Annotated in this window: 108 protein-coding genes and 4 pseudogenes (2 of these 112 cut by a window edge); 52 read left to right on the forward strand and 60 right to left on the reverse strand. The window is 63.0% G+C overall.

Annotated elements, in window-relative coordinates:
* Positions 1–315, forward strand: the 3' portion of a protein-coding gene (locus F2982_RS05030) for an HAD family hydrolase (protein ID WP_112712813.1). It extends 375 nt beyond the left edge of the window; only the last 315 of its 690 coding nucleotides appear in the window; its start codon lies off the left edge, out of view; it ends in the stop codon at positions 313–315.
* On the opposite strand, the gene F2982_RS05035 is transcribed toward F2982_RS05030, so the two are convergent.
* Positions 316–1233 (reverse strand): diacylglycerol kinase family protein, encoded by a 918-nt coding sequence (locus F2982_RS05035; RefSeq protein ID WP_130278895.1) that lies wholly within the window; start codon positions 1231–1233, stop codon positions 316–318. It lies immediately after the preceding gene.
* A 58-nt stretch (positions 1234–1291) separates the two neighbouring features.
* Entirely contained in the window at positions 1292–1990 is a 699-nt protein-coding gene (locus F2982_RS05040; protein ID WP_199626802.1) for a hypothetical protein, read from the reverse strand.
* Positions 1991–2188: 198 nt separating this feature from the next.
* Between F2982_RS05040 and thrC the strand changes: the two genes are divergently transcribed.
* The 5 genes from thrC to F2982_RS05065 all read left to right on the forward strand — a co-directional run bounded on the left by thrC (position 2189) and on the right by F2982_RS05065 (position 9842).
* Positions 2189–3589: a threonine synthase gene (gene thrC / locus F2982_RS05045; RefSeq protein ID WP_203429446.1), complete on the forward strand. Its 1401-nt coding sequence runs from the start codon at positions 2189–2191 to the stop codon at positions 3587–3589.
* A gap of 25 nt (positions 3590–3614) precedes the next feature.
* Positions 3615–4913 carry a pitrilysin family protein gene (locus tag F2982_RS05050; RefSeq protein ID WP_112712821.1) on the forward strand — a complete coding sequence of 433 codons (1299 nt, stop codon included), beginning with the start codon at positions 3615–3617 and terminating at the stop codon, positions 4911–4913.
* Between the two features lie 28 nt (positions 4914–4941).
* Positions 4942–5556: a GNAT family protein gene (locus F2982_RS05055; protein ID WP_203429447.1), complete on the forward strand. Its 615-nt coding sequence runs from the start codon at positions 4942–4944 to the stop codon at positions 5554–5556.
* Positions 5553–8465, forward strand: a complete 2913-nt coding sequence (locus F2982_RS05060) for a sensor domain-containing phosphodiesterase (RefSeq protein WP_203429448.1) — start codon at positions 5553–5555, stop codon at positions 8463–8465. Before F2982_RS05055 ends, F2982_RS05060 begins: the two co-directional genes overlap by 4 nt.
* Positions 8466–8741: 276 nt before the next feature.
* The gene (locus tag F2982_RS05065; RefSeq protein WP_203429449.1) at positions 8742–9842 is read left to right on the forward strand and encodes a porin; all 1101 of its coding nucleotides are present in this window, start codon (positions 8742–8744) and stop codon (positions 9840–9842) included.
* A gap of 63 nt (positions 9843–9905) precedes the next feature.
* On the opposite strand, the gene F2982_RS05070 is transcribed toward F2982_RS05065, so the two are convergent.
* Positions 9906–10301 (reverse strand): RidA family protein, encoded by a 396-nt coding sequence (locus tag F2982_RS05070; RefSeq protein ID WP_203429450.1) that lies wholly within the window; start codon positions 10299–10301, stop codon positions 9906–9908.
* Between the two features lie 193 nt (positions 10302–10494).
* On the opposite strand from F2982_RS05070, the gene F2982_RS05075 reads away from it, so the two are divergent.
* On the forward strand, positions 10495–11091 hold the full coding sequence (locus F2982_RS05075; protein ID WP_246777511.1) for a TetR/AcrR family transcriptional regulator: 597 nt from the start codon (positions 10495–10497) through the stop codon (positions 11089–11091).
* Here F2982_RS05075 and F2982_RS05080 read toward each other — a convergent pair whose 3' ends face one another.
* From F2982_RS05080 to F2982_RS05090, 3 genes are all read right to left on the reverse strand, one after another.
* Positions 11092–12177 carry a putative zinc-binding metallopeptidase gene (locus tag F2982_RS05080; RefSeq protein ID WP_203429451.1) on the reverse strand — a complete coding sequence of 362 codons (1086 nt, stop codon included), beginning with the start codon at positions 12175–12177 and terminating at the stop codon, positions 11092–11094.
* 82 nt (positions 12178–12259) lie between these two features.
* The gene (locus tag F2982_RS05085; protein ID WP_112712835.1) at positions 12260–12451 is read right to left on the reverse strand and encodes a CsbD family protein; all 192 of its coding nucleotides are present in this window, start codon (positions 12449–12451) and stop codon (positions 12260–12262) included.
* An 87-nt stretch (positions 12452–12538) separates the two neighbouring features.
* Positions 12539–13144 (reverse strand): YqgE/AlgH family protein, encoded by a 606-nt coding sequence (locus F2982_RS05090; RefSeq protein ID WP_112712837.1) that lies wholly within the window; start codon positions 13142–13144, stop codon positions 12539–12541.
* 143 nt (positions 13145–13287) lie between these two features.
* Between F2982_RS05090 and F2982_RS05095 the strand changes: the two genes are divergently transcribed.
* Both F2982_RS05095 and F2982_RS05100 read left to right on the forward strand, forming a co-directional pair.
* Positions 13288–14130, forward strand: a complete 843-nt coding sequence (locus F2982_RS05095) for a protein-disulfide reductase DsbD domain-containing protein (RefSeq protein WP_203429452.1) — start codon at positions 13288–13290, stop codon at positions 14128–14130.
* A 67-nt stretch (positions 14131–14197) separates the two neighbouring features.
* Positions 14198–14683 carry a peroxiredoxin gene (locus F2982_RS05100; protein ID WP_112712841.1) on the forward strand — a complete coding sequence of 162 codons (486 nt, stop codon included), beginning with the start codon at positions 14198–14200 and terminating at the stop codon, positions 14681–14683.
* 374 nt (positions 14684–15057) lie between these two features.
* Here F2982_RS05100 and F2982_RS05105 read toward each other — a convergent pair whose 3' ends face one another.
* Positions 15058–15300, reverse strand: coding sequence for a type II toxin-antitoxin system ParD family antitoxin (locus F2982_RS05105; protein WP_203429453.1), 243 nt, complete (start codon positions 15298–15300; stop codon positions 15058–15060).
* A 243-nt stretch (positions 15301–15543) separates the two neighbouring features.
* Between F2982_RS05105 and F2982_RS05110 the strand changes: the two genes are divergently transcribed.
* From F2982_RS05110 to F2982_RS05120, 3 genes are read left to right on the forward strand one after another with little or no spacing between them, the layout of a single operon-like run.
* Positions 15544–16284 (forward strand): ABC transporter ATP-binding protein, encoded by a 741-nt coding sequence (locus F2982_RS05110; RefSeq protein ID WP_203429454.1) that lies wholly within the window; start codon positions 15544–15546, stop codon positions 16282–16284.
* Positions 16281–17153, forward strand: a complete 873-nt coding sequence (locus F2982_RS05115; RefSeq protein WP_203429455.1) for a metal ABC transporter permease — start codon at positions 16281–16283, stop codon at positions 17151–17153. Before F2982_RS05110 ends, F2982_RS05115 begins: the two co-directional genes overlap by 4 nt.
* A 17-nt stretch (positions 17154–17170) precedes the next feature.
* Complete coding sequence (locus F2982_RS05120) at positions 17171–18070, forward strand: zinc ABC transporter substrate-binding protein (protein ID WP_203429456.1); 900 nt, start codon at positions 17171–17173, stop codon at positions 18068–18070.
* Positions 18071–18106: 36 nt separating this feature from the next.
* Here F2982_RS05120 and F2982_RS05125 read toward each other — a convergent pair whose 3' ends face one another.
* Positions 18107–18415, reverse strand: coding sequence for a Dabb family protein (locus F2982_RS05125; RefSeq protein ID WP_203429457.1), 309 nt, complete (start codon positions 18413–18415; stop codon positions 18107–18109).
* Between the two features lie 219 nt (positions 18416–18634).
* On the opposite strand from F2982_RS05125, the gene F2982_RS05130 reads away from it, so the two are divergent.
* Positions 18635–20077 carry an FAD-binding oxidoreductase gene (locus F2982_RS05130; protein ID WP_203429458.1) on the forward strand — a complete coding sequence of 481 codons (1443 nt, stop codon included), beginning with the start codon at positions 18635–18637 and terminating at the stop codon, positions 20075–20077.
* A gap of 60 nt (positions 20078–20137) precedes the next feature.
* On the opposite strand, the gene F2982_RS05135 is transcribed toward F2982_RS05130, so the two are convergent.
* Positions 20138–20509: a hypothetical protein gene (locus F2982_RS05135; protein ID WP_348652514.1), complete on the reverse strand. Its 372-nt coding sequence runs from the start codon at positions 20507–20509 to the stop codon at positions 20138–20140.
* 260 nt (positions 20510–20769) lie between these two features.
* Between F2982_RS05135 and F2982_RS05140 the strand changes: the two genes are divergently transcribed.
* A complete protein-coding gene (locus tag F2982_RS05140; RefSeq protein WP_203429459.1) occupies positions 20770–22665 on the forward strand; it encodes a diguanylate cyclase in 1896 nt (631 codons plus the stop codon).
* Here the strand turns inward: F2982_RS05140 and F2982_RS05145 are convergent.
* The 6 genes and pseudogenes from F2982_RS05145 to F2982_RS05170 form a co-directional block, all read right to left on the reverse strand.
* Positions 22662–23464 (reverse strand): annotated as a pseudogene (locus tag F2982_RS05145) (endonuclease/exonuclease/phosphatase family protein). The gene F2982_RS05140 and the pseudogene F2982_RS05145 sit on opposite strands and share 4 nt — an antisense overlap.
* 24 nt (positions 23465–23488) lie before the next feature.
* Positions 23489–23929, reverse strand: a complete 441-nt coding sequence (rnhA, locus tag F2982_RS05150) for a ribonuclease HI (RefSeq protein ID WP_112712859.1) — start codon at positions 23927–23929, stop codon at positions 23489–23491.
* Complete coding sequence (locus F2982_RS05155; protein ID WP_130278909.1) at positions 23926–24891, reverse strand: homoserine kinase; 966 nt, start codon at positions 24889–24891, stop codon at positions 23926–23928. The genes rnhA and F2982_RS05155 overlap by 4 nt, the downstream gene beginning before the upstream one ends.
* Before the next feature lie 177 nt (positions 24892–25068).
* Positions 25069–26070 (reverse strand): 4-hydroxy-3-methylbut-2-enyl diphosphate reductase, encoded by a 1002-nt coding sequence (gene ispH, locus F2982_RS05160; RefSeq protein ID WP_199626332.1) that lies wholly within the window; start codon positions 26068–26070, stop codon positions 25069–25071.
* A 63-nt stretch (positions 26071–26133) separates the two neighbouring features.
* Positions 26134–26889 (reverse strand): SURF1 family protein, encoded by a 756-nt coding sequence (locus tag F2982_RS05165; RefSeq protein WP_203429460.1) that lies wholly within the window; start codon positions 26887–26889, stop codon positions 26134–26136.
* The gene (locus tag F2982_RS05170) at positions 26882–27262 is read right to left on the reverse strand and encodes a DUF983 domain-containing protein (RefSeq protein ID WP_203429461.1); all 381 of its coding nucleotides are present in this window, start codon (positions 27260–27262) and stop codon (positions 26882–26884) included. The genes F2982_RS05165 and F2982_RS05170 overlap by 8 nt, the downstream gene beginning before the upstream one ends.
* Before the next feature lie 120 nt (positions 27263–27382).
* Here F2982_RS05170 and F2982_RS05175 point away from each other — a divergent pair, with 120 nt between their 5' ends.
* Positions 27383–28024 (forward strand): chloramphenicol phosphotransferase, encoded by a 642-nt coding sequence (locus F2982_RS05175; RefSeq protein WP_112712871.1) that lies wholly within the window; start codon positions 27383–27385, stop codon positions 28022–28024.
* Between the two features lie 59 nt (positions 28025–28083).
* Here F2982_RS05175 and F2982_RS05180 read toward each other — a convergent pair whose 3' ends face one another.
* From F2982_RS05180 to coxB, 6 genes are all read right to left on the reverse strand, one after another.
* Positions 28084–28962 (reverse strand): cytochrome c oxidase subunit 3, encoded by an 879-nt coding sequence (locus F2982_RS05180; RefSeq protein WP_112712873.1) that lies wholly within the window; start codon positions 28960–28962, stop codon positions 28084–28086.
* Between the two features lie 58 nt (positions 28963–29020).
* Positions 29021–29629 carry a cytochrome c oxidase assembly protein gene (locus F2982_RS05185; RefSeq protein ID WP_112714332.1) on the reverse strand — a complete coding sequence of 203 codons (609 nt, stop codon included), beginning with the start codon at positions 29627–29629 and terminating at the stop codon, positions 29021–29023.
* Between the two features lie 4 nt (positions 29630–29633).
* The gene (locus tag F2982_RS05190; RefSeq protein ID WP_165402624.1) at positions 29634–29771 is read right to left on the reverse strand and encodes a hypothetical protein; all 138 of its coding nucleotides are present in this window, start codon (positions 29769–29771) and stop codon (positions 29634–29636) included.
* Positions 29771–30727: a heme o synthase gene (locus F2982_RS05195; RefSeq protein ID WP_112712875.1), complete on the reverse strand. Its 957-nt coding sequence runs from the start codon at positions 30725–30727 to the stop codon at positions 29771–29773. The genes F2982_RS05190 and F2982_RS05195 overlap by 1 nt, the downstream gene beginning before the upstream one ends.
* Positions 30728–30874: 147 nt before the next feature.
* A complete protein-coding gene (gene ctaD / locus F2982_RS05200; RefSeq protein ID WP_112712877.1) occupies positions 30875–32572 on the reverse strand; it encodes a cytochrome c oxidase subunit I in 1698 nt (565 codons plus the stop codon).
* Between the two features lie 20 nt (positions 32573–32592).
* A complete protein-coding gene (gene coxB, locus F2982_RS05205) occupies positions 32593–33483 on the reverse strand; it encodes a cytochrome c oxidase subunit II (protein WP_112712879.1) in 891 nt (296 codons plus the stop codon).
* A 340-nt stretch (positions 33484–33823) separates the two neighbouring features.
* Between coxB and F2982_RS05210 the strand changes: the two genes are divergently transcribed.
* From F2982_RS05210 to F2982_RS05230, 5 genes are all read left to right on the forward strand, one after another.
* Complete coding sequence (locus F2982_RS05210) at positions 33824–34423, forward strand: invasion associated locus B family protein (protein ID WP_112712881.1); 600 nt, start codon at positions 33824–33826, stop codon at positions 34421–34423.
* 87 nt (positions 34424–34510) lie between these two features.
* Positions 34511–35926 (forward strand): metalloprotease TldD, encoded by a 1416-nt coding sequence (tldD, locus tag F2982_RS05215; protein WP_203429462.1) that lies wholly within the window; start codon positions 34511–34513, stop codon positions 35924–35926.
* A 17-nt stretch (positions 35927–35943) separates the two neighbouring features.
* Positions 35944–36444, forward strand: a complete 501-nt coding sequence (locus F2982_RS05220; protein WP_203429463.1) for a GNAT family N-acetyltransferase — start codon at positions 35944–35946, stop codon at positions 36442–36444.
* Between the two features lie 30 nt (positions 36445–36474).
* Positions 36475–36714: a DUF4160 domain-containing protein gene (locus F2982_RS05225; RefSeq protein WP_203429464.1), complete on the forward strand. Its 240-nt coding sequence runs from the start codon at positions 36475–36477 to the stop codon at positions 36712–36714.
* Entirely contained in the window at positions 36707–37114 is a 408-nt protein-coding gene (locus tag F2982_RS05230) for a DUF2442 domain-containing protein (RefSeq protein WP_203429465.1), read from the forward strand. The genes F2982_RS05225 and F2982_RS05230 overlap by 8 nt, the downstream gene beginning before the upstream one ends.
* 1 nt (position 37115) lies before the next feature.
* On the opposite strand, the gene F2982_RS05235 is transcribed toward F2982_RS05230, so the two are convergent.
* Together F2982_RS05235 and F2982_RS05240 are read right to left on the reverse strand one after the other, a co-directional pair.
* Positions 37116–37415, reverse strand: coding sequence for a pyrophosphatase (locus F2982_RS05235; RefSeq protein ID WP_203429466.1), 300 nt, complete (start codon positions 37413–37415; stop codon positions 37116–37118).
* A 103-nt stretch (positions 37416–37518) separates the two neighbouring features.
* On the reverse strand, positions 37519–38550 hold the full coding sequence (locus tag F2982_RS05240; protein ID WP_203429467.1) for an aldehyde reductase: 1032 nt from the start codon (positions 38548–38550) through the stop codon (positions 37519–37521).
* Positions 38551–38676: 126 nt separating this feature from the next.
* On the opposite strand from F2982_RS05240, the gene F2982_RS05245 reads away from it, so the two are divergent.
* Complete coding sequence (locus F2982_RS05245; protein WP_203429468.1) at positions 38677–39657, forward strand: AraC family transcriptional regulator; 981 nt, start codon at positions 38677–38679, stop codon at positions 39655–39657.
* A gap of 23 nt (positions 39658–39680) precedes the next feature.
* On the opposite strand, the gene F2982_RS05250 is transcribed toward F2982_RS05245, so the two are convergent.
* Complete coding sequence (locus F2982_RS05250; RefSeq protein ID WP_203429469.1) at positions 39681–40964, reverse strand: D-alanyl-D-alanine carboxypeptidase family protein; 1284 nt, start codon at positions 40962–40964, stop codon at positions 39681–39683.
* Positions 40965–41184: 220 nt separating this feature from the next.
* Here F2982_RS05250 and F2982_RS05255 point away from each other — a divergent pair, with 220 nt between their 5' ends.
* Positions 41185–42231: a polysaccharide deacetylase family protein gene (locus F2982_RS05255; RefSeq protein ID WP_112712925.1), complete on the forward strand. Its 1047-nt coding sequence runs from the start codon at positions 41185–41187 to the stop codon at positions 42229–42231.
* Positions 42232–42235: 4 nt separating this feature from the next.
* On the opposite strand, the gene pdxH is transcribed toward F2982_RS05255, so the two are convergent.
* Positions 42236–42856: a pyridoxamine 5'-phosphate oxidase gene (pdxH, locus tag F2982_RS05260; RefSeq protein WP_203429470.1), complete on the reverse strand. Its 621-nt coding sequence runs from the start codon at positions 42854–42856 to the stop codon at positions 42236–42238.
* Positions 42857–42922: 66 nt separating this feature from the next.
* Here pdxH and F2982_RS05265 point away from each other — a divergent pair, with 66 nt between their 5' ends.
* From F2982_RS05265 to F2982_RS05280, 4 genes and pseudogenes are all read left to right on the forward strand, one after another.
* Entirely contained in the window at positions 42923–43381 is a 459-nt protein-coding gene (locus F2982_RS05265; RefSeq protein WP_130278922.1) for an RT0821/Lpp0805 family surface protein, read from the forward strand.
* A gap of 241 nt (positions 43382–43622) precedes the next feature.
* Positions 43623–44825: a DnaJ C-terminal domain-containing protein gene (locus tag F2982_RS05270; RefSeq protein WP_203429471.1), complete on the forward strand. Its 1203-nt coding sequence runs from the start codon at positions 43623–43625 to the stop codon at positions 44823–44825.
* A gap of 122 nt (positions 44826–44947) precedes the next feature.
* The gene (fabI, locus tag F2982_RS05275; RefSeq protein ID WP_130278924.1) at positions 44948–45766 is read left to right on the forward strand and encodes an enoyl-ACP reductase FabI; all 819 of its coding nucleotides are present in this window, start codon (positions 44948–44950) and stop codon (positions 45764–45766) included.
* Between the two features lie 26 nt (positions 45767–45792).
* Positions 45793–46382, forward strand: a pseudogene (locus F2982_RS05280) (histidine phosphatase family protein).
* A 6-nt stretch (positions 46383–46388) separates the two neighbouring features.
* Here the strand turns inward: F2982_RS05280 and F2982_RS05285 are convergent.
* Positions 46389–46649, reverse strand: coding sequence for a DUF1344 domain-containing protein (locus F2982_RS05285; protein WP_112386465.1), 261 nt, complete (start codon positions 46647–46649; stop codon positions 46389–46391).
* A gap of 336 nt (positions 46650–46985) precedes the next feature.
* Here F2982_RS05285 and F2982_RS05290 point away from each other — a divergent pair, with 336 nt between their 5' ends.
* From F2982_RS05290 to ribB, 3 genes are all read left to right on the forward strand, one after another.
* The gene (locus tag F2982_RS05290) at positions 46986–50072 is read left to right on the forward strand and encodes an EAL domain-containing protein (protein WP_203430015.1); all 3087 of its coding nucleotides are present in this window, start codon (positions 46986–46988) and stop codon (positions 50070–50072) included.
* A 162-nt stretch (positions 50073–50234) separates the two neighbouring features.
* Positions 50235–51332 carry a chorismate synthase gene (gene aroC, locus F2982_RS05295; protein ID WP_203429472.1) on the forward strand — a complete coding sequence of 366 codons (1098 nt, stop codon included), beginning with the start codon at positions 50235–50237 and terminating at the stop codon, positions 51330–51332.
* Between the two features lie 11 nt (positions 51333–51343).
* Positions 51344–52447: a 3,4-dihydroxy-2-butanone-4-phosphate synthase gene (ribB, locus tag F2982_RS05300; RefSeq protein ID WP_112712939.1), complete on the forward strand. Its 1104-nt coding sequence runs from the start codon at positions 51344–51346 to the stop codon at positions 52445–52447.
* A gap of 29 nt (positions 52448–52476) precedes the next feature.
* Here the strand turns inward: ribB and F2982_RS05305 are convergent, their stop codons facing one another.
* Together F2982_RS05305 and F2982_RS05310 are read right to left on the reverse strand one after the other, a co-directional pair.
* On the reverse strand, positions 52477–52686 hold the full coding sequence (locus F2982_RS05305) for a KTSC domain-containing protein (RefSeq protein WP_199626294.1): 210 nt from the start codon (positions 52684–52686) through the stop codon (positions 52477–52479).
* 259 nt (positions 52687–52945) lie between these two features.
* Entirely contained in the window at positions 52946–54136 is a 1191-nt protein-coding gene (locus tag F2982_RS05310) for a winged helix-turn-helix domain-containing protein (protein ID WP_203429473.1), read from the reverse strand.
* A gap of 98 nt (positions 54137–54234) precedes the next feature.
* Between F2982_RS05310 and F2982_RS05315 the strand changes: the two genes are divergently transcribed.
* The 3 genes from F2982_RS05315 to F2982_RS05325 are packed head-to-tail and all read left to right on the forward strand — an operon-like array spanning position 54235 to position 56105.
* The gene (locus tag F2982_RS05315; protein WP_203429474.1) at positions 54235–54909 is read left to right on the forward strand and encodes an ABC transporter ATP-binding protein; all 675 of its coding nucleotides are present in this window, start codon (positions 54235–54237) and stop codon (positions 54907–54909) included.
* Positions 54909–55517, forward strand: a complete 609-nt coding sequence (locus F2982_RS05320) for an energy-coupling factor transporter transmembrane protein EcfT (RefSeq protein ID WP_203429475.1) — start codon at positions 54909–54911, stop codon at positions 55515–55517. The genes F2982_RS05315 and F2982_RS05320 overlap by 1 nt, the downstream gene beginning before the upstream one ends.
* A gap of 24 nt (positions 55518–55541) precedes the next feature.
* A complete protein-coding gene (locus tag F2982_RS05325) occupies positions 55542–56105 on the forward strand; it encodes a biotin transporter BioY (RefSeq protein ID WP_112712947.1) in 564 nt (187 codons plus the stop codon).
* Here F2982_RS05325 and F2982_RS05330 read toward each other — a convergent pair.
* Entirely contained in the window at positions 56102–56503 is a 402-nt protein-coding gene (locus F2982_RS05330) for an acyl-CoA thioesterase (RefSeq protein WP_203429476.1), read from the reverse strand. The genes F2982_RS05325 and F2982_RS05330 overlap by 4 nt on opposite strands.
* 163 nt (positions 56504–56666) lie before the next feature.
* Between F2982_RS05330 and F2982_RS05335 the strand changes: the two genes are divergently transcribed.
* Positions 56667–57602: a histone deacetylase family protein gene (locus F2982_RS05335; RefSeq protein ID WP_203429477.1), complete on the forward strand. Its 936-nt coding sequence runs from the start codon at positions 56667–56669 to the stop codon at positions 57600–57602.
* A 2-nt stretch (positions 57603–57604) separates the two neighbouring features.
* On the forward strand, positions 57605–57856 hold the full coding sequence (locus tag F2982_RS05340) for an exodeoxyribonuclease VII small subunit (RefSeq protein ID WP_025582353.1): 252 nt from the start codon (positions 57605–57607) through the stop codon (positions 57854–57856).
* A gap of 5 nt (positions 57857–57861) precedes the next feature.
* On the opposite strand, the gene F2982_RS05345 is transcribed toward F2982_RS05340, so the two are convergent.
* The gene (locus F2982_RS05345; protein WP_203429478.1) at positions 57862–58212 is read right to left on the reverse strand and encodes a hypothetical protein; all 351 of its coding nucleotides are present in this window, start codon (positions 58210–58212) and stop codon (positions 57862–57864) included.
* Positions 58209–58499: a DUF6516 family protein gene (locus F2982_RS05350; protein WP_203429479.1), complete on the reverse strand. Its 291-nt coding sequence runs from the start codon at positions 58497–58499 to the stop codon at positions 58209–58211. Before F2982_RS05350 ends, F2982_RS05345 begins: the two co-directional genes overlap by 4 nt.
* A 112-nt stretch (positions 58500–58611) precedes the next feature.
* On the opposite strand from F2982_RS05350, the gene F2982_RS05355 reads away from it, so the two are divergent.
* Entirely contained in the window at positions 58612–59535 is a 924-nt protein-coding gene (locus F2982_RS05355) for a pirin family protein (RefSeq protein ID WP_203429480.1), read from the forward strand.
* Between the two features lie 103 nt (positions 59536–59638).
* Positions 59639–61554 (forward strand): annotated as a pseudogene (gene dxs, locus F2982_RS05360) (1-deoxy-D-xylulose-5-phosphate synthase).
* 164 nt (positions 61555–61718) lie between these two features.
* Here the strand turns inward: dxs and F2982_RS05365 are convergent.
* Both F2982_RS05365 and F2982_RS05370 read right to left on the reverse strand, forming a co-directional pair.
* Positions 61719–62048 carry an Atu4866 domain-containing protein gene (locus F2982_RS05365; RefSeq protein ID WP_203429481.1) on the reverse strand — a complete coding sequence of 110 codons (330 nt, stop codon included), beginning with the start codon at positions 62046–62048 and terminating at the stop codon, positions 61719–61721.
* Positions 62049–62050: 2 nt separating this feature from the next.
* Positions 62051–62788, reverse strand: a complete 738-nt coding sequence (locus F2982_RS05370; RefSeq protein ID WP_203429482.1) for an SDR family oxidoreductase — start codon at positions 62786–62788, stop codon at positions 62051–62053.
* A 168-nt stretch (positions 62789–62956) separates the two neighbouring features.
* On the opposite strand from F2982_RS05370, the gene F2982_RS05375 reads away from it, so the two are divergent.
* Entirely contained in the window at positions 62957–63823 is an 867-nt protein-coding gene (locus F2982_RS05375; protein ID WP_203429483.1) for an AraC family transcriptional regulator, read from the forward strand.
* 196 nt (positions 63824–64019) lie between these two features.
* On the opposite strand, the gene F2982_RS05380 is transcribed toward F2982_RS05375, so the two are convergent.
* Together F2982_RS05380 and F2982_RS05385 are read right to left on the reverse strand one after the other, a co-directional pair.
* The gene (locus tag F2982_RS05380) at positions 64020–65963 is read right to left on the reverse strand and encodes a methyl-accepting chemotaxis protein (protein ID WP_246777513.1); all 1944 of its coding nucleotides are present in this window, start codon (positions 65961–65963) and stop codon (positions 64020–64022) included.
* Positions 65964–66178: 215 nt separating this feature from the next.
* Positions 66179–67186 carry a DUF4424 domain-containing protein gene (locus F2982_RS05385; RefSeq protein ID WP_203429485.1) on the reverse strand — a complete coding sequence of 336 codons (1008 nt, stop codon included), beginning with the start codon at positions 67184–67186 and terminating at the stop codon, positions 66179–66181.
* A 122-nt stretch (positions 67187–67308) separates the two neighbouring features.
* On the opposite strand from F2982_RS05385, the gene F2982_RS05390 reads away from it, so the two are divergent.
* Both F2982_RS05390 and F2982_RS05395 read left to right on the forward strand, forming a co-directional pair.
* Entirely contained in the window at positions 67309–68055 is a 747-nt protein-coding gene (locus F2982_RS05390) for a TlyA family RNA methyltransferase (protein WP_203429486.1), read from the forward strand.
* Positions 68052–69302 carry a class I SAM-dependent RNA methyltransferase gene (locus F2982_RS05395; RefSeq protein ID WP_203429487.1) on the forward strand — a complete coding sequence of 417 codons (1251 nt, stop codon included), beginning with the start codon at positions 68052–68054 and terminating at the stop codon, positions 69300–69302. Before F2982_RS05390 ends, F2982_RS05395 begins: the two co-directional genes overlap by 4 nt.
* A 332-nt stretch (positions 69303–69634) precedes the next feature.
* Here the strand turns inward: F2982_RS05395 and F2982_RS05400 are convergent, their stop codons facing one another.
* The 5 genes from F2982_RS05400 to F2982_RS05420 all read right to left on the reverse strand — a co-directional run bounded on the left by F2982_RS05400 (position 69635) and on the right by F2982_RS05420 (position 75388).
* Entirely contained in the window at positions 69635–70093 is a 459-nt protein-coding gene (locus F2982_RS05400; RefSeq protein ID WP_203429488.1) for an SRPBCC family protein, read from the reverse strand.
* 4 nt (positions 70094–70097) lie between these two features.
* The gene (locus tag F2982_RS05405; RefSeq protein ID WP_246777514.1) at positions 70098–70415 is read right to left on the reverse strand and encodes a metalloregulator ArsR/SmtB family transcription factor; all 318 of its coding nucleotides are present in this window, start codon (positions 70413–70415) and stop codon (positions 70098–70100) included.
* Between the two features lie 150 nt (positions 70416–70565).
* A complete protein-coding gene (locus F2982_RS05410) occupies positions 70566–72635 on the reverse strand; it encodes a methyl-accepting chemotaxis protein (RefSeq protein ID WP_203429490.1) in 2070 nt (689 codons plus the stop codon).
* 214 nt (positions 72636–72849) lie between these two features.
* The gene (locus F2982_RS05415) at positions 72850–73602 is read right to left on the reverse strand and encodes a crotonase/enoyl-CoA hydratase family protein (RefSeq protein WP_203429491.1); all 753 of its coding nucleotides are present in this window, start codon (positions 73600–73602) and stop codon (positions 72850–72852) included.
* 7 nt (positions 73603–73609) lie between these two features.
* Complete coding sequence (locus tag F2982_RS05420; RefSeq protein ID WP_203429492.1) at positions 73610–75388, reverse strand: acyl-CoA dehydrogenase; 1779 nt, start codon at positions 75386–75388, stop codon at positions 73610–73612.
* Positions 75389–75604: 216 nt separating this feature from the next.
* On the opposite strand from F2982_RS05420, the gene F2982_RS05425 reads away from it, so the two are divergent.
* Positions 75605–76600, forward strand: coding sequence for a transporter (locus tag F2982_RS05425; RefSeq protein WP_130278947.1), 996 nt, complete (start codon positions 75605–75607; stop codon positions 76598–76600).
* Between the two features lie 53 nt (positions 76601–76653).
* On the opposite strand, the gene F2982_RS05430 is transcribed toward F2982_RS05425, so the two are convergent.
* Positions 76654–77103: a BA14K family protein gene (locus F2982_RS05430; RefSeq protein ID WP_112712983.1), complete on the reverse strand. Its 450-nt coding sequence runs from the start codon at positions 77101–77103 to the stop codon at positions 76654–76656.
* A gap of 161 nt (positions 77104–77264) precedes the next feature.
* Entirely contained in the window at positions 77265–78509 is a 1245-nt protein-coding gene (locus F2982_RS05435; RefSeq protein WP_203429493.1) for an aromatic ring-hydroxylating dioxygenase subunit alpha, read from the reverse strand.
* 401 nt (positions 78510–78910) lie between these two features.
* On the opposite strand from F2982_RS05435, the gene F2982_RS05440 reads away from it, so the two are divergent.
* From F2982_RS05440 to F2982_RS05450, 3 genes are all read left to right on the forward strand, one after another.
* Positions 78911–79516 (forward strand): DUF6656 family protein, encoded by a 606-nt coding sequence (locus F2982_RS05440; protein ID WP_112712987.1) that lies wholly within the window; start codon positions 78911–78913, stop codon positions 79514–79516.
* A gap of 77 nt (positions 79517–79593) precedes the next feature.
* Positions 79594–80568, forward strand: coding sequence for an L-threonylcarbamoyladenylate synthase (locus F2982_RS05445; protein WP_203429494.1), 975 nt, complete (start codon positions 79594–79596; stop codon positions 80566–80568).
* Positions 80569–80587: 19 nt separating this feature from the next.
* The gene (locus tag F2982_RS05450; RefSeq protein WP_203429495.1) at positions 80588–82018 is read left to right on the forward strand and encodes an FAD-binding oxidoreductase; all 1431 of its coding nucleotides are present in this window, start codon (positions 80588–80590) and stop codon (positions 82016–82018) included.
* On the opposite strand, the gene F2982_RS05455 is transcribed toward F2982_RS05450, so the two are convergent.
* Positions 82015–84846, reverse strand: a complete 2832-nt coding sequence (locus F2982_RS05455; RefSeq protein WP_203429496.1) for a DUF1217 domain-containing protein — start codon at positions 84844–84846, stop codon at positions 82015–82017. The genes F2982_RS05450 and F2982_RS05455 overlap by 4 nt on opposite strands.
* 312 nt (positions 84847–85158) lie before the next feature.
* Between F2982_RS05455 and F2982_RS05460 the strand changes: the two genes are divergently transcribed.
* Complete coding sequence (locus F2982_RS05460) at positions 85159–85725, forward strand: DUF6101 family protein (RefSeq protein WP_112714342.1); 567 nt, start codon at positions 85159–85161, stop codon at positions 85723–85725.
* A 71-nt stretch (positions 85726–85796) separates the two neighbouring features.
* On the opposite strand, the gene ubiA is transcribed toward F2982_RS05460, so the two are convergent.
* The 7 genes from ubiA to F2982_RS05495 form a co-directional block, all read right to left on the reverse strand.
* Positions 85797–86756, reverse strand: coding sequence for a 4-hydroxybenzoate octaprenyltransferase (gene ubiA / locus F2982_RS05465; protein ID WP_203429497.1), 960 nt, complete (start codon positions 86754–86756; stop codon positions 85797–85799).
* A 101-nt stretch (positions 86757–86857) separates the two neighbouring features.
* Positions 86858–87430, reverse strand: a complete 573-nt coding sequence (locus tag F2982_RS05470; protein WP_203429498.1) for a GNAT family protein — start codon at positions 87428–87430, stop codon at positions 86858–86860.
* A gap of 40 nt (positions 87431–87470) precedes the next feature.
* On the reverse strand, positions 87471–88190 hold the full coding sequence (locus tag F2982_RS05475; protein WP_130278954.1) for an HAD family hydrolase: 720 nt from the start codon (positions 88188–88190) through the stop codon (positions 87471–87473).
* A 23-nt stretch (positions 88191–88213) separates the two neighbouring features.
* Complete coding sequence (waaA, locus tag F2982_RS05480; RefSeq protein WP_112712999.1) at positions 88214–89530, reverse strand: lipid IV(A) 3-deoxy-D-manno-octulosonic acid transferase; 1317 nt, start codon at positions 89528–89530, stop codon at positions 88214–88216.
* Positions 89531–89705: 175 nt separating this feature from the next.
* Complete coding sequence (locus tag F2982_RS05485) at positions 89706–89954, reverse strand: DUF4170 domain-containing protein (protein WP_112713001.1); 249 nt, start codon at positions 89952–89954, stop codon at positions 89706–89708.
* 61 nt (positions 89955–90015) lie between these two features.
* Complete coding sequence (locus tag F2982_RS05490; protein ID WP_203429499.1) at positions 90016–90825, reverse strand: 3'(2'),5'-bisphosphate nucleotidase CysQ; 810 nt, start codon at positions 90823–90825, stop codon at positions 90016–90018.
* Between the two features lie 14 nt (positions 90826–90839).
* On the reverse strand, positions 90840–92186 hold the full coding sequence (locus F2982_RS05495; protein WP_203429500.1) for a TldD/PmbA family protein: 1347 nt from the start codon (positions 92184–92186) through the stop codon (positions 90840–90842).
* A gap of 117 nt (positions 92187–92303) precedes the next feature.
* Between F2982_RS05495 and F2982_RS05500 the strand changes: the two genes are divergently transcribed.
* The gene (locus tag F2982_RS05500; RefSeq protein ID WP_203429501.1) at positions 92304–94118 is read left to right on the forward strand and encodes a monovalent cation:proton antiporter-2 (CPA2) family protein; all 1815 of its coding nucleotides are present in this window, start codon (positions 92304–92306) and stop codon (positions 94116–94118) included.
* Here the strand turns inward: F2982_RS05500 and F2982_RS05505 are convergent.
* The 3 genes and pseudogenes from F2982_RS05505 to F2982_RS05515 form a co-directional block, all read right to left on the reverse strand.
* On the reverse strand, positions 94115–95014 hold the full coding sequence (locus tag F2982_RS05505; protein ID WP_203429502.1) for a patatin-like phospholipase family protein: 900 nt from the start codon (positions 95012–95014) through the stop codon (positions 94115–94117). The genes F2982_RS05500 and F2982_RS05505 overlap by 4 nt on opposite strands.
* 26 nt (positions 95015–95040) lie before the next feature.
* Positions 95041–95601, reverse strand: coding sequence for a 16S rRNA (guanine(966)-N(2))-methyltransferase RsmD (rsmD, locus tag F2982_RS05510; protein WP_130278959.1), 561 nt, complete (start codon positions 95599–95601; stop codon positions 95041–95043).
* Positions 95582–97602: pseudogene (locus tag F2982_RS05515) on the reverse strand (pseudouridine synthase). Before F2982_RS05515 ends, rsmD begins: the two are co-directional and overlap by 20 nt.
* Before the next feature lie 91 nt (positions 97603–97693).
* Here F2982_RS05515 and F2982_RS05520 point away from each other — a divergent pair.
* A complete protein-coding gene (locus tag F2982_RS05520) occupies positions 97694–98131 on the forward strand; it encodes a nucleoside deaminase (protein ID WP_112713015.1) in 438 nt (145 codons plus the stop codon).
* Positions 98128–98421, forward strand: a complete 294-nt coding sequence (locus F2982_RS05525) for a hypothetical protein (RefSeq protein ID WP_203429503.1) — start codon at positions 98128–98130, stop codon at positions 98419–98421. The genes F2982_RS05520 and F2982_RS05525 overlap by 4 nt, the downstream gene beginning before the upstream one ends.
* Before the next feature lie 8 nt (positions 98422–98429).
* Here F2982_RS05525 and F2982_RS05530 read toward each other — a convergent pair whose 3' ends face one another.
* A complete protein-coding gene (locus tag F2982_RS05530) occupies positions 98430–99059 on the reverse strand; it encodes a hypothetical protein (protein ID WP_199626260.1) in 630 nt (209 codons plus the stop codon).
* 140 nt (positions 99060–99199) lie between these two features.
* A complete protein-coding gene (gene ileS / locus F2982_RS05535) occupies positions 99200–102100 on the reverse strand; it encodes an isoleucine--tRNA ligase (protein ID WP_203429504.1) in 2901 nt (966 codons plus the stop codon).
* A 308-nt stretch (positions 102101–102408) separates the two neighbouring features.
* On the opposite strand from ileS, the gene F2982_RS05540 reads away from it, so the two are divergent.
* Together F2982_RS05540 and F2982_RS05545 are read left to right on the forward strand one after the other, a co-directional pair.
* The gene (locus F2982_RS05540) at positions 102409–102666 is read left to right on the forward strand and encodes a type II toxin-antitoxin system Phd/YefM family antitoxin (RefSeq protein WP_130278963.1); all 258 of its coding nucleotides are present in this window, start codon (positions 102409–102411) and stop codon (positions 102664–102666) included.
* Complete coding sequence (locus F2982_RS05545) at positions 102663–103121, forward strand: type II toxin-antitoxin system VapC family toxin (protein WP_203429505.1); 459 nt, start codon at positions 102663–102665, stop codon at positions 103119–103121. The genes F2982_RS05540 and F2982_RS05545 overlap by 4 nt, the downstream gene beginning before the upstream one ends.
* Positions 103122–103152: 31 nt before the next feature.
* Here F2982_RS05545 and F2982_RS05550 read toward each other — a convergent pair whose 3' ends face one another.
* Both F2982_RS05550 and F2982_RS05555 read right to left on the reverse strand, forming a co-directional pair.
* Positions 103153–104628, reverse strand: coding sequence for a sodium:solute symporter family protein (locus F2982_RS05550; RefSeq protein WP_203429506.1), 1476 nt, complete (start codon positions 104626–104628; stop codon positions 103153–103155).
* Positions 104618–104815 (reverse strand): DUF3311 domain-containing protein, encoded by a 198-nt coding sequence (locus F2982_RS05555; RefSeq protein WP_203429507.1) that lies wholly within the window; start codon positions 104813–104815, stop codon positions 104618–104620. Before F2982_RS05555 ends, F2982_RS05550 begins: the two co-directional genes overlap by 11 nt.
* A gap of 244 nt (positions 104816–105059) precedes the next feature.
* Between F2982_RS05555 and F2982_RS05560 the strand changes: the two genes are divergently transcribed.
* Positions 105060–106271 (forward strand): MFS transporter, encoded by a 1212-nt coding sequence (locus F2982_RS05560; protein ID WP_203429508.1) that lies wholly within the window; start codon positions 105060–105062, stop codon positions 106269–106271.
* A 153-nt stretch (positions 106272–106424) separates the two neighbouring features.
* On the opposite strand, the gene F2982_RS05565 is transcribed toward F2982_RS05560, so the two are convergent.
* The 3 genes from F2982_RS05565 to chrA all read right to left on the reverse strand — a co-directional run bounded on the left by F2982_RS05565 (position 106425) and on the right by chrA (position 109759).
* Positions 106425–107408 (reverse strand): bifunctional riboflavin kinase/FAD synthetase, encoded by a 984-nt coding sequence (locus tag F2982_RS05565; RefSeq protein ID WP_203429509.1) that lies wholly within the window; start codon positions 107406–107408, stop codon positions 106425–106427.
* A 15-nt stretch (positions 107409–107423) separates the two neighbouring features.
* Positions 107424–108272 (reverse strand): TIGR01459 family HAD-type hydrolase, encoded by an 849-nt coding sequence (locus F2982_RS05570; protein ID WP_112713035.1) that lies wholly within the window; start codon positions 108270–108272, stop codon positions 107424–107426.
* A gap of 101 nt (positions 108273–108373) precedes the next feature.
* Positions 108374–109759 (reverse strand): chromate efflux transporter, encoded by a 1386-nt coding sequence (gene chrA, locus F2982_RS05575; RefSeq protein WP_203430016.1) that lies wholly within the window; start codon positions 109757–109759, stop codon positions 108374–108376.
* Positions 109760–109973: 214 nt separating this feature from the next.
* Here chrA and groES point away from each other — a divergent pair, with 214 nt between their 5' ends.
* A complete protein-coding gene (gene groES, locus F2982_RS05580) occupies positions 109974–110270 on the forward strand; it encodes a co-chaperone GroES (protein WP_004675403.1) in 297 nt (98 codons plus the stop codon).
* A 56-nt stretch (positions 110271–110326) separates the two neighbouring features.
* Positions 110327–111956 carry the 5' portion of a chaperonin GroEL gene (gene groL, locus F2982_RS05585; protein ID WP_025555501.1) on the forward strand. The gene runs 11 nt beyond the window's last position, so only the first 1630 of its 1641 coding nucleotides appear in the window; its start codon is at positions 110327–110329; its stop codon lies beyond the right edge, outside the window.

Genomic DNA, 111956 nt, shown 5'->3' on the forward strand with positions numbered 1-111956 from the left:
CTGTTTGCGCCGCATATCTTCTCGGCCAAGGATCTTGGACCGGATCGCGTCAAGCCGAAGCCGGATATCTTCCTGCATGGCGCGGAGAAGCTCGGCGTTTCGCCGTCGCGCACCGTCGTCGTCGAGGATTCGATCCACGGCGTCCATGCGGCGCGCAGTGCCGGCATGCGGGTCATCGGCTTTACCGGCGCTTCGCACAGCTATCCCTCGCATGCCGACCATCTGACCGATGCCGGCGCCGAAACGGTGATTTCGCGTATGAGCGATCTGCCGGGCGTCGTTGCAGCACTTTCCGAATGGGAAGGCGTGCTCTGATCAGACGAGGAGGTTGACTGCCCCGGGCAGCACCTCGAAACGCGCCGGGATATGGCCCGGCGCCTCGCCATCGCTGTCGATGGATGCGGCCTCACCGGCCGGCCAGACCTCGACGAGCCGGGCCCGGTGGGTGCTGACCAGCGGGCTTTTCACGTGACGGCCGCTATAGATGCTGTTCATCAGCGTCAGCACCTTGAGCCGCGCTGCCCCCTTGATGATCACCACATCGAAGACGCCGTCGGCGACATCAGCCTCCGGCGCCACCTTCATTCCGCCGCCGAACCAGGCGCCGTTGGCGATCGCGACAGCGGTGACCGGACCATCATAGACATCCTCGCCATCGAGGCGCAGGCGGATGCTGAGCGGCTTGTAGCGCAGGATCTCCCGGAGGCTGTGATAGAAGAAAACCATCCGCCCCGGCAGCTTGCGGCCGCGGCGCGCCTCGTTGACGGCGCGCACAATCTCGCCGGAGACGCCGAAGCTCGCGATATTGATGAAGTGCCGGGTGCAGGTCAGGCCATCTTCGGTCTCGCAGGTGAGCAAACCGGCATCGACCGATCGCACCGGCGCGGTGACGAGATGCTCGGCGATCCTGGCGGGTTCACGGGGGATCTTGAAATTGCGGGCGAAATCGCAGCCGGTGCCTGTCGGGATGAAGGAGAAGACGGCGCCCGGGCGATGCGAGCGCAGGATGCCGCCGGCGACCTCGCCGACCGTGCCATCGCCGCCGACAGCGAGCACCAGGTCGCAACCGTCTTCGGCGAGCTCGCGTCCATGCCTTTCGGCATCGCCGAAACCCTTGGTCTCACGCAGGCTGATATCGGCCGAGCGTGCCTCGAGCGCACGCCGCAACGCGGACCAGAACAGCCGCCTGCCCCGCCTTCCGGACGCCGGATTGAGAACGATGCCGATTTTCACGATCTAATCTCTCCCGCCATGACAGAAGCATGACGGGAGGGCTGAAACAAGCGGCGCGTTACGAGCTCTTGGCTTTCTTCTTGGTCTTCGGGGCGTTGCCCTGATCGAAGCCGATATTGACGCGCACCAGCGCGCCCGAGCCGACCGGCAGCTTGAAGCCGTCGTGGCGGAAGAGAACCTGCGTCGAGGTCTGGCCAGGCGGGATCTGCGCGGTGAAGGGCACGGTTTCGCTGTTGATCGCACCCTGGCTATCGACGGCGCTGATGCGGATCGGCAGCGACACAGTGCCGGAACCGCCGGCCGGACCGGCGAGCACGCGAATCTGCGCGACGATGGTCATCGTCAGGTTCTGGTCGTTCAGCGTGCACTGGCGCGTGTAATCGGCGAAGGAGGCCTGATAGACGATCTGGTCGGTCGGCTGCGTATCCTGCTGGCCGGCGGCGCTGTTGACGACAGGCTTCTTGCCGCCCTTGGCATAGGTGCGGAAGATCGCGTCCTGATCGCGCATGTAAATCTGTGGGCAGGCGCCCTGAACGACGCGCTGGACATTGCCGGAAGCGTTGGTGGCGGTGCCGATCGACGGGTCGTTGGAAGACGGATTCTGCGGCGCCATCGGCATGATCTGGGCATTGCCGCTCGGCTGCGCCGGGGTCTCTGCCGGCTTGCTGTCGCCGCCCATTCCAAGGGAATTGCAGCTTGCGAGAAGAGCGGCCAACGATGCGGAAACGATGAGACGCGAGACTTTGCCGAACACGATTATTCCACCCTCTTACAAAGTTTTTTGGCAGGCCCGAAGTCGCGTTTGCAAGGCCTTTCGTCACAGTTTGCGATGGTCTATATCAGCGGCGCAAAGAAAAATCGATTGGGTAAGCACCGTTTTGATGCACATTTCAGCCCGCATCATTCCGGGGGCTTGCTTTCCTTCTCCGGATTTCCTCCGGCCATAACGTCAAGGATGAAGAACGTGGACTATATCTCGACCCGCGGCGAAGCCCCTTCCCTCGGCTTTTGCGATGCGCTTCTGACGGGTCTTGCCCGCGACGGCGGTCTCTATGTTCCGCGTGAATGGCCGCACTTCTCCAAGAAGGACATCCGGGCGCTGCGCGGCAAGAGCTATCAGGAGATCGCGTTCACGATTCTCTCGCCCTTCACCAATGGCGAAATCCCGGCCGATACGTTCCGCGCCATGATCGACGAGGCCTATGGCACCTTCCGCCACCCGGCAATCGCGCCGCTGGTGCAGACCGGCCCGAACAGCTTCGTGATGGAGCTCTTCCACGGCACGACGCTCGCCTTCAAGGACGTGGCGATGCAGCTGCTCGCACGGCTGATGGACTACGCGCTGGAGAAGCGCGGCGAGCGCGCCACCATCGTCGGCGCCACCTCGGGCGATACCGGCGGTGCCGCGATCGACGCCTTTGCCGGGCGCGAGCGCACCGACATCTTCATCCTCTTCCCGCATGGCAAGGTGTCGCCGGTGCAGCAGCGCCAGATGACGACCTCGACCTCGCCGAACGTTCACGCGCTCGCCGTCAACGGCAATTTCGACGACTGCCAGAACCTCGTGAAGGCGATGTTCAACGACGGCGCCTTCCGCGACAAGGTGAAGCTGTCCGGCGTCAACTCGATCAACTGGGCGCGCATCATGGCCCAGATCGTCTATTACTTCACGACCGCGGTTGCGCTCGGCGGTCCGGACCGAAAGATTTCGTTCACCGTACCGACGGGGAATTTCGGGGATATCTTCGCCGGTTACGCCGCCAAGAAGATGGGCCTGCCGATCGGCAAACTGGTCATCGCCACCAACGAGAACGACATCCTGGCTCGGACGATGAAGACCGGCCGCTACGACATGAAGGAGGTCAAGGCGACCACCTCTCCGTCGATGGATATCCAGATCTCGTCGAACTTCGAACGCCTGCTGTTCGAAGCCTATGACCGCGACGCCTCGAAGGTGCGCCATGCGATGGACAGCTTGAAGCAATCGAACGGTTTCGAGATCTCCTCGAAGGCGCTTGCCGCCATCAAGAAGGACTTCCGCGCCGGCCGCGCCAGCGAGAAGCAGGTGGCCCAGACGATCAAGCAGACGCATGCCGAAACCGGCTATCTGCTCGATCCGCATTCGGCGATCGGCGTCTTTGTTGCGGCCAAGCACGAGAAGCCGAACACGCCGATGGTGACGCTGGCGACAGCCCACCCGGCTAAGTTCCCGGCGGCCGTAAAATCCGCCTCCGGTATTGACCCGGCGCTCCCGACGTGGCTTGCTGATCTGATGCTTAAGGAGGAGCGCTTCCAAGTCATCGATCCGGAACTTAAGGCCGTTGAAAGCTTTATCGGCAAGCATGCCCGGACGTAATTCGGCAGGCGCAGAAAGATAGCCAATGACAGTTGAGTGCACCCGGCTCAAATCCGGGCTGACAGTAGTGACCCAGACCATGCCGCACCTTGAAAGTGCCGCGCTCGGGGTCTGGATCAAATCAGGTTCGCGCAACGAGACGGAAGACGAGCATGGCATCGCCCACCTGCTCGAACACATGGCTTTCAAGGGAACCGCGCGCCGCTCGGCGCGCGATATCGCCGAAGAAATCGAGGATGTCGGCGGCGAAGTGAACGCCGCGACATCGACCGAAACCACCTCCTATTACGCCCGTGTCCTCAAGGATCACGTGCCGCTCGCCATCGATATCCTCGCCGACATCCTGACGGAATCGGCTTTCGAGGAAGATGAGCTGGAGCGCGAAAAACAGGTCATCCTGCAGGAAATCAACGCCGCCAACGACACGCCCGACGACGTGGTCTTCGACAAGTTCTCGGAGACCGCCTATCGCGACCAGACGCTCGGCCGGCCGATCCTCGGCACGCCGGAGACCGTCGTCTCCTTCTCACCGCAGCAGATCCGCACCTATCTCAGCCGCAACTACACGACGGACCGCATGTTCGTCGTCGCGGCCGGTGCCGTAAAGCACGACGAGTTCGTGAAGATGGTGGAGCAGCGCTTCGCCAGCCTGCCGACCTCGCCGAGCGCCCCGCCCGTCATGGAGCCCGCCCGCTATATCGGCGGCAACGTGCGCGAGACGCGCGACCTGATGGACGCGCAGATCCTGCTCGGCTTCGAGGGCAAGGCCTATCACGCCCGCGACTTCTACTGTTCGCAGATCCTCGCCAATATCCTCGGCGGGGGCATGTCCTCCCGCCTGTTCCAGGAAGTGCGCGAAATCCGCGGCCTCTGCTACTCGATCTATGCCTTCCACTGGGGCTTTTCCGATACCGGCATCTTCGGCATCCATGCCGCGACCGGCGGCGAGAACCTGCCGGAGCTGGTGCCCGTCATCATCGACGAGCTGCACAAGTCGGCCTCGTCGATCGAGCAGAAGGAAATCGAGCGCGCCCGCGCCCAGATCCGCGCCCAGCTTTTGATGGGCCAGGAAAGCCCGGCCGCCCGCGCCGGTCAGATCGCCCGCCAGATGATGCTTTACGGCCGCCCGATCTCCAACCAGGAGATGATGGAACGCCTTGAAGGCATCACCGTCGAGCGCCTCACCGACCTCGCCGGCCGGCTGTTCTTCGATACCGTTCCGACGCTTTCGGCGATCGGCCCGCTGGAGCAGCTTGCCCCGATGGAAGACATCGCCGCATCGCTTTCCGCCACGGTGCCGCAGTCCAAGCAAGCAAGCCGCTAGACCGCTTTCAGCCCGCCGGGAGTGATCGATGCCCAAATCGGTTTTTCGGTTCCTGTCGCGGCAGCCGGAAGCAGTCGAGCTGGAAAACAGCCGCTATGCGCTGCGGCTGCCCCGCTATCAGGACTTCAACCAGTGGCACAGGCTGCGCTCGGACAGCCGCCGGTTCCTGGAGCCCTGGGAGCCGACCTGGCGGCGTGACGAACTGACGGAAGGCGCCTTCCGCGCCCGCGTCATTCGCGGCAAGCAGGAATATGCTTCCGGACAGGCGATCCCGCTCTTCCTGTTTTCCAAGCCCGAGATGGAACTGCTAGGCGGCATCACCATCGGCTATATCCGCCGAGGGGCGGCGCAGAGCTGCATGATCGGCTACTGGATGGGCGAGAGGCACGCCGGCCAGGGCCATATGTTCGCCGCACTTCAGTTGGTTATACCCTATATCTTCGCAGGGCTTGAGTTGCACCGTATCGAAGCAGCCTGTATTCCAGACAACGCACGGAGCATTCGCCTGCTTGAAAAAGCCGGGTTTCAGCGGGAAGGCTATCTGCGCGGATACTTGAAAATAAACGGTCAGTGGCATGACCATGTGATGTTTTCACTGCTCGCCACCGACGCGGATACAGGCAGGAAAACCGACAGCCGATGACCACGAACCGCATGCTGCACCTATCACCGTCCGGCCGATTGATCGCGGTGATCGCAGCCCTCTTCCTGTCGGTGCTTGCGCTGGCTGCAGGCACCGCGCATGCGGCTGAACCGGTCAAGATTTCGCGTGACGACACGGCGCTCGACCTGACCAAGACTACCGAAATCTATGCCAACCAGGGCGAGGCCTTCCAGGTTTCCACCGCGGCCGGTGCCGACGGTATCCGGCGCCGTATTGAGGTACGTGCCAGCTCGGACAACCACCAGGGCGACTGGGCGGTATTCGCGCTGGCCAACGTTTCGGAAGAGCAGCTGGAGCGCGTCATCGTCGCCCCGCATTTCCGCCTCGTCAATTCCAAGCTTTTCTGGCCGGATCTCGGCTCGCAGCGCATCATGGCAATCACGCCGAGCGAGGGCTTTGCGCTCGACCGGCAGCCGAGCGACGAGGCCGACGTCTTCCGCATCACGCTGAACCCGGGCGCCGTCATCACCTTCGTCGCCGAGCTCACCAGCCCCGATCTGCCGCAAATCTACCTCTGGGAACCCGACGCCTACAAGGACACGATCAACGCCTTCACGCTCTATCGCGGCATCGTGCTCGGCATTGCCGGTCTGCTGGCGGTGTTCCTGACGATCCTGTTCGTCGTCAAGGGAACCTCGATGCTGCCGGCGACGGCCGCACTCGCCTGGGCGGTACTCGGCTATATCTGCGTCGACTTCGGCTTCCTCGGCAAGCTGATCAGCATCGCCTCGGCGGACCAGCGAATATGGCGTGCCTGCGCCGAAGTGGCGCTCGCCTCGAGTTTCGTGATCTTCCTGTTCACCTATCTGAACCTCAACCGCTGGCACACGCATCTCGGCTATGCGACGCTCGCCTGGGTGCTCGGCCTTGCCCTGCTCTTCGGCGTGGCGATCTACGACCCGTCGATCGCCGCCGGTATCGCCCGCCTCTCCTTCGCGCTGACGGCGACGATGGGTCTGGTGCTGATCGTCTATCTCGGCCTCAACCGCTATGACCGCGCCATCCTCTTGGTGCCCGCCTGGGCGCTGATCCTCGTCTGGATCTTCGGGGCGTGGCTGACGATCACCGGACGGCTCGACAACGATATCATCCAGCCGGCGCTCGGCGGCGGCCTCGTCCTCATCGTGCTGCTGATCGGCTTCACCGTCATGCAGCACGCCTTTGCAGGCGGCGCGTTCCAGCAGGGTCTGTTCTCCGATCTGGAGCGGCAGTCTCTCGCACTCACCGGCTCCGGCGACATGGTCTGGGACTGGGACGTGGCGCGCGACCGCGTCGTCACCATCCCCGACGTTTCCGTCAAGCTCGGGCTCTCACCGGGAACCATGCATGGGGCAGCGCGCAACTGGCTGCCTCGCCTGCACCCTGACGACCGCGACCGTTTCCGCGCCACGCTCGACGTTCTGCTCGAACATCGTCGCGGGCGTCTGAACCACGAATTCCGCATCCGCGCCGAGGACGGCCATTTCCATTGGCTGCTGATCCGTGCCCGGCCGGTGCTCGGCTCCAACGGCGAGATCATCCGCTGCGTCGGCACGATCGTCGATGTCACCGAACAGAAGAACTCCGTCGAGCGGCTGCTCCATGACGCGCTGCACGACAACCTGACCGGCCTGCCGAACCGCCAGCTCTTCCTCGACCGCCTGCAATCCGTTCTGGCGCTGGCGCCTTCGGGCGAGACACTGCGGCCGACGGTAATGGTGATCGATATCGACCGCTACAAGCTGGTCAACGACGCGCTCGGCGTTGCTGCCGGCGACAACATCCTGATCGCGCTGACGCGCCGCCTTCGCCGCCTCTTGAAGCAGCAGGATACGCTGGCGCGCCTTGCCGGCGACCAGTTCGGCCTGATCCTGGTCTCCGAACGCGACCCGGCGAAGATCGCCGATTTTGCCGATGCGATCAGCAAGGCGATCATGGTGCCGATCAACTTCTCGAACCGCGAGATCATCCTGACCGCGTCGATCGGCCTCGCCTCCTGGGTGGACCAGCAGGAAAACGCATCGGGCATGCTGAGCGATGCCGAGCTTGCGATGTATCGCGCCAAACGCGCCGGCGGCAATCGCGTCGAGCCGTTCCGCCCCGCCTTCCGCGATTTCGGCGCCGACCGTCTGCAGCTGGAATCCGACCTCCGTCGCGCCATCGAGCGCAAGGAACTGTCGATGGTCTACCAGCCGATCGCCGGGCTGGAGAATGTCGAGATCGCCGGTTTCGAGGCACTGATGCGCTGGGAACATCCGAAGCGCGGCAATATCCCGCCGTCGGAATTCATCCCGATCGCCGAGGCTTCCGACATTATCGGCCCGCTCGGCCTCTTCGCGCTCGAGCAGGCGACCAACGACCTGATGGGCTGGCAGAACCAGACCGGCGAACTGCCGATCTTCGTTTCGATCAATCTATCCAGCGTCCAGCTGCTCAACAACGAACTCTATGACGACGTGCGCTCGGTGCTTGCCAAGACGCATTGCGAACCCTCGCGTCTGAAGCTGGAGCTAACGGAATCGATGGTGATGGAGAACCCGGAACAGGCGCGCCTGGTGCTGCAGAAGCTCAAGGAAGCGGGCCTCGGCCTGGCGCTCGACGATTTCGGCACCGGCTATTCGTCCCTCTCCTACCTCACCCGCTTCCCGTTCGACACGATCAAGCTCGACAAGGCGCTGGTGCGCGACGACAGCGACAAGAAGGCGACCATCCTGCGCTCGGTCATCAACATGGCCCGCGAACTCGACATGAAGGTGGTGGCCGAGGGGATCGAATCCAACGAGGATGCGATCGAGCTGGCGAAGATGGGCTGCAGCTACGGCCAGAGCTACCTCTTCGGCCCGCCGATGCCGTCGGAATCGGTTCTGCGGCTGCTGAAGGAACGCTTTCCGCTGACGAAGCGGGCTTGAGCCGAGAATATCTTTTCGCGGGAATTTTCCCGCGAAACACTTCCTTCTGATTGCAAATTGCGACAGAACGATGTGACAAAGGCGTCACGTTTGAGGCGCTTTGCCACTTTTTTATACATGTGCGTTTAGCATATAATTGACGAAACCGGCTCCCAGCGAGCTTACTGTTTCCGTTGCCAATCGGCGCGTTCCCTCTCCGGCGTCCCCCTCGCGGCACCGCACGCCTCGCGCCACATGCGAGCCAACCGCAAGGTGGGCTCTGAAACGGAGACAAGCATGAACATCAAGAGCCTTCTTCTCGGCTCCGCTGCTGCATTCGCAGCAGTATCCGGCGCCCAGGCTGCCGACGCCATCGTCGCTGCCGAGCCGGAACCCGTGGAATATGTCCGCGTCTGCGACGCGTACGGAACGGGCTACTTCTACATACCGGGCACCGAGACCTGCCTGAAGATCGGCGGCTATCTGCGCTTCGAAGTCGGCTATGGCTTTGGGGACGGCTATGAGAACAACGGGCCGGGTGGCGCCGGCGATCAGGACTGGGAAAGCCATACCCGCGCCCATGTGAGCTTCGACGCCAAGAGCGATACCGAATATGGCCCGCTGACGAGCCGCATCGTGCTCGAATCCAACTATTACGGCGGCGGTGGACCGGCCACGCACACGACCGAGTTTGTCGGCTGGTCGAACGCCGCGGCCTATGGCACCGATAACACGATCATCGACGAAGCCTATATGGAGCTCGCGGGCATCCGCGCCGGCCGCTTCGCCAGCTGGTGGGACAACGACTTTTCCGGTGAATCCGATCTGATGACCGGCAACGACACCAAATGGAATGCGATCCGCTACGAATATGACAGCGACAGCTTCAATGCCGGCCTGTCGCTCGATGAACTGCCTGCAGACTTCGACGGAGCCGAAAGCGGTCTCGGCATCGACGCGATGATCGGCGGCAAGGCAGGCGTCTTTACCTGGCAGGTCTATGGCGGCTACGACGCCGCCATGCAGGACGGTTCCGTGACGGCGCGCATGGGCGCGGAAATCGGCCCCGGCGTCTTCGAACTTGCCGGCATCTATTCGAGCGGACCCAATACTTACTACCAGGCCAGCGAATGGTCGGTGATCGCGCAATATGCGCTGAAGATCAACGACAAGTTCACCATCACGCCGGAAGCGCAATATAGCGGCCGGATCCGCGAAGCCGACGACGAATATCACGGCGGCAGCATGTGGCGCGGCGGCGTGACGCTCGACTACAAGATCGTCGACGACCTCACCCTGCATACGGCGGCAACCTACGTGGCCGAGAACCACGACTTCCCGGGCACCGACGACTCGCATTACGTCGAAGGCTTCGTGCGTCTGGAACGCGACTTCTGAGAGCGCTTGCTTCACAGTGAAAGAAAGACCCGGCGCAAGGCCGGGTCTTTTGCTTTTGTGCATTCAGGCCTGCGGCACCCGCGCGATCACCTTGATCTCGAAATCGAAGCCGGCCAGCCAGTTGACGCCGACGGCGGTCCAGGTGGGATAAGGCGCTTCGCCGAGAAAGGTCTCGCGGATCGCCATGAAGGTCTCGAACTGGTTTTGCGGATCGGTGTGGAAGCTGGTGACGTCGATGACGTCCTCGAACGTCGCGCCGGCAGCTTTCAGCACGGCATTGAGGTTTTCGAAGGCGAGCGTCACCTGCCGCTCATAATCCGGCTCCGGCGAACCGTCGGCGCGGCTGCCGACCTGGCCGGAGACGAACAGCAGGTCACCTGAACGCACCGCCGCGGAATAGCGGTGCGCGGTGTAGAGGGCGTGGCGGTCAGCCGGAAAGATTGCTTCGCGTTTGGTCATGTCTAACTCCTGATGACAAAGCGGACCCCGCGGGCAGACACGCGCCTGCCCGGCCTTGCACCGTGATCTGTGGTGAGGTCCGCACTTAACAAGTGGCAGCGATTTTGATATACGCTCCGTATGCGTATATGTTTGCATACGTCTCGTATGTCAATATGCATACGAGACGTATGTTCGATTTCAGGAGAGTGCCGTGGTTGGAAAACGCCGCGCGGAAATGATGGAAGAGACCCGGGCCAAGCTTATCCAGGCGGGCCGGAAGGCTTTTGCGACAAAGGGTTACGCCGCATCCTCGATGGATGATTTCACCGCCGAGGCCGGACTGACGCGCGGCGCGCTCTATCATAATTTCGGCGACAAAAAGGGTCTGCTGCAGGCGGTGATCGACCAGATCGATGCGGAAATGCTGGTGCGGATGTGCGCTGCGCAGAAACAGGCACCGACGCGCTGGGAGGGCTTTCTGGCCGAGGGGATCGCCTATATCGAGATGGCGCTCGAGCCGGAGATCCAGCGCATCATGCTGCTCGACGGTCCCGCCGTTCTCGGCGATCCCTCGCAATGGCCGAGCCAGAACGCCTGCCTGACGACGACGGCGGCGACGATCCAGGCGCTGATCAATGAAGGCACGGTCAAACCTGTCGATGCGGAAGCTGCCGCCCGCCTCTATAACGGCGCGGCGCTGAATGCGGCGCTGTGGATCGCCGCGGAAAAGGATTCCGCCGAGGTCTTCGCGAAGGCCGTCGAAGCGTTCAAGCAGCTCGCAAGCGGCCTACTGAAGACGCCCGCCTGATCAGGCCGCCGCGCGCTGCCACTCCATGTTGGCGCCCTGGATCAGGGCGTGCACATAGTCGAGCTTGGCGATGACGGGCGGCGAGAGCACGAAAGGATAGGAATCCGGCTGGCCCATGCTGCGCTGGATGGCATTGATGGCGACGCTGAGCGGGATCCAGGCGCTGGCGAGCTGTTCGGCATCCTTGGCCCTGTAAGGCTGAAAATCGACTTCCGCCGCCATCTCCTCGTGACCGCGCGGATCGATGGCGATGCCAAAGGCGCGCGCCGTCTCCAGCGTATCGACGATATGCAGGTAGTGGGCGAAGCACTCGGCGAAATCCTCCCAGGGATGGGAGGCGGCATAGGCGCTGATGAAGCTCTCCTGCCAGCCGAGCGGCGCGCCATTGGCATAGTGGTTCTGAAGGGCGACGCCATAATCCTGGCGCTCGTCGCCGAAGACCGCGCGGAAGGCATCGAAGCCATTGCGGTCACGCACCAACTTGTTCCAGATGAAATGCCCGGTCTCGTGGCGGAAGTGGCCGAGCAGCGTGCGGTAGGGCTCGTCCATGGCGTTGCGCGCCAGCTCGCGCGTCACGTCGTCGGCCTCGGCGGCGCGGATGGCGATCAGCCCCTCCTCGTGGCCGGTCATGGCGGGCACGACATTGCCGTCGTTCTGCACCACGTCCTCCAGGAAGTCGAAGACCAGCCCGCCCTGCGGATCTTCCTCGCGGTCGGGATGCGGCAAGTGCCAGCGCAGCAGCGAATAGAAGAGATGGCGCTGCGCCTGACTGATGCGGCGCCAGCGGTCGATGCCGTCCTGCGTATTTGTGTTGGGCACCAGCCGGTTATGCCGGCAGGCGATGCAGAAAGGATTGGGATCATCGGCCGAGGTCAGCCAGTTGCAGATATCGAGAGCGGCATTGGCGCAGAAGCGCACCGCCCTCTGCGGCCTCGCGACCAGCTGCCAGGCCACGTCATCGCGCGGCTCTAGCGCGTGCATTGCCACATCCTCGGGCAGGAAGCCCAGGCGATGATTGCAGCGCACGCATTGGCGATTGTCGAAATGGACGACCTGATCACAGTTGTCGCAGGCGAAAAGTCTCATGGAAGCACCCCGGCACGAACGGACGAAAAATGCCTGCCGCGCCGCTGCGCAACAGGCATGTGTCATGGAAATGGAAGGATGCTTACATCCGGTCGACGGCGTCCTTCAGCTTGTCCTTGGCCTTGCCTGCCGCGACCTGGGCCTTGCCCTTGCCTTCCTGGACTGCGCCCTTGGCCTGCATGCTGCGGTCGCCGGTCACCTTGCCGGCGGCCTGCTTTGCCTTGCCTGCAATCTCGTTGGTCTTGCCGGAAATCTTGTCGCTGGTGCTACCCATATCAGATGCCTCCTATCGCGCCGGGGCGACCTTGCCCTGGCTTGCGGAAGGACTAACGTCAGCTATCTGAATTCGTTCCGAAGAAAGTCAGGCGTGGCCAGCTTCAGCAGAGAGCATCGCCGCAGTGACGCCCATGCCCGCCAGAGCTCGCTCGTATTTGTCGTCGAGGCTGCGATCGAAGATCAGTGCTTCGTTGGCAGCGCAGGTCAGCCAGCCATTGTTGCCGACTTCGGTTTCCAGCTGGCCGGCACCCCAGGAGGAATAGCCGAGCAGCATGGTGGCGCGCTTGGGACCGCCGCCCTTGGAGATGGCGCGGACGATATCGAGCGTCGCCGTCAGGCAGATATCGTCGCTGACGGGGATGCTGGAATCGCTCAGATAATCATCGGAATGCAGCACGAAGCCGCGGCCGCTCTCGACCGGGCCGCCGGTCTGGATCGGGAAGTCGCGGGCGTGATCGGGAAGAACGATGGAATCGCTGTCCTTGATCATTTCGAGATGCAGCAGGACGTCGGTAAAGGTCAGGCTCTGCGGGCGGTTGATGACGAAGCCCATGGCCCCGGCATCCGAATGCGCGCAGATATAGACCACCGTGCGCGCAAAATTCCTGTCTTCCATGCCGGGCATGGCAATCAGGAACTGCCCGTCGAAAAAGCCGCGTTCCCGTCTGTTCTTCAGCGTCGATAAGGACATAATTCCTCCTGCTGCCAGACCGCGTGAAAAGGCCCCGACACAGGAAACATGGGGCAATGTCACAAATCAATCAACCGAAAATGAAGAATTAGAATCACTCCTCATATGGCAGCCTGTAGCACTTTTCGATAAACCTTTGTTCCATGAAGATTATTTCTTTTACGCGACGGATTATCCGCGGCCTCGGTCTTTCTGCCGCAGCCCTCCTCAGCCTGGCTGCCGCCGCGCAGGCGGAAATGAGCGACTGGGTCGATAACGAGGGCGGCCGGATGCGGCTGATCGCGCTGCCGCCGGAGCGCGACGGAACGATCCATGGCGGGCTGCAGATCGAGCCGAAACCCGGCTGGATCACCTATTGGCGCGAGCCCGGCAGCAGTGGTATTCCGCCGCAGATCACAGTGGCGCCCGAAAGCGGCGTGGCGCTGAAGGATATCCGCTATCCGGTGCCGAAGCATATCAACGACGGCAAGGTCGACGACATCGGCTACGACGCCCCGGTCGTATTGCCGCTGACCTTCAAGGCGGACGGCGACGGGGCGCCCGGCGCGATCAAGGCCACCGCCTTCATCGGCATCTGCAAGGAGCTCTGCGTGCCCTTCCAGGCGGCCTTCGAGTTGCCGCTTTCGAGCGCCCGGCAATCGCGCCCGGAGGAAGAGGCGTTGCTGGAACAGGCGGAGAAAGCCCTTCCCGAAGAGGCCTCGTCCGGCTTCCAGGTGGTGTCGCACAAGATGTCCGCCGACACGAAGGAGCTGTGGCTGGAGATCGCCCTACCCGGCGGCGGCGACACGGCGCCGCAGGTGATTGTCACCGGGCCGAACGGCTATGTCTTCACCAAGCAGCTGATGAGCAAGCGCGACGGCAAGACCTTCTCGACCTCGGTCGCGATCGGCAAATTGCCGCGCAACTATGCGCTCAAGGGCAAGACCTGGCATGCGCTCGTCATCGACGGCGGCCGCGCCATGGAGACACCGCTTGCCTTTGAGTGACCGGCTCCTATAGTCCCCACCGACCCTGCGGCATCTGCCGCTTCATCATCTCAACGAGGAGAGTTTCATGAGCATCGCAATCGGCGACAAGCTTCCGGCCGCCACCTTCAAGGAAAAGACCGCCGACGGCCCGGTCGAGATCTCGACCGAGCAGCTGTTCAAGGGCAAGCGCGTCGTGCTCTTCGCCGTCCCCGGCGCCTTCACGCCCACCTGCACGCTGAACCACCTGCCGGGCTATCTCGAAAACCGCGACACCATTCTCGGCAAGGGCGTCGATGACATCGCCGTCGTCGCCGTCAACGACTGGCACGTGATGAGCGCCTGGGCACAGCAGTCCGGCGGCGCCGGCAAGATCCACTTCCTGGCCGACTGGGACGCCGGCTTCACCAAGGCGCTCGGCCTCGAAGCCGACCTCTCCGCCGGCGGCCTCGGCGTCCGCTCCAAACGCTACTCGATGCTCGTCGAAGACGGCGTCGTGAAGTCGCTCAACGTCGAGGAAAGCCCGGGCCAGGCAACGGTTTCGGGTGCAGCTGCGATGATCGAGCAGCTTTGAGGATTGGGGCGGCGGACTGAGGTTCGCCGCTTTTGTTTTGGGAGGGTGTGTTTCGAAGACTGCGGCCGGGGCGCGCCTGAGCGGCGGGCGAAACCATACACCGCGCCCGGAGCCCCTCACCCTGCCCTCTCCCCGCTGGGGAGAGGGATGTTGGCGCGAGAGGCAGCCGCGGTGCTCCCTTCTCCCCCGCGGGGAGAAGGTGCCCGAAGGGCGGATGAGGGGGCCGCGAGTACAGGTCTTCCCCATCTCTGTGCTCTTCACAGAGCCGGCCCAACTCCTTGCGCCGAAAAGACTTCTCCCGCCGCGCAGACGCGCGGCGACTGAATTCCTGTGACAAGCACAGGAGTGAGGGAGGAGAGGACCGAGTATCCTAGCTAGCGTTGAGTTTTTAGGCCAGCTATCCGCGCTGCCAACGCAGCACCCAGCTCGTCGTCGCTGACGTCGCCACCGGTCGCGATGGAAGCATCAATGATATCGCGCAGCTTTTTCAGCCGCGCCTCCCGCTGCGCGACGAGGCTCAATCCTGTGGTGACGACCTCTTCAGGTGAGCGATAGCGCCCCCGCGCTACCAATTTCTCGACAAAATCCTCCCACTGCTTTTCGATCGAAACCTTCATGGCGACACTCCCTTGCCCACAGGTTACCGGAAAGTCGTAGGCACCGCATCCACCCCGCTTGCACCCGCCCCGCTTTTGCCATAAACGTTACAACATAACAGTAATGTTATTACATTTTAGAAAGCCTGCAATGCCTCGCCCCCTCCCCAATCTGCTCCGGCAATCCGCCTTTGCGCGCGCCGGTTTCGTGTTGTTGCTGATCTCCTCTCTCTGGCTGGCGATCTATTGGGCGGCGGTGTTGCCGTGAGTGTTCCCCTGATCGAGCTTGAGAATGTCACCGTTACCTATGACCGGCATCCGGCGGTGCATCATGTCTCCGGCAGCATCCGCGAGGGTAGCCTGACGGCGATTGCCGGGCCGAATGGGGCGGGGAAGTCGACGCTTTTGAAGGCGCTGGTGGGGGAGCTGAGACCGGCGGCCGGGATGATCCGGCATCGGCTGGCGCGGCTTGATTTCGGCTATCTGCCGCAGGCGGCCGATATAAACCGGCGGTTTCCGATCTCGGTTCTCGATACCGTGATGCTCGGCGCATGGCGGCAGGCGGGTGCGTTCGGGCGCGTTTCGGAGGCCGAACGGCTGAAGGCGCTGGAGGCGCTTTCGGCGGTCGGGCTCGATGGTTTCGACAATCGGCATATCGGCTCGCTGTCGGCCGGGCAGTTTCAGCGCGTGCTGTTCGCGCGGCTGCTGCTGCAGGATGCCCGGGTGATCCTGCTCGACGAGCCATTTACCGCAATCGATGCGCGCACCACGCGCGACCTTCTCGATATCGTCGCCCGCTGGCATGGCGACGGGCGCACGGTGATTGCCGTGCTGCACGATTTCGAACAGGTGCGGGCGCATTTTCCCGAGACGATGCTGATCGCCCGCGAGCTGATCGGCTGGGGGCCGACATCCGAAGTGATGTCGGCGGCGAACCTGATGACGGCGCGGGCGATGGCCGAGCGCTGGGACGAGGAAGCCGCCATCTGCGAGCCTGCCGCATGACCGCCTACGACATCTTTCTCGCACCCTTCGCCGATTATGGCTTCATGCGCCGGGCGCTCGTCGCCTGCCTCTGCCTCGGGCTCGGATCCGGTCCGATCGGCGTCTTCCTGATGCTGCGGCGGATGAGCCTGATGGGCGATGCGATGAGCCATGCGGTGCTGCCGGGGGCGGCGATCGGCTATCTGGTCGCGGGCTCGCTGTCGCTGACGGCGATGGGGATCGGCGGGCTGGTGGCCGGGCTGTCGGTGGCGTTGCTTTCGGGCGTCGTCAGCCGCATGACCGTGCTGCAGGAGGATGCGAGCTTTGCCAGTTTCTACCTTGCATCATTGGCGCTCGGGGTGCTGATCGTCTCGCTGCGGGGCTCGAATATCGATCTGCTGCATGTGCTGTTCGGCACCATCCTGGCGATCGATACGCCGGCGCTCACCCAGATCGGCACGATCGCCTCGATCACGCTGCTGGCGCTGGCGGTGATCTACCGGCCGCTGGTCACCGAATGTTTCGATCCCGGCTATCTGCGCGCCGTCGGCGGCCGTGGACCGCTTTATCACTTCCTGTTCCTGCTGCTCGTCGTGCTCAATCTGGTGGCCAGCTTCCAGGCGCTCGGCACGCTGATGGCCGTCGGCCTGATGATGCTGCCGGCGGCGATTGCCCAGCTCTGGTCGCGCAGCCTGCCGCAGATGATGGTGATCTCCGTCCTCAGCGCCACGGCGTCCGGCTATCTCGGCCTGATCGCCTCCTACCATCTCGAGCTCGCCTCCGGACCGACGATCATCATGACGGCGGCGAGCCTCTACACGCTTTCGATCCTCTTTGCGCCCTCCGGCATTGCCCGGCGCCTTTTCCCCCGCCCCCATCTCAAGGGCTGAACCCAAGGAGACTGACCATGCTTTCCCGCAGATTACTTCTTTCCGCCGCGCTGCCGGCGCTGCTTGCCGCCTCGGCGATGCCGGCTTCGGCCGAAACGCTGAAGGTCGTCGCCTCCTTCACCGTGCTTGCCGATGTCGTCAAGCAGGTCGGCGGCGATCATGTCAGCGTCACCAGCCTCGTCGGCCCGAACGGCGACCCCCATGAATTCGAGCCCTCGCCCGCCGATGCCAAGCACCTGAAGGCAGCCGAGGTCACCTTCGTCAGCGGCGAAGGCCTGGAAGGCTGGATGGACCGGCTGATCACCGCTTCCGGCTACAAGGGCACGCCGGTCACGGCTTCCGAAGGCATCAACACGCGGACGATGGAAGAGGACGGCAAGACCGTGACCGATCCGCATGTCTGGAACAGCCCGGTCAACGTCAAGGTCTGGGTGGTGAATATCGAGAAGGCGCTTTCGGCTGCCGATCCGGCCGATGCCGCCGCCTTCAAGACGAATGCCGACCGCTACACGAAGACGCTCGACGAACTCGATGCCTATGCGCATTCGAAATTTGACAAAGTCGCCGACGATCGCCGCAAGGTGCTGACCAGCCACGACGCCTTCGGCTATTTCGGCCGCGAGTATCAGGTGAGCTTCCTGGCGCCGCTCGGCGTTTCCACCGAGAGCGAAGCCTCGGCTGCCGACGTCGCCAAGCTGATCGAGCAGATCAAGGCCGAGAACGTGAAGACCTACTTCTTCGAAAACTCGAACGACCCGCGCCTCGTCAAGCAGGTGGCGAAGGCAACCGGCGCAAAGCCCGGCGGCGAGCTCTATGTGGAATCGCTCTCGGACGCCAAGGGACCGGCCCCGACCTATGAGAAGATGTTCCGCTACAATGTCGACCAGATCGCCGCGGCGATGGCAAAGTCGAGCTGAGTACGGATGGCCGCGGAGCGATCCGCGGCCTTTTCCTCAGACGTTGAGGTCGAAGACCAGGAGGCCGCCGAGGCCGCCATCGACGGATTCGACGATCTTCTCGCCGACCGCGACATGTTCAGGATGGATGAGATAGGCGTCACGCGCTTCCGGGCTCTCGAAGGTGACCACGAAGCCTTCGACGAAGCCGCCATGCAAGCCTTCCGGCGAGACGTTCGGGCCATGCTTGATGTCGATGATCCCCGGAATGACCTGCTGCAGCGCAACGACCGAGCCGAACAGTGCCTGCTTCTCTTCGCCGGTCATGGCGGCCTTCAGCCGCAGAAATACGCAATGCAGGATCATATGGTTCCTCCCAGTTTCTGCGCGGCAGCATAGTGGGAATGGCACCGAGGGCAAGCCCGCCAGAAATGGCGGGTCCGGTTTAAATCCCGCATCGCGGGCAAGGTGCCGCACGTTTTCCATCCCCGGATACATTTATTAGCAATAGCTTGTGGATGCGTTTGCGCAGGCGCAAAATGCCGCCCCGATGGGACGGGGGCTCCCATCGTAGGGAGGACCATCATGGATGATATGAACCTCACGACCCTGCAGAAGGGCCATAAAGTCATGCGCGCCGATGCGATCGAGGCCCTTGCGGCGGGATTGCGCGGACGGTTGATCACCAAGGCGGATAGCGACTACGACGAAGCCCGGACGATCTGGAATGCGATGATCGACCGCAAGCCGGGGATGATCGTGCGCTGCGCCGGCGCCAGCGACGTCATCAAGGCTGTCCGCTTCGCCCATGACAATCACCTGCTGCTCGCGGTGCGCGGCGGCGGCCATAACATTGCCGGCAATGCCGTCTGCGAGGGCGGCGTGATGATCGATCTCTCGGCGATGCGGTCCGTCTGGGTCGATCCGGCGACGCGGCGCATGCGGGTGGAGCCCGGTGCCACGCTTGCCGATGTCGATGCGGAAACGCAGGCTTTCGGCATGGTTCTGCCGACCGGCATCAACTCGACGACGGGTATTGCCGGCCTGACGCTCGGCGGCGGCTTCGGCTGGACGACGCGCAAATACGGGCTGACGCTCGACAACCTGATCTCGATGGATGTCGTCACCGCTGACGGCAAGCTGAGACGGGTCAGCGAAAAGGAGGATCCCGATCTCTTCTGGGCGCTGCGCGGTGGCGGCGGCAATTTCGGCGTCGTGACCTCCTTCGAATTCCGCCTGCACGATCTGCCCGGCAATGTGCTCGCGGGCCTCGTCGTTCATGCCTTTGCCGATGCCGAGATGGTGCTGAAGCAGTATCGCGCCGCACTCGAGAAGGCGCCGGACGAGCTGACCTGCTGGGCGGTGATGCGCCAGGCGCCGCCCCTGCCCTTCCTGCCCGCCGAATGGCACGGCAAGGAAGTCCTGGTGCTCGCCATGTGCTATTGCGGCGATCTCGCCGCTGGACAGGCAGCAACGGCGGAGCTTCGCGGGATCGGCAAGCCGATCGCCGATGTCGTGGGGCCGGTGCCCTTCGCCGCCTGGCAGCAGGCCTTCGATCCGCTGCTGACGCCTGGCGCCCGAAACTACTGGAAGAGCCAGGATTTCGCGGCGCTCTCCGATCAGGCGATTGCCGTGCTGCTCGATGCGGTGCGCAAGCTGCCGGGGCCGGAATGCGAAATCTTCGTCGGCCATGTCGGCGGTGCCGCCGGCCGGATCGCCGGCGAGGCGACGGCTTTCCCGCAGCGCAGCTCGCATTTCATCATGAACGTCCATGGGCGCTGGCGCGACAAAGCCATGGATCAGAAAGGGATCGCCTGGGCGCGAGGGCTTTTCGAAGCCACCAAGCCGCATGCGATCGGCACGGCCTATATCAACTTCATGCCCGAGGACGAGGCAGACCGGGTGGAGAAGGCCTATGGGAAGAACTACCGGCGGCTGGCCGAGATCAAGCGGCACTACGACCCGGAAAACCTGTTCCGCATGAACCAGAACGTCAAGCCACTGCCGGAGATGCGGGCGGCAAGCTGACGGCGCGCTGGCTCAGGCGGCTTGCCATGAACAGGCCGGCGGATGCGCTCCGCCGGCCGGCTAACGGGCTTGCGGGAACGGCCAGTCGATGATCCCGCCCGCATAGAGCGCCCACCAGACAAAAACCGGTTGAAAGGCCAGCCGCGGCACATGATAGAGCCAGGCATAGGTACTGGCGTCGACCGCCGACAATCCGTCGATCGCATGCTTGATATTGGCGGGATAGACGCAGACCGCATAGGCGGCGAGCCCAATCCCTGCGGCGGCGCGAAAGGGCGACGAAAGCAGCCCGGCCGCGGCCGCCACCTCGCATGCGCCGGTGATGAAGACAACAGCAGCCGGAAACGGCACCAGAGCCGGCATGATCCTGAGAAACGGACCCGGTAGCAGCATGTGAAGGATGCCGACGGTCAGGTAGATCGCCGACAACACAAGCCGCCACCAAAATCTCGATTCCAGGGATGGTTCAAACCACATCCCAATGTGCACGGCCATTCAATCCTCGCATCGCGCTTCACAGACTTTGATACGAAGGTGATCGGTTTGTGGATGTGTCCGATTGGAACGACGCTGGTGCAAACGCTCAAATCCGGCGCAGGATTTTCTTGCGCAATCTCCATTCAATTAAACCCGCTTAAAGGAAAAAGCCTTACAAATGCGGGGATTGGCGCGTCTGGGTTCATTAGTACTGCATGAATACAACCTGGCAAATACTGATCGGCAATCTTGCCATCGTTGCACTTGTGATCTCGATCTGGGCTCACATCTATTTCCGATTCCGGCTGATGACCGACCTGCAGACGAAGCTTGCCTTCGGCGCGGTGATGGGCGCCGGGACGATGGCTTCGATGATGATGTCGGTGCCGCTCAGCAATGGCGTCTTCATCGACCTGCGCTATTCGCTGGTCGCCATCTCCGCGCTGTTCGGCGGCGCGCCTTCCGCCACTCTGACGATCCCGCTGGCCGTCGCCTTCCGCCTGCAGATGGGTGGCGCCGGCGCGCTTGACGGAATGATCAGCATTGCCTGCGTCGGTGCGGTGTCGCTGACGCTGCGGGTGCTGCAGAAGCGCCGCAAGGCAAGGCTTGCCGATACGTTCATTCTCGGCGCGCTGGTTTCCGTCACGCTGCTGGCGACGATGCTGGTCCTGCCGGCGCAGATCAGCGCCATGGCGTTGCAGCTGGTGGGCGTGCCTGCTGTCGTGCTGAATTTCGGCGCGATCATCGTTGCCGGTGCGCTGCTCCTGCAGTTCGAGCATATGGCACTGGACCGCGATCTCTTGACCGCAGCGCTGACGCAGACGCCGGATTTCCAATATGTGAAGAACCGCGACAGCGTCTTCGTCGTCGTCAACCGCAATGTCGCCGAGCATCATCATTTCACCTCGCCGGAAGCGATGGTGGGCGCCACCGATTTCCACATCGCCACCCAGCGCCGCGCCGAAGTCCTGTTTGCCGAAGAGCAGGCGCTGATGCGCAGCGGCGAAGCGCTGATCAACAAGATCGAGCCGCTGCAGCAGGGCGACAAGGAGCACTGGTTCCGCACCTCGAAAGTGCCGCTGCGCGACCGCGACGGCATCGTCATCGGCCTTGCGGGCGTCACCCGCGACATTACCGAGGAGCGCAGCATCGAGCGCGAGCTGCGCGCGAACCGCAACATGCTCTCGCACGCGATGTCCGGCATGTCCGATGGCTTTGCGATGTACGATCCGAAGGGCGACCTCGTTTACGCCAACCCGCAATATGCGCATCTCTTCCCGCTTTCCGGCGTGGTGCGCGTTGCCGGTTTCAACATTCGCGACATCCTGCGCAAGGCGGTCGAGACGCAGGAGCGCCGCAGCTTCCCCGCCGAGATCGACGAAGAGTGGATCGAGACCGCAGCACGCGACCTGCATCGCGACAAGGACGAGGAAATCGACCTCTATGACGGCCGCTGGCTGAGCCTGCGCACCCGCATGACCGCCGATGGCATGGCGCTCGTCGTCGTCTCCGACGTGACCGCGATGAAGCAGGCCGAGCATTCGCTGCGCGCCGTTGCCGACCGGATGAAGAGCCTTGCCGAGACCGACGGCCTGACCGGCATCGTCAACCGCCGCGCCTTCGACGAGGCCCTCGCATTGGCGCTCGCCCGCAGTGTGCGCGAGCGCACGCCACTCAGCCTGCTGATGATCGATGTCGACCGCTTCAAGGCCTATAACGACACCTACGGGCACCTGGCCGGCGACGAATGCCTGAAGGCTGTCACCGACTGCCTGCGCAAGGCGGCCCGGCGCGATACCGATATCGTCGCCCGCTTCGGCGGCGAGGAATTCGTCGTGCTGATGCCCGAAGCCGACGAGGCGGATGCCTGCCGTGTTGCCGAACAGTTCCGCGATGCGCTGCATGCGCTGAACCTGCCGCATACGGGCAGCGAGTTCGGACGGGTAACGGCGAGTGCCGGCATTGCCGTCAAGCAGAGCCGTGCCCGCGCGACGACGCCTGCCGAGTTCATGCAGCATGCCGACGAGGCGCTTTACGACGCCAAGCGCAATGGCCGCGACCGGATCTCGATCTGGGAATCGCCCGCCAGTGCACGGACGGCAAACGGCTAGGCGATATCCAAGAGCAGAGCGCAGTGATCGGAAACTTCAGGCTCCCTGACGACCTCGAAGCGGGTGACGCTCACGCCCGGTGATACCAGCATGTAATCGGCAAAGCGGCCGTCCTTCGGATAGAGCGAGGTGCGCGTTCCCGCAAAGCCGCCTGATGTGACGAGCTCGGTGAGGCCGAGCTGGCCCAGGATCTCGAAGGTGGCGCTATCGGCAGCACGTTGAAATCGCCGCAGATGACAAGTGGCTCGTCCTGCTTGCGGATACGCCCGATCAACGAGACCAGCGCCTCGGCTTGCTCCAGTCTGGCCGGTGTATCGCCCTTGCCGGCCATGTCGCGCAGGCCATGCAGCTGGGCAACGACGAGCGGGCGGCCAGAGGCATAGTCGAAGAGGCGCAAAACCTGCGCGTTGCGCGGGCGCGGATGGGCGCCGTAACCATCGGGCGAGAAGGCGCCGTGGACGAAATCCATCGCCTGGCCGGAGATGGCGAGCGAGCGGTGGACGAAGGTGGCGAGGCCGAATTCGGAGGGGACGGCTGTCTCGCCATCCAGGAGTTCACCGCGCGAGGCAGGGGCGAAGATGCCATCATGTTCCGGCAGAACGGCCTTCACCTCGTCGAACAGATTGGCGCGCTGCGGCAGTATGTGGCTGCCGTCACGATATTCCAGCCAGCCGCTCGTGACGCCGACGGAACGGGTGACTTCCTGCAGGCAGATGATATCGGCTTTGGCGCCGGCGAGATAATCGATCAGCGGCTCATGGATCTTGCCGCCCCAGGCGTTCAGAGAAATGATCCGCAGTGCCGCCTCCCCCGCTTTGCCTGCCTACTTCTTCTTGTAGGGTGCCATGCCCATGCGCGCCAGTTCGTCGGCGCGCTCGTTTTCCGGATGGCCGGCATGGCCCTTGACCCAGTGCCACTTGACCTTGTGGCGCTGATTGGCGGCGTCGAGCGCCTGCCAGAGCTCGCCGTTCTTCACCGGCTTCTTGTCGGCGGTCTTCCAGCCGTTTTTCTTCCAGCCGAAGATCCACTTGGAGATGCCGTCCATGACATATTTGCTGTCGGTGTGGAGATCGACCTCGCAGGGCGTGTTCAGCGCCGAGAGAGCGGAGATTGCCGCCAGCAGTTCCATGCGGTTGTTGGTGGTCTCGGCTTCGCCGCCCGAGAGTTCCTTCTCGACCTCGCCATAGCGCAGGATCGCGCCCCAGCCGCCGGGGCCGGGATTGCCGGAGCAGGCACCATCGGTGAAAATCTCGACGTGCTTCATGCCGAAAGCCCGTATTCGGCCGCCGACTTGATCTGGCGGTGGAAGCGCAGCTTGCGCAGATATTCGAGCGGGTCCTTCTTGGTGACCATGGCGCCCTCAGGCGTCGTCAGCCAGTCATAGAGGCGGGTCAGGAAGAAGCGCAGCGCCGAGCCGCGCGCCAGGATCGGAAGAGCCGTGCGTTCGGCCTCGCTCAGCGGGCGCACACTCTGGTAGGCGTCGAGGAAGGCCGTGCCCTTGGTGATGTTGTAGGCGCCGTCCTTTTCGAAGCACCAGGCGTTCAGGCAGATCGAGACGTCGTAGGCGAGCAGGTCGTTGCAGGCGAAGTAGAAGTCGATCAGGCCGGAGAGCGTATCGCCGAGGAAGAAGACGTTATCAGGGAAGAGATCGGCATGAATGACGCCTGAAGGCAGGTCTTTCGGCCAGTGGGCCGAGAGGAAATCCATTTCGGCCCGAACCTCGTCCGACATGCCCTTCTCGACCTCGTCGGCGCGGGCTTCGGACTTTTCCCAAAGCGTCTTCCAGCCATCGATGGACAGCGCATTGGGACGCTTCAGCTCGAAGCCTTCACCGGCGATATGCATCTGCGCCAGCGCCTTGCCGACTTCGCGGCAGTGCTTCGCCTCGGGCTTGCGCAGCCACATGCCTTCGAGGAAGGAGATCAGCGCCGCCGGACGATCGGACAGGCGCCCGAGCAGCGCGCCATCCCTACGCGGCAGCGGCAGTGGGCAGGACAGGCCGCGGGCGGCCAGGTGATGCATCAGGCCGAGGAAGAACGGCAGATCGGATTTCTCGACGCGCTTTTCATAGAGCGTCAGGATCAGCGGATCCTTCGAGGTGTGCAGCAGGAAATTCGAGTTCTCGACGCCCTCGGCAATGCCCTTGTAGGAGAGCAGCTCGCCGGTCTCATATTCCGTCAGGAACCACTTCAGATCGTCTTCGGAGATATCGGTGTAAACGGCCAAGGTGCGGTCTCACGGTCGGTTCGATAGAGTGGAAGCCTTCAGGGCGCGGGATACCCGCTCTGCCCTGCCTGATATCTCCCCCACAAGGGGGGAGATCGGCCTCCGGTGGAGCTTTCCCCAAACAAATCATCTTGGAGCGAGCGGCAGAACAGAGGCAAGTGCCCCCGCAACGCCGCGCTAGCCGTTCACGAAAGCCATATCCGCCGCGGTCAGCTCGATGTTGCGGAGCTCGCGGTTGACGAGGAAGTGTTCGTTTTCCTGCACCGTCTCAGCAAGCTCCACCTGGGCTGCGAAACGGGCGCGAAAGGCTTCGATGATCTCGTTGACGATGACCTCGGGGGCCGACGCGCCGGCGGAGAGGCCGAGCGTCGAGATCTGGCCGATCTCGTCCCAGTTCAGTTCGGAGGCGCGCTGCACGAGGATCGACTTCGTCGCCCCGGCCCTCAGCGCCACTTCGACGAGGCGCTTGGAATTGGACGAGTTCGGGGCACCGACGATGATGAAGAGATCGCAGCCGGGTGCGGCCTGCTTGACGACTTCCTGGCGGTTGGTCGTGGCATAGCAGATGCTGTCTGCGGCCGGCGCCGTCAGGTTCGGGAAGCGCTGTTCAAGGCGGGCGATGACGCCGGCGGTATCGTCGACCGAGAGCGTCGTCTGCGTCACGTAGCCGAGATTGTCAGGGTCGACCGGCTGATAGGTATCGGCGTCCTCGACGGTCTCGATCAGCGAGACCGAGCCTTCCGGCAGCTGGCCCATCGTGCCGATGACTTCCGGGTGGCCGGCATGGCCGATCAGCACGACGTGGCGACCGAGGCGGTTGTGGCGCATCGCCTGCTTGTGGACCTTGGAGACCAGCGGGCATGTGGCGTCGAGATAGAAGAGGTTGCGGCTGTTGGCATCCTCGGGAACCGACTTCGGCACGCCATGCGCCGAGAAGACGACCGGCTGGGCGCGGTGTTCTTCCGGGATCTCGTTGAGCTCCTCGACGAAGACGGCACCCTTGGCTTCCAGGCCCTCGACGACATAGCGGTTATGCACGATCTCGTGGCGGACATAGACCGGGGCGCCGTAGGATTTCAGCGCCAGAACGACGATCTGAATGGCGCGGTCGACGCCGGCACAGAAGCCGCGCGGCCCGCAAAGCCTGATCGTCAGAGGAGGTTTCGCTGCGATATTCATGTTCAAGTCCGATGTCCGTCGTCCCGGGTGTCTAGCCCAATATGGGGACGAATTGAAGCAATACTATTGCGCGGGAGCGCCGCGGCGGCCGCGGAACCAGGAGACGCCGACGATGCCGACCAGCACGGCGGCCAGTCCGTACCAGGTGAAGGCGTATTCCAGGTGGTTGTTAGGCAGGTCGATCTCGGTGACGCCGCCGATCGGGAAGCCCTTCGGGTTCGGGGTCGAATCCGCATCAATGAAGAAGGGCACGACGTTCGAGGCATCGAAGCCGTCGCTCGATCCCATCGCGTCGATATCCTTCCAGTAGAAGATGTTCTTGGCGATGTCGTTGTCAGGCACCACCCAGGAGGGCTTCCCGGGGAGACGGTTGCGGGCGAGGCCGGTGACGCTCTGCTGGCCGGTCAGCTGGCCCTGCATGCGCATTTCCGGCTCCTTATTCTCATAGGGAACGAAGCCGCGATTGACGAAGAGGTAGCGGCCGTCGGCAAGCTCGAGCGGCGTATAGACGTAGAAGCCCGCCTCCCCGCGCCAGGTGGCGAGGAAGTGGCGCTCCTTGTTGTTGACGTAGCGGCCGGTGACGGTGACCGGGCGATATTCGATATCGGTGCCGGAAGAGAGCATCTGTTCGATATCGGCAAGCTGCACTGGAGCGGCATTGCGGCGCGCGGCGATATCGGCAAGCAGGCCCTCCTTCCAATAGAGGCGCTCGACCTGCCAGGTGCCGAGGGAAATGAGAATGGCGAGCGCGATCAGCACCGCGATGCCGGTGAAGACCGGCAGCTTGCGGCGCGCGGCCGGGATATTCATGTCAGTCACTCAGGCGTCCTTCACGGGCATTGTGGCGGTATTGCATGGCGATCAGGATGCCTTTGCACCAGCGCAGCGTCAGCAGCGACAGGATGATCGTCAGCGGGCCGAAGAGCAGAATGTGCAGCCAGATCGGCGGCGCGTAATTGACCTCGAGCCAGAGCACGCTGCCAATGACGACGAAGCCGACGAGCAGGATGACGAAGACGGCAGGACCATCGCCCGAATCGGCGAAGGCATAATCCAGGCCGCAGGCGGCGCAGCGCGGCTTCAGCGACAGCAGGCCGTCGAACAGCTTGCCATTGCCGCAGCGCGGGCAGCAGCCCTTGATGCCTGTCTTGACCGGATCGACCGGAGGAAAGAGAGCGGTGTCTTCTTGCATGTGGATTCCCGTGGCGTCACCTAAAGCCGCCTTAACTCTCCCATAAAGTATCCGCAGGACGAAGGGAAATACCTGCGCGATTTCGCCTCAGCGATTCGGGCCAATCAGAAAAGAAGAGACATGAGCACCGACAGCACCGCAGCCCAGATCGTCATTCTCAACGGGGCGCCGCGCAGCGGCAAGACGACGATCGCGCGCGCCATCCAGCAGCAATTCGACGGGCCGTGGCTCAATTTCGGCGTCGACAACTACAATGCGATGACGCCGTCGCAGTATCTGCCGGGCATCGGGCTGCGGCCGGGCGGCGAGCGGCCGGATCTCGAGGAGTTCGTGCCGTTCTTTTATGCCGCGCTCTACGAATCGATCGCCATCCATGCCGGGCTCGGGATCAATGTCGTCGCCGATCTCGGCCATCACGACGCCTATTCGCAGCCGCTCGGGATTCTGGCCGATTGCGCGCGCCGGCTCGATGGTTTCCCGGTGCTTTTCGTCGGCGTGCGCTGCCCGCTGGAGGTGATCATGAAGCGGCGGGAGATCGACGAGCCGGGCCGCGAGGAACTTTATGCGAGAGCAAGCGCCGAGATCGCCGTGCCGGATGCTGTCAGGCGCTGGCAGGACGAGGTGCACAAGCCCGGCATCTACGATCTCGAAGTCGATACCTCGCTCCTGACGCCCTATGAATGCGCCGAGGCGATCCGCCAGCAACTCGATATCGGCATACCCGATCCTTCCGCCTTCGAGCGGATCGCCGGGGCGCGGTGAGAACAAAGAAAAAGGCGGGCGCCGATAGCACCCGCCTTTTTTTGTCCGTGTGAACCGGATCAGCCGTGGGCGACCGGTGCACCCCATCCACCCCAGATGTAGATGGAGAAGAACAGGAACAGCCAGACGACGTCGACGAAGTGCCAATACCAGGCAGCCGCTTCGAAGCCGAAATGCTGCTTCGGCGTGAAGTCGCCGCGGATAGCGCGCACCAGGCAGACCAGCAGGAAGATCGTGCCGATCAGAACGTGGAAGCCGTGGAAGCCGGTCGCCATGAAGAAGGTCGCGCCGTAGATCGATGCCTTGAAGGCGAACGGAGCGTGGGCGTATTCGTAGGCCTGGACGAAGGAGAACAGGATGCCGAGCAGGACGGTCAGCGTCAGGCCCTGGATGAGGCCCTTGCGGTCGTTGTGCAGCAGAGCATGGTGTGCCCAGGTAACCGTCGTGCCCGAGAGGAGCAAGATGACGGTGTTGTAGATCGGCAGGTGCCAGGGATCGAGGACTTCGATGCCCTTCGGCGGCCACTGACCACCGGTGAAGGCAAGACGCGAGGCCTGGATCGCTTCGTGCGGATAGAGGCTGGCGTCGAAATAGGCCCAGAACCAGGCAACGAAGAACATCACTTCCGAAGCGATGAACATGATCATGCCGTAGCGCAGGTGCAGCGAGACGACGCGCGTGTGGGCACCCTCATGGGCTTCCTTCACGGTATCGGCCCACCAGCCGTACATGACGTAGAGGATCAGCGCGAGGCCGATGAAGAACAGCCACGGATGAGCCCACTCGACACCGAAGAGGTGCAGCGAGCCGCCGTTCAGATAGCGCATGTAGCCGACGCCACCGAAGGTGATGATGAAGGCGCCGATCGAGGCGAGCAGCGGCCACGGGCTCGGATCGATAATATGGTAGTCGTGATTCTTTTGATGCGCGTCGGCCATCTCTAATCCCCGGATCTCTTCCTCGCTCGCCCCCGGCATAGCCGGAAACGAACCTCAATCAAAGTTTCTTTTCAACCTTCTCCGCTCCACCCTCATTCGAAGCCAGCGGCTTCGGTCCCTCTTTCGGGTAGAACGTATAGGATAGCGTGACCGTGTGAATGTCCTTCGACTCCACGGCCTTGGTAATTTCCGGATCGATGTAGAACACCACCGGCATTTCAAGCTTTTCGCCCGGCTTCAGGTCGGTCTCGTTGAAGCAGAAGCACTGGACCTTGTTGAAATAGGCCCCGGCTTCGCCTGGCGTGACGTTGAACACGGCCTGGCCGCGCTGGGTTTCGTTCGAGCGATTCTCGGCGATGAAATTCACCTGGATCGTCTCGCCGATGCGCGGATTGACTTCGCGCTGGACCGGCTTGAACTCCCAGAAGAGACCCGGAGCGACATTGGCGTCGAAGGTGACGCGCATCTTGCGGTCGAGGATCTCGGTCGATGCCTGCTCGACGCGCTGCGTCGTGCCGTTGTAGCCGGTGATCTGGCAGAACATGCGATAGAGCGGAACGGCCGCGTAGCTCATCGCGCCCATGCCGACGACGAAGCTCAGGCACATGAAGACGACAGCGCCGTTGTTGCGGCCCGGCTTCTTCGGTGCGTTGGCGGTGTCGCTCATCGGCTCAGCCTCCATGTCCCAGGAATTTCACGATGGTGATCAGGTAGAACAGAACGCAGAGGCCGGCGAGAACGAGGCCGAGCGCCACGTTGCGGTTCCGGCGCGACTTGCGCTGCGCTTCGGTCAGCTTCACGGTTTCCATCAGATGATACCTCCTGCATGGAAGACCAGGATCGATGCCAGCCGGTCGAACATCAGCGCGGAGAAGATCGCGAAGAGATAGAAGATCGAGAAAGCGAAGAGCTTCTTGGCCGGGATCATCTTTTCATCGCCATCCGGCATGCGCCAGACGGCGATGGAACAGCTTATGAAGACGGTGCCGAGCAGCGTCGCGACAAGACCGTAGCCGAAGCTCGCAAAGCCGAGCAGCGACGGGATGACGCCGCAGATGGCGGTCAGCACCGCATAGGCGACGATCTGGTGCTTGGTGGTGCGCTCACCCGAGACGTTCGGGAGCATCGGGACGCCGACGGCTTCGTAATCGCGCATCTTGAAGAGCGCGAGAGCCCAGAAATGTGCGGGCGTCCAGAGGAAGATGATGAGGAACAGCACGGTGCTTTCGATGGTGACCGAGTTGGTCACGCAGGCCCAGCCGATCATCGGCGGGAAGGCACCGGCAGCGCCGCCAATGACGATGTTCTGCGGCGTCGAGCGCTTCAGCCACATCGTATAGACGATCGCGTAGAAGAAAATCGTGAAGGCGAGGATGCCGGCCGACAGCCAGTTGACGGCGAGGCCGAGGATCGTCACCGAGAAGCCCGAGAGCACCAGGCCGAAGGCCAGCGCTTCCTTGGGCTGAATGCGGCCTGCGGGGATCGGGCGCTGCGCCGTGCGGGTCATGACAGCGTCGATATCGGCGTCATACCACATGTTGAGCGCACCCGACGCGCCAGCGCCGACGGCAATGCAGAGGATCGAGATCAGGCCGAGAACGGGATTGATTTGACCCGGCGCCAGCACCAGGCCGGCAAAAGCCGTGAAGACCACGAGCGACATGACGCGCGGCTTCAGAAGCTCGAAATAATCGCGCGCGCCCGCTTCCGAAAGGCGGAGTTCGCCTTCCTCTGCAAGTGCCTCGTGATTGTCGATGACCGTCATTATTCCGTCCTGCTCGGCTCAAGCGCGCTGCGATCCTTCAGATTGGCTGAATGCGCTCTGGCCTCTTGTTTTTTCCGCATGCCCTACCGCGTCATGCGTTAAGGCCGGACGCTGCATCGGAATGCGGCGCCCGGAATTTGGAGCATCTTACTTGATGCGCGGGAGCTGTTCCCACTGGTGGTACGGCGGCGGCGAAGGCAGCTGCCATTCCAGGGTGGTTGCACCCTCACCCCACGGATTGTCGCCAGCGAGGCGCTTCTTGGCGAAGGCTTCGAAGACACCGTAGAGGAAGATCAGCACGGCGAAGGCCGAGATGTAGGAGCCGATCGAGGAAACGTAGTTCCAGCCGGCAAATGCATCCGGATAGTCGATGTAACGGCGCGGCATGCCTGCGAGACCGAGGAAGTGCTGCGGGAAGAACACCAGGTTGACGCCGATGAACATGACCCAGAAGTGCAGCTTGCCGAGGAACTCGTTGTACATGTAGCCGCTCATCTTCGGGAACCAGTAGTACCAGGCAGCGAAGATGGCGAAGACGGCGCCGAGCGACAGAACGTAGTGGAAGTGAGCCACGACGTAGTAGGTGTCATGCAGCGAGCGGTCGAGACCGGCATTTGCCAGCTGAACGCCGGTGACGCCACCAACCGTGAACAGGAAGATGAAGCCGATCGCCCAGACCATCGGCGTGCGGAACTCGATCGAGCCACCCCACATCGTTGCGATCCAGGAGAAGATCTTCACGCCCGTCGGAACGGCGATGACCATCGTCGCGAAGACGAAGTAGCGCTGTGCGTCGAGCGACAGGCCGACCGTGTACATGTGGTGGGCCCAGACGACGAAGCCGACGGCACCGATGGCGACCATGGCGTAGGCCATGCCGAGGTAACCGAAGATCGGCTTGCGCGAGAAGGTCGAGATGATGTGGCTGACGATGCCGAAGCCCGGCAGGATCAGGATGTAGACTTCCGGGTGACCGAAGAACCAGAACAGGTGCTGGTAGAGGATCGGGTCACCGCCGCCTTCCGGCGCGAAGAAGGTCGTGCCGAAGTTACGGTCGGTCAGCACCATGGTGATGGCGCCAGCCAGAACCGGCAACGAGAGCAGCAGCAGGAAGGCCGTGATCAGAACAGCCCAGGCGAAGAGCGGCATCTTGTGCAGCGTCATGCCCGGTGCGCGCATGTTCAGGATCGTGGTGATGAAGTTGATCGCGCCGAGGATCGACGAGGCACCGGCGACGTGCAGCGAGAAGATCGCGAGGTCGACGGCAGGACCCGGCTGGCCCGCGGTTGCGAGCGGCGGATACATCGTCCAGCCACCGCCAGCGCCGTAAGCACCGGCCGGGCCTTCGACGAACATCGACAGCACGAGCAGCAGGAAGGCCGGAACGATCAGCCAGAAGGAGATGTTGTTCAGACGCGGGAACGCCATATCCGGGGCACCGATCATGATCGGAACCATCCAGTTGGCGAAGCCGCCGATCATCGCCGGCATGACCATGAAGAAGATCATGATGAGGGCGTGAGCGGTGGTGAAGACGTTGAACATGTGCTTGGCGCCGTCGATCGCGGCGTCGCCTTCGAAGCCGTAAACCATCGAGGCCAGACCGTGGAAGATCTGGATGCCAGGCTCCTGAAGCTCCATGCGCATGGCAACGGAGAGCGCGCCGCCGATGATGCCGGCGAAGATCGCGAAGATCAGGTAGAGCGTGCCGATGTCCTTGTGGTTCGTCGAAAAGAACCAGCGATTGACGAAGCTCGGCTTGTGCGAGTGATCGTGATGGTCGTCATGCGCATGTGCGTCATGGCCATGATGATCATGAGAATGATCGTGGGCGGAACCAGCCATTTTTCCGAGTCCCTTCTAGATTACTGAGCGTTTTCGGCGACATCGACGGTCTTTGCAGGACCATCGGTGGCAGCCATGAGAGCCTTGTAGGCTCCGGGAAGATCGGAAGCGGCAGCCGTGAGCCACTGCTTGTACTTGTCTTCGGAAACGACGCGGATCGCGATCGGCATGAACGCATGGTCCTTGCCGCAGAGCTCGGAACACTGGCCGTAGAACAGGCCTTCGCGCTCGGTCTTGAACCAGGTTTCATTGAGGCGGCCCGGAACGGCGTCGATCTTGACACCGAAGGACGGCATTGCGAAGGCGTGGATCACGTCCGTCGGGGCGGCGGTCACGAGAACGCGAACAACCTTGTTGACGGGCAGGATGATTTCGTTGTCGACGGCCAGCAGGCGCGGATAGGTCGCCAGATCCGTCTTGCCGGCGGCGGCACGATCCGGATCCTTCAGGAGGTAGGAATCGAAGGCCAGCGGATTGTCGCCGGTGCCTTCATATTCGTAGTTCCACTGCCACTGGGTAGCGGTCGCCTTCAGCGTCACATCCGGATTTTCGGGAAGCGTCAGCTGAGCGGTGAGCAGGTTGAACGACGGAACGGCGAGGAAGAGAAGAACCAGGACCGGCCCCACGGTCCAGATAACTTCGATGACGGTGTTATGGCTCGTCTTCGACGGCACCGGATTGGCGCTCGCACGGAACTTCCAGCAGACGACGATGAGCAGGACCAGAACGAAAAGCGTGATCGGTACGATGAACCACAGCGTATATTGTTCGAACCAGCGGATTTCCCGCATAATCGGCGTTGCCGCCGGCTGCAGCGTTGCCTGCCACGGCATCGGCTGATCGGCATATGTGCCGGAAGCAAAAAGCAGACAGACCAGCGCGGTCAGAGCTGCATAAGCCTTCTTAATCACCTTAGTATCTCCCTCGAGCGCTTGACCTGCCTTAAATCGAACGCAGAATCCTTGCCATCTTCAGCGCTTCAAACCACAGTTTGCAACTGACCGCAACAGGCCAGAGCGATTGTCTATGCGGCATTTTTGCCAGAAGCCGATTCACAAGCAGGCACAAAACATTACCGAATATTTGCACCATCATACGGAAAAGGCTTACGCGGGCCAATCCAAAGCTCCAACATTATTGCGGAAAGGTCCTATTTCTGCCGTAGTCCCCCGGTTTTCACGGGGCAGGTCTTTTCATTTCCGGTCACGGCCTTCAACAATACCGTCACCGATTCGAATTCCAGAGGTTTTCATGGGTTTCCGTTCCCTTGTGCGGTCGTTTGTTCTGACCACCACTCTTGCAGCAGCAGCGGCAGCCCCCGTTTTCGCCCAGCAGCCGGCGGCCCCGGCCCCGGCCCAGCCCGCTCCCTCGCAGCCGGCACCGGCCCAGCAGGCAGCGCCCGGCCAGAGCCAGCCGCAGGCGCCGGGCACGGTGAAATCGAACCACGGCGCATGGTCCGTCGTCTGCGACAAGCCGGCCGGCGCTTCGGCCGAGCAATGCGCGCTGATGCAGAATGTCATCGCCGAGGACCGCCCTGAAGTCGGCCTCTCGGTCGTCGTTCTGAAGACTGCCGACCGCAAGTCGAAGATCCTGCGCGTGCTCGCCCCTCTCGGCGTGCTGCTGCCGAACGGCCTCGGCCTCAATGTCGACGGCAAGGATATCGGCCGCGCCTATTTCGTCCGCTGCTTTGCCGACGGCTGCTATGCCGAAGTCGTGCTCGAGGACGAACTCCTGAAGACCTTCCGCAGTGGCACCAGCGCCACTTTCATCGTCTTCCAGACGCCGGAAGAAGGCATCGGCATTCCCGTCGACCTGAAGGGCTTTGCCGAAGGCTACGACGCGCTTCCCTGATGTCGGCCCGATAGGGGCTTGCTCGAACTGCCCTGCGGTCCTACATCGGCTTTAAAGCATTCCTGCTTTGAAGCGGAGCATACCATCATGAATACCGATCTCCTGACGCTCTTCGATGCCGACGAAGCGACGACGCGCAAGCTCGTGGCCGAGGCGCTTTCCGGCTCCGATGACGGCGAGCTCTATATCGAGCACGCGCAGGCGGAATCGCTGATGTTCGACAATGGCCGCCTGAAGGGCGGCAGCTTCAATACCGAGCAGGGTTTTGGCCTGCGCGCCGTTGCGGGCGAAGCCGTCGGCTATGCGCATGCCGGCGACCTTTCGGTTTCGGCGCTGAAGCGCGCCGCTGACGCCGTCGGCGCCGTGACCCGCGGCTATTCCGGCAGCTATGCCGCGGCACCCCAGGGCACCAACAAGAAGCTCTATACCGACGAGAACCCGATCGGCACGCCAACCTTCGAAGAGAAGGTGAAGATCCTCACCGATATCGACGCCTATTTGCGCAACAAGGACGACAAGGTGCGCCAGGTGACGGCCTCGGTCGCCGCCAGCTGGCAGGTGGTCGATATCCTGCGCGCCGACGGACACCGCGTCCGCGACATCCGGCCGATGACGCGCATCAACATCTCCGTCGTCGTCGGCGAAGGCGACCGGCAGGAGAGCGGCTCCTTCGGCCAGGGCGGCCGCATCGGCTTCGGCGATTTCATCACCGAAAGCAGCTGGCAGAACGGCGCCGACGAGGCGCTGCGGCAGGCGCTCGTCAATCTCGAAGCGATCGAGGCGCCGGCAGGCACGATGGATGTCGTGCTCGGCTCCGGCTGGCCGGGCGTCATGCTGCACGAGGCCGTCGGCCACGGTCTGGAAGGCGATTTCAACAGGAAGAAGACCTCGGCCTTTGCCGGTCTGCTCGGCCAGATGGTTGCCGCACCCGGCGTCACCGTGGTCGATGACGGCACGATCGACAGCCGCCGCGGCTCTATCACCATCGACGACGAAGGCACGCCTTCGGCCTATAACGTCTTGATCGAGAACGGCAAACTGGTCGGCTACATGCAGGACCGGCAGAATGCCCGGCTGATGGGCATGGCGCCGACCGGCAACGGGCGCCGCCAGGGCTATTCGCATGTGCCGATGCCGCGCATGACGAACACCTACATGCTCGGCGGCGACAAGACGCCCGAGGAAATCATCGCTTCGGTCAAGAAGGGCGTCTATGCCGTCTCCTTCGGCGGCGGCCAGGTGGACATCACCTCGGGCAAATTCGTCTTCGGCTGCACCGAGGCCTATCTGATCGAGAACGGCAAGATCGGCGCGCCGATCAAGGGCGCCATGCTGATCGGCAACGGTCCGGATGCGATGAAGCGCGTCTCGATGATCGGCAACGACATGAAGCTCGATACCGGCATCGGCAATTGCGGCAAGGGCGGCCAGTGGGTGCCCGTCGGCGTCGGCCAGCCGCATCTGCGCATGGACCAGGTAACAGTCGGCGGCACACAAGCCTGACGCGGCAGGAGGCGGCGATGAGCGACATTGAGATCAGGCCCTTTGACATCGCCGATATCGACGGCGTCTTCTCCGTCATCCTGCCGATCCAGCGCGATGAATTCGGCATCGCCATCACCGCCGACGACCAGCCCGACCTTGCCGTCATTCCGGACTTCTACCAGGCCCGCAAGGGTCAGTTCTGGGTAGCCGATCTCGACGGCACGATCGTCGGCACGCTCGGCCTGAAGGATATCGGCAACAACCAGACGGCGCTGCGCAAGATGTTCGTGGCGGCCCATGTGCGCGGCCGCGAACACAACGTCGCCGCCCGCTTGCTCGACGCGCTGTTCGCCCATGCCGAAGCCGAGGGGATTACCGACATCTTCCTCGGCACAACCGACAAATTCCTCGCCGCCCACCGCTTCTACGAAAAGAACGGCTTCAGCGAAATCAAGCGCGACGACCTCCCGAGGTCTTTCCCGCTGATGGCGGTGGACAGCAAGTTCTACCGGCGGGCTGTCAGCGCCAAATCTTGAAAAACCCAACGGGTTGGGTTACCTTCGGCCATGGTGACAATCTTCCGGGCCGATGGGCTGAGGTTCGTGATCTTCGTCGATGACCATGAGCCTGCTCATGTGCATGTCTTCGGCGACGGCGAAGCGAAGATCAATCTTCTCGGATTGAGCGGAGAGCCTGAGCTGATCTGGGCCGACGGCATGAAGCGCGGCGATATCCGCAAGGCCATGAGGATCGTCGAGGAACAACAGGGTGCCTTCCTTGAAAGCTGGAGGAATATCCATGGCTGAACTGACGGATAAGAACATCGACGACGCGTTGGCGCGTGGCAGGAACACGCGAGCCAGCGAGCCGCGGGCGCTTTCCGCACGTTTCGATGCGCGCAACGGCCGGATGATCGTCGACCTCGCCAATGGCTGCACCTTCGCCTTCCCTCCCCGCCTCGTGCAGGGGCTGGAAGATGCAGGGGATGGCGACTTAAGTACCGTCGAAATCCTTGGCGCAGGTTACGGCCTGCATTGGGAAGCGCTCGACGTCGATATCTCCGTTCCCGGTCTTCTCGCCGGAATATTCGGGACCAAATCCCATATGGCGCGTCAGGCGGGCAAAGCGACGTCAGCCGCGAAAGCCGAGGCGGCGCGGGCGAATGGCGCGAAAGGCGGTCGGCCTCGCAAATCGGCTGCACAGTAATCTAAGGCCTGAACAGCCACTTGCGCTCGATTGCGGCTTCGAGATCGAGGCGGTTGTTGTGGGCGAAGAGGAGGATGTGGCCGAGGAGGTCGGCGGTTTCGTCGGCGAGGTCGCGGCTCATGTCTTCGGCGCTGCGACCCTTGGCGCGGCCCCTGCCGGTCACGCGGTTCCAGGCCTGGGTGAGTTCGCCCATTTCCTCCTGCAGCTTCAGCAGAAACCAGTCGGGATCGCGTTCCAGGCCGTTGGCTTCGGCGTAGATTTTTGAGGCGCGTTCGAACTTGTCGGCGAGGTCTTCAAGCATATTCGTTCTCCTTTCGTACGCATGCAGGAGAACCGTGATTCCTCACTTATGTCCATAGCAGACAGCGGCCGGGGACGGCCGCTGTCTGTGCCAGGGCTGCTGCTCAGTTGCGGAGCAGGCCGAGGCGGATCAGGCTTTCGGCGGAGGCGACGATCGCTTCCTCTTTCGGCCGCGGCGCCCAGCCGAGCAGGCGCTCGGCCTTCTCGCCCGTTGCACTCATGTCGTAGTTCAGCAGCGGCACGACGCCCTTCAGCTGTTCGTTGGTCTCGGCGGCGATGCGGACCTGTTCGTCGGGCCAGACCTGCGTCGAGACCTTTTCGGCAGCCTTGCCGAAGCGTTCGCGCAGCAGCTCGGCAACCTCGATCATCCACATGCTTTTGCCAGAGGTCGCAAGGAAGCGCTCACCCTTTGCGGCGGGATCGATCATGGCGCGCAGGTGGAGATCGGCGACATCGCGAACGTCGACGCAGCAGGAATTGACATTCAGGCAGCCCGGCTGCCCCTCAAGCATGTTGGAGATGAGGCGGATCGAGTGGGAGAAATCCGCGCCGAGCGCCGGTCCGTAGACGGCGACCGGATTGACCGATGCCAGCTCCAGCCCGTTGCCCTCGCGGGCGATGAAATCCCAGGAGGCGCGCTCCGAGAGGGTCTTGGATTTCTGATAGGGGGCAACGTCGCCGGTGAGGTCGCTCCAGTCGGTCTCGTCGAACGGGCGGCGGTGGCCGGGCTTGTGGCCGACGCCGATCGCGCCGAAGGCTGAGGTCAGCACGACACGCTTGACGCCGGCGTCGCGGGCAGCGCGCAGCACCCGGAGATTGCCGTCGACGGCCGGGCCGATCCAGTCTTCCTCGCGGGTCTGGTCGCCCGAAGGCGTCGGCGAGGCGCCGTGCATGGCATAGGTGCAGCCGGCAGCGGATTCCGCCCAGCCCGCGTCATCCGTCAGATTGGCAACGACGAAGGACAGCCGGTCGCCGGCTTCGACGCCGCCGGTTCTCAGATGCTCGCGCACCTCCCCTTCCCGCTCCAGCGAGCGGACGGTGGTGCGCACCCGGTATCCGGCATTCAGCAGCGCCAGCATGCAATATTGCGCGATGAAGCCGGTGCCGCCGGTTACGAGAACGATTTCGTCTTTCATATCATACCTCAAGGAGTTTCACGGCAGCCGACATCGCCGCCGCTGATTGACATGACGTGAAAGTAGGTCGACGATCCTGCACTGTGAATGCTTGAAAGTGCGCGTTACTTGCGCGACAGTACGAGAATGGCTGTCGATCCCTTTTCAGACGTTCTCACTCTCAGCAAGGCCGAAGCCGTCGTCACCGGCGGCTTCACAGCGGGCGGCCCGTGGTCGATCCGCTTTCCGGCGCGTGAGAAGATCAAGTTCTTCGCGGTGGTGAAGGGCAGTTGCTGGGTGCATCTCGAAGGGGCCCGGGAACCGCTTCTGTTCGAGACCGGCGATGTCGGCCTCCTGGCAAAGCCGCGCGTCGCCGTTCTTTCCAGCGACCCCGCCCTCGAGCCCGTCGATGCGATGAGCCTGTTTTCCAATGTCGGGCGCAACGCTGTGGCTGTCGTCGGCGATGGCGGCGACTTCGGCTATATCGGCGGCCATGTGATGCTCGATCCGATCCGCGGCAAGCTGCTGGCGGATATCTTGCCGCCGTGGATCCTGACGCGAGCGGCCTCCCCGCACGCGGCGGCGTTTCGATGGCTGCTGGACCGGCTGATCGAGGAGCGCACCAGCGGCCGGCCGGGCTCGCAACTCGCCTCGTCGCAGCTGACACAATTGCTGTTCATCGAGATCCTGCGCTCGCATCTCGGCACCGCCAGGCCGATGCCGGCCGGCTGGCTGCGGGCGCTGGCCGAGCCGCGGATCGCACCGGCTTTGCGGCTGATGCATGGAGATCCGGCCCGTTCATGGCATCTGGAGGAGCTCGCCAAGGCATGCGCCATGTCGCGGACGTCCTTCGCCTTCCATTTCAGGACGGTGGCGGGCGTTGCGCCGCTGACCTATCTCGCGACCTGGCGGATGCATCTCGCCGAACGCTCGCTTCGCGATGAAAGGACGGCTGTGGCGACGGTGGCGCGTTCGCTCGGCTATACGTCCGAAAGCGCCTTCAGCAATGCCTTCAAGCGGGCGAACGGCAAGTCGCCGAGTGCCTATAGGGCATCCGTCTCAGGTCTGGACAAGACCGTGCCCGAACAAACGAATAACGCCGCCCCGGCAAGCGAGACGGCGTTCTGAGAATAGCCTTCAGGTCTGTCTGATCAGCCGTTGCCGCCAACCGTCATGCAGTCGTAGGAGCGCTTCTTCAGGGCGTCGCAGGCGGCTTCGGCAGCGTCCTTGCTGTTGAAACCGGTGAAGCGGGCGCGGTAGACGGCGTTGGCGCCGGAGCCGACGGCCTGGGTGAAGGGCGAAGCGGATTTCAGGGCAGCGCCGCCTTCAGTCTTTGCCTGCGCGAGCAGCGCCTGGGCGGCTTCGGCGCTCGGAGCAGCCGAAATCTGGATCTGCCAGCCACCGGCGGACGCCTGCAGGCTGCCGGCCTTGCCCATCTTCGTCAGCGGCGACGGACGATCGAGCGGAACGGCGGCTTCGTTATAACCAAGCGCAAACGGGATGGCTTCGGCATCGCCCTGGGCGCGTGGCGCATTCACCGGAACTGGAAGATCGGCATCATCGGCAGCGGAGGCGACTTCCACGGGTGCGGCTGGAACCGGGCGCTGCTTTCCGCCGATGCTGGCGACGAGGCCGCCGCCGCCAGAGGCGCGGTCGAGATACTTGTTGAGCAGTGCTTCCATCTTGGCGTCACGGGCGCGCGCAGTGCGGCCGCCGAGCACAACGCCGACGACGCGGCGGTCGCCATCGCGCACGGCGCTGACGAGGTTGAAGCCGGAGGCATTGGTATAGCCGGTCTTGATGCCGTCCATGCCTTCGTAGCGATACATCAGATTGTTATGACCGCGGATCTGCTTGCCGCGGAAATTGAAGGAGGCGACCGAGAACATCCGGTACTCCCTCGGGAAATTCTTGATCAGCGCCACGCCGAGGGTCGACATGTCGCGCGCCGTCGTCACCTGACGGCTGTCGGGCAGGCCGGACGCATTGTAGAAGGTGGTGCGGCTCATGCCGAGCTGGCGGGCCTTCTGGGTCATCATCCGGGCGAAGTTGCTTTCCGAACCGCCGAGCTTCTCGCCCATGGCAGCCGCGGCATCATTGGCCGACTTAACGATCATGCCGTAGACGGCTTCGCGAACGGTGATCGTGCTGCCGGGCCTCACGCCGAGCTTGGTCGGTGGGCGGCTTGCCGCATATTTCGACATGACGATCTGACTGTCCCAGCTGAGCTTGCCGCGATTGATCGCTTCGAAGGCCAGGTAGAGGGTCATCATCTTGGTCAGCGATGCCGGGTGATTCAGGGTATCGGCATTTTCCGAAGCGAGAACCTTGCCGGTGCGGGCATCGAGGATGAACGACGCGCTGCCGGCCATAGCCGCGACGGGCGCCGACACGGCGAGCGTCACGCTCAACAAAGCAGCCAACAACCTCTTCATGGATTTCCCCTCTAGGTGCCACGCATGCGCGGCATTGCCAAAATATGTCCCGTTCTGTGACAGAGCCTGCACATTCGCGCGACTTTGAGGCAACGGACACTGGTTTTCTGAGTTTTTTCCACCCGTGGTGAAGGAAACGTAAAGATTTCAGTCGGAAAAGCAATCTTCAACAAGGTTTAACACCAGAATTGGTAGGATCCGCACCTTTCACGGAGCTGACATGCAGGGGTTGTGGAAAAAACGGGCCAAGAAAGCTGCGATCACCGCCGGTCTCGAGGCGGCGCATCTGATTTCGGCCGCACGGCTGATGCGCGGCGCGCGTGGCCGCGGCGCGATCTTTACCCTGCATCATGTCCGCCCCTACGAAGCGCATGACTTCGAACCGAATGCGCATCTCGAGATCACACCCGAATTCCTGGATGCGGCGCTGACGAGACTGAAGCAGGACGGCTACGAGTTCGTGGCGCTCGCCGATGTCCCTGCCCTGCTCTCAGGCCCCGCCCGCGAAGCGCCGTTTGCCGCATTCACGCTCGACGACGGCTACCGCAACAACCTCGTCCATGCCTATCCGATCTTCGAGAAGCATGAGGCTCCCTTCACGATCTTCGTCGCCAAGGGTTTGACCGAGCGGACGCATACGATCTGGTGGGAAACGCTGACATTGCTCCTGCGCCGCACCGACCGGCTGCATTTCGACTTCGGCCGTGGCGAGGAGGTTCTGGAGACCGATACGCCGGCCGAACAATACGCGGCATTCGCGAGATTTGCGGCCTTTCTCCACATGAGCGACGAGGAGAAGGCGGTGCGCTCGCTCGATGTGCTTGCGCGGCGCTACGACATCGCTCCGGGCGAGCTCGTCGAGGATCTGGTGATGAGCGAGGCCGAGCTCAATCTCATCGAGGCGAGCCCGCTGGCAAGCCTCGGCGCCCATACGATCAGCCACCGCGCACTGGCACGGCTCAGCGAGGCCGAAGCACGCGAAGAGATGCTGCGGTCGGCCGAACACGTAAAGGTGATCACGGGCAAGACGCCCGCGACGATCGCCTTTCCCTATGGCACCCGCGAAGCCGCGACGCTGCGCGAAGCGGCAATCGCGGCCGAGCTCGGCTTTACGGCCGCGGTGACGACACAGCCCGGCGTGATCCGGCCCGGCATGGCGGGCGGGACGACCTATCTTCCGCGGCTCTCGCTCAACGGGCTCTACCAGAAGCCGCGCTATGTCTCGGCGCTGGCTTCAGGCATTCCGTTGAAACTGATGGGAAAATAAGAGGTTACGGATACATCCGTACCTTGTCCCAATCGGCTTCCGGCGTCTCGCGGCGGAACTCGACGCGGTCGTGCAGGCGGAAATTCTGGTCTTTCCAGAACTCGATCGAGACAGGCTTGATGCGGAAGCCGGACCAATAGGGTGGGCGCGGAATTTCGCCGATGGCATAGCGCGCCGTGTACTCGGCGACGGACTTCTCCAGCGCGAAACGGCTCTCCAGCGGGCGCGACTGCTTCGATGCCCAGGCGCCGATGCGGCTGCCTCTCGCACGCGATTGGAAATAGACGTCGGCCTCCTCGTCGGTTACCACCTCCACCGGACCACGCAGACGCACCTGGCGGCGCAGCGTCTTCCAATGGAAACACATGGCGGCCTTCTTCTGCCCCAAGATTTCGCGACCTTTCTGGCTCTCGAAATTGGTGTAGAAGACAAAGCCTGCTGTATCGAATCCCTTCAGGAGAACCATGCGGACATTGGGAAGACCAGCTTCGTCGACGGTTGCCAATGCCACGGCATTGGGGTCGTTGACCTCCGAAGCCTCGGCTTCCTTCAGCCATTCCGCGAAAAGCTTGAATGGTTCGCCGCGTTGGGTAAAGTCACCGCTTGTTAACTCATTTGCCGACATATTAGCTCAAATGCCCCGGGGTTTTAGGTTGAATGCCCAGCTGGTAGCGACTGGACAGGACACAGGGTGGAAGTCATAGCAAAGTCAACTCACCATACAAAGGGGCTCCTGCGACGCAGCAGCTCTCTGATTCTGATCGGGGTGGCGACGCTGTCGCTCTCCGGCTGCATGACGGGTGGTTTTGACTTCCTGAGCGAATCCAAGGTCGACCGGTCCGTTGCGACCGGCACCGTGCCGCAGAACCCGCCGAGCACCGATACGCTTTCCGATGAAATGACCGTGCGCAATGCCGTGACGTCTGCCGATGTCGGCCGGATCGGCGCGCAGCCGCTTGCCTGGGCAAACGCCTCCACCGGCAGCGCCGGCGTCATCGACACGATCGTCGAGAACAATGAATCCGGCCAGGTCTGCCGGCAGTTCCGCACCACCCGCCATTCCTATGACGGCATTGCCAAGTTCATGGGCAAGACCTGCCTCGTCGGCGGCGGCAACTGGCAGCTTCTGAGCTTCCAGCCCGAGAGCTGATCCGTTTTCCACACATATGCTTAATACCGGCGCCTGCGGCATTGCGATGCTTAGCAGAACGATAACCATTTGCCGCAAAAGCCGCCGAGCGCCCGTCGAAAATAACAAGTGATTAGCAACTCTCCCGCACGATCCAGCCCATAAGCGCGAGGTCCGGTTGAACCGGATGGCGCGCAAAGAGTTGATATTGGGCTTCGGCTGCCAGAAGGGACGGCAGCCGCACGGACACCGGCGGATTACTATGCGCGATCCATATAAGGTATTGGGCGTCCAGAAGGACGCAGGGGCAGACGAGATCAAGGCAGCATGGCGCCATATGGCGAAGGCCGTGCATCCCGATCACAATCAGGGCGACCCGAATGCAACGGCACGTTTTGCCGAGATCGGCCGCGCCTATGAGACCCTCAAGGATCCGAAGAAGCGCAGCCTCTTCGACACCGCGGCCCGCATGGCCGAGGCGAAGATGGGCGGCGGCGAAACCATCATGCAGCAGCGCCAGGCGGCGCGCGAGGCAGCAGCCCGCGCCAAGGCTGCGCAGGAAAATGCCGAACGGGTGATGGAAGAGCTCGCCCGCGCCAACGCCCAGAAGGCGGCGAAGGCTGCGGCCGAGGAAGCCGCCAAACAGAAGGCATCAAACACGGCAGGCGCCGAGAGCGCCGAAGAGGTTGTCGACCGGATTTTCGGCACGCAGACCAAGGCTGCGGGCGGGACCGCCGGCAATGCCGGTCAGGCGCAATCGCGGGCACAGGGACAAGCTCAGGCCCAGGCAAAGGCCAAGCCGGCAGAGGCCGAGACCGCCAAGAGCGAAACGGAAGCGCCGAAGACCGACGCTGACGCCATCGACCCGAATGCTGCGGCTTCGGCCGGCATTCTTCAGCCGTTCAGCATCCTGAATGCGCTGGTGCGCCGGTTCACCGGCACCGCCCCTGCCCCGGAAAAGGCGCCCGATCAGTTCGCTCAGGCGACCGTGACGATCGACGACCTGATGAAGGGCAGCCGCATCATCGTGCCGCTCGGCGAAGGACAGGAAGCAAGCTTTACGCTTTCGCCGGGAACGACCGAGGGCCAGCAGATCCGCCTCAAGGGCCAGGGCCTGAAGCTGCCGAACATGCAGCGCGGCGACGCCGTGATCGGCGTCCATATCGCGTCCGATCATCGCTTCACCGTGCACGGCTTCGACCTGCACACAGTTCTGCCCGTGACGATCGAGAATGCCGTGCTCGGCACCGAGACCGAGATCGAGGGACCGGGCGGCCGGCTGAAGGTCACCGTTCCGGCCTGGTCGGGTTCCGACAAGACCATCCGGATCGAGGGTCAGGGACTGCCCGACGGCAACAGCGGACGGGGCGATCTGGTGGTCGAACTGCGCATCATGCTGTGGGAAAAACCCGACGATAAGGTCACGGATTTGATGCGCAGCATGCGCGAAGGTCTTTTCCTGTGAAATTTTCGTGACATGCGCACCCTTTGTTACGCTCCCTAACAGTTGATGATTGCTCCCAATCTTGAACCGATTAACGGCCTATGCCATAGGCAATTTCCAATTGGTTCATTAGGGGGCAAAATATGGCTCAAGCAACAGGCCTCATGTCAGGCAAGCGCGGCGTCATCATGGGCGTCGCGAACAATCGCTCGATCGCGTGGGGCATTGCGAAGGCCATTCATGCACAGGGCGGCGAAATTGCCTTTACATATCAGGGCGAGGCGCTGAAGAAGCGCGTCGAGCCGCTGGCTGCCGAACTCGGCGGCGTTCTGGCCGGCCACTGTGACGTCTCCGACGAAGCAACGATCGACGAAGTTTTCGCCAATGTCGAAAAGATGTGGGGCAAGATCGATTTCGTCGTTCACGCCATCGGCTTCTCCGACAAGGACGAGCTGACCGGCCGCTACGTCGACACCTCGGCCGACAACTTCGCCAAGACGATGAACATCTCCGTCTTCTCGTTCACCTCGGTCGCTCGCCGCGCCGAGAAGCTGATGACGGACGGCGGTTCGCTTCTCACGCTGACCTATTACGGCGCCGAGAAGGTCATGCCGAACTACAACGTCATGGGCGTTGCCAAGGCTGCTCTCGAAGCCAGCGTCAAGTATCTGGCCGTCGACCTCGGACCGAAGAACATTCGCGTCAACGCGATCTCTGCAGGCCCGATCAAGACGCTTGCAGCATCCGGCATCGGCGACTTCCGCTACATCCTTAAGTGGAACGAGTACAACGCTCCGCTGCGCCGTACCGTGACCATCGAAGAGGTCGGCGACGTCGGTCTCTACATGCTGTCCGACCTGTCGCGTTCGGTTACCGGCGAAGTCCATCACGCCGACAGCGGCTACCATGTCATCGGCATGAAGGCTGTGGACGCGCCGGATATTTCCGTTATCAAGGACTGAGCGAACTCCAAGAAGCGGAATATGCCGTGCTTATCTATGTGGTCCGACACGGCCAGACCGACTGGAATGCCGAACGCCGCCTTCAGGGCCAGAAAGACATTCCGCTGAACGCCATCGGCCGCGAACAGGCGCGGCTGAACGGCATCGATCTCGCTGAGATCCTAAAGGTCGAAGGCATTGCCTTCGACTTTGTCGCGAGCCCCCTGACCCGCACCCGCCAGACGATGGAAATCATGCGAACGGCCATGGGGATCGACCCAGGGGCTACCGCACCGACGAGCGTCTCGTCGAGGTTTCCTTCGGCGACTGGGAAGGCTTCACGCTCAAGGAACTGAAGGCGACGCAGCGCGACCGGGTCAGCGAGCGCAACCTCAACAAATGGGATTTCATCCCGCCGGGCGACGACGCGGAGAGCTACGAGATCATGTCGTGGCGCAGCGCATCCTGGCTGAATTCCGTTGACAAACCAACGGTTTGCGTGACGCACGGCGGCGTCATCCGCAGTCTCTTCAAGATGATTGGCGATGTTCCCAAGCACGAGGCCGCTGAGGGAGAAATCTGGCAGGACCGGATCTTGAAGATCGATACTGCCGAGCGGCTGATCGGCTGGATCTGAACCGGCTTACTGAACGATATCGAGATCGTTGATGACGCGCTTGCCGTCGACTTCGGTATAGAAGATCACGACCTTCACGCCGGCCTTCAAGCCATCGAAATTGAACTCTTCGGGCGCCTGGTAGGTCTTGCCGTCATCGAGCGTCAGGCTGAGATTGGCGGTATCGACCTTCTTGATCGTCGCCTCGACATCCGCGCTCTCAGCAAAACCGCTGATCGGCGACAGGAAACTTGCGGTGGCCAACAGCGTGGCAACAAAAAAACGCATCGCGGCAACCCTCTTCACACTCGACGCTAAAATCTTATCAAACACAGATAATCCCCTGAATATGGCAAAAATTGCCCGGAAGAATGGCTTTCACCGCCCAATTGATGAATAGCATTTTAACAATAATCAAGAGGCGCCGTTAACCATCCACTCTGTCTTGTTTCGGCACCCGAAATATAGAAGGCCGGGCAATCGTAAATTAACAAGTTCCCCCTACAGTTGCTTTTAAACAAAGGGGAACTTGTTTTGCTTATCGGGCTGGGCGGCCACAGGCAATTGCGGCGAATTTTCAAGAATACCTGGCTTTCGCTGCTGGTCTCCGGCTTCGTCGCCTTCATGGTCGTCGCTGTCGGCATCACTCTTGATCGCGCCAATACTGCCGCCCATCTGCGCGAACTGCAGATCCGCACCGAAAACGAGACTAACCTGATCCGTGCCCGCATGGCAGCGCAGATCAACATGGACATTACTATCGTCCGTGACCTCTCCAACATGATTTCACTGAGCGCGCGCACCAATGACGAGGAAATGGAGCGGCAGATCAACTGGCTGCTGATCCAGAATCCGCATTTCCTCAATGTCGCCGTCGCCCCCAATTTCATCGTCAGCAACGTCTATCCGCCACAATCCGACAAGGACCGGATCGGCAAGGACGTGCGCGAGGCGCTGTCGACCATGCAGTCGGTCGGGCGCAATACCGGCGACCAGCAGGCGCGGTTCTACGGCCCGATCAAGACGGCCGAGGGCAAGGATGCCTTTGCGATCTTCTTCCCGATCTTCGTCAAGGAAAACGGCCAGCGGAAGATCTGGGGCGCCGTCGAGGTCACCATCGACCGCGACATGTTCTATGAAAACACCGGCTTGAAGCCGGCGCGCAACAGCGAGAACCAGGAGCGCTACCCGCATCTCGATCACCTGTCGATCGCGGTGCGCGATCTCGGCACGGCTGCTGCCGATACCGCCCTGCCCTTCTTCGGCAATACCGATGTCTTTGACAAACAGCCGCTGCGCCGCAAGATCGCCTTTGCCGGCGGCCGCTGGGAACTCTCGGCTGTGCCGACCACCGGCTGGAACGAGGCGCCGGCGAACCAGTCGCAGCTGCGCGTCATCATCATCACCGCGGGATGCGTCATCATCATCCCGATCTTCTTCGCCACGCTGCTGCTCGGCGAGCGCAACCGCAACATCTCGCAGCTCGAACGCCGCGAAGCAAAGCTTCTGGAGCTCTCGCAGCGCCTGAACCTGGCGCTCGATTCGTCCAACATCGGCATCTGGGAGCTCGAAGAAGGGGGCCACAGCCTCTATTGGGACGGGCGCGCCTCGGCGCTGCACGGCGAAGCGGCAGGCGAAGGCAGCCATCCGCTGGAAAACTGGTTCTCGCGGATCGCTCCCGACGACCGCCACATTGCCGAGATGCACTTCTTCAACTGCAGCGTTGCCGGGGCTTCCTGCACCGCGCAGTACCGCATCCTTCTCGATGACGGCACGGTCCGCTACCTGCGCTCCGTCGGCTCCTTCTATACCGATGCCGGTGGCGTCGGCCGCACGATCGGCATCGTCGCCGACGTGACGACGGATGCGGAAGCGGCCGAAACGCTGCGTCACGCCAAGGATGTCAGCGACATCAAGAATGCCGAGCTGGAACTGGCGCTGGACGAAATCTCGCGGCGCGAGGCGCAGCTCACCGAAATCTCCGGCAAGCTCGACCTGGCGCTCGACGCCTATCAGTGCGGCATCTGGGACGCGACCTGCGGTGAGAAGGGCTCGCTCTGGGACGAGCGCATGCACGAGCTCTACGGCCTGCCGGCGCAGTACGGCTTCGTTCCCGAAGAGCTCTGGCTTTCGCGCGTGCATCCCGACGACCGGGCTGCCGCCGTCGAGAGTGCGCGCTACTTCAAGCAGCCGGGCGATACCCATACGCTGATCTGCCGCGTTCCCTGCGACGATGGCAGCGTCCGCTACGTGCGCTCGACCGGCAAGGTGCACCAGACGCCGTCTGGCACCACGAAAATCATCGGCGTCGCCTTCGACGTGACGGAAGATTCCCTGCTGACCGCCGAACTGAAGGCGGCCAAGGACGAGGCGGTCGCCAAGAATATCGAGCTGGAGCTCGCCAAGAACCGCATCGAGCACAATTCGCTGCATGACCCGCTGACCGGCCTCGCCAACCGCCGCAAGATCGACATCGCGCTTGAAAGCCTGACGGTCGATGCCCGCTCGCAGCGCCAGAAATTCGCAATCCTGCATATCGACCTCGACCGCTTCAAGGAAATCAACGACACGCTCGGCCATGCGGCGGGTGACGCTATGCTGGTCCATGCATCGAAGGTTCTGTCGAAGAACGTGCGCGGCAGCGATCTCGTGGCGCGTATCGGCGGCGACGAGTTCGTGATCCTGGCGCATGACGTCAGCGACGTCGATATGGCGGAGCTTGCCGGACGCGTCATCGAGGAGATGCGCCAACCGATCGATTTTCAGGGCTTCTCCTGCCGCTGCGGCGTCTCGATCGGCATTGCACTGGCGAACGGCATCCATGTCGATGCGCGCAAGGTGCTGATCAATGCCGATATCGCGCTCTATCGCGCCAAGAGCATGGGCCGGAACCGCTACGAGTTCTTCAACCAGAACCTCCAGGCCGACATCATCAACAACAAGCGCACCGCCGACGAGATCCTCGCCGGTATCGAGAACAACGAGTTTACCGCCTGGTACCAGCCGCAGTTTTGCGCCCGCACGATGAAGCTCGCCGGTGTGGAAGCGCTGGTGCGCTGGCACCACCCGACCCGCGGCGTGCTGACGCCCGACAAGTTCCTGCGCATCGCCGACGAGATCAACGTGGTCCAGACGCTCGACAGCATCGTTCTGGAGACGGCGCTGAAGGACAAAATGCGCTGGACGGCCCATGGCCTCATCGTGCCGCAGGTCTCGGTCAACGTTTCGGCGCGGCGCCTGCATGACGGCAGCCTGTTCGAGTCGCTCAGCCACCTGCATATCCGCCCGGGCGAACTCTCCTTCGAACTGGTGGAATCGATCTTCCTCGACGAAAGCGAAGACGTCGCCGCCCAGAACCTCGACCGCATCAAGGCGCTCGGCATCGATATCGAGATCGACGATTTCGGCACCGGCCATACCTCGATCGTCTCGCTCCTGAAGCTGAAGCCGAAACGGCTGAAGATCGACCGGCAGCTGGTGCAGCCGATCCTGCATTCCTCGCAGGAACGCACGCTGGTGCGCTCGATCATCGACATCGCCCGCTCGCTCGGCGTCGAGACGGTGGCCGAAGGCGTCGAGACCATCGACCATGCCGACATGCTGCGCGATCTCGGCTGCGACATGCTGCAGGGCTATGCCTTCTCGCGTCCCCTCGCCTTCGACGACTTCACGCAGGCAGCGCTCGGCACCGCGTGGCGTCTCGCCTCCTGAGCCCATCGTTTCCAAATTGCGGAAACATCATTCTCAGATCGGCCCGCATTTCGGCAAAGAAAGGCGTTTGCCCGCCTGGCTTTTTGGCCTATGAGTGACCCCGAATTCTAAAGGTTGGCGCTGCCGGCAACGGTCCGTGCGGCGCGCATTGGTCGGTACCACATGTCGCATAATACATTCGGTCATCTTTTCCGCGTCACGACCTGGGGCGAAAGCCATGGGCCGGCCCTCGGCTGCGTCGTTGACGGCACGCCGCCCGGCCTGCGCTTCAAGCTCGAGGACCTCCAGGTCTGGCTCGACAAGCGTAAGCCCGGCCAGTCGCGTTTCGTCACCCAGCGCCGCGAGGCCGACCTCGTCAAGGTGCTCTCCGGCGTGATGCTGGACGAGGACGGCGAGACGATGATCTCGACGGGCACGCCGATCTCGATGCTGATCGAGAATACCGACCAGCGCTCCAAGGATTACGGCGAGATCGCCCGCCAGTATCGGCCGGGCCATGCCGATTATACCTATGACGTGAAATACGGCATCCGCGACTATCGCGGCGGCGGGCGCTCCTCGGCGCGCGAGACCGCGGCCCGTGTTGCCGCCGGCGGCATCGCCCGTCTCGTCGTTCCTGACATGAAGGTGCGTGCCGCCCTCATCCAGATCGGCAAGCACAAGATCAACCGGCAGAACTGGGATTGGGATCAGGTCGACCAGAACCCGTTCTTTGCGCCTGACGCGGCGATCGTTCCGGTCTGGGAAGAATATCTCGACGGCATCCGCAAGAACGGCTCGTCCGTCGGCGCCGTCGTCGAAGTCGTGGCCGAAAATGTGCCGGCGGGCTTGGGCGCACCGATCTATGCCAAGCTCGATCAGGACATCGCCTCGCTGCTGATGTCGATCAACGCCGTCAAGGGTGTCGAGATCGGCAACGGCTTCGGCGCGGCCGAAATCACCGGCGAAGAGAATGCCGACGAGATGCGGATGGGCAATGACGGCAAGCCGCTGTTCCTGTCCAACCACGCAGGCGGCATCCTGGGCGGCATTTCCACCGGCCAGCCGGTCATCGCCCGCTTCGCCATCAAGCCGACCTCGTCGATCCTGACCGAGCGCCAGTCGATCGATGCCGATGGCAAGAATGTCGATGTGCGCACCAAGGGCCGTCACGACCCCTGCGTCGGCATCCGCGCCGTGCCGATCGGCGAGGCGATGGTTGCATGCGCCATTGCCGATCACTATCTCCGCGACCGCGGCCAGACCGGCCGGTTGAAATAGGAATTACCCCCATGCCTTACGATCAGAAGCGTGTCGTCGATGCTATCCGTGCCTTCGAAGCCGGCGAGATCGTTGTCGTCATGGACGACGACGACCGCGAAAACGAAGGCGACCTGATCGTCGCGGCCGTGCATTGCACGCCGGAGAAGATGGCCTTCATCGTCCGCCACACCTCCGGCATCGTCTGCACGCCGATGCCGAAGGAAGAGGCCAAGCGCCTGAACCTGAACGCCATGGTCGCCGAAAACGACTCGGCGCATACGACGGCCTTCACCGTTTCGGTCGACTTCAAGCACGGCACGACGACGGGCATTTCCGCCGACGACCGGACGCTGACGGTGCGCAACCTCGCCAACCCGAATGTGGGCGCGGCCGATTTCGTCCGCCCGGGCCACATCTTCCCGCTGATTGCCCGCGAAGGCGGCGTGCTGATGCGCTCCGGCCATACGGAAGCCGCGGTCGACCTCTGCAAGCTCGCCGGCCTGCCGTTGATCGGTGTGATCAGCGAGCTCGTCAATGACAACGGCACCGTGATGCGCGGCCCCCAGGTGAGCAGCTTTGCGGAAGAACACGGCCTCAAGCAGGTGTCGGTCGCCGATCTGATCGCCTACCGCCAGCGCAAGGAAACGCTGATCGAGCTCGGCCAGAGCTTCGACATCGAGACCCCGTTCGGCAAGGCCAAGGCCCATACCTATTCGCTGCCCTGGGATCCGATGCAGCACCTCGCCGTCGTCTTCGGCGACATCCGCGACGGCATCGACATTCCGGTGCGCCTGCATCCTGAGAACGTCGCCGAGGACCTGTTCGGCAAGAAGAGCCCTGTCGACCACTATATGCAGAAGATCGCCGAGGAAGGCCGCGGCATCATCGTCTATCTGCGCGAAGGCTCCGTCGGCGTCGGCCATATCGACAACGGCCGCAAGGCCCGCAGCCAAGGCCGCGAGTCGCACGCCGAGGCAGCAACGCGCGAGAGCGAATGGCTGGAAATCGGTCTCGGCGCACAGATCCTGAAGGATCTCGGCGTGACCTCGATCAAGCTCTTGACCACCCGCGAGCGGCACTATGTCGGGCTCGAGGGTTTTGGGATCAAGATCACCAAGACTGAACTCGGCTGATCACAGCAGATGTGCTTAAACGCCCGCGCTCAGGCAGCGATACGCTTGAAGCGGGGGCGGACGTTGCGCATGTAATATTTGCCCGGCGACTGCGAGGTGACCATGGCGATGACATGCGCCTCGTTGACGCCCTCGAAGGTCCGGTCCTCGCCGTTGCTAAGGCAGACGCGAAGACGGCCGTCCTGCTGGCTGAAATAAACCGCGTCGATCAGCGCCGACTTTACCGCGACCGGCTTCATCGGCTCTCGCTGTTCGCCCATTGAGACAGTTGAGGCCGCCGCGGCACGGGCGTCGCGGCGGTTGCGGATCAGAGCCCTGACCCTGCGGCCCAGGTCGTTCCAAGCCAACCATGCGGCGTATCTGATAGGGTGCGTTTTCATGCGCCGATCGTAGGGGAACGGTGTTTAACAAGTTCGGCACGGGCATGGTAAACCGGCGTCAAGATTAACGTCGAGTAATTTCGAAAAAACTTCTTAAAATTCAATCAATTGGCATTGACTACCCGAGCCATCCGTCAGCAAGGATTACGCGCTCCACGCCGGCAAAGCGGGCGACGCGGTCGAGCTCGGCAGCAAGCCTGTCGAGACGTCCGGCGGAGCCCCGCACACCCGGCTCAAGCCACAGACGCTTCACATCCAGCGTGCCCTTCTTGCGATCCGCCTTCATATCGATGCGGCCGATCAGCTTATCGCCCTCCAGCAGCGGGAAGACGTAGTAGCCGTATTCGCGTTTCGGCTCGGGCACGAAGATCTCGATGCGGTAGAAGAAGCCGAAGAGGCGTTCGGTGCGGTTGCGGTCGCGGATCATCGGGTCGAAGGGGCTGAGCACGCGGATGCGGGCGGGCGGCTCGGGGAAGTCGGCGATCGTCGCCGGAAATTCCGCGAGTGCCCAGGAGGGGCGTGGTTTGCCGCCGAGTGCGGGTTCGATGATGATCTCGGTGAGTTCGTCGCGATGCGCGGTGACCCAGGCCTTCGCTTCCTCCGGCGAGATCAGCCGCCAGAAGGCCGCTATCTCGCCCGATGTGGCGAAGCCCAGACGCGTCAGCGCGCTGCGGCAGGCCCAGTCGACAAATTCCTCGCGGCTGACTTCCTGCTCGCGGAACTCGTCGGGGATGACGCGCTCGACGAGATCGTAGATCTTCTGGAAATTCGAGCGCCCGGCGATGGCGAACTTGCCGGTGTGCCAGAAATATTCAAGCGCCGTCTTGTTCGGATGCCAGTTCCACCAGCCGCCGGAGACATGATCGTCGGCCTTGATGTCCCGCGCCAGGATCGCGCCGTTCTTGACGACGCGGTCATAGGTTTCCTCGAAAGCGTGTTCGAAGCCCTCCCCCTGCCACTTGCGCCAGCGCTCGACCAGGACCTCCTCCTGCTGGACGAACTTATGCTTCCAGTACTTGAAAAAGCTGCTCGGCAGGATCGAGGCGTCATGCGTCCAGTGTTCGAAGAGGGCGCCGTCCTTCTCCAGCAGCGAGGTCAGGTGTTCGCGGCGATAGGTCTGGTTGCGGGAGAACAGGATCTGGTGGTGGGCACGCTCCACCGTCTGGATGCTGTCGACCTGGACGAAGCCAAGATCGTGGATGAGCTGCAAAAGCCCGTCCTTGGTCAAGGCGCGGTTGGGCGGAGTACTCAGGCCCTGCTTGGCGATGAAGACGCGGCGGGCATCGGCATTCGAGAGCAGATTCGTCATGACGGCATCATATGCCGGAAAATCTTCCTAGCCACCCGCTTTTGCACTTTTGCCGCCGCCGCTATAGAAGCGAGCGCCAGAAGGATGAGGGACTGCATTTGGACATCCGTTTCGAAGGGGCTTCGGTCAGCTATGGTACGCGCCAGGCGCTGGCACCGCTGAATTTGCAGCTGAGCGAAAACCGCATCGGCATCATCGGCCTGAACGGCTCCGGCAAGACCACCTTCGCGCGGCTGATCAACGGGTTGGCCAAGCCGACGACGGGGCGTGTTCTCGTCAATGGCCGCGATACGGCGGGCGAGCGCGGCGCGCTTTCCGACGTCGGCTTCATCTTCCAGCAGCCGCAGAACCAGATCATCCTGCCAATCGTCAAGGACGACATCGCCTTCGGGCTGAAGAGCCGCGGCGTTGCGAAGGGCGAGATCGACGCGAAGGTAGAAGCCGTCCTCTCGCGTTTCGGCGTGGCGCATCTGGCACCCCGCCGGGCGCATGAACTTTCCGGCGGCGAATTGCAGATTGCGGCGCTGGCAGCGGTGCTGGTCACCGGGCCTGATATTCTCATCCTCGACGAGCCGACGAACCAGCTGGACCTCAAGAACCGGGCGCTGGTGCAACGGTTGATCGAGGGGCTGCCGGAAAATGCGATCGTCATTACCCATGATCTCGAACTGATCGCCGATTTCGGCCGGGTGCTGGTCTTCCACGAGGGCACGCTTGCCGCCGATGCGCCAGCCGCCGAGGCGATCGCGCGCTACAGGGAGATCGCCGGTTGATGCAATCGCTCTATGTCGAGGGAGAGAGCTTCATGCACCGCCTGCCGGCGCGTGCCAAGCTCGCGGTGCTCGCGATCCTCGGCGTCATCCTGTTCATGACGCGCGACATAGCGCTGTTGTCGCTGGCGGTGCTGGCGACGGCGGCCGTCTATTTCCGGCTCGGCATTCCCCTTGCGCAGGCGCTCGACCGGCTGAAGCCGGTGCTGCTGACGATCGCCATTGTCGCGCTCTTCAGCCTTGCCTTCAATCCCTGGCATGGCGCGGTCGTGGCGCTGCTGCGGCTGACATCGCTGATGTTCTTTGCGGCGGCCGTGACCGCCACGACCACGATTGCCGAGTTCATCGACGAGATTACCCTGCTGGCGCGGCCGCTCGAGCGGATCGGGCTGGTGCAGGCCAATGATGTCGGTCTCGCCGTCGGGCTTGTCGTGCGTTTCGTGCCTGAAATCCTCGGCCGCTATCAGGCGATCAAGGAAGCGCATGCGGCGCGCGGCATCAAGGTGCGGCCGGTGACGCTGCTTGCGCCGCTGATCATCCTCACCCTCAGAGATGCGGATAACATTGCCGCGGCGATTGACGCGCGCGGCATTCGGCGGCATGTCAGTTAACCGATCGTAAACACGGAGCCCATAATGAGCACCCGCGACCTCGTCTTGTCTGCCCTTTTCGCCGCGATCATCGTGGCGCTCGGCATCCTGCCGCCGATCACCCTCGGTTTCATCCCGGTGCCGATCACCGCGCAGTCGATGGGCGTGATGATGGCCGGTGTCGTGCTCGGCGCGCGCCGTGGCTCCATCGCCGTGCTGATTGTCTGGGTGCTCGTCGCCATCGGCCTGCCGGTTCTTTCGGGCGGCCGCGGCGGGCTTGCCGCCTTTGCGGCGCCGACCACCGGCTTCCTGATCGGCTGGCTGTTTGCCGCCTTCACGACCGGCTATCTCAGCGAGCGTCTCGTCAAGGCCGAGCAGTCCGGTCTCGTCCAGACCGTCGGCTTCTTCCTGTCGGCGATGATCGGCGGGATCGTCGTTCTCTATGCCTTCGGGATCATCTATCTGGCGATTGCCGGTGGTGTCAGCCTCGAGCAGGCCTTTGTCGGCTCCATGGCCTTCGTGCCCGGCGATGTCGCCAAGGCCTTCGTCGCAGCCCTCGTCGGCCGTGCCGTCATGGTCGGCTATCCGCTGCTGCCGGTTCGCGCCTAATCGAGAAACGTGTAGAGCCAGTCGCGCGTCTCTTCAGGCAGCGAGACTGGCTCGCCGATCTCGCGGCTGCGGGCCTGCCAGGTGATCTCCACTTCGGCGGCACGCTCTCCATCCGCATCAACGGCGACCACGAAGCCGACGGACCTCAGGCCGATCTTGTCGACGGCGGCGGTGAAGACCGCGTCCTCTTCGTATCGCAGCGGGCGGTGCAGCGTGCAGGAAACCTTGCAGGCAATGTAGAGCGGCTCATCGGCGAGTTCCGGCCGCATCGACCAGAAACCGGCGAGCGCGGATTCGGCATAGGAGATGTACGAGGCGAGAAACATCTGCCCGTTCATGTCCACGTCACGGAACGGAATGCGGATCTGCTCTCTGTTCGAGCGCGCTGCCTTCACCATCGTCTGCCGGCTCCCCCTGCCATCACGAGCAAGACTAGGCCCGGGCGGAGGTGAAGTAAACGCTTGCAGTGACGTGGTTGCGACAGCATGTGTCTGTTGAAATAGCCCGCCTCAGCACCATCTGCTGTGGATCATGACAGGGCCAGAGGATAAGTATTTCGCCATGAGCACCCGTCTTTACGAACATCCGATCTTCCTCGAACATGTCACGCCGGACGGCCATCCGGAGCGGCCGGACCGCATGCGCGCCATCAATGTCGCGCTCGGCCATCCGAATTTCGAGCGGCTGGACCGCAAGGAGGCGCCGCAGGCCAATGAGGACGCGGTGCTGCTGGCCCATCCCGAAGAGCACCTCTTCGCCGTGATGCGGCAGATCCCGGAAGAAGAAGGCGAAATCAACCAGCTGGAAGCCGATACCTATGCCAGCGCCAAGAGCCTGCAGGCCGTATTGACCGGCGTCGGCGGAGCGATGGCTGCCGTCGACGACGTCTTCACCGGCAAGGCCGACAATGTCTTCGTCGCGGCGCGTCCGCCCGGTCACCACGCCGAGAAGAACAAGGCGATGGGCTTCTGCTTCTTCAACAATGCCGCGATTGCCGCCCGCCATGCGCAGAAGCGCTACGGCGCCGAGCGCATCGCGATCGTCGATTGGGACGTGCATCACGGCAACGGCACGCAGGACATCTTCTGGGACGATCCCTCGGTTCTGTTCTGCTCGACGCACCAGATGCCGCTTTATCCCGGGTCCGGCGCCAAGGACGAAAGCGGCAAGCACGGCACGATCGTCAATGCGCCGCTCTCGCCGAATGTCGGCAGCGACCATTTCCGCGAGGCCTTCAAGTCCCGCGTGCTGCCGGCGCTCAACGGCTTCCGGCCGGACCTGATCATTATCTCCGCCGGCTTCGACGCCCATCACCGCGATCCCCTGGCGCAGATCAATCTCGTCGGCGAGGATTTCGACTGGGCAACCGGAAGATTGCTGGAGATAGCCGACAAAAGCGCCTCCAACCGGGTCGTCAGCCTGCTGGAAGGCGGCTATGATCTCGAAGGTCTAGCCGAATCGGCCGGGCTGCATGTGCTTCGATTGATGAAGGGTTGAGTATGACTGACAGCGCCAAGCCTGAGGTTTCAGGTCTTTCCTTCGAAAAGGCCGTGGCCGAACTCGAAAGCATCGTTGCCCGTCTCGAACGCGGCGACGTGGCGCTGGACGAATCCATCGAGATCTACGAGCGCGGCGAAGCGCTGAAGAAGCATTGCGAAACCCTGCTCTCAGCGGCGGAAAACCGCATCGAGAAGATCCGCCTCGACCGCTCGGGCAAGCCGCAGGGTGTGGAGCCTCTCGACGGGGCTTGATTGGCCTAGAGGGCGATCACCGTTCTGATTTCGTCATAGCCGGTGCGCAGACCGTTTCCGTCCCGCTCGATCAGTCCGGCTTCGGAGAGAATTTCGACATCCTCGTGCACCCGGCGATAATCGCGCTTCAGGCTTTTCGCCAGTGCCGAAATGCTCGTCTGCGGATGCCGGTGGAGGTGACGCAGCAGCTCCAGCCGCTTGGCCGTCATCGTGCGCGAAAAGGCGTCCCAGCCAACGAAGGTGAGATGATCCTCGGAGACCGCCTCGCCTGCTTCGGCTCTATGCCAGGCATCGGCAACGCGCTTGGCCGCGTCCGCGAAGGAGCCGCCGATATGCAGTTCGATATCCTTGCTCATATCCGTTCTCCTCTCAGCCTTTCGACGTCGGCCTGAAAATCCAGAAGCATCTGCTCGATCGAGACGAAGGTGTAAGCTTCTTCGCGCTCGCCATAATGGCGATGGTCGCCCTTGCCGCGCTCGTTGTCATAGCCAATCAGCCGCTCGCCTGGGCTGCCATAGAAAAGCGAGTATTTCAGCATGTGCCTGGAGCCGGGCACCTGCACGGGAACACGCCAGACCTTCATTTCGAGTATCGCGCCGTCACCGAAAACGATGCGTTCGCGAATGACGCGCTCGGCTTTCATCGCATAAATATGTCACCACATGACATATGTCGTCAAGCGACATAGAAACTTTCGCTACCACCGCCTCACCGAACTGTTTAGGTTGGCGGCAAATCCCGCTTGGAGAACCGCCATGTCCTTCTTCCCCGGTAAAGATCCCCTGCCCGGCGATGCCTTTGCCTGTGATGCGATCGAGAATCTGATCATTCCGCGCACCAGCGATATCGGCGGGTTTCAGGTGCGGCGCGCACTGCCGACCAGGCAGCGGCGGCTGGTGGGGCCGTTCATCTTCTTCGACCGGATGGGGCCGGCGATCCTCAGGCCCGACGAGGCGCTGGATGTGAAGCCGCATCCGCATATCGGGCTTTCGACGGTCACCTATCTCTTCGACGGCGAGATCCGCCATCTCGACAGCCTCGGCACCGAGAAGGTGATCCGGCCGGGCGATATCAACCTGATGACCGCAGGGCGCGGGATCGTGCATTCGGAGCGCACGCCCGACAACCTGCGCGGACATCCGCTGGCGATGTCAGGGCTGCAGACCTGGCTGGCACTGCCCGATGAAAAGGAAGAGATGAACCCGGAATTCACCCATACCGAAAAGGGCGACATGCCTGTTATCGACGATGGCGGCGTGACCGGGCGCGTGGTGATCGGTTCCTTCGAGGGGCTGAAGTCGCCGGTGAAGGTTTTCACCGATACGCTCTATGCCGATATCAGCCTGCAGCCGGGAGCGAAATTCCCCTTCGGTGCTGCGCATGAAGAGCGCGCCGTCTACGTTCTCTCCGGCGAGGTGGTGATTGCCGGCGACCGGTTTGCGGCCGATCAGCTGCTGGTTTTCCGGCCGGGCGATGCGATCACGCTGGAGGCAGGCGCGGACGGCTGTCACCTGATGCTCTTCGGGGGTGCGGCGCTGAATTCCAAGCGCTATATCTGGTGGAACTTCGTCTCGTCGTCGAAAGAGCGGATCGAGAAGGCCAAGGAAGAATGGCGCACCGGCCGTTTCGACATCGTTCCGGGGGATGAAGAGGAATTCGTGCCTTTGCCTGAAGGCTGAACTTCTCTAGAATGGAGCGGTTGCGGTTATTGAAACGCACTTGTTTCGCCGCAATTTAATCGGAATAAGCATCTCCGAGAATGACAAGAAAGAGCGCCCGCCCGTGACACAACCGCCGAAGACACCGCTGCTCGATCAGGTTAAGCTTCCAGCCGACCTGCGCAAGCTCGATGACCGCGAGCTGCCACAGCTCGCACGCGAGGTTCGCGACGAGATGATCGACGCCGTGTCGCGCACCGGCGGACATCTGGGTGCAGGGCTTGGCGTCGTCGAGCTGACGATCGCCATCCACAGCGTTTTCAACACGCCCGACGACCGGCTGATCTTCGATGTCGGCCACCAGTGTTATCCGCACAAGATCCTGACCGGCCGCCGCGACCGCATCCGCACGCTGCGCCAGGAGAACGGCCTTTCCGGCTTCACCCGCCGTGCCGAGAGCGAATACGACCCCTTCGGCGCCGCGCATTCCTCGACCTCGATTTCCGCCGGTCTCGGCATGGCCGTCGCCGCCGAGCTCGACCAGACCGACAAGCGCGTGATCGCCGTCATCGGCGACGGCGCGATGTCGGCAGGCATGGCCTATGAGGCACTGAACAATGCCGGTGCTCTCGACGCCCGGCTGATCGTCATCCTCAACGACAACGACATGTCGATCGCTCCGCCGACCGGCGCGATGAGTGCCTATCTGGCGCGCCTCGCCTCCGGGCGCACCTATATGGGCTTCCGCGATTTCGGCAAGAAACTGACGGCCTATCTCGGCAAGAAGGTTGACCGCGCGATTACCCGCGCCGTTGAGCATGCCCGCGGCTACGTGACCGGCGGCACGATGTTCGAGGAGATGGGCTTCTACCATATCGGCCCGATCGACGGTCATTCCTTCGAGCACCTCCTACCGGTGCTGCGCAATGTGCGCGATCATGCCGAAGGTCCGGTGCTGATCCATGTCGTGACCCAGAAGGGCAAGGGTTATCCGCCGGCGGAAGCTGCCGCTGACAAGTATCACGGCGTCAACAAGTTCGATGTCATCACCGGCGCGCAGGCGAAAGTGAAGCCGAATGCGCCGAGCTATACGAGCGTCTTCGCCGAAGCGTTGGTGCAGGAAGCCGAGCTCGACGACAAGATCGTCGGCATCACGGCCGCCATGCCCAACGGCACCGGTCTCGACAAGCTGGCAAGCCTTTATCCGGCCCGCTGTTTCGATGTCGGCATTGCCGAGCAGCATGCGGTGACCTTTGCGGCGGGTCTCGCCGCCGAAGGCTACAAGCCGTTTGCGGCGCTCTATTCCACCTTCCTGCAGCGCGCCTATGACCAGGTCGTCCATGACGTCGCCATTCAGGGCCTGCCGGTCCGCTTCCCGATCGACCGCGCCGGTTTCGTCGGCGCCGATGGCCGACGCATGCGGGATCCTTCGACACGACCTTCCTGGCGGCACTGCCGGGCTTCGTCGTGATGGCGGCGGCCGACGAGGCGGAGCTGAAGCATATGGTGCGCACGGCCGCTGCCTATGATGCCGGTCCGATCTCGTTCCGCTATCCGCGCGGCGAAGGTGTCGGCGTAGAAATGCCCGTTCGCGGCGAAATCCTGCAGATCGGCAAGGGCCGGATCGTCAAGGAAGGCACCAAGGTCGCTCTCCTCTCCTTCGGCACGCGCCTTGCGGACAGCCTGCTCGCCGCCGAAGATCTCGATGCGGCCGGTCTGTCGACCACCGTTGCCGACGCGCGCTTTGCCAAGCCGCTCGACCACGACCTGATCCGCCAGCTGGCCGCCCACCACGAAATCCTCATCACCATCGAGGAAGGCTCCGTCGGCGGCTTCGGCAGCCATGTGATGCAGTTCCTGGCGATGGAAGGCCTGCTGGATAACGGCCTGAAGGTTCGCTCGCTTGTGATGCCCGATATCTGGATGGAGCAGGCGAAGCCCGAGGCGATGAATGCCCATGCAGGGCTCGATCGCGCCGGGATCGTCTCGACGGTGTTCAAGGCGCTTGGCCGCACAGTTGCGGTTGGGGTTGCGGGGTAAGTCTGAAACTCCCTACCCGGAGCCCCTTCATCCGCCCTTCGGGCACCTTCTCCCCGAGGGGAGAAGGCAATTGCCGCAATGTCTCCGATCCCTTCTCCCCCGCGGGGAGAAGGTGGCCCATAGGGCCGGATGAGGGGGCCGCGGGCACGACATCGACTTGAGAGCTACTCCACCTTCCCATCCCGATAGAAAATCATCCCGCCATGGTACAGGACATTGCCATCGACGAAATCGCCGTCGGCGGTGAATCCGGTGTCGTCCCAATATTCGATATGGTCGCCGGTCACTTCGTAGCGTCCCTGGTAGGCGCTCTTGCGGGTGCCACGGGCTTCGTCGTAGCGGCCGTTCGGCAGGAGTTCCTGGCGGATATGGCCGTCGGCGGTGATCCACATGCCGATATAGGGATGGGGCTGCATTGTCGTCTCCTGGTCATTGGCGAAGGCAAGGGTGGCGCCGCAGAGGGCGGCGCCTGTTATCAGAGAGAGCCCGCGCATGGTCAGATCGCCGCGTTGGCGGTGGGGCGGATGGTGATCTCGTTGGTATCGACGTCGTCGGGCTGCTCAATCGCGAAGCGGATGGCGCGGGCGATCGCATCGCCCTTCAGCGCGATGGCGCGGTAGGTGGCCATGGCATCCTTCGCGAAGGGCTCGGTGATGGTGCTGGCGAGTTCGGATTCGACGACGCCGGGATTGATGCAAGTGACGCGGAGCTTGCGGTTTTCCTGGCGCAGGCCATCCGAAATCGCCCGCACCGCAAACTTGGTGGCGCAATAGACCGCCGCGGTCGGCGACACCGCGAGACCGCCGATCGAGGAGACGTTGATGATCTGGCCGCTTTCCTGCGCATTCATGATCGGCAAGACGGCCGCGATACCATAGAGCACGCCCTTGATGTTGACGTCGATCATCCGGTCCCATTCCTCGACCTTCAGCGACGACATCAGCGATAGCGGCATGACGCCGGCATTGTTGACGAGCACGTCGATGCGGCCGAAGGCATCGATCGCCGCCTTGGCGAAGGCCTCCATATCGGCGCGGTCGGTCACGTCGAGGGCGCGGAATTCGACGGTGCCGCCTTGATTGCGGATCTCGGTTGCGAGCGCCTCCAGCCGGTCGGTACGCCTTGCGCCGATGACGAGCCTGGCGCCGGCGGCGCCGAGTTCGCGGGCGGTTGCGGCGCCGATGCCGCTGCTGGCGCCAGTGATCAGAACTGTCTTGCCTTGGATGCCGGTCATGTCTTCTTCCTCATGCTGTGACTGTGACGGCCGCCAATCGCGGCCCCGCAGAAGATGGCTCCCTGATGGCATCGGCCGGTAGCAGGCTTCTCCGGATTTCTTGCACGATCTTCCGGAAGCGGTGCGTCACGGCTTGGCATTTTCGCCGCTGCCGTTCATGCTGCTCCCATGGAAAAGATTGCCCAGCTTGCAGAATTGATCGATCGCCATGCCGGAACCGACGGCAGCTTCGACACCGCCCTGCCGCGCGTCGGGATCATACGATCCTCGGCGAAAACAGAGCCGATCCACACGATGTACGAGCCCTCCTGCTGCATCGTCGCGCAGGGGCGCAAGCGCGCCGTGGTCGGCGACCGGGTGCATGTCTATGACAGCGCCCACTATCTCGTCGTCGGCGTCGACCTGCCCGTGATCGGCGCCGTCGTCGAGGCGAGCGCCGACCGGCCCTATCTCTGCATGCGGCTGCAGCTCGATCGCGGCATGCTGGCGGAGCTGATGCCCGCGGCGAACGGCAAGGCGAATGAGAGCGCGGCAGCCGGCGTCAGCGCTTCGACGCCGGAGCTGCTCGATGCGGCCGTGCGGATGCTGCAGCTGCTGGATGCGCCCGAGGATGCCGGTGTTCTGGCGCCGATGATCGAGCGCGAGATGCTCTACCGCCTGATCCGCGGCCCGCAGGCGCCGCTGCTGAGGCAGATCGCCAATCGCGAAAGCCGGCTGAACCAGATTGGCCGGGCCGTCGATTTCATCCGCAAGAATTTCAGCGAGCCCTTCGCGATCGAGCATCTCGCCTCGGTGGCGGGCATGAGCGCCTCGACCTTCTACGAGCATTTCAAATCGGTGATGGCGATGAGCCCGCTGCAGTTTCGCACGCAGCTCAGATTGCAGGAGGCGCGGCGGCTGATGGTGACCGAGGGGCTAACGGCGGCCTTTCGGGTGGGCTATGATAGCCCTTCGCAATTCAGCCGGGATTATGTGCGCGTGCATAGCGTGCCGCCGCGGCGGGATGTGGAGCGGATGCGGGTGGTGGCGGGGTAGGTTTCATGCCTGGAGCCCCTCACCCTGCCCTCTCCCCCCAAGGGAGAGGGGAACTCGAGCTTGCGGCAACGTCCCTTCTCCCCTCGGGGAGAAGGTGGCGGCAGCCGGATGAGGGGCCACACCCGCAAACGCCCAAAACAAAAAAAGGCCCCCGAAGTTTCCTTCGGAGGCCCCATCTTAGATAATCAGGCTAGTCTCAAAACTCTTCCCAATCTTCCTGCACAACAGCAGCGGCCGTTGCAGCGCGGCCGCCAAAAGCGCTGGCGACGCGGTTGTTCAGTGCGCGGGCCGGAGAGGCGACCGGGCGGGAGGCCGGCTGGGCGATGGCGGCGCGCGGGGCGACAGCAACGGCTGCGGCGGCACCGAGCTTGAACTGGTGCAGGAGGGCATCCAGCGATGCAGCTTCCTGGGCCAGCGAGTGGCTGGCGGCCGTCTGTTCCTCGACCATGGCGGCGTTCTGCTGGGTGCCTTGGTCCATGTTGTTGACCGCAGTGTTGATCTCCTGCAGGCCGACGGACTGTTCGCGAGTGGCGGTAACGATCGCGCCGACGTGGCGGTTGATCTCCTGAACCTCGGTGACGATTTCGGCCAGCGCCTTGCCGGTCTGGTCGACCAACGAAACGCCGGTGCTGACTTGCTCGCCTGAGGTGTTGATCAGCGCCTTGATTTCCTTCGCGGCGTTTGCGGAACGCTGGGCGAGTTCGCGGACTTCCTGGGCAACGACGGCAAAGCCCTTGCCGGCTTCACCGGCACGCGCGGCTTCGACACCGGCGTTCAGCGCGAGCAGGTTGGTCTGGAAGGCAATGTCGTCGATGACGCCGATGATGTTGCCGATCTCGCCCGAGGACTTCTCGATCTGCTCCATGGCGGTGACGGCCTTGCGGACGACGTCGCCGGAGCGCTCGGCGCCGAGGCGGGCGCGCTCGACCAGCTGGCCGACATCTTCGGCGCGCTTGGCACTGTCGCGAACGGTGGTCGTGACCTGCTCGAGGGCTGCTGCGGTCTCTTCGACGGCTGCGGCCTGCTGCTCGGTGCGGCGGGCGAGATCATCGGCGGCGGAACGGATTTCACCGGCGCCGGCATTGATCGCCGAAGCGTTGCGGCCAACGGACTGCAGGGTCGCCTGCAGCTTGCCGGCGGCATTGTTGAAGTCGGTGCGCAGACCGTCGAACTGGGCGGAGAACGGCGTGGTGATGCGGCTTGCGACATCGCCGTTTGCGAGGTTCGAGAGGCCGGTTGCCAGGCCATCGACGACGAAGCGGATGTCGGCGGCTTCGCGGGCCTTCTCCTCGTCGGAGAACTGGCGCTGACGCTCGGCATCGCTGCGCATGCGGTCGGTTTCGCCAGCAAGGCGGAGCTTTTCAGCAGCCGCATCCTTGAAGACCAGAACCGACTGGGCCATGCGGCCAACTTCGTCGCGGCGGTCGAGGGCGGGAACGTCGACATTGTGATGGCCGTCGGCAAGGCGGCTCATCGCCGTCGTCATGCCGATGATCGGCTGGACGATGGCGCGCGACAACAGCCATGCGAGAACGGCAGCGGCGAGCGAGGCGCCGATACCACCGAAGAGCAGCGTGCTGTTGAGGTCGCTATCGGCATCGGCCTGGATGGCGGCGAGCGACGCGGACTTGTCGCGGGCGGCAGCCTTGATCTTGGCGGAAGCCTGACGGAAGCCGTCGAGCTGGCCCTTGGTGGCGTTGACGCCGATCTTGACGACATCGGCGATCGGGGTTTCGGTTTCCTTGCGGGCCTTGGCCTGCGGCTCGGCGAGCTCATGGAAATAGATGTCGGCAGCCTTCTGCATGCCGTCGATCATGTCGAGGATTTCAGGCTCGCCGGCAGCGGTTTGTTTGGCGGCGGCAATCGCCTTGAGCATGCGCTCGCGGTTGGCGAAGATATCGCCATAGGTGCTGTCGGAGCGGAAGAGGATGAAGCCGCGCAGATTGACGGCCTGCTCGAGCATGGCCTGCAGCGCGTCGTCTACCTGGTTGACGAGCAGCTCGGATTTTTCCTGCTGTGCGGAGGCCTCAGCGGAGGCGTTTGCCTTCATATAGACGAAGGACGAGACGGCAACGAAAATGACGATGAGGGCTGCGAACGTCGCCGCGAGCTTCCCCTTGAGTGAGATATTGGCGAACACCGGTAATTCTCCTGGCAAATAATCGGCGCGGCAAAAAACGCGGCCGCTGGGAGGTACGGCCACATGTTTTGGAAATCGAGACAACATGAACTGCGGGCAGGGAAATGCGTGCCATCATGGCGGAAGCGATTCAGGCGAACCGCTGCAATCGGCCCCAACCTAGTGGCCGCCACTTTAAAATTGCTTAAGTTTGCGCCGCACAAATAGGGGTGGCGCTATTCTTCCGGCGCATTGAGGATGAGGATATCTAGGTCGCGCTCCGGCCAGAAATCGGTGGCCGTCATCTCGAAGGTCGTCGGGCCGGTCTTCTTCACTCCGGTACCGCAGAAGCTGATGAGGTTCTTCGCATTGCCCTTATCCAACGTCAGCTTGAAGCTTTTGATCGGGCCGTTCCAGTTGGCGCCGGTCTTCAGGATGTAGGAAATCCAGCTTTCGGTATAGTTCGCGCCGCCATCCGTCTCAGCCTTCGCAAGTTTCTGCGCCGTTTTGACGAAGCCTCCGTCCATGCAGTAGCGGCTGCTATATTCGACGAAGCGATCGCCCTTGGCCTGCCCCTCCTCCAGGAAGCTGATCGCCACGGTGCCGCCGACGCTCGGCGTGTAGCGATGCGAGACTGTCACCTTCGCCCTGGCCGGAAAGACGGTCTTCCACCAGTAGGTGGAGCGCAGCGTCCAGAGCGGCGTCATGTGATGCTTCATGCCGCTGCCGTCATTGTCATAGACGTCGTCGTAGAGCAGGCCGCGGGAGAGCCAGTCCTGCTTGACCGCGTCGGGGAGCTTTTCGAGCGCTGCGGCCGTGCCTTCGGCATAAGGGAGCGGCGGAATGTTCTGCGCCTTCAGGTCATCGGTGACGTCGATGCTGGCGGCGATCGCCCGCTGCTGCAACGTCGGCGAGATCGGCTTGCCGTCCTGCATCACCGTGAAATCAAGGAAATTGTCCTTGCCGGAATCGGCGATGGCGATATCGCTCTCCACATGGCCCGGCAAATCCGGCATCGGGAAGGCGACGAGGGTCTCGACATCCTTGCCGGCGCTGTTTTCGAAGACGTAATCGACGCGCACCTCCTTGGCCGAGATGAAGAGCGCCTCGCTCTCCATGCTGACGTCAGGGGATTCGATGAAGGTCAGGCCGCCTGTTTTCAGCTCGGCCATCGTATCGTTGGCGAGCGCCGGGGCAGCGGTCAGGACGGCGGCGATCAGAGCCACGCTTCTCGATATCGGCATGCCGTCTCACTCCCCTACCCCATGACCGGAGCCGGAATTATCGCCGGGTGCCGGCGGGCGTCAACGGCGGCGGCACAAACAAAAGGCTTGCAAGCGCGGGTTTTGCCAGTCATGGACTGCCAATGTCCGATCAGAACCCACAACGTCTCGACCAGCTGCTCGTCAGCCTCGGTCTTTTTGCCAGCCGCTCGCGGGCGCGCGATGCGATCGACCGCGGCACCGTGAAGGTGGGCGGCAAGGTCGTCACCAAGCCGGGCGCGCTGTTTGCCGAAACGGCCGAGATCGAAATCGACGATCCGGCGCAGGATTACGTCTCGCGCGCCGCACTGAAGCTGACGGCGGCGCTCGATCACTTCCGGCTCGATCCGGCCGGCCATCACTGTCTTGACGTCGGCGCATCGACCGGCGGCTTTACGGAAGTGCTGCTGGAGCGCGGTGCCACGCATGTGACGGCGATCGATGTCGGCCACGGGCAGATGCATCCGCGCATTTCGGCCGATCCGCGCGTGACGAATATAGAGGGGCTGAACGCCCGCAATCTGACGGCCGACGATATCGGCCATGCGGTGACCTTCCTGGTTTCCGACGTCTCGTTCATTTCGCTGAAGCTGGCGCTTGCCCCGGCACTCGACATCGCCGAGCCGGGCGCCAAGGCGGCCCTTCTGGTCAAGCCGCAATTCGAGGCGGGCCGCGAGGCGATCGGCAAGGGTGGCCTGTTGAAAGACCCCTCCTCGGCGCCGTCGGTGGCCGCAGAGCTGGAGCGCTGGTTTACCGAAGACATGGGCTGGAAGAGCCTCGGCCTCATCGCCTCGCCGATTGCGGGCGGCGACGGCAATCAGGAATATCTACTTGCAGGAATAAAGCCGTGAGCACCGAAACAGTCACGATCAAGAAACTCGGCGGACAGGGCGACGGTATCGCCGAAGGCAGGGATGGCGCGATCTATGTGCCTTTCGCACTGCCGGGCGAAGAGGTCGCGATCGCGCGCGTCAAAAACCAGGGCACGATCATGTCGATCGCCAAGGCCTCGCCGGACCGGCAGGAGCCGGCCTGCCGCCATTTCGGCCCTGACGGCGTCAACGGCACCTGCGGCGGCTGCACGCTGCAGCATCTTTCGGACGCGCCCTACCGCGCCTTCAAGCGGCAGCTGGTGGTCAACGCGCTGAAATCGCAGGGGATCGATGCCGAGGTCGGCGAACTCGTTGCCGCCCATCCCGGCGAGCGCCGCCGCGTCGTCTTCGCGGCGCGCAAGACCGAGAAGGACATGCTGATCGGTTTCAACCAGGCCGAAAGCCACCATATCGTCGCGATCGAGGAATGTCCGATCTCGTCGGCGGGGATCATGGCCCGGCTGCCGGCGATCAAGGCGATCGGCGCGGCGATGGCAACGAATGCCGAAGCCTTCCGCATTTCGGTGCTGGAGACGCTTTCGGGTCTCGACCTCGCCGTCGACGGCATCAAGAAGCTTCCCGACCAGCAGCGCCGCAAGGCCGTCGAAACCGTGCTCGGCATGCGCGGCATCGCCCGCGTCTCGCTGAACGGCGAAATCCTCGTCGAGCCGCAGAAGCCGGTGGTCGATTTCGGCGGCGTGCAGGTCTCGCCTCCGGCCGGCGGCTTCACCCAGGCGACGAAGCCTGCCGAAGAGGCGATGGCGGAGCTCGTCGTTGCCCATGTCGGCAAGGCCAAGCGCATCGCCGACCTCTTCGCCGGCTCCGGCACATTCTCGCTCCGGCTCGCCCGCATCGGCCGCGTCCATGCGGTCGAAGGCGACGACAACGCGCTCGCCGCCCTCGATCACGCCGCCCGCAAGGCGCAGGGGCTGAAGCCGGTCAGCGTCGAGAAGCGCGACCTCTTCCGCCGCCCGCTGATGACCGCGGAATTCAAGCATTACGACGCCGTTGTCTTCGACCCGCCGCGCGCGGGCGCCGAGTTCCAGTCGCAGGAACTGGCGCGCTCAGCCGTCAAGAAGGTCGTCGCCGTCAGCTGCAATCCGCTGACGCTGGCGCGCGATCTCGCGATCCTGATCGAAGGCGGCTACCGCATCACCAGCGTCACGCCGATCGACCAGTTCCTGTGGACGGCGCATGTGGAAGTGGTGGCGACGCTGGAGAAGTAATTCTCCGCCTCCCTCATTCCTGTGCTTGTCACAGGAATCCAGCCACGGCGCGTCTGCGCCGTGAATGACTCGGCAGACATTTGACGCTGGGATTAGTCTCTCGCGCCCCAAGACTGGGGCACACTGGATCCCTGTGACAAGCACAGGGATGAGGGAGATGCTGCGGGATGCGGCCCCCTCATCCCCGGCGCAACAAGTTGCGCCTGAAACCTTCGGGCCACCTTCTCCCCGAGGGGAGAAGGGAAGGCCGCAAAGGCCTGGATGGAAGACAAAAATGCCCGCCTCCCCGCAGGCATCTTCAACTCGTAGACAGCCCCTCATCAAGCCACCGGCTAACCTGCCAGGAAGGTGCCCAGCTGATCCAGCTGGCCTTCGATCCCCGCCTGGCGGTATTCGACCTTGTCGCCGCCGTCGAGGATGGTGATCTGTTCGGTGAGCACGACATGGGTGCCCTCGGCGACCGGCGTCAGGCTGATCGTCGTCAGCGACGAGGAGATGCGGCGCTCGTTGTGGGACATCGTGTAGGCGTAGACGATGCGGCGGTCCTTGACGATATCCTCGTAGCGGGCGTCGGCGACGTATTGGTCGCTCTTGCCGAAATCGAACTTGCTGACATCGCGGCCGCCGACGCGGAAGTCGTTCTGCGTATAAGTGGTGGTGAAGTTGTCGCCGATTGCTTCCCATTGCAGTCTGGCCTTCGGATCCGACCATGCGGCGAAGACGCGGGCGAGCGAGGCTTCGTAAGTGCGCTCGACGGAGAAGGTGGAATGGACGGTGCTGTATTCAGACATGCGCTTACTCCTCTACCTCTGGCATTTCCGGGTTGGCTTTCAGGTATTCTCCCAGCCTGTCGAGGCTGCGCTCCCAATGGGTGCGGCGCTCGTTGATCCAGCTTTCGGCCGAGCGCAGCGCCGATGGCTCTATGCGGCAGGTCCGCACGCGGCCGAGTTTTTCCGATTTCACCAGGCCGCTCGCTTCCAGCATCTGCAGGTGCTGCAGGACCGAAGGCAGGGCCATGGTGAGCGGCTCCGCCAGTTCCTTGACGGAGGCCGGCCCCTTGCACAGGCGATCGACCATGCTGCGCCGCGCCGGATCGGCCAGCGCCTGAAACATCAGATCGAGTGCATGTGATTGGTTAGGCATACACCTAACTATATGCATCCGCGGCTGCCTGTCAATAATAGTTAGGCAAATACCTATCTATCTATGCAAACAAAAATGCCCGCGTCTCCGCGGGCATCTTCAATTCAGGGACAGACCGTATCAGGCGACGCGGCGGTGAGCCGAAGAGGAGGCGCCGTGGCCGGTGCCGAGGTTGAACTGCGAGAGCAGCTGCATCAGCTTGGCGGCTTCCGCCGCAAGACCGTGGCTGGCAGCCGTCTGCTCCTCGACCATGGCGGCGTTCTGCTGCGTGCCCTGGTCCATGGTGTTGACGGCCGTGTTGATCTCGTGGAGACCGGTCGACTGTTCGCGGGTGGCGGTAACGATCGCGCCGACGTGGCGGCTGATCTCCTGGACCTGCGCGACGATCGCTTCCAGCGACTTGCCGGTTTCGCCGACCAGCGTCACGCCGGAGCGAACCTGGGCGTTCGATGCGGTGATCAGCGCCTCGATCTCCTTGGCGGCCTTTGCAGAACGCTGGGCGAGCTCGCGGACTTCCTGGGCGACGACGGCGAAGCCCTTGCCGGCTTCACCGGCACGGGCTGCCTCGACGCCTGCATTGAGAGCAAGCAGGTTGGTCTGGAAGGCGATGTCGTCGATGACGCTGATGATGCTGGAGATCTGCTCCGAGGAGTGCTCGATGCCGGTCATGGCATCGACGGCCTTGCGGACGATCTCGCCGGACTGCTCGGCACCGTTGCGGGTGCGATCAACCAGATTGCCGGCTTCCTCGGCACGGCGGGCCGTGTCCTTGACGGTCGTGGTGATCTCCTCGAGCGCAGCGGCGGTTTCCTCGACAGAGGCTGCCTGCTGCTCGGTGCGACGGGCAAGACCATCGGCGGCGGTGCGGATTTCGGCGGCACCGGCGTCGATCGCATTGGCATTGCTGCCGACCGTCTGGAGAGCGCCATGCAGCTTGCCGACAGCGCTGTTGTAGTCGTTGCGCAGGCGGTCGAGATGAGCGGCGAAGGGCGTCTCGATGCGGTGAGCGAGATTGCCGTCCGAGAGCGCGCCGAGAGCGCCGCCAAGGGCATCGACGGCAGTGCGGATTTCGGCAGCTTCGCGGGCCTTCTGCTGTTCGCGGTCCTGGCGCTCACGCTCGGTCAGCGAACGGCCCTCTTCGGCCTCGCCTTCCAGACGCTGGCGGTCGATCGCGTTGGCCTTGAAGACCGCGACGGCTTCGGCCATCGAACCGATCTGGTCGCGGCGCTCCTCGCCCGGAATGGCGACCGAGAAGTCACCGGCGGCGAGCTTCTGCATCGCGGCGGTCATGGCGGTGACCGGCTGGACGACGAGGCCGTGCAGCAGCCAGGCCATGGCAGCGATCATCAGGCCGACGGCGAGAAGCGTTGCGATGGTGGCGGCGATGCGGAACTCGTTCAGCGAAGCGAAAGCCTTGTCGCTATCGACGACGAAGGCAAGATACCATTCGACGGTCGGCAGACCGGTGACCGGCATGAAGCTGACGAGAACCGGCTTGCCGCCGAATTCCGACGCGACGAGGCCGGAGCCGATCTTCGGCGTTTGCGCCGGGAAGGCATCGGCGAGCGTCTTGGTGACGAGCTTGGCATCGGGGTGGATGAGGATCTGGCCGCTCTTGTTGACGAGGAAGGCCGTGCCCTGGCCGCCGAGATCGATCTCCTTGATCATCTTGACCATGGTTTCGAGCGAGAAGTCGCTGCCGACGACGCCGGCGAGCTTGCCATCGCGCTGGACCGGAACGGCCGCGCTGATGATCAGGTCGCCGCTGGAGGCATCGACATAGGGCTCGGTCATGACGCTGGCATTGGCCTTGACGGCATCCTGGTACCACGGGCGCTTGCGCGGGTCGTAGCCATCGGGCATCGGCAGCTTCGGCCACATGGTGAAGACGCCTTGCTCATCGCCGAAATAGGTGCTGACGAACTGGTTGGTGAGGATATCGTTCTGCAGGACGTTGAGCGTGCCGGCCTGATCGGCTGCGCGGCCGATGGCGTTGGCGACCATGGCGGTCAGCGTCACGCGGCCGTTCATCCAGTTGGCGAGGCTGTGGGCAGCCTGCTCGCCCGACGACTGGATGTTGGCCTCGATCGAAGCCGTCGTCACGTCGCGCTGAACGGAGTTGATGTAATAGGAAAAGGCGGCGAAGGCCGCCAGAACCACGGCTGACGCGGCGACGAGGATGCGCGTCATCAAATTCGTCTTCTTCAAGTGCGTTCTTTCGAAGTATTCCACCGTCTCGTTTGCGCGGATGGACTGCGCGGCAACGCGGATCGGGCGAATGGGGTTGGGCAAAGCTCAGCAAAGCGCGTCATGCGCCCGGACGAATGGGCAATTCGTCACCCTTTGATTAGTAGGCTCGAATTAAAACACGCTTAAAATTTAGCTAAAACCCTATGTTTTTATATTAGCGCCGCATGAAGGCTTCGAAGGCTTTTCTTGCTTCATCGCTTTTCAACTGTGCGGTGAAGTGGCGCGCTTCTTCATCTATACGTGCAATAATCTCTTCACGCGGGCCGCGGACCAGATCGCGGGCGATCCGCAATGCGGAAGCAGGCTTGGCGGCGAGCTTGGCGGCGGTTGCCAGCGTCAGATGTTCGACCTCGCCCGGGGCGCAGACCTTCCAGATCAATCCGGCATCGCGCGCGTCGGCCGCCGAGAAATCCTCGCCTGCAGCCAGCATCGCGAAGGCGCGTTGATGGCCCATGATGCGGGGCGCAAGCAGGCTGGAGGCGGCTTCCGGAACCAGCGCCAGATCGACGAAGGGGGTGCGGAACTGGCTGCGGAGGGAGGCGATGGTCAGGTCGCAATGCATATGCATCGTCGTGCCGATGCCGATCGCCAGGCCATCGACGCCGGAGACCAGCGGCTTGCGGGAGTTGACCAGCGCATAGAGGAAATCGAGGAGCTCGTGGCCGAGACTGCCGCCCATGGCGGCGGCGAGGAAATCGGCGATGTCGTTGCCCGCAGAGAATGCGCCTTCGGTGCCGAGAAAGGCGGTGGCGCGGATCGCCTCATCGGCATCGGCGGCCTTCAGCGCTTCCGTCATCCGCACATACATGGCGCGGGTGATGGCGTTCTTCTTTTCCGGGCGGTTGAAGCGGATGATCTGGACGCCGGGATGCTCGGCGGACTGCTCGACGATGATGTGACCGGTCATGATGTCCTCAGGCCAGGATGGCGCGGGCTGCGGCAAGGCTCGCGGCACCATTGACGGTGCGGTCCTTCAGGGCAGCGGTTTCGGAAAGCAGGTTTTCGGCGGCGAAGCGGCAGAGCGCGATGCGGCCCTCTTCAGCGCCGTCGCCGGTCTTGGCGAGGCCGCCCTTGGCGAGATAGCCGCTCGTCAGAACCAGGCCGAACAGGCGCTGGTAGGGCGTGGCACCCGAGAGCGCTTCGGCGATCCTGCCATCGGCCTGTGCCTTCATAAGCCAATCGGTGGCTTCCGTCAGGTCGGCGATTGCGGCATCGAGGCGGGCGGCGGTTTCGCCGAAGGAAGCGAGGTTCGAGCCCCGCACGGCGTCGGCGATGGCAGAGAGCTCGGCGATGAAGCCTTTGACATGCTCGCCATTCGAGAGCGGCAGCTTGCGGGTGACGAGGTCGATCGCCTGGATGCCGTTGGTGCCCTCGTAGATCGGGGCGATACGGGCGTCGCGCAGGAAGCGGGCGGCACCGGTTTCCTCGATAAAGCCCATGCCGCCATGAACCTGGATGCCGAGCGAGGCGACGTCGACGCCAGCGTCGGTCGCGAAGGACTTGGCGATCGGGGTCAGCAGGGCGGCGCGCTCCTGCCAGTGCCTGCTATCGCCGCTCCCCTGATGCGACATGTCGATGGCGTGGGCGCAGGAATAGGAAATGGCGCGCGCACCCTGCGTCAGTGCCTTCATCGTCAGCAGCATCCTGATGACATCGGGATGCTCGATAATCGGGCTCATGCCGGAGCCGGTCCAGCCGGGCGCCTTGCCCTGGGTGCGTTCTTTCGCGAAGGCGATGGCCTTCTGGGTCGCCGCCTCGGCGATCGCCACGCCCTGCATGCCGACCGTCAGGCGGGCATTGTTCATCATCGTGAACATGCAGTTGAGGCCCTTGTTCTCCTCGCCGATCAGCCAGCCGATCGCGCCCTTCTCATCGCCGAACTTGCCGTCGCCATAGATCATCGTGCAGGTCGGCGAGCCGTGGATGCCCATCTTGTGTTCGAGCGAGTGGACGAAGACATCGTTGCGGGCGCCGAGCGAACCATCGGCGTTCACCAGGAATTTCGGGACGAGGAAGAGCGAGATGCCGCGCGTTCCGGCCGGCGCATCCGGCAGGCGGGCGAGGACGAGGTGGATGATGTTGTCGGTGGCGTCGTGTTCGCCCCAGGTGATGAAGATCTTCTGGCCGAAGATGCGGTAGGTGCCGTCATCGCGGCGTTCGGCGCGGCTCTTCAGCGCTCCGACATCCGAACCGGCGTGCGGCTCGGTCAAGTTCATCGTGCCGGTCCATTCGCCGGAGACCAGCTTCGGCAGGTAGGTCTGCTGTAGTTCAGAAGAGCCATGGGCGCTGAGCGCCTCGACGGCGCCCATCGTCAGCGTCGGGCAGAGCGCGAAGGCCGTGGCGCCGGAATTCCACATTTCGAGGGCGGCGACATTGAGCAGGACGGGCAGCCCCTGCCCGCCGAATTCTTCCGGCCCGGTCAGGCTGTTCCAGCCGCCGGCGATCCATTCCTGATAAAGCTTCGCCCAGCCATCGGGGGTCTTCACCTCGCCATCGATCAGGCGGGAGCCCTGCCTGTCGCCGATCTCGGCGAGCGGGGCGACTTCTTCGGTTGCGAAACGGCCGGCTTCGTTGAGGATCGCATCGACGAGGTCTTCGCCGAGATCGCCGAAGATGCCGCTATCCAGCGCATCCTTCAGACCAGCGACATGCTTCAGGGTGAAAGCGATATCCTCGACGGGCGCCTTGTACATCTTGTCTCCTCGCATCTCGGCCCTGCCCGCGGCATAGGCCATCCTCCGCTGCCAGAGCTAATTGATTTTTACGTAAACGTCAATTTTGTTTTCGGATCTGCGCCATGATGTCCCGGCTCAAGTTTATTCGAGCCCTTGCACAAACTGGTGTCATGGAGAATCTCTAGAGCGGATTGCCAAAAAGAGAATGCCTGCGTCGAAGAGGATCCCCCGCCGATGGATACATTGCCCGCCAATATTCCCGGCTTGATCTGGGCCTATCGATTTCCGGCAGGATCAAAGACGGCGATCCGGCTGGAAAACAGCGCGCAGGCGGCCGAGCTCACCGCGCAGGACGGTTTCTACTGGCTGCATCTCAATCTCGTCGATGCCCGCGTGCCGGCGCTGCTGGAGCAGCTTACCGGGCTGAACGAGGATGCACGGGCGGCGCTGACGACGCGCGATACGCATGCGGCGCTCACCGTCGATGAGCAGATGCTCTATGGAACGCTGGTCGACTGCCAGCGCGAATTCGACCAGGACACCGCCGATCTCGGCTGGCTGCATTTCGCGATCTCGGGCAAGTTCATCATCACCACCCGGCTTCAGCCGCTGCGCAGCGTCGATCGCGCCCGGATCATGATCGAGAAGAACCCGGCGAAGTTCGATCATCCGGCGGATATCTTCGAGCTCCTGGTCATCGAGTTCCAGCGCACGCTGATCTCCGTCGTCATGGACCTGACAGACGAGCTCAATCTGATCGAGGATTTCGTCTACGACAACACGCCGCGCGACGAGCGGCGGCGGCTGGCGCCGGTGCGCCGGACGATCGTGCGTCTCCACCGGCACCTGAGAAACGTGCTGACGCTGATGCGCCGGGCCTCCGCCTCCGACGAGGACGAGATGCCCTTCGGCTTCGAGGACATTGCCGGGCGGCTGACGAGCCGGCTGGAAGCGGTCGATCACGACATCTACGCCCTGCAGGAGCGCGCCCGCCTGCTGCACGAAGAAATCGACTCGAAGCTCTCCTCGGAGACCAACCGGCATCTCTACATCCTGTCGATCATGACCGCCTTCCTGCTGCCGCCGACGCTGGTGACCGGCTTCTTCGGCATGAACACCGCCAACCTGCCCTTCGCGCAGGGCACCGGCGGCACGGAGTATGCGGTGGCGCTGATCCTCGCCTCGATCCTGTTTGCCTGGTGGCTCCTGAAGCGGGTCAACATTCTCTGACAGCAAAAAGCCCGGCATCTCTGCCGGGCTCTTGTTATTCCGATCGCTCGATATCAGTAGGGCGAATAGCACTGCTGACGCGGGCCGCCATAGGGCTGGAAGGTGTTGTCGTAGACGCGATACGAACGGTAGCGATTTTCGCACCAGCGGACATGCGCGGCCGTCAGGCGCGGCGCATAGGCCGGCGGCGGAGCGTAGTAGCGCGGCTGCGAGGCGATAGCGCCACCGATGATCGCACCGGCGCCGAAGGCAGCCAGCGGATACCAGTAGCCGTTATAGTGACGGTAGCCACGGCGATAGTACGGATAGCCGCGATAACCGCCATACCAGCCCGGACGGCCGTAATAGCGGCGATACTGGACATCCTGAACATTCGAAGCCTGCTCCTGCGGCGCGACCTGTGGCGCTGCCGGCAGCGGCATCGCTTCGGAAGGCAGGAAGCTCGTCAGGACAACGGCGGCGGACAGGACAGCGGCCGAAATCTTCTTACTGAGGCCAATCATCGTAGTTCTCCAATCCCAAGAGCAGAATTTGCCTGCCAGCAAACGCGCGAGGGTGGAAATTGTTCCAACTGGCGTTTTCTTCAAGCACGGGTTGAAGTTACGAAAGCGCCGATGAACCGGAGATTAACCGGGGCATCGGCGCTCGTCAGATCACGCGAATGTCAGGCGACGACGGAAAGCTTCGCCTGGTCGCCCTGCAGGCGGTTGACCATGAAGTTGGTGTACCACTCGAGGAACTGCATGACGCCGCCCTCGTGGAGCATCGAGTAGGGACCGGGCTCGTAGGCCGGCGAATGGATGCCGAAGGCATTCTCTTCGACGATGCGGCGGTCCTGATCATTGGTCTCGGTCCAGACATGCGTCAGCTCTTCGAGATCGTAGTCGACGCCTTCGACGGCATCCTTGTGAACGATCCACTTGGTGGTGACGGCCGTCTCGTTGGCGCTGAGCGGGATGACGCGGAAGGAGATCGCGTGGTCGCCGAGCAGGTGGTTCCAGGTCGTCGGGTAGTGGAAGAGCAACATGGTGCCGATCCGGTCGATGGTGACGTCTTCCGACAGCTTGCGCTTGACGGCCGGGCGGCCGGACATGGTGTAGCTCTCGGCATCCTCGATCAGCGGCATGCGGGCGGCGCGGAACTGGCCGTCCGGCGAGATCTGGAACTTGCTCGGCAGGCCGGCGGCCTCGCAGCGCGCCCAGTGGCCGGCGATCTCCGGATCGTCGGCGCCGCCATCGGTGCCGGTGACGCTCGGGGCTTCCGGATAGGTGCGGCAGAGTTCCGGGTGGTTTGCGGCGCAGTGATAGCACTCGCGATTGTTTTCCCAGACAAGCTTCCAGTTGCCCTTTTCGATGATCGTGCTCTGGAAGGCGATCTTACCTTCGGCCAGGCGATGCGGCAGCATGTAGGGAGCGACCATGTCGCGAACCGGCTGGAAGTCCGGCGCCTTGTCGGCAAGGCAGATGAAGATGTAGCCGCCGAAGCTTTCGCAATGGACCGGCTTCAGGCCGAAGCCGCTCTTGTCGAAATCGTCGCCCATGTGGCGGGCGAAGGCGAGCTTGCCGTCGAGGTCGTAGGCCCACTGGTGATAGGGACAGACGAGACGGACCGACGAGCCGTGCTCCTTGGTGCAGACGCGCGAGCCGCGGTGGCGGCAGGAATTGTGGAAGGCGCGGATGACATTGTCGCGGCCGCGGACGATGACGACAGGATACTGGCCGATCTGCACGGTGAAATAGGCGCCCGCCTTCGGCAGTTCGCAATCGTGGCCCATAAAGAGCCAGTCGCGGTAGTAGATCATTTCCATATCGAGCTTGAAGTAGTCCTCGTCGATATAGAAGGGCTGCTCAAGGCTGAAGCCTTCGCGCCGGTTTTTGAGCTGCCGCAAAACGTTGCTGCGAATGTCCATTTGCATATCCTCGTGCAATCGGCTCAGCCATCAAAGGCATGGCTTTCGGAAGCGTCTGGCTTCCCTCCCTCTCGGGAGCATTGGTCATGGGGGCATTTAAGCACCGGGCTTCCCCGGGTCTTGGTTGTAAAGCGACATCGGCTTCGAAATTGACGACAGGATGACGCGTGGCTGCGAAAATCGAGGCCCTGACGGATTTTCCACTCTTTTCCTTCGATTGCGACATTGCGAAAGCCACGGCGCAGACCCGTGCTCCGCTTGCCTTCCCCCGACATTATCCCAAATACGACACCGGGGTACTGCAAGTTTTCAGGGGTTGGCGCGGCTTGCGGCCTTAAGAGCACATTAAGCATGAACTCCTATTCTTGGGCCAAGGGACAAACGCTTACGGAATACGCGCCATGGCGAAACTTCGCTATTTCGACGTCAGGGACGAGACCAAACCGGAGGAGCCGCCAGCGGCGCCCCATTCCGAATTTCTGCGCACCGGGAAGATCACCCGGGAGCGAGCACACTGGCTGGCCGAAGAGCGCCGCTATCTCTCGCATCAGGAAGTCGCCGAAAAGACCGGCCGCAAGCTGCAATCGGCCGGTACCCAGGCGCATCAGCAGATCAACGGCTTCCACCGGGCGATCCAGTTTCCGAAGATGGTGTTTCACCGCACGCTGGCCGACAGCCCGCATCTCGGCTATTGCCATGTGACGGCGTCGCGGACGAAATTCGCCCGCTACGAGGAGGTCAGCTGGGCCTTCTACATCGCCAATTTCTACGCCGATATCGGCGATAACGACAATTTCTTCCACAAGATCAACATGCAGTATTCGCGCATGTATTTCGCCGTGGCGATCAAGCCGGGCGAACATACCGCGGAGAAGATGACGATCGACCGCACGGTGCGCGGCAACGGCGTGCTGTTCCGGACCGACGATCCGCAGGTGGCAATCAAGAACGTGCTGCTGCTCGGCGCACGCAACGAGCAGCTGCGCGAGATCATTCGTCAACTCTGATCGGGATCATTCGCCAGCTCTGATATTGATCGCAGACGCTCAAGGGCCTATGGACTGCCTGACATCAAAGGCGGCCCATGGCACGGATCATCGACATTGCAGAACATAGAGAGGAAGCGCTGAGCGCTGCCTCGGCCGTTCTCGGCGATGGTCATCCTGTCGCGATCCCGACGGAAACGGTCTACGGCCTTGCCGCCGACGCCACCAACCCGGCCGCCATCACACGCATCTACGAGACCAAGGGACGGCCGCAGTTCAATCCGCTGATCTGCCATATGGCCGATCTTGCCATGGCCGAGCGTTACGCGGTGTTCGATCCGCTGTCGCGGGCGCTCGCCCAGGCTTTCTGGCCGGGTCCGCTGACGCTGGTGCTGCCGCTGAAGCCCGAAAGCGGGATCCATGCGCTGGCGACTGCCGGCCTCGATACTGTCGGCATCCGCATTCCTAAGGGTTTTGCAGGTGACCTGATCCGCGCCTTCGACCGCCCGCTGGCCGCGCCGAGCGCCAATACCTCGGGCAAGATCAGCGCCACGAGCGCCGCGCATGTCGATGACGACCTCGGCGGCAAGATCCGGCTGATCCTTGATGCCGGCGCCAGCAAGGTCGGCGTCGAGTCGACGATCGTGAAGGTCGAGAATGGCGAGCTGACGCTGCTTCGCCCGGGCGGTCTCGCCGCTGCCGAAATCGAGCGCGTCGCCGGCAAGCGGCTGCGCCGCCAGAAGAAGGCATCCGCCGCCATCGAGGCACCGGGCATGCTGGCCTCGCACTATGCGCCGGGCGCCGCCGTGCGCCTGGACGCCAGCACGATCGCTGCAGGCGAGGCGGCGATCCTGTTCGGGCCGCGCGACATCGAGGGCATGGAGAAGGCGGCGATCCGGCTGAACCTCAGCCTGGCAGGCGACCTTGCCGAGGCCGCTGCCAATCTTTTCGACTATATGAAGAAGGCCGACGCCAGTGGCGCGGCGACGATCGCCTTTGCGCCGATCCCCGACGAGGGGCTGGGCGAAGCGATCAATGACCGGCTGAGGCGGGCCGCCGCCCCGCGCGAATGACGAACAAGGATCAGGGCCAATGAGTGCTGCCGTTTCTGCCGAACTGCTCGACCGCTTTACCGCCATTGTCGGCGAGAAACATGCGCTGCGCAGCGAAGCCGACCTGGCGCCGCACCTGATCGAGAACCGCGGCCTCTATCACGGCTCCTCCCCTCTCCTCCTGAAACCCGGCAATGTCGAGGAAGTCTCGGCGATCATGAAGCTTGCGAGCGAGACCGGCACGGCCGTCGTGCCGCAGACCGGCAATACCGGGCTCGTCGGCGGGCAGACGCCGCGCGAGGGCAAGTCCGACATCATCATTTCGCTCGAGCGGATGAACAGGATCCGCGACGTCGATCCGGTCGCCAATATTCTGGTTGCCGATGGCGGCGCGATTCTGGCTGAGGTGCAGAAGGCGGCAGAAGCGCATGGCAGGCTCTTTCCGCTGTCGCTCGGCTCGGAAGGCTCATGCCGCATCGGCGGCAATCTCTCCACCAATGCGGGCGGCACCGCCGTGCTTGCCTATGGCAACATGCGTCAGCTCTGCCTCGGCCTCGAAGTGGTGCTGCCGACCGGCGAAATCTGGGACGGCCTGCGCCGCCTGAAGAAGGACAATACGGGCTATGACCTGCGCGACCTCTTCATCGGCGCCGAGGGCACGCTCGGGATCATCACCGGCGCCGTGTTGAAGCTCTTTCCGCAGCCGCTCGGCAGGCAGGTGGCCTTTGCCGGGCTGAAGAGCCCTGAAGATGCGTTGGCCTTCTTCAATCTGGCGGGCAGCCTCTGCGGCACATCGCTGACCGGTTTCGAGCTGATGCCGCGCTTCGGCGTCGAGATCACCAGCAAGCATATCGAGGGCGTGCGCGATCCGCTGGAGAGCCCGCATCCCTGGTATGTGTTGATCGACATCTCGACCTCGGATTCAGCCGAGACCGCCGAGCGGATGATGAATGCGCTCCTGGAGAAAGGCTTCGAGGAAGGGCTGGTGCAGGACGCCACCATCGCCGCCTCTGTCGCCCAGCAGCAGGCGCTGTGGCACATGCGCGAGAGCATGTCGGATGCGCAGAAGCCGGAAGGCGGCTCGATCAAGCACGACGTTTCGGTGCCGGTCTCGCGCATTCCGCATTTCATGGCGGAAGCAGCCGAAGCGGTGATGGCGGCGATGCCGGGCGCACGCATCTGCGCCTTCGGCCACATGGGCGACGGCAACATCCACTATAACATTTCGCAGCCTGTCGGCGCCGACAAGGCAGCCTTCATCGGCCGCTGGCGCGAGATGAACAAGATCGTTCACGGTCTGGTGCGTGCCCATGGCGGCTCTATTTCGGCCGAGCATGGCATCGGTCAGCTGAAGCGCGACGAGCTCGCTTCGATCCGCTCTGAGATCGAGATGGATCTGATGCATCGCATCAAGCGTGCCTTCGACCCGGCCGCGATCATGAACCCCGGCAAGGTGATCAGCCTCGATTAGCCGAGAATGCCGGCCGCCTTGGTCGTTCCGCCGTTCGTCAGGATCTGAAGGGCCGGCGCCTGCGTCGTGCTGTTCTGGATGTCGTACATCGCCGTGAAGCGCTTGACGAGCTTGTCGACCTTCGTGGGATCGCCGAGATCCTTGAGATCGATGAATTTCTGCAGCATCGACACTTGCTTGTCGACATCCATGCTGGACATCTGTGTCGGCAGGCTGAAGGCCGTCTGGACGACCTGGAACAGCGCCTTGTCGCCAAGGATCGTGTAGAGCGAGGTGATGTTGGGAGCCTGACGCGCAAAGTAGAGCGCCAGGCGGGTGCCGTCGTTGCTCTGACCCTGCTGGGTTTCCAGCTGCTGCGCGACATAGGCCGACTGGGTGCGGTCGAGCGCGCCCGCGTCCTGAACCGTGCCGAGCTTCGACCGGGTCATGTTGCCGTCCTTGTCGAAGTTGAAGTCGGCGACGATGTCCTTGAACTTGCTGTCGGCCTTGGTGTTCAGATAGCTCTTCTTGTCCTCGGGATCCGAGGTGAAGATCTTCTTCAGCGTATCCTTGTCGTAGTCCTTCGGATCGAGGCCGACGGACTTCAGGATGAAGTCGGTGAGCTTGCTGTTGCCGAGGAAGTCGTCAAGCGACTTCACATCGGCCATGCCCTTGGCGAAGTTGTCGACATCGGTCGTGGCATCCTTGGATGCCTTGTCCTTGAGCGGACCGTCGGCCATGTACATGGTCGCATGCGACTTGTAGTTCGTGGCGTACTTGGCCATCGAAGCGTCTGACAGCGGCGCCAGGGAGGGGCCGATCTTGCCGTCAGCGCCGAAGTTGAAGGCGCGGGCGAAATTGGTGATGCGATCGTCCTTCAGCGAGGCGACATAGCCCTTCGGATCATAGGCATCGCTTGTCAGCACCTTGCGGGCCATCGACTTCGGAAGGTCGGCTTCCGTCAGGCCGTAGGCCTGCAGCGCGACATGGTAGAGGTCCGGCAGGTCATCGTTCTTCTTGTCGAAGTCGATCTGCTTGTTGTCGCGCAGGAAGTCGTTGATATCCTTGATATCCGAGAATGTGCCTGTGCCGACGCTCGAGGTGATCAACTTCTTATAGTTGGAGGTGATATCGTCGATGAAGTCCTTCGCCTCATCGTCGTAGCGTGCCATATACTGCTTCGAGACCTGCGCGGTATTGGCTGTGCTCTGGGCGCCATCGGGCGACGTGACCGTTCCATCCGCATTGAAATTGAAGGCATCGTGAAGATCCTTCAGGCCAAGCTGCGTCGCGAGACCGCCATTGACGAGCACCTGGCGCAAGCCGGTATTATCGAGGCCGTCGACGAGACCGCTGCCGTAACCATGCTTTCCAAGGCTGTAGGCGGCCTTGATATAAGAGGTCAGGCGGTCATCGGCCATCAGCTGATCGACGCTGGTAATCGTCTTGATGGTCTTTTCGAAATAGGCCTTGTTGAAATCGGCCGCCGCCGGCGTGACGTAATAGACGTCGTCGGGCTCGCCCGGCACGTCGTCGTAGTCGACCACCTTCTGCAGCGAATTCAGCGTGTATTTCTCGATGATGCCGTTCTTCTGGTCGGTCGTCTGAGCCGAGCCCACCATCGAGCCATCGGCGTTGAAATTGAAATCCGACGGGGCATCCGGGGCGCCGACGGACGCCGCGAAGGTAGGGTCGGTCAGCATCTTCGTGACGTCGTCATCCGACATGGTCAGCGGCACGCCGAAGGCGATCTTGACGTAGGACGACAGCGCGGGATCGGCGACGATATCGTCGGCGCCGGTGACGGTTTCCATGATCCGCTTGTAATAGGCCGTCGACTGGTCGAAGCGCGCGGTCGTGGCGGCGGTCTGGTCGGCGGTCTGCGCGCTGCCGCTGACACTGCCGTCGGCATTGAAGCCGAAGGCGGAGTTCAGCGTCTTGTAGCCGCTCGAGGCTGCCGTCGCCGGATCTGTCAGGTAGGTCTTGAGGTCGGCGTCGGAAACGGTGTTGCTGACATTATAGACGACGCGGACGAAGTTGTTCAGCTTCTGGTCGGACAGGAGGTCGTCGACATTGGCGACGGTGCCGATCGTCGAAGCGAAATAGTCCTTGCCGTTGGCATTGGCGCGATCGACGAGATCGGCCTGCTGCGCCGCGCTCTGCGGCGGCTGCGGCGGCGTGCCGCCGGTCGTGCCATCGGCGGCAAAATTGAAATACTTGGCCATGTCCTGATATTTGGCATTGGCCTGCGTATTCACGAAGCTGTTGGGGTCGTTGACGTCGCTGGTCAGAACGCTCTTCAGGAAGCTGCTCGACACATAGGTGCCGTCGATGCCGAAGGTCGTCAGCACGAAAGCCTTGAGGCGCGGATCGGCGACGAGGTCGGTGACATTGTCGACATCGCGCATCGCGGACTTGAAATAGTTGGATTCCGCGGCCGTATCCTGCCCGCTATCCTCGTAGGACGACGTGTAGAGGCCGATCGTGTCGTCCTCCTGCGCCGATGTCTGAGCCTGCGGGGCCGGCGTGTGAAAATTATAGGCGGCGGCGAATGTCTTGTAGCGGGAATCGGCGAGCTTGTTGGCAAAGCTGTTCGGATCGGTCAGATCGCTTTCCAGCACCTTCTTCATGAAGGCCTTGGCATAGGTCATGTCGCTAAGGCCATAAGCCGTCATCGCATAGCTATAGAGCTTATAGTTGCCGAGGAAATCGTCTACATCTTTGACTTTATTGATATTTTCCGCGTAATAGTCGGCATTCTGCTTGACGGTCGCCTGGGACGAGACGCGATCGAGGCTCGTCTTCATGTCTTTCGACAACATCGCGTAAGCAACAGAAGATGAAATCATCCGGGCGACCCTTTGCGGGAAAATATCTAAAAGAATAACAGGATATCCTGTGCCGATTTTGCCACTTAAAGCTTACCCGAGGCTTACCGCTGCGGGTGCCGGAATGGCACATGTGCTTGTGAGACAACGTTCATATTCCAGAAACCCTGCCACATTCGATTTTGATAACCATCAGGAAAGGCAGCGTTTTCTTAACCGCAAATTTTAAGCGGTCCGGAAGAGCCGGCGCCTATTGTCGAGCCATAGAGGGCGAAAAGCCCCGAGGAGAAGACCGGAAACCGGCTCTCAGGTAAGACAAGGGTAGAAATGAACATGAACAACACCGTTATGAAGCCCGCATGGGCCGGTACGACTCTGCGCCTCGATCCGTCGCGCTTTCCCCAGCAGGTGAGCTACGCGATCCATGACGCCGCTGGCGACGTCAGCATAACGATCGACGAACGTGGCGCGATCCTGCGCAAGGTTCTCCCCTCCAGCGGCCTGCCGCTTTCCATCGCCCTGCCGAAGCGCGCCTTCAAGGGCGTTGCAGCCCGGGCGATCGACCATGGCAATGGCGAAGTCACCGTCACTCTCGAGCTTCATCACGAAGATCCCGATCTCTGCGTTCCGCTGCTCGTTGCCCACGATCTCGGCGACATCGCCGCCGACTGGCGCGGCTGGTCGGAAGCCTTCCGCATTCCGATGCTGATGGTGGAAGCCGATGGCGTTGCCCGCCCGCTTGAAGAACATCTCGGCGAATTGCGCACCAGCCACATGAAGCCGCGCCGCCGCCACTCCTATTTCGCCAACCGCCGCCCGCGCTTCCTGGTGCGCCGCACCACCGGCAAGCTTGGCGTTTCGATGAAGATCGAAGGCAAGGAAATTATCGCCCGCAACTGAGCCAACAACTGGGCTTGTGGCGAGATGCGTCAAACTGAAACCCGGCCTTGCGCCGGGTTTTTTCGTTTCGGTCAGGGAAGTGTGACGAGCAGCGAGACGAACAGGCCGCCAAAGATGATCAGACCGACGCGGTTGTTAGACTTGAAAAGGTAAAGGCACTGGTCGCCATCGTTGATATCGAGCTTGACGATCTGCCAGGCAAACATGCCGGCAGCGATGAGCAGGCCGAGATAGGCGAGCGGGCCGACGCCCGCGAGCACGAAGGCGAGCAGCATCAGGGCGAGCGTCAGGCCATAGAGCCCGATCAGCCACTGGCGGGTGCGGTCGCCGAAGAGGCGCGCGGTGGAGCGGACGCCGATCAGCTCGTCGTCCTCCTTGTCCTGATGCGCATAGATCGTGTCATAGCCGATCGTCCAGACGACGGAGGCGATGTAGAGCGAGACGGCGGCGAAGGACAGCGTGCCGAAGGTCCCGGCCCAGCCCATCAGCGCGCCCCAGGAGAAGGCAAGGCCGAGGAAGAATTGCGGCCAGTCGGTGAAGCGCTTGGCGAAGGGGTAAAGCGCTACGATGCCGAGCGACAGGATGCCGAGGGTGACGGCGAACCAGTTGAACTGCAGCAGCACGGCGAGGCCGACGAGCGCCTGCAGCACGATGAAAATCTTCGTCTGCGTGCGGGTGACGCGGCCGGAGGGCAGCGGGCGCGAGCGGGTGCGCGCCACTTCCATATCGATCTTGTGATCGACAAGATCGTTATAGGCGCAGCCAGCGCCGCGCATGGCGACGGATCCGAGAAAATAGAGGATCAGATGATAGATCGTCTGCCCGCCGGAAAAGCTACCGGTGGCCGCCGCGGCATTGGCCGCCAGCGCCACCGACCAGAAGCACGGCCACATCAGAAGCTGCCAGCCGATCGGCCGGTCCCAGCGCGCCAGCTGCGCATAGGGCCAGAGCCAGGGCGGCAGGATCCGGTAAACCCAATTGTCCGAAGGCGCGTCGGCGACTCGCCCGTTCAGTCCGTCGATCTTTTGCATGGAGTCATGTAGCGACGCGTAATGCGGCGGGTCAAGCGGGCATGGTGGCGCGGGTGATCGGGTCGGCGGGAAAGCGCGAGCCTTGAACGCAGCCTCCCGCCTCAGGCGGAAGCGAGCCGCGCCTTCAGCTGATCCTTCACCTGCGGCCATTCCGTATCGATGATGCTGAAGCGCACCGAGTTGCGCTTGCGGCCATCAGGCATGATGCGCTCGTTGCGAATGATGCCTTCCTCGACCGCGCCGAGCCTGACGATCGCCCTGCGCGATCGCTCGTTCAATTCATCGGTGGTGAATTGGACCCGGATGCAGTCCAGCACCTCGAACGCATATTCCAGCATCAGGAACTTCGCCTCGGTATTGACGAAGCTGCGCTGCCATGAGGCGCCGATCCAAGTATGCCCGATCTCGACATTGCGGTTGACGCGGTCGAGCTTCCAGAAGCGCGTGCTGCCGACGACCTGATCCCCGGCAACCGTCACGAAAGGAATGATCGTCCCGGCTTCACGGCCGGCAATCGCGGTTTCGATATAGGTGTCGATCGTCTCGGCGCTCGGGACGGCGGTGACTTTCAGGTCCCAGAGATTACCGTCAGCGGCTGCGGCCAGGAGCACGTCCCGATGCTGCTTCTCCAACGGAACAAGCGTCAGGCGCTCACCACGCAAGGTCGGCTTCATGGCTGATCGGGGATCGAATGTCATATGGTTCGGGCCTGGACTAGGCCGGCTGGAGGCCGGGCAGCAGGGTTTCGAGCTCGGTGATATCGTTGAGGCAATAGTCGGATGCCGCGGAAAGCGATTCACGGGAGCCGGTGCCTGTCAGCACGGCGACCTTGAGGCCGGCATTGGCGTTGTGGCCCATGTGCAGGTCGTGATTGTTGTCACCGACGACGGCAATTTCGGAGGGAGCGAGGCCTGTTGCCTTGCAAAAGCCGAGGACCATTCCGGCTTCCGGTTTGCTGCCGAAGCCGCTGTCGTAACCGGCGATGTAATCGACATACTGGGCGAAGCCGAAGCGCTGGGCCGTCTGGCGGATCGAGCGTTCGTTGTCGCTGGAGGCGATGCCGAGCTTGAAGCCGCGGGCGTGGAGGCGGGCGAAGAAGCCGGCGAGATCGGTGACCGGTACCGAAAACTCGGCGGCGTTGGAAAACAGCGTATCGAGCTTGATGGTGAGCTCGGTGACCTCGACCCTGGAGCCGGCAGCGACGAGACCCTCGGCGATCTGGCGGGTGTTGCCGGCGGCAAGCAGGCTGTCGGGGACGATATGGCCGCTGACGGGATCCATGCCGGTTTCGCGCAGCAGGTGATCGGCGAGCGCGGCATCGTCCTGCGAGGCGATGCGGGCGAGCTCGCGGTTCACCGGCAGCCAGCTCTCGTCGTAATCGAGGAGCGTGCCGTCCTTGTCGAAGAGAATGCCCCTGATACCGTCGAGTGCCATAGTATCCCTCAGCCTTGTATCCCTCAGCCTTGCGCCGATTTCGGCAGCAGCCTTGCCTTCACCGTCAGCGGATTGATGTAGGGCTCGAGCGCCTTCACCGTTGCCGTCAGTGCTCCGCGCATTTCTTGCACGGCGGCGATGCCGGCCTCGATCATATTGCGGCGTGCTTCGTCGTTGATGAGCAGATAATGCACGCCCTTGGCCAGCATCTCGGTATCGCGCACCATGCGGGCGCTGCCGCGGCGGGCGAGCTTCTGGTAGGCCTCGCGGAAATTCTGGACATTGCTGCCGGAAAGAACAGCGCAGCCGAGCATGGCCGGTTCCAGCGGGTTCTGGCCGCCTTCGGCATAGAGCGAGCGGCCGACGAAGACGACTTCGGTCAGCCGGAGATAGAGACCCATCTCGCCGATCGTATCGCCGAGGAAGATATCGACATCGGGCGAGATAACGTCGTTGCGGGTGCGGCGCGCGACCTTCAGGCCCTGGGCAACCAGCATCTGCTCGATCTCGTCGGAGCGCTCGGGATGGCGCGGCACGATGATCGTCAGCTGGTTGTTGCGGTCCTTCAGCGTGCGGTGGACGACGGCTGCGGCATTCTCCTCGCCATCGAAGGTGGAGACGGCGGCCCAGGTCTTGCGATCGCCGATCTGCTGCTTGTAGCGGGCAAAGAGATTGGCGTCATAGGGCGGCGCGTCGGTATCGACCTTCAGGTTGCCCGAGGTCATGACATGGCGGGCGCCGAGATCGCGGAAGCGTTCTGAATCGACATCGGACTGGGCGATGACCAGCGCCAGGTTCTCGAACAGTGCCTCGGCGATCGACGGGCGGCGCTGCCAGCGGGCGAAGGAACGGTCCGACATGCGGGCATTGACGAGGATTTGCGGAATGCGGCGGCGGCCAAGCTCCATCATCGTCGCCGGCCAGATTTCGGACTCGGCGATGATGGCGCAATCGGGCTGCCAGTATTCCAGGAAACGGCTGACGGCCGGCTTCAGGTCGAGCGGCACATATTGATGGATCGCATCGCCGCCCAGACGATCGGCGGCGACCTTCGCCGAGGTGATCGTTCCCGTCGTCAGGATGACGTGGATATCGCGGCGGCGGATTTCGCGGATCAGCGGAATGACGGCATTGGTTTCGCCGACGCTTGCGGCATGGAACCAGACGAGCGGGCCCTGGGGCCGGTTGGCGCTCGCATAGCCGAAACGTTCCGTCCGGCGCGCGCGCTCTTCCTTGCCCTTGGCAGTGCGGTAGGCGAGATAGGCGCCGACCAAAGGCGTCGCCATGACACCCGCGGTCCTGTAGACGCCCAGCGCGAAACGCGCTCCCGGCGAACTCATGTAAAATGCCTCCGATCAGCAATGATCGACATCAAACCCATTCCCCAATTATTGTTGCGGCCGCAATGGCCGATTAATTTGTTCAGAATGCGTCATTCGACGGCAGCGGGCGTAATACCCGGGCATGAAACGGCGCCGCCGCGAGGGCGGCTACCATGCTGAAAAGCCTATAAAATCAGTTGCTGCCGGCCTTGTCCTGCGGATCGAGCAGGCGGTGCATGTGGACGATGAAGTAACGCATATGTGCGTTGTCCACGGTCGACTGTGCCTTGGCCTTCCACGCGGTCAGCGCGGATGCGTAATCCGGGAAAATGCCAACGATATCGAGATCCTTGAGATCGCGGAACTGAACGTCCGTCAGGCTTTCCAATTCGCCGCCAAAAACGAGGTGCAGGAGCTGCTTCTTACCGCCGGATTCCGTCATTTTCTTCTCTTTCTTTTCTGGTCTCCTCCGCGCTTTCATCTGCGGGATTTTGACGAAAACGTCAACTGCTTCGTATCGAAGCCAGTCCTTCCAGAAACTCTGCCATGCGGGGTGCCGCCGCGCCGCACAGTGCCCCGTGGCTGACCTCGGCGCGATTGTAGCGCACGGGCACGCCGTCGAGGCCGGTGAGCTCGCCGCCGGCGCGCGCGAGGATGAGGTCGGCGGCGGCGAGATCCCAGTCATGCGAGGTCGGCTTGACGAAGGTGCCTTCTAGGCGGCCATCGGCGACCATGGCGATACGATAGGCGAGCGAGGGCACATGCCGGACGCGCTCGATGCGGCTGCGGAAGGGCGCCGGGAAGGCCTTCAGCAGATCCTCGCCGACGGCAAAGCGGCTCACCGTGTCCGGGCCGCGGGCGGAGACCGAAATCGGCTCGCCATTCTTCAGCGCCGGACCGCCTTCGACGGCTTCGAACAGTTCGTTGAGTGCCGGAGCGTAGAGGACGCCGGCGACCGGGCGACCACGATGGACGACGGCGACGCTGACGCACCAGAGGTTCTGGCCGGCGAGAAAGGCGCGTGTGCCATCGATGGGATCGATGATGAAGACGGTTTCGCTGGCGAGGCGCGCGGCACTGTCCTCAGTCTCCTCGGAGAGCCAGCCATAGGTGGGGCGGGCAGCCCGCAGGATGGTCTCGAGCGTCTCGTTGGCAGCGAAATCGGCGGCACTGACCGGCGAGCGGCCCTCGTTCTTCCACCAGACCTCGGGTGACTGATTGAAATAGCCGAGCGCCACTTCACCCGCCTGCTTTGCGGCATCGGCGATCAGCGCGAGATCGCTCTGCCAGCGGGCGTTTACGGCGTCAGTCATCTGTCTTCCAATCTTCAGCGTCCGGCGAGCGTCACGCCCTCGATGGCGAGCGTCGGGGCTGCGACGCCATACTTGCGGTCGATGTCGTTTGCGGGGGTGACGCGCATGAACATCTCCTTGAGGTTCGAGGCGATCGTCACCTCGGAGACAGCAAAGGTCAGCTCGCCATTCTCGATCCAGAAGCCGGTGGCGCCACGACTATATTCGCCGGTGATCATGTTGACGCCTTGGCCGATCAGCTCGGTCACGTAAAAGCCGTTGCCGACGCTGCGGATCAGCTCCTCGGGCGAGATATCGCCGGGTTCGAGCGCCAGGTTGGTGGAAGCCGGCGTCACCGAATTGCCGCCGCGAACGCCGCGACCGTTGGTTTCCATGCCGATCTCACGTCCGGTCGACGTCGACAGGAACCAGTGGTTCAGCACGCCGTTCTCGATCATCACCAGCTTCTCGCCCGAAATCCCCTCGCCGTCGAAGGGACGCGAGGCCGGGCCGCGGACGATCAGCGGATCGTCGGTGATCGACAGGCCGGATTTGAGAACCTGCTGGCCCATCTTGTCGCGCAGGAAGCTGGTCTTGCGGGCCACCGAGGCGCCGTTGATGGCGCCAGCGATATGGCCGACGAAGCCGCGGGCGATGCGCGGGTCGAAGATGACGGTAACGTCCTTGCCTGTCGGCACCTGGCGCGGATTGACGCGCTTGACGGTGCGCTCACCGGCGCGGCGGCCGATCTCTTCGGGGGCGTCGAGCTCGTTGTAATAGATGCGGCTGTCGAAATCGTAGTCGCGCTCCATGCCGGTGCCTTCACCGGCGATGACGCTGACCGAGCGGCCGAAGCGCGAGCCCATATAGCTGCCTTCGAAGCCATGCGAGGTGACGAGCACCATGCCGCCCATGCCGCCGGAGGCGCCGCCCCCGGAGGAATTGCTGACACCCTTGACCGCAAGTGCGGCCGCTTCCGTCGCCAGCGCCGCTTCGCGCAGCATGTCCGACGTCACTTCGGTGCGGTCGAGCAGCTGCAGATCCGGATAGGACTTGGCGAGGTTCTTCTCGTCGGCCAGGCAGGCGAAGGGGTCTTCGGGCGATACCTTGGCCATGGCGACGGCCCGCTCGGCGAGCGCCGTCAGGTCGAAACCGGGATTGGCGGAAACGCTGGCAACCTTCTTGCCGACGAAGACGCGCAGCGAGAAGTCGTCGCTCTCGGAAGACTCCATGCCCTCCACCTTGCCGAGCCGGACGCTGACGGATTGCGAGCGCGAGCGGACGACCACCGCGTCTGCGGCATCGGCACCGGCTTTCTTGGCAAGATCGATCAGCTGGCTGGCACGGGAAAGAAGTGTCGAGGAATCAATTTCTGAGGACATGATTTGGCCTTTCCTTCCGGTTCCATTTATTGTGCAGTTCGGAAAGCATCAAGGCCGCGGCCCGATTCTTTTTCCCACCGCTTGCACGCCTCCCGCCATTGAAAGAAACTTCGACGCATGTCTGCCCCCAACGCCTTCTTTTCCGAGACGATTTTGCTGCTTGGTGGCGCCGTCGTCGCTGCGCCGATTTTCAAGAAGCTGGGGCTAGGCACCGTGCTCGGCTATCTCGCTGCCGGCGTGGTGATCGGCCCGGTTTTCCACGGCATCACCGATGGCGAGCAGATTCTCGGCGTGGCCGAACTCGGCGTCGTCTTCCTGCTGTTCATCATCGGCCTGGAGCTGAAGCCTTCGCGCCTCTGGCAGATGCGCCGCGACATTTTCGGCCTCGGCACGGCGCAGGTGCTGCTGACGGGACTGGCGCTGACGGCGCTCGCCTATGTCTCCGGCGTGCTGGAATGGCGCGGCAGTATCGTCGCCGGCTTCGGCCTGGCGCTCTCCTCCACCGCCTTCGCCATGCAGATCCTCGAGGGCACCGGGGAAGTGAATACCAAATACGGGCAGCGCTCGTTCTCGGTACTGCTGCTGCAGGATCTGGCGATCGTGCCGCTACTGGCGCTGATCACCGTGCTCGGTGGCGGCGGCAGCCAGGGCGGCGATCAGCCGTTCCTCGATTTCGGGATCGCGATCGGCGCGGTCGTGGCGATGATCGTCATGGGGCGCTATCTGCTGACCCCGCTGTTCCAGGTGATTGCGCGCACCGGCGCCCGCGAGGCGATGATTGCCGCCGCCCTCTTCGTCGTCATGGGTTCGGCGACGCTGATGCAGTTTGCCGGTCTCTCCATGGCGATGGGTGCGTTCCTGTCCGGCATCATGCTGGCGGAATCCTCCTACCGGCATGAGCTTGAGGCCGATATCGAGCCTTTCCGCGGCGTGCTTCTCGCTATCTTCTTCATCGCCGTCGGGCTCTCGCTGGAGCTCGAGGTGCTGGTCGACAATGCGCTGTTCATCGTTGCCGCCGTGCCTGTGATCATGGCAGTGAAGGCCGCGGTCATCTATGGGCTCTGCCGCGCTACGGGGTCGCCGCACAACGATGCGATCCGTATCGCCTTCCTGCTGCCGCAGGGCGGTGAGTTCGGCTTCGTGCTGTTCACCGCCGCGGCCACCGCGGGCCTGATGCCATCGAGCACGGCCTCGCTGCTGGTCGCCATCGTGACGCTGACGATGGCGCTGACGCCGATCGGCTCGGCGCTTTCGAGGCGCCTGTTGAAGGGCGACGAGCATGAGGAGCTGGACGAGGATTTCGTCGGCGCCGGTGCCGATGTGCTGATGGTCGGCTTCTCGCGTTTCGGCCAGATCGCGGCGCAGATCTTGCTTGCCGGCGGCCGCGACGTGACGGTCATCGACTTCTCCGCCGACCGCATCCGCCAGGCATCGTCCTTCGGCTTCCGCATCTATTTCGGCGACGGGACGCGCAAGGATGTGCTGCGCTCGGCGGGCATCGACAAGGCGAAGATCGTCGTCGTCTGTACGCAGAAGCGGGAGATCACCGACAAGGTGGTGGAGCTCGTGCAGGCCGATTATCCGCACGCAAAACTCTTCGTGCGCTCCTATGACCGCATCCACTCGATCGCGCTGCGCAATCAGAATGTCGACTACGAGCTGCGCGAAACGCTGGAATCCGGTCTGCTCTTCGGCCGCCGGACGCTGGAGGCTCTCGGTGTCGGCGAAGCGGAAGCCTATGAAATCGGCGAGGATATCCGCCGCCGCGACGAGGAGCGGCTGGTGCTGCAGGTCTCGGAAGGATTGCAGGCCGGGCGCGACATGCTGTTTTCGCATCCGGTGCGGCCGGAGCCGCTGGTCAAGCCGAAGCGCGCGATGGAGATGGACGAGGATCCCTTGGCCGGACCCGCTGACGTCACCGCTGACGCCTAAGCCTTGATGCGCGCCTCGAATTGCTGCTCGAGTGCGCGCTTCAGGTCGTCCTTGACGCCCGCGGACATGGCGAGCACTTCGCGGGCCTTGAGGAAATCCATGACGCCGGTGCGGCCGACCGTGGGGCGCAGGAAGATGTGCGGCGGCTGGATCTTCAGCTTCAGCGTGATCGCTGTCTGCATCATCAGTTGGCCCGAGCCGAAGATGCTTTCCATGCGGTTCGGGATATGGGTGCCGTCGCCTTCGGGGGCGCCGACGACATCGATGCCGATGACGATATCGGCGACATCCATCAGGCATTCATAGGGAACGGGGTTGCTGATGCCGCCGTCGATCATGACGCGGTCGTTCATGCGCACGGGCATGAAGACGGCGGGGATCGAGGAGGATGCGGCAAGTGCCGGGAAGAGCTGGCCGTGGTCGATGATGACTTCACTCTGGCCGTAATAATCGGTGGTGATCACCTGCATGGGCACGAGCAGGTCTTCGAAGCGATCCGGCAGGTCTGCGGGCAGGAAAGCCTTGAGGATGCGCTCCAGATTGAACTGGCCGATGCGGATGCCCTTTGCAACGGCATCGCGCACCGTCTGCGGGCGCAGGCCCCAGATGCGGCTGACGACGGCGGTCTTGTTGCCGACGGTCATCAACGCGTGTTCGCGGATCGCCTCGCCGGTCATCCCGGCCGCCATGCCGGCGCCCATGATGGCGCCGATCGACGAGCCCGAGATCGCCACAGGGCGAATGCCGAGCTCATCCAGCGTTTCGATGATGTGAATATGGGCGAGGCCGCGGGCACCGCCGCCGCCGAAGGCGACTGCGACGGTCGGCATGCCGCTGACGGGCGTCAGGCCATCCGTGGCAGGTATCACGCTATTCACAATACCTGCCTGCTGCACTGAACGCTCCCGGTTTTCCGCCCGGCCTAAAGCGGCTGGTAGCGGAAGAAATGGACCTTGGTGTCGCCAAAGATCCTGTCTTCCAGGAAGACATAGGAAGGATCGACCGAAACGGCAACATCGGAGCGTTCTTCGAGAACGGCGATGGCGCCCGGCACCAGCCAGCCGCCCTTGGCGGCCGCTTCCATGGCCTTTTCGCCCAGACCCTTGCCATAGGGCGGGTCGGCGAAGAGCATGTTGAAGGGCTCGAGATTGCCGACCGTGCCGAGGTCCGTGGCATCACGCCGCAGGATGCGCGTGCGGCCATGCAGACCGAGCGCATCGATATTTTCCCAGAGCAGGCCCCTGCCCTCGACGCTGTTTTCGACGAACAGCGCATGACGGCAGCCGCGCGAGACGGCTTCGAGACCGACGGCGCCGGTACCGGCAAAGAGATCGAGGATCCGGGTGCCATCGACGCATTCCGGATAGGCATGGCTCAGAATGTTGAACAGGCTCTCACGCGTCCGGTCGGCAGTCGGCCGGATGTCGTTGGATTTAGGTACGGCGAGCGACCGTCCGCGAAACTCACCGCCGACGATCCGCACCGCGCGTCATTCCTTTCCTTTTGGTCCACCACGCGACGGCCCGCCCGAAGGCTTGCCTCCGCCATCGGGCCGGTCGCCTCTCGGCTTGCCGGAGAAATTCTTGGCACCGCCCGGCTTTGCGCCGAAGCTCTTGCCACGCGGCCGGTCACCCTGCGGACGGTCGCCCTGCGGCTTGTCGCCGAACGGACGATCGCCGCGGGGACGCTCCGAGCGGGCTTCGCCGGAAGCGCTGCGGGCGGGACGCGGACGGTCACCGAAGGACCGGGGACGCTCGTCGCCCTCTTCGCGCGGACGGCGGTCGCCGCGCGGCTTACCGCCGAAAGGACGGTCGCCACGAGCGGGACGGTCACCGGCAGGACGCTCGCCGCGAGGCGGACGATCACCATAGGGTCTGTCGCTGCGGGCCGGACGGTCGCCGTAAGAGCGCGTACGCTCGCCATCTTCACGGGGCTTTCGGTCGCCACGCGGCTTGTCGCCGAACGGGCGATCGCCGCGAGCTGGACGGTCACCACGGGCAGGACGGTCACCGCGAGCGGGACGGTCACCGGCGGGGCGTTCACCGCGTTCGAAGCGCTCACCGCGGGCCGGGCGATCACCACGCGCCGGACGGTCGCCGAAACCACGATCGGGACGGTCGCCGAAGGAGCGCTTGCGGCCGAAGCCTTCGCGATCATCCTTGCCGCCAGCCGGGGTTTCGCTCGAGCGGATCCATTCGCCCTCTTCGTCGTGAGCGCGGTTGATCACCGTGCGCGGACGGTCGTTGTCGTAGCTCGATGCCTGCGGCTTGCCGGCATCGGGCCCCTCGCCACGGCGGCGGGCGGTCTTTTCGTTCTTGGCGGCCTTAGCAGCGGCCTTCTCGCCGAGCGGACGGGCGCCGGGCGCCATCCAGACATTGGCGTTGCGGCGGCTTCCAAGCGCCGGGCGCTTCGGACGGTCGTCATCCTTGCGTCCGCCTTCGCGGCCACCGTCACGGCGATCATCGCGGCGGTCGTCACGCTTGGTATCGAGGCGGCTCAGCGCGCGCTCGCGCTTGTCCTCGGGCTTCCAGGTGCGCTCGCGGCGTTCCGGCTTGGCGGGCGCCTCTTCCTCTTCTTCGGCAACAGCGGGGCTGTTGTTGTAGAGCGGCGCGTCGAAATTCGCCTTGGCGTCTTCGATCAGGCGCGGGCCGAGCTGATCGCGCAGCGTGCGGCCGCGCACTTCGATCACATGGCCTTCCGGCAGATCGCCGAGCTGGAACGGACCGTAGGAGATGCGGATCAGGCGGTTGACGTCGAGACCGAGCGCGCCGAGGACGTTCTTGATTTCGCGGTTCTTGCCCTCGCGCAGGCCCATGGTGATCCAGACGTTGGAACCCTGGGTGCGGTCGAGCGTCGCGTCGATCGAGCCATAGAGCACGCCATCGACGGCGATGCCTTCCTTGAGCTTGTCGAGCGCGTCCTGATCGATCTCGCCGTGGGCGCGCACGCGGTAGCGGCGCAGCCAGCCGGTCGTCGGCAGCTCGAGCGAACGGGCGAGACCGCCATCGTTCGTCAGCAGCAGCAGACCTTCGGTATTGATATCGAGGCGGCCGATCGACATGACGCGCGGAAGTTCTTCCGGCAGATTGTCGAATACGGTGGGGCGTCCTTCCGGATCGGAATTGGTGGTCACCAGGCCAGCCGGCTTGTGATAGAGCCAGAGGCGCGTGCGCTCGATGCCACGGATCGGGATGCCGTCGACCTCGATCTTGTCCGTCAGCGTGACGTTGACGACGGGCGTTTCGAGCAGCTTGCCGTTCAGCGTCACGCGGCCTTCCATGATCATGCGCTCGATATCGCGGCGCGAGGCAACGCCTGCGCGCGCCATGACCTTGGAAATGCGTTCGGCCTTGGCGTCGCCTTCGGTTGCCGCAGCCTCTGCCTTCGGCGCGGCACCGCGTGCCGGCTTGCCTTCGGTTTTCGGACGCGTATCGCGCGCTGCGGGCTTGCCACCCGGCCGTTTTGGCTTGTCTTTGAATGTCATTTGTTGTTTGCCTGCCTTTTGGGGCTTCTCTATCAGGTCGTGCCCCTGCGGTTAAGTGGGAATTTGCCGGATCGTGAAGACAAATCGGTTTATGGAGATGGCGCTCGAGGAAGCGCGCGCTGCCGGCGAGCGTGGCGAGGTGCCGATCGGCGCCGTCGTGGTGCTTGATGGCGCCGTCGTTGGCCGCTCCGGAAACCGCACCCGCGAACGCAACGACGTCACCGCCCATGCCGAGATTGCGGCGATCCGCATGGCCTGCGAGGAGCTTGGACAGGAGCGCCTGACGGGGGCCGATCTCTATGTTTCGCTGGAGCCCTGCACGATGTGCGCAGCGGCGATCTCCTTTGCCCGCATCCGGCGCCTCTATTACGGCGCCGAGGATCCGAAGGGCGGCGCAGTCGACAACGGCGTGCGCTTCTATGCGCAACCGACCTGCCATCATGCACCGGAGGTCTATTCGGGTTTGAACGAGACGGAGGCTGCGGATATCCTCAGGACGTTCTTTGCTGGAAAGCGGGAGACGCCATGAGCCTTGTCATTCTCGCCGTCATGATCGCGATCGGCGGCTTCGCCTATCTGCGCGTCGCGCCCGGTACGAGCGCCATTCCGATGCAATGGTCCTTGCGGGGAGAGGTCAACTGGTCGGCGCCGCGGGCGGCCGCTTTCGCCTTCGTGCCGGGTCTTTCTGTCGCCACCTGCGCGATCTTTGCGGCCAGCGGGATGATCGCGCTGTTCGCGATCACCGGCTCAGTTCTTCTGATCTGCCAGATCGTCCACATTCTGCTTGTGCGCCGCTGGGCAGCGGCGCGGCAGATGTAAGCATCCGCTTACTGCAGCAGGTTCCACCACTGCTTGCCGGTACCGGCGACAGCGGCATCCTTCTTGCGCTTCTTTTCCTTCTTGGCTTCCGGCTCACCAAGATCATCCAGCTTGGACGGGTCATCAGCCTGACGGTATTCGGTCGGCGGATCGGAGATGGAGCGGCGCTCGGTCACGGCGCCGCCGCCCTTCTGGGCGGCACGGGCTTCGCGGAATGCCTGGGCCTGTTCGGCTGCGGTTTTCCGTCCGCCTTCGATGCCGTTCTTGGCAAGCGGCGAAACATAGGTCGAGCTGTCGGAATTCTCGTCAGCTTCCTTGACGAGACGGGCGCGGGTTTCCTCAGGGGATTCCGGCCATTGCGGATTGTCCTTGGTGGCGACGGTCTGCTGCGGCTCGACCAAGGTTTCCTTGGAAGCCTGTGCGGGCATGACCAGCGTCGGGCGCGGCTGATACTTGACGCCCTTGTTCTTCGGCTCCTGGGGAGCGAGCGATACGGACTGGCCGATATCGTCACCAAGCTGCGCCATTGCGCTCGTGCCGGTGCCGTAAGTGGGGCTCGTGCAGCCGGTAGCCATCGAGCCTGCCGCCATAACAACCGTGAGGCAGGCGCCTACACGGAACCAACGCGTCGCTAACATGAAAACCCTTCCAGCCATGCCGGTGCAATCATCGCCCAACCGGACATCCGTCCCCCTGACGTAAAAATCCGGCCATTTTCAGGCAGCTTTTACCGGATGAACCGCCAAAGAGCAATTCACCCGGCAATTTTCTTCAGGCTTTACAGTCCAAGCTCGCGAAGCGCAGCGGCATCACGGGCGGAGACATCCGGATACTTCTCATCCGAGCCGACATCCTTGGTGATGCGCCAGGAACGGGCGCACTTGACGCCCTCTGCCAGCTTCGGCTCGACCGAAACGCCCGGAACTTCGGGCAGACGGAAGGCATCGGCAGAACCTTCGGCGCCATCGATCGCGATGTCGGAGGTGATGCAGATTTCCGAGAAATCCAGACCTTCGAGCGCAGCCTTCAGCTCCGCATCGGCGATGTGGACGGCCGGGGCAGCTTCGAGCGACGAACCGATGCGCTTGTCCTTGCGCTCGATTTCGAGGGCGCCGGTGACGACCGAGCGGATGGCGCGGACCTTCTTCCACTTCTCCGCCAGCGCCTCGTTCTTCCAGTCAGCCGGGATTGCCGGGAACTGCTCGAGGTGAACCGAGACGGCCGACGGATTGCGCGACAGCCAGGCCTCTTCCGTCGTGAACGGCAGCATCGGCGCCAGCCATGTCACCATGCAATCGAAGATCATGCGGATGACATAGAGTGCCGAACGGCGACGCAGGCTCGACGGCGCGTCGCAATAGAGCGCGTCCTTGCGGATGTCGAAGTAGAAGGCCGAGAGCTCGACATTCGAGAAGTCGATGAGCGCGCGGGCGATCTTCTTGAAATCGAAGGCATCGTAGTTTTCGCGGACGACCTGGTCGAGCTCGGCCAGGCGATGCAGCATCAGCTGTTCCAGCTCCGGCAGATCGGCAAGCGCGATCGTCTCGCCCTTGTCATGCGCCAGGGTGCCGAGCATCCAGCGGATGGTGTTGCGCAGCTTTCGGTAGGCATCGACATTGGTCTGGATGATGGTCTTGCCGACGCGCAGGTCGTCTGCATAGTCCGACGTCATGACCCAGAGGCGCAGGATATCGGCGCCGGCATCCTTCATGACTTCCTGCGGGGAGGTCACGTTGCCCTTCGACTTCGACATCTTCTCGCCCTTCTCGTCCATGGTGAAGCCATGGGTGAGAACGGCGTTGTAGGGCGCGCGGCCGCGGGTGGCCGCCGATTCCAGCAGCGAGGAATGGAACCAGCCGCGATGCTGGTCGGAGCCTTCGAGATAGAGATCGGCCGGCCACTTCAGGTCCGGGCGGTCTTCCAGCGTGAAGGTGTGGGTCGAGCCCGAGTCGAACCAGACGTCGAGGATGTCCATGACCTGCTTCCACTGGGCCGGATCATGCTCATTGCCGAGGAAACGCTCCTTGGCGCCTTCGGCGAACCAAGCATCGGCGCCTTCGGCATCGAAAGCATCGAGGATGCGCTGGTTGACGGCATCGTCCTTCAGCACTTCGCCCTGCTCGTCGACGAAGACGCAGATCGGAACGCCCCAGGCGCGCTGACGCGATAGGACCCAATCCGGGCGCTGCTCGATCATGGCGCGCAGGCGATTCTGGCCGGCGGCGGGAACGAAGCGGGTGTCGTCGATCGCCTTCAGGGCGCGGGTGCGCAGCGTCGTGCCGTCCTTCAGGTCCTTGTCCATATAGACGAACCACTGCGGCGTATTGCGGAAGATGACCGGCTTCTTGGAGCGCCAGGAATGCGGATACTGGTGCTTCAGGCGGCCGCGCGCAAACAGCGCGCTGCGCTCGATCAGCGCCTTGATGACGCGGTCGTTGGCATCGCCCTTCTTGCCGTTGTCGTCGATGACGCGTGCGCCTTCGAAGCCGGGCGCATCGGCGGTGTAGAAGCCGCCGTCATCGACCGGGAACGGGATCCGGGTATCGATGCCGCGGGCATCGAGCTCGCGGACCGACGAGGTCCAGACGTCAAAGTCCTCGCGGCCGTGGGACGGCGCGGTGTGGACGAAACCGGTACCGGCATCGTCGGTGACGTGGTCGCCATCGAGCAGCGGGACACCGAATTCGTAGCCGCCGCCCTGGCCCTTCAGCGGATGGGCGCAGGTGATGCCTGCGAGATCGGCAGCCGTCACATCCGAGAGGCGCTTGTACTGCAGCTTTGCCTTGGCGAAGGACTCCTCGGCGAGCTTGTCGGCAAAGACGAGCTTTTCGCCCGGCTGCGGTCCGAAATCGTTCTCGGCAGCGGTGACTTCGTAGAGGCCGTAGGAGACGCGCGCCGAATAGGCGATCGCCCGGTTGCCGGGGATCGTCCAGGGCGTGGTCGTCCAGATGACGACGAAGGCGTTATCGAGCGCAGCCGGACCCTTCACGACCGGGAACTTCACCCAGATCGTGTCGCTTTCGTAGTCGTGATACTCGACTTCGGCTTCCGCCAGCGCCGTGCGCTCGACGACCGACCACATGATCGGCTTGGAGCCGCGGTAGAGCTGGCCCGACTTGGCGATCTTCAGGAGCTCGCCGGCGATGCGGCTTTCCGCGTGGAAGTTCATCGTCAGGTAGGGGTTTTCGAAATCGCCGATGATGCCGAGGCGCTGGAACTCGCTGCCCTGGATGCCGATCCACTTTTCGGCATAGGCGCGGCATTCGCGGCGGAACTCGATCATTGCGGCCGGCTCGGTCAGGTCAGGCTTGGCCTTGCCCTTGGCGCGGTAGTTCTCTTCCTCGATCTTCCACTCGATCGGCAGGCCGTGGCAGTCCCAGCCCGGAACATAGTTGGAGTCGAAACCGCGCATCTGGAACGAGCGGGTGATGACGTCCTTGAGGATCTTGTTCAGCGCGTGGCCGATATGGATGTTGCCGTTGGCATAGGGCGGGCCGTCGTGGAGCACGAACTTCTCGCGGCCGGCGGCCGAAGCGCGCAGCTTCTTGTAGAGGTTCATCTGCTGCCACTTGGCAACGATTTCCGGCTCCTTCTGCGGCAGACCGGCGCGCATCGGGAAGTCGGTTTCGGGCAGATAGAGGGTCTTCGAGTAGTCGATCTTTTCGGCTGTGTCGGTCATGTCTGGCAATCGTTTCTGGCGGCCTCAAAGGGCGCAACGGATGTGGAATTGTTGGTGACGGAAGCGCTTGCTCGACAAGCGCCAAAAACCCGGACCTTCCGGCCGCTCAGCGCGCGCGGAAGGCCGGGCCGATAATTCGTATCGCAATCGCCAGCCGGAATTTACTCATCGGGCCGGTTCATAGGCGCTTTTGCGGGGAAAAGGAAGAGGCATTTCACGAACCCGCCCCGTAAGCACCGATCGGAAAGCGGTGGCATTTTCTCTCGACAGATCGTATAATCTGACCATCTGACTAGATGGAGTGCCCGATGGCGCGCAGACAGACATGGAGACTTGAGGAAGCCAAGGCTCGTTTCAGTGAAGTCGTGCGGCTGGCCCAAAGCGAGGGACCGCAGCGAGTGACGGTGCGCGGCCGCGAGAGTGTCGCCATCATCAGCGTCGAGGAGCTCGACAGGCTGACGAAACGTGCGCCTGCCCAGCCGTTTGTCGACTTCATGGAAAGCCTCGACCTCGACGGTCTGCCGCTTGATCGGGAGGATGATCGCGGCCGGGACATTCCGCTGTGAGGGGATGGCTTCTGGATACCAACGTCATCGCGGCGCTGATCAACCGGAACGGCGCACCCTCGGTGAAAAGCTGGGCTGCCCAGGCTGACGAACAGCGGATGTTCATCAGCGTCCTGAGCTTGGCGAAATACGACAAGGGCATCGAGAACCTTCCGCCCGATGACGAGAACCGCCACCGCTACATCGTTGCGCGTGACGCCCTGGAGGTTCGTTTCTCCGATCGTGTGCTTTCGATGAGCGACAGTGCCGTCCGCCGGTGGGGCGCTATCTCGGGGCGGGTTAAGCGACAGACAGGGCACGCTCCACCCGTGATCGATACAATGCTTGCCGCAAATGCGATCGAACACGAGCTTTATCTGGTAACGCGAAACATAAGAGATGTCGCGCTTTCGGGAGCGGCGGTCTTCGATCCCTGGAACGATGATCCGGAACGCTTTCCGTTAAGCCAAAAATGAAAAGGGCCGCTCGGAGCGGCCCTTTGCTTTATCAAGCTCTCATAACCGCCTTCGCAGGCGTCGCGACATTCACGACGACAGCGACCAGGATATTCGCCACCAGGGCCAGCAAGCCGATATAGATGGTGAAAGAGGTCTCTCCGAGCGTGATCGGCTGGAGTGGTTTCAGACCGTTGATCCAGACGAGGAAGGTGCCGCCAAAGAAGCCGACGAACCAGCCGGCGAGCAGGCCGGGTGCGCGGAACCAGTTGGTGTAGAGGCCGAAGACCAGCGCCGGGAGCGTCTGCAGGATCCAGATGCCGCCGAGGAGCTGCAGGTCGAGGGCGAACTGCGTCGGCAGGAAGAGGATGACGAGCAGAGCGCCGATCTTGACCACCAGCGAGGTGATCTTGGCGACCTTCGCCTCGCCCGCATCGCTGACCTCAGGATTGACGTAGGCCTTCCAGAAATTGCGGGTGAAGAGGTTGGCGGCGCCGATGCTCATGACGGCCGCAGGCACGAGCGCGCCGATGGCGATCGCCGCGAAGGCAAAGCCTGCGAACCAGCTGGAAAACAGCGTCTCGAACAGCGCCGGGACGACGTCATTCGGGCTTTCCAGCTGCAGGTTTGCGGCGTGGCCCATATAGCCGAGCAGCGCCAGCAGGCCGAGGAGCAACGTATAGGCCGGCAGCAGCACTGCGTTCTTGCGGATGGTATTGCCGCTGTTGGAGGCGAAGATGCCGGTCAGCGTGTGCGGATACATGAAGGCCGCGAGCGCCGAACCGAGCGCCAGCGTCGCATAGGCGACATACTGGTTGCCGCCGAGCAGGAGGTTGCCGGAGCCCTTGGCCTGGAAGGCAGCATCCGCCGAGGCGAAGACATTGGCATAGCCGCCGAGCTTCGAGGGGATGAGCGCTACGGCCGCGATCACCACGACATAGATCATGATGTCCTTGACGAAGGCGATGAGCGCCGGGGCGCGCAGACCCGCCGAGTAAGTGTAGAGCGCCAGCACGATGAAGGCGATGGCGAGCGGCAGTTCGCCATGCAGGCCGAGCGCCTTCAAGACCGCGGTCATGCCGACGAGCTGCAGGGCGATATAGGGCATGGTGGCGATGACCCCGGTTGCGGCGACTGCGAGCTCGAGACCGCGCGAGCCATACTGGCCGTGAACGACGTCACCCGCCGTCACATAGCCGAAGTCCTTGGCACGCTTCCAGAGAACCGGCATCACCATGAAGACGAAGGGGTAGACGACGATCGTATAAGGCAGCGCGAAGAAGCCGTAGGCACCGACCGTGTAGACGAGTGCCGGAACGGCGATGACCGTGTAGGCGGTGTAGAAATCGCCGCCCACCAGGAACCAGGTGATCCAGGTGCCGAAGGAGCGGCCGCCGAGACCCCATTCGTCGATATGGGCAAGGGTTTCCGGCTTGCGCCAGCGGGCTGCGACAAAGCCCATGACGGTGACGAGGATGAAGAAGAAGATGAAGACGCTGAGCGCCGTACCGTTGATCTCAGTCGTCATTGCGCATGCTCCGATAGGCGATCCAGGTCAGGAAAGCGGTGATCGGCACCCATGCGAGCTGGTACCAGTAGAAGAACGGAAAGCCGAAGAGCGACGGCTCACGGAAATTGTAGAAGGGCACCCAGAGGAGCCCGATATAGGGAATGACGAGCAGCCAGCAGGCCGCTGTTCCAAACCTTTTATCCATGTTGAGATTGCCTTTCATTGCTGTGGGGGCGCAGCGAATCCGCGTCATATGACAGTTCAGACATATACCCCTCAGGCATCGGGACAAGCGTATTTGCCATGAAACCGCCATTTTTGGCGGAGGGCGGCGACAAGCAAAAATTATCGTGGCAATGTCGAAATGCCGACGGCTCGCACGTCCTTGGAGTGCAGCACGGGTTTTGCCGCGCTGGCATTCCATTCGATCCACAGGGAGTGAAGTGGATATGAGCAGTTCCTATCGTTGGGTCATCGTCGCCGCCGGCGCCCTGATGACATGCGTTGCGCTCGGCGCAATGTTTTCTCTCGCCATCTTTCAGACGCCGATCGCCACCGATACCGGCTGGTCGCATACCGGCATTGCCAGCGCCATGACGCTGAACTTCATCGTCATGGGTATCGGCGGCTTCATGTGGGGTGCTTTGAGCGACCGCTTCGGGCCCCGCCCCGTCGTGCTGATCGGGGCGCTGCTTCTCGGGTTGGCGCTGGTTCTCGCCAGCCGGGCGGGATCGCTGATGCAGTTTCAATTGACCTACGGCGTCCTCGTCGGGATTTCGGCGAGCGCCTTCTTCGCGCCGATGATCGCGTCGACGACCGAGTGGTTCGAGGAGAACCGCGGGCTGGCGGTATCACTGGTTTCGGCGGGCATGGGCGTTGCGCCGATGACGATCTCGCCGCTCGCCCGGGCGCTGATCTCGGCATACGACTGGCGCACGGCGATGCTGATCATCGGCATCGGCGCCTGGGTCCTGCTGATCCCGGCCGCTTTGCTCGTACGCCGCGCGCCCTCTCCGGCGAGTGACACAGGCATGGTGGAAGCAGCAGGCGGCGAGCGCCCGGCGCTCGGCAAGATCTTCCGCTCACCGCAGTTCCTGGTGCTCGGCGGCACGTTCTTTGCCTGTTGCGCGGCCCATTCCGGGCCGATCTTCCATATGGTGAGCTACGCGACGATCTGCGGCGTGGCGCCGATGGCGGCGGTCAGCATCTACAGCGTCGAGGGGCTTGCGGGTCTCGGCGGTCGCCTGCTCTACGGCGGCCTGGCGGACAAGTTCGGCGTCAAGCCGGTGCTGGTTGCCGGGCTTCTGGTGCAGGCGGCGGCGCTGGCAACCTATCTGGCGGTCAGCGAACTCGGACAGTTCTACGCGCTCGCGGTGATCTTCGGCAGCGCCTATGGCGGGGTCATGCCGCTCTATGCGGTGCTGGCGCGCGAATATTTCGGACCGAGGGTGATCGGCACGGTGTTCGGGGCCGCGACGATGCTGTCGAGCATCGGCATGGCCTTCGGGCCGCTGATCGGCGGCTGGATCTTCGATACCTACCAGAACTACTCGTGGCTGTTCATCGGCTCGGCGCTGGTGGGGCTCGGTGCGGCGGCTATCGCGCTCGCGTTTCCGCCGTTGCCGCGGGGTAAGCAGGCGGCGACGTTGGGGACTGCCTAAAGCCGACGCAGAGGGCTTGGCCCCCTCATCCGCCCTGCGGGCACCTTCTCCCCGCTGGGGAGAAGGGAAGAAGTGGGGCGTCACGGTCTCCTCTCTTCTCCCCGGCGGGGAGAAGATGCCGGCAGGCAGATGAGGGGGCTACACGGTAAAACGTCAGCCGAAGCAGATCAGCCGGTCGAGTTCGCCGAGTGGCTGGATGCCTGAGAGCAGTGCCCTCGCCTCTTCCTCGTCGCGCTTGATCTGGGCGACGAGCGGGTCGAGGCCGTCGAATTTCAGTTCCGGCCGGAGGTATCCGAAGAAGGAGACCGAACAGATTTGGCCGTAGAGATCGCCGCTAAAATCGAAGACGTAGGTTTCCAAGAGCGGCGCACCGTTTTCGGTCACGGTCGGGCGGCGGCCGTAGCTGGCGACCGCATCGTGGAGCGTGCCGTTCTGCAGGCGAAAGCGGACCGCATAGATTCCGGAGGCGAGTTCGGCCTCGGGCGGCAGCTGCATGTTGGCTGTCGGGAAGCCGAGCTGGCGGCCGAGCTTTTCGCCGCCGATGATTCCCGCCTCCACCGTATAGTGATAGCCGAGCAGGGCAGCAGCCTCGCTGACATCGCCATCCTTCAGCAGCGCGCGGATGCGGCTGGAGGAGACGACATCGGCATTCTCATCACGGAAGGCATCGATCAGGGTGACGCCGAAGCCGTATTTCTGGCCGGCATCCATCAGGAAGGCCGGTCCGCCTTCGCGGCCCTTGCCGAAATGGAAATCGACGCCGGTGACGACCTCGGAAGCGCCGAGCCAATCCTTGAGAATGCCGTGGATGAAATCGTCAGGCGAGCGCTGCGAGAATTCGCGGTCGAAGGGATATTCGATGACGGCGCCGAAGCCGAGGGCTTCGAGGATACGGGCCTTGAGAGGTGCCGGCGTGATGCGGAAAACCGGGCTATCCGGCCGGAAGACTGTGCGCGGATGCGGCTCGAAGGTGAGTACCAGCGCCGGGACGCCGCGTGCCCTGGCGATCTCCAGCGCCCGCGTCAGGACCGACTGGTGGCCGCGATGGACGCCGTCGAAATTGCCGATGGCAATGACGCCGCCTCTCAGATGGGATGGCAGCGGTTCGCGGGTTTCATTGCGGTGAAAGACGGTCATCGGCAGGGCTTCTTCTTATGCGAGGCGTGGCATCCACCACTTCGGCGCGGCCTTCTCACGCTCCAGATAGGCGTGCAGGATGGCTTCATCCGTTTCGCCGTTCAGCGTGTATTCCTTCGCGTGGATACCGCCGCTGATATAGAGAAGGTCGAGCCCGTAATCGAGGGCGCCGCGCACATCCGTCGGCATTCCGTCGCCGATTGCGAGAATACGGCTCTTCGGGAAATCGCCGCGCAGTTCCTTGGCGGTCTCGAGCACGGCGTCATAGATCGGCGTGTGCGGCTTGCCGGCGATGCGGGTCGCGCCGCCGAGCTGGTTGTAGTAGGCAGCCATGGCGCCGGCGCAGGGGATCATCTTGTGACCGCGCTCGACGACCAGATCAGGATTGGCGCAGATCATCGGCACGTCGCGCGACTGAAACTCCTTGAGCATCTCCGTATAGTCTTCCGGCACTTCCTTCTCGTCATCGAAGAAGCCGGTGCAGACGACGGACTCTGCTTCCTTGGCATCGACGCGCTCGACGCCGAGGCCCTCGATGATGGCGATGTCGCGCTCGGGGCCGAGCAGGAAGACCTTCTTCGGGCCTTCGGCGATCAGGCCGCGGGTGACGTCACCGGAGGTGATGATGCGATCGTAGGCGCCGTCCTGGATGCCGATGTGGCGCAGCTGATCGACGACCAGCGGGGCGATGCGCGGGGAATTGGTGATGAGGACGACCGTCAACCCCTCGCCGCGAGCGGCTTCCAGTGCAGCGGCGGCCTTCGGAAAGGGATCGACGCCATTGTGGAGCACGCCCCAGACATCGCAGAACACCGCGTCATACTGGCTGGTGATTTCCGCAAAACTTCCGATGCGCTTGGCCATTCCGATATCCCGTTTGCTTTTCAGTCAGGCGTGACATTGCAAAGGCCCGGCGGGATGGCAAGGTTTTTTCGGCCTCACGGCGCAAAAACAGGAGCGCGCCGCTAGAGAAGCAGCTCGACGCCGCGCACGGCGAGACCGGCCACGGCGGCAAAGCCGAGGATGCTGACCATGCCGAGCTTGAAGCGGAAGAGCATGACGCAGGCGGCAACGAAAATCAGTGCTGCGGCGATGTTCAGCGTGCTCCAGACCGGCCAGGCGAGGCTGACGAGCGGAAGGCCGGTGGCGCGCGACAACAGCGCGATATTGCCGACATCGGCAAAGAGCACGTGAAGACCGAACCAGAGCGCCAGATTGAGGATGACGCCGACGACGGCAGCGGTAATCGCCGAGAGCGCTGCCGACAAGATTTTGTTCTGCCGGAGCTTCTCGACGAAGGGCGCCCCGGCGAAGATCCAGACGAAGCTCGGCACGAAGGTGGCCCATGCCGCGAGGCTGGCGCCGATCACGCCGCCGAACAGCGGGTCGATGCCGAGCGCATTGCGGAACCCGGCCATGAAGCCGACGAAACAGAGGACGAGGACCAGCGGCCCCGGCGTCGTTTCGGCAAGGGCAAGGCCATCCAGCATTTCGCCGGGACGCAGCCAGGCATAGTGCTCGACCGCTATCTGCGCGACATAGGAGAGAACGGCATAGGCGCCGCCGAAGGTGACGACGGCCATCTTCGAGAAGAAAACGAAGACGGCGGCAAAGACGTTGGTCTCGCCGCTCAGCGCCTCGGCGATGAGATCGGACGGCGCGTGCAGCTCGCGGACGATCAGCAGCGGGAACTGCCAGACGAGAACCCAGAAAGCGAGAATGAGGAACGGCTTGGCGATATGGCGGCTGGTCGGCCCCGACAGCATTCCCGCGGCGGGCGCCGAAGCCGCGACAGGCGTCACGCCCTCAACCTTTCGCCTGCGACGCTCGACGACGAAGCCGGCGATGCCTGCGGCGAGGACCACGAGCGGGAACGGCAGATTGAGCAGGAAGAGCGCCACGAAAGAGGCGGCCGCGACATAATAATGAAAGCGCGATTTCAGCGCCCGGGCGGCAACCCGCATCAGCGCCTCGATGACAACAGCGAGAACGGCAGCCTTGAGGCCGAAGAACAGCGCCAGCAGCCATTCGGCATTCTGGAAATAGGCGTAAAGGCCGGAGAGGACGAGGATGACGAGGAAGCCCGGCATGATGAAGAGCAGGCCGGCGGCGATGCCGCCGCGCACGCCATGCATCAGCCAGCCGATATAGGTGGCGAGCTGCTGGGCCTCCGGGCCTGGCAGCAGCATGCAGTAATTCAGGGCGTGCAGGAAACGGTCTTCGGAGATCCAGCGCTTCTCCTCGACAACCGTCTTGTGCATCAGGGCGATCTGGCCGGCGGGGCCGCCGAAGCTCAGGCAGCCGATGCGGGCCCAGACAGCAAATGCCTCGGAAAAGGCTGGCCGCGGCATGGGTTCGGCAACCACGTCAGACAAATCCCCTACCCTCTCTGAAATTCCGGCCCTCTCCACAAATTCGTCGCAAAAATCCGCGAAGGCTTTCCTTGACTCTTTCTGGAGCCATCCCTAAATGCACGGCGTCTAGCACTCCTCACTGGAGAGTGCTAACACTCATCCATGTGGGCCGTCCCGGTCCGCGAATGTCATTTGATCGAGGGATTAGACAATGGCAAGCACCAATTTCCGCCCCCTTCACGACCGCGTCGTTGTTCGCCGCGTTGAGTCCGAAGAAAAGACCAAGGGTGGCATCATCATCCCGGACACCGCTAAGGAAAAGCCGCAGGAAGGCGAAATCGTCGCTGTCGGTTCCGGCGCTCGTGACGAGTCCGGCAAGGTCGTCGCTCTCGACGTCAAGGCTGGCGACCGCGTTCTGTTCGGCAAGTGGTCGGGCACCGAAGTCAAGATCAACGGCGAAGACCTTCTCATCATGAAGGAAGCCGACATCATGGGCATCATCGGCTAATCAGCCGGTCATCCCGTTCCGCTTATCGCTGACACCCCTTTTCAGGAGTTATCAAAATGGCAGCTAAAGAAGTAAAGTTCGGCCGCTCTGCGCGCGAAAAGATGCTGCGCGGCGTCGACATCCTCGCTGACGCAGTGCAGGTCACGCTCGGTCCGAAGGGCCGTAACGTCGTTATCGACAAGTCCTTCGGCGCTCCGCGCATCACCAAGGACGGCGTATCGGTCGCCAAGGAAATCGAACTCGAAGACAAGTTCGAAAACATGGGCGCCCAGATGGTCCGCGAAGTTGCTTCGAAGACCAACGACATCGCCGGCGACGGCACGACGACTGCAACGGTTCTGGCCCGCGCTATCGTTCGCGAAGGCGCCAAGGCTGTTGCAGCCGGCATGAACCCGATGGACCTGAAGCGCGGTATCGACCTCGCTGTTGCCGAAGTCGTCAAGGATCTCCAGGCCAAGGCCAAGAAGATCAACACTTCGGAAGAAGTTGCCCAGGTCGGCACGATCTCCGCAAACGGCGAAAAGCAGATCGGTCTCGATATTGCTGAAGCCATGCAGAAGGTCGGCAACGAAGGTGTTATCACCGTCGAAGAAGCCAAGACCGCTGAAACCGAACTCGAAGTCGTCGAAGGCATGCAGTTCGACCGCGGCTACCTGAGCCCGTACTTCGTCACCAACCCGGAAAAGATGGTTGCTGACCTCGAAGACGCCTTCATTCTCCTCCACGAGAAGAAGCTCTCGAACCTGCAGTCGATGCTCCCGGTTCTCGAAGCTGTCGTTCAGACCGGCAAGCCGCTCCTCATCATCGCTGAAGACGTCGAAGGCGAAGCTCTTGCTACGCTCGTCGTCAACAAGCTGCGCGGCGGCCTCAAGATCGCTGCTGTCAAGGCTCCTGGCTTCGGCGACCGCCGCAAGGCCATGCTGGAAGACATCGCCATCCTGACGGGCGGCACTGTCATCTCCGAAGACCTCGGCATCAAGCTCGAATCCGTTACGCTCGACATGCTCGGCCGTACCAAGAAGGTTTCGATCTCGAAGGAAAACACCACGATCGTCGACGGCGCTGGCGCCAAGTCCGACATCGAAGGCCGTGTTGCCCAGATCAAGGCTCAGATCGAAGAAACCTCTTCCGACTACGACCGCGAAAAGCTGCAGGAACGTCTTGCCAAGCTCGCTGGCGGCGTTGCCGTTATCCGCGTTGGCGGTTCGACGGAAGTTGAAGTCAAGGAAAAGAAGGACCGCATCGACGACGCTCTGAACGCGACGCGCGCTGCTGTTCAGGAAGGCATCGTACCGGGCGGTGGTATCGCTCTGCTGCGCTCTTCCACGAAGATCAAGTCCAAGGGTGAGAACGACGACCAGGAAGCTGGCATCAACATCATCCGCCGCGCTCTGCAGGCTCTGGTTCGCCAGATCGCAGAAAACGCTGGTGACGAAGCTTCGATCGTTGTCGGCAAGGTTCTCGACAAGGATCAGGACAACTACGGCTACAACGCCCAGACGTCCGAATATGGCGACATGATCGCCATGGGCATCGTCGACCCGGTCAAGGTCGTCCGTACGGCTCTGCAGAACGCAGCTTCGGTTGCTTCGCTGCTGATCACCACGGAAGCCATGATCGCCGAGCTGCCGAAGAAGGACGCTCCGGCTGGCATGCCTGGCGGCATGGGCGGCATGGGCGGTATGG

It is taken from the genome of Rhizobium sp. BG4 (genome assembly GCF_016864575.1).
Lineage (GTDB): Bacteria > Pseudomonadota > Alphaproteobacteria > Rhizobiales > Rhizobiaceae > Rhizobium.

Bases quoted from the DNA above. Each gene is read 5' to 3' on its own strand.
- F2982_RS05085 (WP_112712835.1), bottom strand. From the start codon at position 12,451: ATGGGTAGCACCAGCGACAAGATTTCCGGCAAGACCAACGAGATTGCA.
- F2982_RS05345 (WP_203429478.1), bottom strand. From the start codon at position 58,212: ATGAGCAAGGATATCGAACTGCATATCGGCGGCTCCTTCGCGGACGCG.
- F2982_RS05285 (WP_112386465.1), bottom strand. From the start codon at position 46,649: ATGCGTTTTTTTGTTGCCACGCTGTTGGCCACCGCAAGTTTCCTGTCG.
- F2982_RS05530 (WP_199626260.1), bottom strand. From the start codon at position 99,059: ATGTTAGCGACGCGTTGGTTCCGTGTAGGCGCCTGCCTCACGGTTGTT.
- groES (WP_004675403.1), top strand. From the start codon at position 109,974: ATGGCAAGCACCAATTTCCGCCCCCTTCACGACCGCGTCGTTGTTCGC.
- ubiA (WP_203429497.1), bottom strand. From the start codon at position 86,756: ATGCAAAAGATCGACGGACTGAACGGGCGAGTCGCCGACGCGCCTTCG.
- F2982_RS05170 (WP_203429461.1), bottom strand. From the start codon at position 27,262: ATGCAAGAAGACACCGCTCTCTTTCCTCCGGTCGATCCGGTCAAGACA.
- F2982_RS05305 (WP_199626294.1), bottom strand. From the start codon at position 52,686: ATGAAGCCGGTCGCGGTAAAGTCGGCGCTGATCGACGCGGTTTATTTC.
- F2982_RS05405 (WP_246777514.1), bottom strand. From the start codon at position 70,415: ATGTTTCAGGCGCTGGCCGATCCGGCGCGGCGCAGCATGGTCGATCGC.
- pdxH (WP_203429470.1), bottom strand. From the start codon at position 42,856: ATGTCGGCAAATGAGTTAACAAGCGGTGACTTTACCCAACGCGGCGAA.
- F2982_RS05485 (WP_112713001.1), bottom strand. From the start codon at position 89,954: ATGACGGAATCCGGCGGTAAGAAGCAGCTCCTGCACCTCGTTTTTGGC.
- F2982_RS05100 (WP_112712841.1), top strand. From the start codon at position 14,198: ATGAGCATCGCAATCGGCGACAAGCTTCCGGCCGCCACCTTCAAGGAA.
- F2982_RS05375 (WP_203429483.1), top strand. From the start codon at position 62,957: ATGGAAAAGATTGCCCAGCTTGCAGAATTGATCGATCGCCATGCCGGA.
- F2982_RS05310 (WP_203429473.1), bottom strand. From the start codon at position 54,136: ATGACGAATCTGCTCTCGAATGCCGATGCCCGCCGCGTCTTCATCGCC.
- F2982_RS05210 (WP_112712881.1), top strand. From the start codon at position 33,824: ATGGGTTTCCGTTCCCTTGTGCGGTCGTTTGTTCTGACCACCACTCTT.
- F2982_RS05540 (WP_130278963.1), top strand. From the start codon at position 102,409: ATGGCGCGCAGACAGACATGGAGACTTGAGGAAGCCAAGGCTCGTTTC.
- F2982_RS05175 (WP_112712871.1), top strand. From the start codon at position 27,383: ATGAGCACCGACAGCACCGCAGCCCAGATCGTCATTCTCAACGGGGCG.
- F2982_RS05250 (WP_203429469.1), bottom strand. From the start codon at position 40,964: ATGAAGAGGTTGTTGGCTGCTTTGTTGAGCGTGACGCTCGCCGTGTCG.
- ispH (WP_199626332.1), bottom strand. From the start codon at position 26,070: ATGAATATCGCAGCGAAACCTCCTCTGACGATCAGGCTTTGCGGGCCG.
- F2982_RS05440 (WP_112712987.1), top strand. From the start codon at position 78,911: ATGGCGAAACTTCGCTATTTCGACGTCAGGGACGAGACCAAACCGGAG.
- F2982_RS05235 (WP_203429466.1), bottom strand. From the start codon at position 37,415: ATGCTTGAAGACCTCGCCGACAAGTTCGAACGCGCCTCAAAAATCTAC.
- fabI (WP_130278924.1), top strand. From the start codon at position 44,948: ATGGCTCAAGCAACAGGCCTCATGTCAGGCAAGCGCGGCGTCATCATG.
- tldD (WP_203429462.1), top strand. From the start codon at position 34,511: ATGAATACCGATCTCCTGACGCTCTTCGATGCCGACGAAGCGACGACG.
- F2982_RS05445 (WP_203429494.1), top strand. From the start codon at position 79,594: ATGGCACGGATCATCGACATTGCAGAACATAGAGAGGAAGCGCTGAGC.
- ileS (WP_203429504.1), bottom strand. From the start codon at position 102,100: ATGACCGACACAGCCGAAAAGATCGACTACTCGAAGACCCTCTATCTG.
- F2982_RS05325 (WP_112712947.1), top strand. From the start codon at position 55,542: ATGAGCACCCGCGACCTCGTCTTGTCTGCCCTTTTCGCCGCGATCATC.
- F2982_RS05500 (WP_203429501.1), top strand. From the start codon at position 92,304: ATGTCTGCCCCCAACGCCTTCTTTTCCGAGACGATTTTGCTGCTTGGT.
- F2982_RS05060 (WP_203429448.1), top strand. From the start codon at position 5,553: ATGACCACGAACCGCATGCTGCACCTATCACCGTCCGGCCGATTGATC.
- ribB (WP_112712939.1), top strand. From the start codon at position 51,344: ATGCCTTACGATCAGAAGCGTGTCGTCGATGCTATCCGTGCCTTCGAA.
- F2982_RS05115 (WP_203429455.1), top strand. From the start codon at position 16,281: ATGACCGCCTACGACATCTTTCTCGCACCCTTCGCCGATTATGGCTTC.
- F2982_RS05320 (WP_203429475.1), top strand. From the start codon at position 54,909: ATGCAATCGCTCTATGTCGAGGGAGAGAGCTTCATGCACCGCCTGCCG.
- F2982_RS05365 (WP_203429481.1), bottom strand. From the start codon at position 62,048: ATGCGCGGGCTCTCTCTGATAACAGGCGCCGCCCTCTGCGGCGCCACC.
- F2982_RS05350 (WP_203429479.1), bottom strand. From the start codon at position 58,499: ATGAAAGCCGAGCGCGTCATTCGCGAACGCATCGTTTTCGGTGACGGC.
- F2982_RS05460 (WP_112714342.1), top strand. From the start codon at position 85,159: ATGAACAACACCGTTATGAAGCCCGCATGGGCCGGTACGACTCTGCGC.
- F2982_RS05230 (WP_203429465.1), top strand. From the start codon at position 36,707: ATGGCTGAACTGACGGATAAGAACATCGACGACGCGTTGGCGCGTGGC.
- F2982_RS05415 (WP_203429491.1), bottom strand. From the start codon at position 73,602: ATGACCGGTCACATCATCGTCGAGCAGTCCGCCGAGCATCCCGGCGTC.
- waaA (WP_112712999.1), bottom strand. From the start codon at position 89,530: ATGAGTTCGCCGGGAGCGCGTTTCGCGCTGGGCGTCTACAGGACCGCG.
- F2982_RS05370 (WP_203429482.1), bottom strand. From the start codon at position 62,788: ATGACCGGCATCCAAGGCAAGACAGTTCTGATCACTGGCGCCAGCAGC.
- F2982_RS05190 (WP_165402624.1), bottom strand. From the start codon at position 29,771: ATGGAAACCGTGAAGCTGACCGAAGCGCAGCGCAAGTCGCGCCGGAAC.
- F2982_RS05335 (WP_203429477.1), top strand. From the start codon at position 56,667: ATGAGCACCCGTCTTTACGAACATCCGATCTTCCTCGAACATGTCACG.
- F2982_RS05140 (WP_203429459.1), top strand. From the start codon at position 20,770: ATGAATACAACCTGGCAAATACTGATCGGCAATCTTGCCATCGTTGCA.
- F2982_RS05255 (WP_112712925.1), top strand. From the start codon at position 41,185: ATGCAGGGGTTGTGGAAAAAACGGGCCAAGAAAGCTGCGATCACCGCC.
- F2982_RS05185 (WP_112714332.1), bottom strand. From the start codon at position 29,629: ATGAGCGACACCGCCAACGCACCGAAGAAGCCGGGCCGCAACAACGGC.
- F2982_RS05090 (WP_112712837.1), bottom strand. From the start codon at position 13,144: ATGTCCTTATCGACGCTGAAGAACAGACGGGAACGCGGCTTTTTCGAC.
- F2982_RS05490 (WP_203429499.1), bottom strand. From the start codon at position 90,825: ATGACTGACGCCGTAAACGCCCGCTGGCAGAGCGATCTCGCGCTGATC.
- F2982_RS05055 (WP_203429447.1), top strand. From the start codon at position 4,942: ATGCCCAAATCGGTTTTTCGGTTCCTGTCGCGGCAGCCGGAAGCAGTC.
- F2982_RS05525 (WP_203429503.1), top strand. From the start codon at position 98,128: ATGAGCCTTGTCATTCTCGCCGTCATGATCGCGATCGGCGGCTTCGCC.
- F2982_RS05400 (WP_203429488.1), bottom strand. From the start codon at position 70,093: ATGTCTGAATACAGCACCGTCCATTCCACCTTCTCCGTCGAGCGCACT.
- F2982_RS05050 (WP_112712821.1), top strand. From the start codon at position 3,615: ATGACAGTTGAGTGCACCCGGCTCAAATCCGGGCTGACAGTAGTGACC.
- F2982_RS05245 (WP_203429468.1), top strand. From the start codon at position 38,677: ATGGCTGTCGATCCCTTTTCAGACGTTCTCACTCTCAGCAAGGCCGAA.
- F2982_RS05455 (WP_203429496.1), bottom strand. From the start codon at position 84,846: ATGATTTCATCTTCTGTTGCTTACGCGATGTTGTCGAAAGACATGAAG.
- F2982_RS05475 (WP_130278954.1), bottom strand. From the start codon at position 88,190: ATGGCACTCGACGGTATCAGGGGCATTCTCTTCGACAAGGACGGCACG.
- F2982_RS05095 (WP_203429452.1), top strand. From the start codon at position 13,288: ATGAAGATTATTTCTTTTACGCGACGGATTATCCGCGGCCTCGGTCTT.
- F2982_RS05080 (WP_203429451.1), bottom strand. From the start codon at position 12,177: ATGAGACTTTTCGCCTGCGACAACTGTGATCAGGTCGTCCATTTCGAC.
- F2982_RS05430 (WP_112712983.1), bottom strand. From the start codon at position 77,103: ATGATTGGCCTCAGTAAGAAGATTTCGGCCGCTGTCCTGTCCGCCGCC.
- rnhA (WP_112712859.1), bottom strand. From the start codon at position 23,929: ATGAAGCACGTCGAGATTTTCACCGATGGTGCCTGCTCCGGCAATCCC.
- F2982_RS05560 (WP_203429508.1), top strand. From the start codon at position 105,060: ATGAGCAGTTCCTATCGTTGGGTCATCGTCGCCGCCGGCGCCCTGATG.
- F2982_RS05470 (WP_203429498.1), bottom strand. From the start codon at position 87,430: ATGAAGCCGACCTTGCGTGGTGAGCGCCTGACGCTTGTTCCGTTGGAG.
- F2982_RS05565 (WP_203429509.1), bottom strand. From the start codon at position 107,408: ATGACCGTCTTTCACCGCAATGAAACCCGCGAACCGCTGCCATCCCAT.
- F2982_RS05220 (WP_203429463.1), top strand. From the start codon at position 35,944: ATGAGCGACATTGAGATCAGGCCCTTTGACATCGCCGATATCGACGGC.
- F2982_RS05125 (WP_203429457.1), bottom strand. From the start codon at position 18,415: ATGATCCTGCATTGCGTATTTCTGCGGCTGAAGGCCGCCATGACCGGC.
- chrA (WP_203430016.1), bottom strand. From the start codon at position 109,759: ATGCCGCGGCCAGCCTTTTCCGAGGCATTTGCTGTCTGGGCCCGCATC.
- F2982_RS05240 (WP_203429467.1), bottom strand. From the start codon at position 38,550: ATGAAAGACGAAATCGTTCTCGTAACCGGCGGCACCGGCTTCATCGCG.
- F2982_RS05330 (WP_203429476.1), bottom strand. From the start codon at position 56,503: ATGGTGAAGGCAGCGCGCTCGAACAGAGAGCAGATCCGCATTCCGTTC.
- F2982_RS05555 (WP_203429507.1), bottom strand. From the start codon at position 104,815: ATGGATAAAAGGTTTGGAACAGCGGCCTGCTGGCTGCTCGTCATTCCC.
- F2982_RS05270 (WP_203429471.1), top strand. From the start codon at position 43,623: ATGCGCGATCCATATAAGGTATTGGGCGTCCAGAAGGACGCAGGGGCA.
- F2982_RS05435 (WP_203429493.1), bottom strand. From the start codon at position 78,509: ATGGACATTCGCAGCAACGTTTTGCGGCAGCTCAAAAACCGGCGCGAA.
- F2982_RS05390 (WP_203429486.1), top strand. From the start codon at position 67,309: ATGTCCGATCAGAACCCACAACGTCTCGACCAGCTGCTCGTCAGCCTC.
- aroC (WP_203429472.1), top strand. From the start codon at position 50,235: ATGTCGCATAATACATTCGGTCATCTTTTCCGCGTCACGACCTGGGGC.
- F2982_RS05495 (WP_203429500.1), bottom strand. From the start codon at position 92,186: ATGTCCTCAGAAATTGATTCCTCGACACTTCTTTCCCGTGCCAGCCAG.
- F2982_RS05450 (WP_203429495.1), top strand. From the start codon at position 80,588: ATGAGTGCTGCCGTTTCTGCCGAACTGCTCGACCGCTTTACCGCCATT.
- F2982_RS05340 (WP_025582353.1), top strand. From the start codon at position 57,605: ATGACTGACAGCGCCAAGCCTGAGGTTTCAGGTCTTTCCTTCGAAAAG.
- F2982_RS05355 (WP_203429480.1), top strand. From the start codon at position 58,612: ATGTCCTTCTTCCCCGGTAAAGATCCCCTGCCCGGCGATGCCTTTGCC.
- F2982_RS05425 (WP_130278947.1), top strand. From the start codon at position 75,605: ATGGATACATTGCCCGCCAATATTCCCGGCTTGATCTGGGCCTATCGA.
- F2982_RS05550 (WP_203429506.1), bottom strand. From the start codon at position 104,628: ATGACGACTGAGATCAACGGTACGGCGCTCAGCGTCTTCATCTTCTTC.
- F2982_RS05195 (WP_112712875.1), bottom strand. From the start codon at position 30,727: ATGACGGTCATCGACAATCACGAGGCACTTGCAGAGGAAGGCGAACTC.
- F2982_RS05105 (WP_203429453.1), bottom strand. From the start codon at position 15,300: ATGAAGGTTTCGATCGAAAAGCAGTGGGAGGATTTTGTCGAGAAATTG.
- F2982_RS05410 (WP_203429490.1), bottom strand. From the start codon at position 72,635: ATGACGCGCATCCTCGTCGCCGCGTCAGCCGTGGTTCTGGCGGCCTTC.
- F2982_RS05130 (WP_203429458.1), top strand. From the start codon at position 18,635: ATGGATGATATGAACCTCACGACCCTGCAGAAGGGCCATAAAGTCATG.
- F2982_RS05070 (WP_203429450.1), bottom strand. From the start codon at position 10,301: ATGACCAAACGCGAAGCAATCTTTCCGGCTGACCGCCACGCCCTCTAC.
- F2982_RS05570 (WP_112713035.1), bottom strand. From the start codon at position 108,272: ATGGCCAAGCGCATCGGAAGTTTTGCGGAAATCACCAGCCAGTATGAC.
- F2982_RS05225 (WP_203429464.1), top strand. From the start codon at position 36,475: ATGGTGACAATCTTCCGGGCCGATGGGCTGAGGTTCGTGATCTTCGTC.
- F2982_RS05520 (WP_112713015.1), top strand. From the start codon at position 97,694: ATGGAGATGGCGCTCGAGGAAGCGCGCGCTGCCGGCGAGCGTGGCGAG.
- F2982_RS05385 (WP_203429485.1), bottom strand. From the start codon at position 67,186: ATGCCGATATCGAGAAGCGTGGCTCTGATCGCCGCCGTCCTGACCGCT.
- F2982_RS05065 (WP_203429449.1), top strand. From the start codon at position 8,742: ATGAACATCAAGAGCCTTCTTCTCGGCTCCGCTGCTGCATTCGCAGCA.
- F2982_RS05290 (WP_203430015.1), top strand. From the start codon at position 46,986: ATGGTCGTCGCTGTCGGCATCACTCTTGATCGCGCCAATACTGCCGCC.
- F2982_RS05120 (WP_203429456.1), top strand. From the start codon at position 17,171: ATGCTTTCCCGCAGATTACTTCTTTCCGCCGCGCTGCCGGCGCTGCTT.
- thrC (WP_203429446.1), top strand. From the start codon at position 2,189: ATGAAGAACGTGGACTATATCTCGACCCGCGGCGAAGCCCCTTCCCTC.
- F2982_RS05420 (WP_203429492.1), bottom strand. From the start codon at position 75,388: ATGTACAAGGCGCCCGTCGAGGATATCGCTTTCACCCTGAAGCATGTC.
- ctaD (WP_112712877.1), bottom strand. From the start codon at position 32,572: ATGGCTGGTTCCGCCCACGATCATTCTCATGATCATCATGGCCATGAC.
- F2982_RS05180 (WP_112712873.1), bottom strand. From the start codon at position 28,962: ATGGCCGACGCGCATCAAAAGAATCACGACTACCATATTATCGATCCG.